A 113,102-nucleotide genomic window follows, 5' to 3' on the forward strand; every position below is an offset into this window, starting at 1 on the left:
TCTGGTGGCGATAGCGAAGAGGTCACACCCGTTCCCATACCGAACACGGAAGTTAAGCTCTTTAGCGCCAATGGTAGTTGGGACTTTGTCCCTGTGAGAGTAGGACGTTGCCAGGCATTTTTATTATCGCGGGGTGGAGCAGTTCGGTAGCTCGTCGGGCTCATAACCCGAAGGTCGCAGGTTCAAATCCTGTCCCCGCAACCAAATTATCTTTTATACATACTTGAATATATTATTATTATCCTTAGGCATAGCCTAAGGATTTTTTGTTTGGCTATATTTATAAACACTTGTTTAGGTTATGATATAAGATAGTGATGCAGATTAATCAGGAGGTTTTTTCATGTTACAAAGTAATATTCAAACTTATATTGAAAAAGAAATGAACGTTCAAGGTCAATCTTTGTCTTTATACCAAGAAGAAAAGGAATATGCGTTGCAAAAAGAGTTGGTACCGCAAAACCTGATGATAGAAGAAAAAGAGGCATCTTCACGTTTTAAAGATTCTTATATCGAAAGAGTAGATAAAGAAACGGACGAGCTGATCGCAGAAGAATCTCCTCTTTCGTTTTTAGATACTCCTCTTTCTTACGTGAAAGAGCACAGAAGTGAATTTCTATATGTAGAATCAAAATGGTTTGAATTTATTAAGCTGGATGGATGTTCTTTTGAAGTGGATGATGTGTTTGGCACATATAAAGTATTAACGGGGTTACATATGCAAAAAAAATTCGGTTCTTTACTAAAACAATTTTTTACTAAAGAGCTTAATGAAAGCCCAACAAGCGTCCAGCTTTTATTTAATGATAAAGATGGATTATGGGATGTGAATATTGAGTTAGATGCTATAAAAGAATTTGATGAAAAAATGTCGATAGGTGAAGCTCTTGTTCTTACATATCGTTTTTTCTTTTATCTAGTGGAGTATATAGAGAACGAAAAAGCTTAAGAAATGATTATTACTTTCCCTGTAAAGCATAGACCGTAGTTTCTATGCTTTTTTTGATGAGTAATACGTAATGAATGCTAAATGAAGCTGGAAATACATTTACATCTCTATGTTTTTATGGAATGATAAAGAGTATCTTTACATATATGACTGCTATGGGTAAGGAACAACTATCAGGAATCTTTCTAGTTTTTTGAGAAAGCAGCTTACATATTACCTGTTAATAGTACTCTGAGCAAGAAAGCCTCCGTAGGATGAAGTATAATATATACATACAGGAACTATTTTTAACTTTATAAAAAATGTCTGCTGACGTATGGGATTATAAATAAAGAGGGGATGTTCATGTTATTAAGAAAAATAAAGTCTGAAGAATTGGCAGAAGTCTATCAAATGGGATATGCCGCATGGCCTAAAGGCAGAACGTACAAAGAGTATGTTAGAGATAATCAAAAAGAAGAAACATATGGAATTCGGTATGTATACGTAAATGAAGAGAATCAAATTATTGGTTCATTTATTTTGCTTCTTTTACAAACTCCCCGATTAAAGTTTGCTTTGCATGGTATTGGATCCGTTGTTGTACACCAGCTTTATCAACGAATGGGGTATGGCCGTGATATGCTTGAAGACTTTTTTCAAAAAATGAAGATAGAGAAGCGCAGCGCTATTTTTATGCTTTATAGCGATATTCTTCCTGAATATTATCATCAGTTTGGGTTTAAGGAGCTCCCTTCTCATTTACAACGTTATCCTCAATCCATTGCTATGGTAAATTGCAGCGAGTCACAATATGAATACTTAAGTAAGCAATCCATAGAAGACATACCGGCCTATTTTTAAAAGGTATGTCTTTTTAATAGTATTTATCGGCACAATCGTTTACAATTTTATGTAAGCGTTTTCTTCACTTGGAGATGAATGATTTAATTCGTCCTCATAACCATAGGCAAATCGTGCAGTTAATATAAATTTGATTACATAAAACCTTGCTATCATCTTACTAATAACTCTTATTCATTCCATACCATACCGATATGTACGTTTGCTGCTAAGTATAACCATATCAATATAAGGAGGAAGCAGGAAGATGAAACGATTATTTATAGCAGGGATGATTATTATGCTTTTTTTATCTTTAGGTGCTGTATCTTCTTCAGCCGCAGGAAGTTTTACCTCTAAAACATATAACGGAAGGACATACAAACTGTACGTACCTAGCGGTTATCAGGGAGGTACTGCCTTACCTCTAGTAGTTATGCTACATGGCTGTACTCAAGACCCTGATCAATTTGCAGCAGGAACGCAAATGAATGCACTGGCGGAGATAGAGAAGTTTCTTGTTCTTTATCCAGAACAACCCTCTTCTGCTAATTCAAATAAGTGTTGGAACTGGTTTGATACGGCTCATCAATCAAGGGGAAGCGGTGAACCAGCGTTAATTGCTGGAATGGTTAATCAAATAAAAAGCAGTTATTCAATAGATGCCGACCAAGTCTTTGTTGGAGGGCTATCTGCTGGTGCAGCTATGAGTGTTATTATGGGAGCTACTTATCCAGACATATTTGCGGCTATCAGCGTTGGGGCTGGCTTAGAATATAAAGCAGCGACTAGTGTGACAGGTGCTTATACAGCAATGGGCAGTGGAGGTCCTAATCCTATCCAACAAGGAGATTTAGCCTATTCAGCCATGGGAGATCATAAACGAGTGGTTCCGGTTATTTTGTTTCATGGAACAGCTGACTACACTGTTGCGCCTATAAATGCGAATCAAATACTATCGCAATGGGCTCAAACAAACGATAGAGCGGCTGATGGGCTGGATAATAACAATATTGATGATACGGCAGATCAAACTTCAACAGGTACAGTATCTGGTGGAAGAAGCTATACGCAATATATTTACAAAGATACAGCAGGAAAAACAGTAATGGAAAAGTACATGATAGAAGGAATGGGACATGCTTGGTCAGGGGGAAGTACATCCGGTTCTTATACAGATCCTAAAGGACCAAATGCAACTAAATTAAGCTGGAACTTTTTTAAAAGCCATCCAAAGAACAGTGATGCTTCTAATCCAGGAGATGTATCACCACCGGTTACAGCTGCTTCACCAGCGGGAGGAACGTATGGAAGTTCTGTTTCTGTCACATTATCAACCAATGAACCTGCCATCACTTACTATACATTAGATGGAAGCATACCAACTGTTAATTCTCTAAAGTATTCTGAGCCTATTACCATCGACTCTAGCAAAACAATAAAATTTTTTAGTGTAGACGCTGTGGGTAACCAAGAGGGAGTAAAGACGGAAGTTTATCAAATTTCTGAAATTTCAGATAAATCTTCAGTATTTTCTTCGCTTGCTGCTGAAGATGGATTTATCGGAAATTTATCAGCTGACGGTATGAGTAGTTCTATTCATAAAATTGGGGATAAAGGAATGTACAATACCGACACATACCGAACCATTTTATCTTTTGATACAAGTTCCTTACCTGATGATGCAATCATTACGGATGTATCTTTAAAAATTTATCGCAAATCCTCAACTGGGAATATTTCATCTTTGAAAGGCGATATTAAAAGCGGTGTATTTGGAACTAGCAGTTCTTTAGAACAAATAGATTATCAGGCCTCACCATCTATTTCAGCGGCCTTCCAAATGTCAGTGCCTTCACTCAATAATGGATATACAACTATTCAACTTCCTTCCTCACTTTGGGGATATATGAATAGGACCGGCAAAACTCAGTTTCGCTTGTCAAGCTCAGGTCCAGCAGACTTTTTAAGTGACGTAGTTGAAATTTATGGAGGGGACAATCCTGCATATGCTCCAACTGTAACTGTTTCCTATAAGTAAAAAAACCTTCTAAAAGCTAACTGCTTTTAGAAGGTTTTTTTTTGCTGATAAGTTACTTTTATCACCGAATACAACTCCAACTTTTTATAGAGTTTTCTTCAAATTTTGACATGATTTTGATGAAATTTAATCATTATTTAAAAATGAATTGTCAGAAATATTACAAGAAAATGTTTAAAATTAATTAAATCCGTAATAAAAGTAAAATATTCCTGTAATGGAAGTGAAATGAACAGGTGGTATCATTCAGTCATTGAGTAAATAAGGAGGTATTCGGAAAATGAAGAAATTTGTATTTACTCTAGGGACAACGGCAATTCTTTCAGCAGGATTTGTAGGTGCAGCATCTGCCTCTACAAGCGGAACGTATGAAGTACAAAAAGGTGACACTTTATGGAAAATCGCTCAAAGTCATAATGTGAGCGTAGACGAGCTAAAAGATGCTAATAACTTAACATCAACACTAATTTATCCAAATCAGACACTAAACTTATCTAGCATAAAAGAAATCGTACATACTGTAAAACGTGGTGACACTTTGTGGTCAATCGGTCAACATTATGGCGTAACAGTAGAAGAAGTTAAAGAATGGAACGGTTTAACATCAGACTTAGTTTTCCCTGGAGAACAATTTAAAATTAAAACGGCACAAGCAGCTCAATCTCAACCAGCTAGTGCGCCAGTAGCAAAGGCAGCTCCACAAGCGCAGCAGTCTCAAACGGCACAAGCTCAGCAAGAACAAGCAGCACAAGAACAAACACAACAAGAACAAGAGCAAGCTCAAGTAGCAACGCAAGCACAGGCGGCACAAGAGCAAGCTCAAGCAGCACAAGAGCAAGCACAAAAAGAACAAGAGCAAGCACAAAAAGAACAAGAGCAAGCTCAAGTAGCAGCGCAAGCACAGGCAGCACAAGAGCAAGCACAGAAAGAACAAGAGCAAGCTCAAGCAGCAGCGCAAGCACAGGCAGCACAAGAGCAAGCACAGAAAGAACAAGAGCAAGCTCAAGCAGCAGCGCAAGTACAGGCAGCACAAGAGCAAGCACAGAAAGAACAAGAGCAAGCTCAAGCAGCAGCACAAGAGCAAGCACAAAAAGAACAAGAGCAAGCTCAAGCAGCGGCACAAGCACAGGCAGCACAAGAGCAGGCACAAAAAGAACAAGCAGCTCAGCAGCAACAAGTTCAACAACAACAACAACAGCAGCAGTCTCAACAGCAAGCTAGCGGTAAGTCTATGACTGTTGAAGCAACAGCTTATACAGCTAACTGTGCTGGATGCAGTGGTACAACAGCTACTGGAGTAAATTTAAAATCAAATCCAAATCAACGAGTAATTGCAGTTGATCCTAGCGTTATTCCATTAGGTTCAAAAGTATACGTTGAAGGTTATGGTCAAGCTGTAGCAGCAGATACAGGTGGCGCAATTAAAGGAAATCGAATTGATGTATTCGTTTCTTCAGATAGTGCTGCACAAGACTGGGGCAGAAGATCAGTTAAAATTACAGTTATCGACTAATACTAGTCTTATAGAATAGAAGTAAAGAGAGATGTCTTTTAGGAGACATCTCTTTTTTTATGCTTAAAATGAACGTTTGAAAAAATTAGGTCCGGGCATACTAAAATTTATAGTAGGAATTAGTTTGTTATATTAGTAATTATTTCTTGATTTATATACAATGTTTGAGTGTCCTAAAAAGCTGAAAATATGTCAGGAGTATAGAAATATGAAACTTTATAAAAAAATGGCTTTACTAATAGTGCTGGGTGTTATCGCAGGATTCTCGTATCTAGGCTATCAAGGATTATTTCAGCACGATGATCATTTGAATACGTCTGATCATAATCCTTTATCTTCTTCTAAACAGAAGCAAAATAGTATAGAAATTGTAGGGAACCCAGAATCCATTGCTGTGTTAGTAAACAAGCAAAATCTTCTTCCTGATCACTATGAACCCACTGACCTTGTATACCCAGACGTTCGGTTTATATTTAAAGAAAAAATTGAAAAGCGCCAAATGCGTACAGAAGCAGCAAAAGCATTAGAAAGGATGTTTTTAGCTGCTGAACGAGAAGGAATTTACCTAGCCGGTGTTTCTGCCTATCGTTCTCAAAGCCGTCAAGAATCTCTTTATCAAGCGTATATAAAACAAGATGGAGAAGCGGCAGCTAATCATTACAGCGCTCACCCAGGCAGCAGTGAACATCAGACTGGTTTAAGTATAGATGTATCAAGCAGCACCGGTAAGTGTGCAGCTCAAGATTGTTTTAAAGATACTCCTGAAGCCAAATGGATTGAAGAAAATTCATATAAATACGGATACATTGTTCGCTATCCAGAAGGAAAGCAGCAGATTACAGGTTATAAATATGAGCCGTGGCATATACGATTTGTCGGAAAAGAACTCGCCTCTAAGGTGTCTAAGAAAGGAATTACGTTAGAAGAATATTATAATGACTATATGCAAGTTGATAATACAGTTCAATAAAAAAGAAGAGTTATATAAACTCTTCTTTTTTTATTGCTGGAATATACCCTTATTTTAAAAGGATGAACGAGGGAAAGATGTAGAGATGAACCACGGGATGCTATATCCTATGCCTTACTAGTAAAAGAGTTAACGTTTATAAATTATAATGAATTTTGTGATAAAGAATACTCATGTTCGTTTTTATTTCCCTTCACATATTCTACAAAAAAGGGAGGTGAAAGAAAATGAGTTTTTACGGAGGTTATGGTTATGGGTACGGATACGGAGCAGGTCACGGAAGTAGCTTTGCGTTAATTGTTGTGCTATTTATTCTACTAATTATCATCGGTGCTTCATGGGCAGGGCACTATTAATAAGGTGTCTATAAATAAACTCCCTTGAAATAATTCAAGGGAGTTATCTGTTTTTATCTATAACTAGGTAACTGTAAGTACGAAGTGCTTACATATCCTTTAAAGCCGTTGTATTCTACAAAAGCCCAATCAAATGAGAGCTTGTTGTCTTTTGAGTAGCCCCAAGCTAAGAAGCTGACGCTTTTTCCTTTAGGAATAGTTGTTACAACTTTGTTGCTTGTGCTAGGCCCTGTACGCAAATTAAGGTTAGCAGCTGTATGAACAGTAGTAGGGACTTTCATTAAATAGGAAGTACTGATATATCCGGTGCCGCCAATTATTTTAATGGCAGCCCAGTCTGCATTTACAAACTTGACTACTTCGATTTGATCTTTTTTTCTTAATGTATCAAGAATCTTTCCCTGAGTGCTAGGGTTTGAACGTATATTAAGTACGTTTGCGGTCACTTCATATACGCTGAACGGTGCGTTTATTTTTTCTGCTGCACTTGCTGTTTGCTCGTGAGTGAATGGCAGTATTCCAGATAGAGATGAAAAAGTAAAGCCCGCTGCTAATGCAAAAACCGATATAGATTTTGTAATTGTCTTCATACGAATCTCCAACTCCTTAGTGAAATAGGTAATATCTCTTTCTATAACACTAAGAATAAAGAATACTTGTTTCTAAATTGTTACCAATATGCATCCCAGTTGTAAATTTACGAAAGGTCTGTAAAAAGGTTTATTTCACAGACCTTTTAAAAGCGCTATTGTTACTCATCCTTGCGATCTTCCATTGATTTATGAAAAGAAAAATATACAAAAATTGATAATACTGTCCCATAAATGCTCCACAAAGCTAAAGCAAAAATAAATTCTTTCTGCAGGCAATAAATAATGGTTAAAGCAACTAGTGCAATAAAACTTATTAAAATGGTCTTTTTCATAAGCACCCCGCCTATTTAGTTTGATTACTCTATATGCTTTTTGATCTTGCTTTTACCCTATAATTATTCGACTATTGCGCTAAAGATGAAAGGAAAAAGTTAAATAAAGCCGAACTTATAATAAAAAGAGAGATGCAGGAGGATACGTATGTTAGAACAACATGTACTAGAAGATATACAAAAGCTACACTCTATTTGCGAACAAGAAGAGCACATAGAGCTGAAGCTGAATTTTGACATGTTACGAAGTCGAAAACAAAATGACGTTAACGATTTTTTTCATTATGAAGATAATCAGCTTGTTGGATTTATTGGTCTTTATGGGTTTGGGAATACAGTTGAAATATGCGGAATGGTCGCTCCTAGCTATCGCAGAAAAAAGATTTTTTCAAAGCTGTTTTCTCAAGCTTTACATATATGTAAGAAGCGTAAGTATACAGAGATTTTATTAAATGCTCCTGGCGATTCGGTTTCAGGTAGGGAATTCTTAAAGCAAATCCCATGTTCGTTTACTTTTTCAGAATATCAAATGAAGTGGGCAAAAAAAGAATTGGAAGATGATAATTCCTTTGTTACACTTCGCTCTTCCCAATCAGATAAACATATAAAAATAGAAATGCAAATTGATGTAGAATGCTTTGGTATGTCTTTAACAGAAGCAGCTGCTTATTATGAGCAACTGAACACGGAGGAACAGCAACATCATTTTATCGTAGAGTATGATGGCCAAGCGGTTGGAAAGTTAAGGGTATCTTATGATAAAAGCGAAGCATGGATTTATGGATTTGGTATTTTACCTTCCTATCAAAAATTAGGAATAGGAAAGGCGGCTTTAAAACAAGTCATTTTACAGCAGCATCAGCTAGGGTATGATGTATTTCTTGAGGTTGAAGCAAAAAACAAACGCGCTTTGCAACTCTACGAAACATGCGGTTTCAATTCATATCATGTGCAGGATTATTACGTATATAGCTTGTAGATAAAAAACACGGAAATCTTAGATTTTCGTGTTTTTTATCTATATATTAGATGATATGTGATTTTTTGAGTGAATAATGAGAAAGTAGAGAAAAAGTGATATGCCCGTTGATAGAAACAGAGAAGGCCATACAAACATGATAGGAGCGCTGCAAGCAAGGATACCCGTAAGAATACCTCCAATAAATGCTTTTTTAAATGATTGATAAGCCGTATACCCCAGGCTAATACTGATAAATACATTGATGAGGCTAAGAAAAATAAAAGAAAAAAACAAGTTATTTCCCCCTTGTTTTTAATACACAATAAAAAGAAATATTTCATATTTTTAGTGTAGCAAAAAATAAAAAAACAATAAAATTTGGATCCTAAAGATGAAAAAGGAAGCCATCTGTGTTATGTATAGTAAAGTGAATGAGAACGTTAAAAAAGGGAATGAGTTAATAGAGTGATGTAGTAGAAAGAAAGGAGTAAAAGGATGGAATTTGCCCATATCTTTACACTAAGTGTATCTGTTGTAACAGCTATTAATATTTTATTAGCCGGTATTCTTATTTTCATCGAAAGAAGAGATATAGGATCTACATGGGCGTGGCTTCTTATTTTATTTTTTATACCAATTGTCGGCTTTATTGTATATCTGTTCTTTGGAAGACAGCTAAAACAGAAAAACTTTTATAAATTGTCATCTGATGAGCGGGAATATTTAAGATCTTCAGTGGAAGAGCAATTAAAAGAGCTTAAAGCTACCCACGAATATCGAAATGATTTACTGATTCAACATAATAAACTGCTGTTCACTAATTTAAATTCTTCTAAGTCACTTGTGCGCACCGACAATGAAATTGATATCTTTAGTGATGGTAATCAGAAATTTGATGCATTGTTTGAGGACATTCGAAATGCTAAAAAAGAAATTAATATTCAATATTATATTATTCAACGAGATAATCTTGGGAAAAAATTAAGAGATGAGCTAACAAAAAAAGCAAAAGAAGGCATAAAGGTTCGTGTTCTTTATGATGAAGTAGGATCTAGAAAAATGACGCCATCATTTTTTAAGGAGCTTATTTCATATGGCGGCGAAGCACAGGCGTTTTTCCCTTCAATTCTTCGCTTAATTAATTTTCGGATTAACAATCGAAATCATCGAAAGCTTTGTATCATTGATGGTGAAGTAGCATACATAGGAGGATTTAACGTAGGAGATGAATATTTAGGGTTAGATCCAAAAATGGGTTATTGGAGAGACACTCATTTTCGCATTAAAGGAGAGTCAGTGAACGATATTCAAGGGAGATTCATTTTAGATTGGCATCAAGCAACAAAGCAGCCAATTGAACTGGAACAATTTTTGCATCGCACAGAAACTCATTCTGGAACGGTTCCTGTACAAATTGTAGCAAGCGGGCCAAACTCGACTACTCAGCATCTGAAAAACATGTATATCTCATTGATTATGTCGGCCAAAGAAAGTGTGTACCTTCAAACACCTTACTTTATTCCAGACGCAAGCTTTATGGATGCTTGTAAAATTGCTTTATTATCTGGAGTAGAGATTCATATTATGATTCCAAACAAACCCGATCATCCTTTTGTTTATTGGGCTACGTGGTCTCACGTAGGTGAACTGCTGACATATGGTGCGAATATTTATCTCTATGAAAAAGGCTTTTTGCATGCTAAAACGATTGTAGTAGATAATGAATTGTCTTCTGTAGGAACGACGAATATCGATCCGCGAAGTTTCAGCCTTAATTTTGAAGTGAATGCAGTTGTATATGACCAGCCTATTGCCAAAAAGTTGCAGAACCTGTTTCTTGAAGATGTGCAATACAGTTCAAAATTAACGCTTGAACGATATAAAGAGCGCTCTCTTCTTATAAAATTTAAAGAAGCGGTATCTCGCTTACTGTCACCAATTTTATAATACAAATCATTGATATCATAAAACAGACTTGAATTTTTAGATTCAGGTCTGTTATTTTATTGGTTTCTCCTTGTAAGGAGAGTTAGAGATAAAATTAAAAAGTTTTACCAAAAAATCCAAGGGTATTAATACTATAACAAGCTAAAAAATGATAATACCTAGGAGGAATAGAAAATGACAAAAAATGTAGTAGGTACGTATGATTCAGAGGCAGCAGTTATTACAGCGATTCGAAATTTAAAAACACAGGGATATCCGGACAGTGCACTTTCTGTCTTGACAAACAGTGGTCTGCGTCATGAAAATACAGAAGCGATTAAGCATTCTGCAGGAATTGATGTGCAAACAGTTGATACAGATCAACACTCAAAGCACCATCAATCCTTTATGGAGAAAATAAAAAATGCTTTTACGCCGTCTGAAGAAAAAATGGATCAAGATGTTAATCGAATCGAAAATCAATTAACCGAATATGGTGTACCTGCTGCAGAAGCTTCCTCATATGTATCTGATCTTAAAAAAGGAAAAGTTTTGCTGATGGTAGACGCAGTTGAGCATGATAAACACAATTCAACTCTAGGACAAACAGTGACACCTGCTGAAAAATCAGCTGACCCAATGAATGAAAAAATGTTATACGGCAATCACGAAAATAAAATAAGGTAATGTTGAAGTAACCAAATGCGATAATAAAAGACTGCGTTCTTAAATAAAAGCTAGTTAACGAAAGGAAGGGGACCGATGAGAAATCTAGAAAAAACGGAATATGAACTTGACTATTTAAAACAGCAGCAAGAAGTTAATCAGAAGCTCATCAAAGTTTCACAGTCTCTTGTTGCTACGTTAAAACAGTATGAAGAAGAACCAGAGAATACGGAAGTGTTAGCTGTTCTTGCTGACTTAGAAGGTCAGCAAGAGCAGCTAAAAGCAAAGACCGAAAAGATATCTAAAGAGCTTGCACATTTATAAAGTGAGATAAAAGAAGTTCCTATATAAAGGAACTTCTTTTTATGTTTTACCATAAATAATCTATTGTGAGAGAAAGAGAACCTTATATAACGGGATGTGAACGTTATAGGGATAGTGGTTTTGTTTTAGATACATATAGAGGAGAAGAAACGCGATAAGAGATTATGTAAAAATGGGAAAAGGAAGAACGGTCATTCGTTCTTCCTCCAGCCGTATTGCTTATGATAGTGATTTAGAAACGTCCGCCGCCAAGTTGCTGTTCAGCCATTTGCACAAGACGTTTTGTGATTTCGCCGCCTACTGAGCCGTTTGCGCGTGCAGTTGTGTCAGGACCAAGAGTTACGCCAAATTCGCTAGCGATCTCATATTTCATTTGATCGATTGCTTGTTGAGCACCGTGTACTGCCAATTCGTTGCTGCTCTTATTTCTGCTGTTTGCCATCATAATCAACTCCTTTTATAAGGTTAAGATTATGATTTGATTAATAGATAGTTTTTATACATAAAATAAAAAAATTTTTTCAAGGACTTATAGAATATGCTTATTGGAATATAGTTACAAAGTTTTCCGCTAAGTAACGGAAAATAATTATGTGTAGAAAGAGAGAGAGATCACGTAAAATAGAACACAAGTAAGTAAGCGGTTACATACTATTCGAAATAGAATGAGAATGTTAATAATTCTATTCTAATTTAAAAGGAGGAGTCCATCATGTATCAAAGATTAAAAAAGTATGTATTATTGGCTGTTACATGGAGTCTAGCAATTGGCATTATACTCTCTTACGAGAAAACAGCGTTTGCGAAGCAGGCGCACGAAAAAGCTACATCTTATCGTACAGTGACAGAGATTTATGACTGGGGAGCGGCGATCACAAAAATTATTATTGACTTAGGTGAACCTGTTCCAACCAATTCACTTACAAAAGAAACGTTTAAGGTGCATGTGGCTCGAAGTGATAGTCGATTAGAGCCGTCTTTATTGGAACAAGGAGATCGTAAAGTAAAAAAAGCATATGTATCCGATAAAGATGGACAACCAGCCGTACATACTGGGAAATATGCAGTTTTAGAAATGGAAGTTGGACCGGCCGTTTCATTAGGGGCGCCACTAAATTATGATGAATACGGTACAGGATTAAATGCATGGATAGAGAGTCAATACACCATTACTCAGCAAAAAGATATGATAACAAAGAAAGGAAAGCTGTCAGGGCTTGTAGTGAAACAGTTTACGGGAGAGAAAAGAGAACTCGTAGATGATTTTGCAATTAAAAAAGGTATATATCACAATGTAGAATTAGCATACGCAAGTCATGCGCCGGCAAAAGATAAGAAAAAGAATCCATTAATCATTTGGCTACATGGTGGAGGAGAGGGAGGAACAGATGCAACAATTCCCTTATCTGCTAATAAAGCTGTTAGCTTTGTCATAAAAGAAACTCAGGCCTATTTTGAAGGTGCCTACGTTTTAGTACCACAAGCGCCAACAAAATGGATGGATGGTTATACCGGTGAAGCGGATGGAACTTCTATTTATAAAGAGTCACTGATGGCATTAATTCAAGAATATGTTTCTAAAAACCCTGATATTGATCCCAATAGAATCTATATTGGAGGAGCATCTAACGGCGGATATATGACTATGCTTATGATTCGTGATTATCCAAACTATTTTGCAGCAGCATTTCCAGTATGTGAAGGACTAAATGATAGATTAATTACGGATCAAGATATTGAAAAGATGAGAGAAACACCTATTTGGTTCGTAGCCGCTAAGAATGATACAGTTCTTCCGCCAACAATTAACACTCTTCCAACTTATGATCGTTTGGTTAAAAGCCATGCAAATAATGTTTATTTATCACTATTTGAGGATGTACATGATACCACAGGCTTGTATAAAAATAACGATGGTGCGCCCTATCAGTATAATGGACATTCATCTTGGATATATCTGTATAACAACGAACCCAGCACTAAGATAAATGGAAGCACAATAAGCATAATGGAATGGATGAGCAAGCAATCGCTGAACAATTAATCACTTATAAAAAAGCTGTTTCAAGTAGAGCAGCTTTTTTTATTTCTCTTTTAAAGATAAAGGATATATCTAAAATAAAAGATTAAATACTTTCGTGATAAAATAAGGGAAGAGATCAGGAAGAAAGGAACAGTGAAAGTGAAGCCAACCATTTATGATGTTGCGAAAAAAGCAGGGGTATCGATAGCCACTGTATCCAAAGTAATCAATCAAACAGGCCGTATTAGTGAAAAAACGATAAAAAAAGTGAATGAAGTAATGATGGAATTAGATTATCAGCCTAGCAGTGTAGCAGCTGCGTTAACGGGGAAAAAGACGTACACAATTGGCGTGTTAGTTCCTGATATCTCTAATCCTTTTTTTGCAGAGGTAGCAAGAGCTTTTGAGAATAGTGCTAGAGCAGCGGGATACACGCTTTTTTTATGCAGTACAGATCATCAAACGGCGCGCGAGCATGAATATATAGATCTTTTATTTAAAAAACAAGTAGATGGAATCATTATTGCAACTGAACTAAATGATACGAAGCTCGTAAAGAAAATTGTGAAGCATGATGTACCGCTTGTATTGTTTTCAGTTGACCATCCTTCTATCTCAACGCATGTAGTGACAATTGATAACGTTCGCGGAGGATATATCGCAGGTACGTATTTAATAGAAAAAGGTCATCAATCGGTAACGATTATGACTGAAAAAGATAGAAAAAGCAGTGAAGGGCGATTAGCGGGTTTTAAGCAAGCACTTACAGAAGCAAATTTGTCACTAGAAAATCAGTCCATTATCAGCTGTTACTCAACAGTAGAAGATAGCAGAAGAGCAAGTAAACAGCTGCTTTCCTTGCCTAACAGGCCGACAGCAGTCTTTGCATGTACAGATCTAATTGGGGTATCGCTCATAAACGAGGCAAGGAAGCAGGGGCTTTCGATCCCAGGAGATCTGTCGGTAATTGGATTCGATAATACGATTTATGCTGATATTGCTGAGCCGGGTTTGACAACGATTGAACAACCCATTTCTCAGATGGCTGCTAGTACGTTTGAACAGCTGTTAAAGTCTATGAAAAAAGAAGAGCATGCGAAACAGCGAATAACGATTATTCCCGAACTAGTAGAACGTGCGTCAGTAAAAAAGTTATAAAGTAGAGAAAATAAAAAAGCTGCAGGTGCCTCAACACCTGCAGCTTTTTCTGCTTAATCATATTTATAGAGAGACCGGACTTTTGACTTCGTTTATTGTGTCTTCTTTAATAGTTGTTTCTGTTGGAATCGTAAGGAAGCCAGTCAAAAAAGCACCAAAGAAATATAGGCAAGCAAAGATCCAAATCACACCGCCAGTGCCTAAAAGACCAATAAAAACGGTTACAATTAAAGGGCCTACAAAAGCAGAAAGTCCAGAACCTAAGTTCAACACAGACATTGCAGCTCCTTTATTCTCCGGCGCTAAAGAAGGCACTAACGCTGTAAGAGGAACATATCCTGCTAGTGTTGCACCGTAACAGCATGCGACAATCATCATCACCCAATAATTATGTCCGACGAATTGCGGTACATAGTAGAGAGCAAGTGTTACAATTCCACATCCAACTCCGCCAAACCATTTGATTGTATTTACCCAGCCAAATTTATCTCCAACAATACCAAAAATAATATTAAAAGCCATATTCACAAAAAACAGTGTACCCCAGATTTGCAACCATTCACTCATCGTAAAATCATGTTTCATCATATATGTTGGCAAGAAAACAACAAATCCAAATTGAGCAGCAGAGTTAATAATCTTTACGATTCCGCCGATCCCTACTTTAGGGTTCTCAAATGCAATTGTAATCCCTTTCATTAATTCTTTTGTTTTATTATCGTTTACTTTTTGTACGGTAAATTTGTCTTTATTCATGATAATGGAAAAGATTCCACCGATCAAAACAAAAAGTAAACCACTCCATAAGGTAGCGATTTCGCCAATTTTCGGAACCATATAACTTGAGTAAAAGGCTCCGATTACACTTAATCCAAGCTGGAAGACAAACCAAAACCAGCCTACTGCTTTTGAAAGCATTTCCTGGGGCGTGCGGTAAGACACCCAGACCAAGAATGAGTAAGCAAATAAAGGGTAACCAAATCCTCTAAGAGCATAACAAATTAATATAATTGTGTAATTCATAATATGAAGTCCTAAACCTATAAATCCAATTGAACCAATAATAAAGGATATTAAGCCGAATGCCATTGCTTTTCTAGGGCCCCACAGCTGAACCAGTACGCCGGAGAACCAGGAAGAAACAGAGACCGTAATGCCGTAAACAGTAAACAGTAAAGCAGCATGTTCAATGGTTAAACCTCGTTCTACAAGATAAGGAGATAACCATCCTTGTTCTAAACCATCGCCAATCATAAAAACAATAATACCTATGTATCCCCACGTTAAATGAGAAGGGATCCCAATCCTGTCTAAAGCCGTTTTTCTGGAAATAAATTCATTCATTTTTCACACCACCAGATCGATTATTTTGTGTAAAACATCAAACTAATTTGGTTAAGCGCTTAATCTATTTAATAAAAAGTATACGCTTACATTTTTTGAACGTCAATTAAAATTTTAAATATATATAATTTTCAATTAAATAATTTTAATCATAAAAATATGGGTACGTAAGGTAATAATCACTGAATTTATGATAAAAATACTCAAATATAGAGAAATTCTTCATGTTTCATCAATAAATGTATAAGAAAATAAAAAAGTTTTTTATACATTTAGATGATTGAAAAATAAATATTCTAAATAATCTATAAAAATGTTTGCATTTCAGAAAACGTTATGTATAATTGGAATCAGGAAAGCGCTTAACCTATATAGAGGTTTGAGCGAACGTTGTCTTAACTTTTAATTAAAGGGGAAAATAAGATGGGGATTCTTACAATTGGAATAATTGGTGCTGGACGCATAGGGAAATTACACGTCGATAATTTAAAATTAATGCCGCAAATAAAAATTAAAGCGGTTTCAGATGTGGTAGTAGATCATTTACATGAATGGGCTGCAAGTAAAGAAATTTCGACGTTAACAACTAATTATCAAGATTTATTAGCTGATCCAGAAATTGATGCCGTTTTCATTTGTTCGCCAACGAATACGCACGCATCGATTATTAAAGAAGCTGCTCGAGCGAAAAAGCATATTTTCTGTGAAAAGCCCGTTAGTTTTTCAGTAGAAGAAACAATCCAAGCGTTAGAAGTAGTAAAAGAACACGGCATACAGCTTCAAGTTGGCTTTAACAGACGATTTGATCCCAACTTTAAAAAAGTGCATGATCTTGTACAACAAGGAGAAGTAGGACAGCCGCACATTTTAAAAATCACCTCCAGAGATCCTCAGCCTCCGAGTCCGGAATACGTTCGCGCTTCAGGAGGATTGTTCATGGATATGATGATTCATGATTTTGATATGGCTCGTTATGTAATGGACAGTGAAGTAATTGAAGTATCGGCTTACGGCACGACGCTAATCGATCCCGCTATTGAAGAAGCAGGGGATATAGATACGGCAATTGTGTCATTAAAATTTGCAAATGGAGCTTTAGGAGTAATTGATAACAGTCGTCAAGCTGTCTACGGTTACGATCAGCGTCTTGAAGTTTTTGGTGAAAAAGGTTCCGCTACTGCTGATAATTGCCGTCCAACTACAGTAGAAATATCAACAGGCAAAAGTGTAGTCAAAGAGAAGCCGCTGTATTTCTTTCTTGAGCGCTATACACAAGCGTACATAGATGAAGTAACACAGTTTGCAAGAGCAATTACAGAAAATCAAAGCGTGATTTGTACAGGTAACGATGGGTTACAGGCAGAACGAATTGCTAAAGCAGCAAAAGAGTCTTTACTATCTGGGCAGCCAGTAAAGATTGAACATAAAAAATACGCAGTGAATTAATGACGGTAAACGTGGGGATGAAAGAAATTAGTCTTTCTACCCTTTTAGGAAAGCGCTTAACTAAGGAGGAATAAAGATGAATCCGCTTGTTTTTAAAGAAAATCGTGATTTAGATTTCATCGCTGTTGGCCGTTTATGTATTGATTTAAATGCAAATGAAACACAGCGTCCAATGGAAGAGACTAAAACATTCACTAAATATGTAGGAGGCTCTCCAGCTAATATTGCAATTGGAGCAGCAAGGCTAGGCTTAAAAACCGGTTTTATCGGAAAAGTATCAGATGATCAAATGGGACGCTTCATTACGGATTATCTGCAAACAAATAAGATTAATACAGATAGCATTGTTATTGATAAAACGGGGGCCGTAACGGGACTAGCTTTTACAGAAATCAAAAGTCCTACAGATTGCAGTATCTTAATGTATCGTGATAACGTAGCGGATTTAAAGCTGAGTCCTACAGAAGTATCAGAAGAATATATCAAACAGTCAAAGGCACTTTTAATATCTGGAACGGCTCTTGCGCAAAGTCCTTCTCGTGAAGCCGTGTTTTTAGCACTAGAACACGCACGAAAGCATGAAGTTGTTGTATTTTTTGATATCGATTATCGTCCATACACGTGGGAATCGGAAGCTGAAACGGCAGTCTATTTTAATTTAGCCGCTGAAAAATCAGATGTGATTATTGGTACGCGAGAAGAGTTTGATATGATGGAAAAATTATTAAACTATGAAGAATCTAACGACCAAGTAACAGCAGAACGATGGTTTTCTCATCATGCTCAAATCGTCGTGATTAAGCACGGTGGAGAAGGATCTATTGCTTATACAAGAGACGGCGAGTCTCACCGCGGAGGAATATTTAAAACAAAAGTTCTTAAAACGTTTGGCGCTGGTGATTCTTATGCTTCAGCCTTTATTTACGGATTGATGCAAGGGCTTGAAATTCCACAGGCAATGCGATTGGGCGGTGCCTCAGCTTCGATTGTAATTTCAAAACACAGCTGTTCAGATGCTATGCCAACAAGTATTGAGCTCTTCAACTTTATGGAGACAGCAACGGAAGTTTTGCAGGAAGCTTAATAGATAAAGGGGAAATCTTAAAAGATTAAAGGAATAGAAGCTTATTAAAATCAGATAAAGGGAGAGATATTCTATGACACAAACAGCAGTAAAAACAGTAAAAAACTATATTGGTGGACAATGGATTGAATCAACTGCATCAAAAACAGAACCTGTGTATAACCCAGCGACAGGTGAATTAATCGCACAGGTGCCTCTTTCTACAAAAGAAGATGTAGATCAAGCGGTGCAAGCAGCAAATAAAGCTTTCAAAGGATGGGCAAAAACAGCCGTGCCTAAACGTGCACGAATTTTGTTCAAGTATCAGCAGCTATTGGTAGATAACTGGGATGAATTAGCAAAGTTAGTGACAGTTGAAAACGGAAAAAGCTTTAACGAAGCGCGAGGTGAAGTGCAGCGCGGAATTGAATGCGTAGAGTTTGCTGCTGGAGCTCCTACGTTAATGATGGGTAAACAGCTTCCTGACATCGCAACAGACATTGAATCTGGCATGTACCGCTATCCAATTGGCGTTATTGGAGGCATTACGCCGTTCAATTTTCCAATGATGGTTCCTTGCTGGATGTTCCCGCTTGCGATTGCTTGCGGCAATACATTTGTGTTAAAGCCGTCTGAGCGTACACCGCTTTTAGCTGCAAGGTTAGCTGAGCTGTTTGAAGAAGCTGGTTTGCCAAAAGGCGTGCTAAACATTGTAAACGGCGCGCACGATGTGGTAAACGGTCTTCTTGAACATAAATTAGTGAAAGCTATTTCGTTTGTAGGTTCACAGCCTGTAGCTGAGTACGTGTATAAAAAAGGTACGGAAAACTTAAAGCGTGTTCAAGCTTTAGCCGGTGCTAAAAATCATTCAATTGTATTAAATGATGCAGATTTGAACGTAACAACAAAACAAATTATCGGAGCCGCTTTTGGTTCAGCAGGTGAACGTTGTATGGCAGCATCTGTTGTTACTGTACAGGAAGAAATTGCGGATCAGCTAATTGAAAGATTAGTAGAAGAAGCCAACAATATCGTAATTGGCGACGGCTTAGAAGAAAACGTCTTCTTAGGACCGGTTATCCGTGAAAATCATAAAGAGCGTACGCTTAGCTATATCGAATCAGGCGTGCAAGAAGGTGCCCAGCTAATCCGTGACGGTCGTACAGACGCAGCGGTAAATGGCAGCGGATACTTTGTTGGACCAACGATTTTTGATCGTGTTACACAAGAAATGAAAATTTGGCAAGATGAAATTTTTGCACCTGTGCTGTCTATTGTGCGTGTGAAAACATTAGAAGAAGCTATTGAAGTAGCTAATAACTCTCGTTTTGCAAACGGTGCTTGCATTTACACAGATAGCGGCGCAAGCGTACGTGAATTCCGTGAAAATATTGAATCCGGCATGTTAGGAGTAAATGTAGGAGTGCCGGCACCTATGGCGTTCTTCCCATTTTCTGGTTGGAAAGACTCTTTCTACGGTGATCTTCATGCAAATGGTACGGATGGAGTGGAATTTTATACAAGAAAGAAAATGGTAACAACGCGCTGGTAAGTGATTCGTTAAAAATCGCATCTCATTTAAAAAGGAAGTATCAGGAATTAAAGATATTCCTTATGCTTCCTTTTTTAAAATCGTAATCTAGTACTAGAAGGGAGAAAGAAGCATGGAAACGATTAGAATGACCACAGCACAAGCATTAGTGAAGTTTTTAAATCAGCAGTATGTTGAATTTGATGGAAAGCAGCACCAGTTTATTAAAGGGTTTTTTACAATTTTTGGGCACGGGAACGTGGTAGGTTTGGGACAAGCTTTGGAAGAAGACCCAGGAAATCTAGATGTCTATCAAGGGCGCAATGAGCAAGGAATGGCCAATGCAGCGATGGCTTTTGCCAAACAAAAACATCGAAAGCAGATTATGGCTTGCACATCTTCAGTGGGCCCAGGCTCAGCAAATATGGTTACAACGGCAGCCACCGCTTCAGCTAATAACATTCCCGTTTTGCTGCTTCCCGGTGATGTATTTGCAACTAGACAGCCGGATCCCGTTTTGCAGCAAATTGAACAGTCATATGATTTATCTATTTCTACAAACGATGCTTTTCGTCCAGTAAGCAAGTACTGGGATCGCGTAAGCCGACCTGAACAATTGATGACAGCTATGATTAATGCAATGCGTGTGTTAACAAACCCTGCAGACACGGGAGCTGTAACTATTTGTTTGCCTCAAGATGTGCAGGGAGAAGCATGGGATTTTCCAGCTTACTTCTTCCAAAAGCGCATTCACCGCATTGAGCGCCGTCTTCCGACTAAGGACAGTCTATCAGATGCGATTCAATTAATGAAAACAAAGAAAAAGCCAATCATCATTTGCGGAGGAGGCGTTCGGTATTCAGAGGCAGCACAAGAATTAAAACAATTTGCTAGTGAGTTCCATATTCCATTTGGAGAAACTCAAGCTGGGAAAAGTGCCGTTGAAAGCGACTATCGCTATAATCTTGGCGGAATTGGTGTAACAGGGAATTTAGCTGCTAATACAATTGCTAAAGAAGCGGATTTAGTAATTGGAGTAGGCACACGATTTACTGATTTTACAACAGCATCTAAACAGCTTTTTCAACATCCGGAAGTACAATTTCTTACCATTAACACGTCTGAATTTCATGCAAATAAACTTGATGCTGTGAAACTTGTAGCTGATGCAAAAGAAGGTCTGCTTGCTCTTAGCGAAGAGCTAAAATCAATTGGTTATCAGTCTGGTTATACAACAGAAATTACAAGTGCTAAAGACGCATGGGACATAGAATTAGAGCGTCTGCATAGCATACGTTTTACCGGTGCAGATTTTGTTCCAGAAATACAAGGTCATTTAGATGAAAGCTTAGCTGAATATGTAGAATCACTTGGTACTCAATTAACGCAAACAGAAGTGATTGGAGAGGTGAATAAGCTCCTTGATGACAACTCCGTCATCGTTGGTGCAGCAGGAAGTCTTCCAGGCGACTTACAGAGAATGTGGAAGTCTAATAAACCTAATACCTATCATATGGAATATGGATATTCATGTATGGGATATGAAGTATCAGGCGCACTTGGAGTTAAGCTAGCGGAACCAGCTAAAGAAGTGTATGCGATGGTTGGAGATGGAAGTTATCAAATGCTTCATTCAGAGCTTATTACAAGCCTTCAAGAAAGAAAAAAGATAAACATTTTACTGTTTGATAACTCCGGATTCGGATGCATTAATAATCTTCAAATGTCAAACGGTATGGGGAGCTTTGGCACAGAGTTTCGCTATCGAAACGATGAAACAGGAAAACTAAACGGAAACGTGATGAAAATTGATTTTGCAGCCAGCGCCGCAGGGTACGGTGTAAAAACGTATCGCGTAAGTTCTCTTGAAGAATTAAAAACGGCGATAGAAGATGCACAAAAACAAGAGGTTTCTACGCTAATCGATATTAAAGTGCTGCCAAAAACTATGACGAACGGTTATGAATCATGGTGGCATGTAGGAGTAGCAGAGGTATCTAAAAATCAGCATGTACAGGAAGCTTATGAAGATAAGGTGAAAAATCTTGAAATGGCAAGAGTTTATTAAGAAGCAGGAGAAAATGAGGTTGTTGAAGAGAAACATTCGATAAATATAAAAGAGGTTTTCATTTCATATAAGGGAGAGGAAGAGATGTTCAAGGAAAATACGGTCAAACTGGGGATTGCTCCAATTGCTTGGACAAATGATGATATGCCTGAACTGGGAGCTGAAAATACATTCGAACAGTGTATCAGTGAGATGGCTTTAACCGGTTTTAGAGGAAGTGAGGTCGGAAACAAATATCCGCGAAATGTTTCAATCTTAAAAAAGGCATTATCGCTTCGGAATTTGGAAATTGCAAGCGCGTGGTTTAGTACATTTTTAACAACAAAGCCGCTGGAAGAAACGGTAACGCCATTTATTGAACATCGCGATTTTTTATACCAAATGGGAGCAAAAGTAATTGTTGTGTCTGAACAAGGGCACAGCATTCAAGGGCTGATGGATGTTCCTTTATTTAAAGAAAAGCCTGTGTTCACGCCAACAGAGTGGAGCAGACTTACAGAAGGCCTGCACCATCTTGGGAAACTGGCACGAGAAAAAGATATGCATATTGTCTATCATCACCATATGGGAACAGGTGTACAAACAACAGAAGAAATTGAGCAGCTAATGGAGCTTACCAATCCGGAGCTTGTTTCGCTGCTATTTGATACCGGTCATCTTGTCTTTTCAGGAGAAGAACCTCTTCATATCTTAAAAAAATATCTGCACCGTATTAAACATGTTCATTTAAAGGATATTCGTCAAGAAGTAGTTGATCGGGTCAAAGAACAAGACCTAAGCTTCTTGCAAGCGGTAAAAGAAGGAGCTTTTACTGTTCCAGGTGACGGAATTATTGGATTTGATGAAGTGTTTACTACGCTTGCCGCTTCTGATTATAACGGCTGGTTTGTCGTAGAAGCAGAACAGGATCCAGCGCTTGCTAATCCTTTTGAATATGCGCTAAAAGCGAGAAATTTTATTAAAGAAAAAAGCGGTCTTTAATTTCGAATGTAAAAGACTTAATGCCTTTTATATGCTTATCAAGTGAAAGGAGGAGGGGAAATGAAGCCAACCATTTATAGTGTGGCTGAAGAAGCAGGTGTATCAATTTCTACCGTATCAAAAGTCATTAATCAAACTGGTCATATTAGCGAAAGAACAAGACAAAAAGTAATTGAGGTTATGGCGCAGTTGAATTATCATCCAAGCGTCGTAGCATCTGCTTTAACAGGAAAACCCACTAAAACGATTGGGCTTCTCGTACCCGACATCTCCAACCCTTTTTTTGCCGACTTGGCGAGAAGCATAGAAGACCGAAGTCATGAGCAAGGTTTCCATGTAGTAATGTGCAATACCGATAACGATGCGGAAAAAGAGAAGAAGTATCTATCGCTGTTAATTCGTCAAAGAATCGATGGTTTAATTGTAGCATCTGCTTTTCGCAATGCTAATCTTTTAAAAAATATGCTTAAGCAAGATATACCGATTAGCGTTATTGCTTCAGAAATTCCTCACATATCCGTTAATACAGTGACAGTGGATGACTACAAAGGGAGCTCTTTGGCGACTGATTATTTGCTGTCTTTACATCATGAAAAAATTGCAATTATTACAGAAAATGCAAAAAGTAATCACGCTCGTTTAGATGCTTTTCGAGACGCCATGCAAGAAAACGGAATCATCGTGTCACCTCAACATGTTATTACGACCGAAGCAAGTATTCAAAAAGGATATGAAAGTGCTAAGCGGATTTTTTCAATGAAGGAGAAAGTGACGGCTATTTTTGCTTGTAACGATTTACTGGCTATCGGCGTTATGCAGGCGGCAAAAGAATTCAAAATTGATGTGCCGAAGGACTTATCAGTGATTGGCTTTGATAATACCGTTTTTTCTACTACTATTACGCCCATGTTGACGACGGTAGCACAGCCGACAAAAGAAATGGCTGTAAACGTAGTGGATTTGCTGGTTAGAGAAATGGAATACCCAACGATGCATAAAGAACATTTGCTTCTTGAGCCGAAATTAATTATCCGGAAATCAACGGCTCCGTTACGAAGAGACGCTACAGCATCTGCAAATAATTGAATACAAGCAAGAGTATTGCTGTTAATAAAAACTCATCATAGTCACATATTCAAAAGAATCTATAGAGTCTATAAAGAAAAAATGAGTGATTAGTAAATTCTGATTGCGCTACTACATAAAGGAGGAAGTTAAGCATGCTAGTTAAATTAGGTGAATTAAATAAAGGATACAACGTACTTACAGAAATGGCCGGTCAGCACAAAGATATGTTGATGGATATTGGGATCTATAATATGTCTCAAGGAAAAGAGGAAACCTTGCTAGACAGCAGCAGTGAAACGGCTATTCTTTTACTAGAAGGAAAGGTAAAGCTAGAGTGGGAAGGACATTCGAAAGAAATTCAGCGTCAGTCCCTTTTTGAAGAAGAGCCTTGGTGTTTGCACGTTTCAAAAAATGTGGAGGTTAAAATTACCGGGCTTGCCGATAGTGAAGTACTAGTTCAAAAAACGGATAATGAAAAAGAGTTTTCATCAAAATTATATACGCCTGAAGATTGTCAAAACACAGTGGCTGGTGAAGGAGTATGGGAAGGTACTGCTCAGCGTGTAATTCGAACAATTTTTGACTACAATAACGCTCCTTATTCTAACCTTGTTATTGGAGAAGTGATTTCTTATCCAGGAAGATGGTCGAGTTATCCGCCTCATCATCATGACCAGCCCGAAGTGTATTACTATCGTTTTGACAAGCCGCAAGGATTTGGCTGCGCAATGGTTGGAGAAGATGCGTACCGTGTAGTTGATAATAGTTTTATTACAATTCCTGGTGAATTAGATCATCCTCAAGCAACGGCTCCTGGCTATGCGATGTACTTCTGCTGGATGATTCGCCATCTTGATAATAATCCGTGGACAGACCGTATTATGGAAGAAGAGCATAAGTGGTTATTAGAGCCGGGTGCAAAAATTTGGCCTGAAAAATAAATAAAGATCTTTATACGAAATGGGTTTCAAATGTTGAAAAACCCCTAATAAAAAATAATTATGCGTAAAATAATAGTTTATTTTTGTAAAATATGTTTTTATATGTTAAAGTATAGCTTGTATTAATATTCAGGCGATGATATCGCTCTTTTTGGCAGATTCCTTTTTTAGGAGTCTCTTTTTTTTCTAAACAGAAGCAAGAGATCGTATGTCAATCAAGAAAAGGAGATAAGCGTAGCCGCTTATCTCCTTTTCTTTTTAGCATTATCTAACGCTAGGTTCTTTTTCACTACTTTTTCTAAAGCAACCTCCACGTGAACATTTTTTTCATCGATGTCATTCACAAGCACGACGGTTCCTTTTCGTCCCTTAATCTTTAAATCATCACCCGTAGAAGGAATGTTTTCCCGCAGCTGGCTTAATAGAAGCTTTCTGTTTTCAAAAAAGTGGACAGCCACCATTTTATCTCACCTAATTTCATATGATATGTGTGATACAAAGATGTGTATATGAAATCCTTCCTATACATTATGTCGTCAAGGGTGGTTTTAGAACACATTGGATAGACAATTGTTTCATCAATTTATGAAATAAATAGAATGACATAGTTATAAATCTCCTATCCTTGGACATACTTATACTACTAATCTAAAAAGGGATGTGGATGAAAATGAAGGTAGCTATCGGATTAAGTGTATTTACGGTCGTTACAGGAGCAATTGCTTTAGGGGCAGTTTACTTTTTAGCAGGTATCTTTTCTTTTTTCTTAACGGTTTTTTCATAAAAAAATCCACCAAGAGGTGGATTTTTTTATTTAGCAGCGGCTTTTGTTTCATGAGGTGAATTGCCGATAAATCCAAATTTCCCGCCGACAACTTCTTTTACTTCGTGGATGACAATAAAAGAATTCGGGTCAATTTGCTGGATTTTCTTTTTAATTTTTAATAGCTCATTCTTTTTAATAACAACGTAAATGATACGTTTATCTTTATTGGCGTAGTAGCCATATCCGTAAAAGATTGTGGCTGCATTTCCAAATTCACTGGTGATGACTTGCGCGATGTCTTTATATTGATCGGACATAATCGTCATTGCTTTTTTGTTGTGGAAACCTTCGATAACAATATCGACGATTTTGGCGCAAAGATAGACGAATATAAAAGTATAGAGCGTGTTGTTGACGCCAATGGCAAAAAACGATGCTAAAATAATGACGCTGTCCATGTAGAACATACTTTTAGAGATATTATAGCCTTTTGTGTAGTTTAATAAATAAGCTAAAAGAGTTGTACCGCCGGTAGATCCATCCGCGATAAAAATGAGTGCCAGTCCTGTTCCCATGAGTAAGGCGCCGAATACAATTCCTAAAATCATGTCGTGAACGTGAAAGGGAATATAGCTGACCAGACCTAAGAAAACGGACGTCATGACAGCTCCTAGAATCGTATAAAGAATGTTTTTTTTAGTTAGGAATTTATAAGCTAAGGCAATGAATACAAGGTTCACAAGAAATGTGCTGATACTTGTAGGAACATGAAATAAATAATATAAAACAAGAGCGATACCAACCGTACTTCCGTCACCTAATTTATTTGGAATAACAAAAAAATCAATCGATGCAGCAACTAAAAGCGCTCCGGCAATAATTAAAATGATGTCTTTATAGATTGTTTTCAATATGCAAACCTCCTTGATCATTAGGATATTTTCACGTAGATAGTCTTTCACAAATGATAAAATAAAAAACGTCTTAGAAATTGTCTAGTTATAAAACTGATCAACTTCTAAGACGAAGAATTACGATACGTGTATATGTCTTGATCCTGCTTTTCTATGCTTTGATGTCACCGATTATATAAACCTCTGACCGCTATGTCAACGCTATAAGAGATGTTCAACTTTTCAAAAAATAGAAGGCGGTTTCCTTCATAAAAAAAGAATCCTTTGCGACGGCGCAAAGGATTTTCAAATTTATTGGAATAGGGGGAATACGTTATTAGAATTGCCATTTTCATAAATTAATATACCTTTATTTTTAAAAAATTATTTGTTAATGACGATTGAAAGTTTGTAATTCACATGCTGATTTAGCTCTGTCAAAAAATCATTTAATTCTTCATTTGAATGAAATTTGCATTCTAGTAAGTAGCAGCCATCGCCGCTGATTTTAAAGTTGTTGATAACGTACTTCTGCTGACTTTCTATAAATGTAAGGTAGGGGTGGTGATGAATGCTCTGTGTATAGATATTTAAAAATGCATGGACGGTGTAGCCAAGTTTTCGTTCATCAATGTTAATTGTGTAGCCTTTTATAACGCCTTCATCTTCTAATTTTAATACTCTAGCAGAAGCGGCTTGTCCGGTTAGATGCACTTTCTCTCCTAATTCTTTCATCTTCATACGTCCGTTTTTTGACAGCTCTTCTAGTATGCGTTGATCTGTATTATCTAATAACATCGCTACAAATCCTTTCGTATGTCTAATCAAAAGGGTTAACTACTCGATTTCAACCATGTATACGGATATGTCTTCTATTTTATACTAAAGAAAAGTAAGAAAAAAGAGCAGTCAATGTTCAAGATATAGAAAGCGACATTAGTTTGTAAACAGCTAGATTGACGAAAGCTTAAGCTTGCTGTATGATTCTTTGAGTGTTTACGTGGTTCGTAACCATCCCACGTTAAAAAACTAAGGAGAGAATAGTAAGATGAATATAAGAACACTTTGCGTCAACGGACTTTTAGCGGCTATGTATATTGCTGTTAGCATGTTAATTCAGCCGTTTGGCTTCACCAACATCCAATTTCGTATATCAGAAATGTTCAATCATTTAATTGTGTTTAATAAAAAGTACGTGTACGGCATTGTACTAGGGGTATTTCTCACGAATTTGTTTTTTTCACCAATGGTCGCTTATGATCTGGTGTTTGGGGTAGGACAATCTGTACTATCATTATTTATTACCATTTTTTCTATGCGATACATTAAGAGTATGTGGGCTCGTATGCTTATTAATACACTTGTGTTTACGTTTACGATGTTTATTATTGCGTTTGAACTGCACCTAGCATTTGATTTACCATTTTTCTTTACATGGTTAACAACAGCTGTTGGTGAGTTCGTTGTTATGCTTGTTGGAGCACCAATTATGGCGGCAATTAATAAACGTGTACAATTTAATAAGCTAGTTGGATAAAAAGATGCGAATGTGATAAATCTCACAGCCGCATCTTTTTTTCTCTGTTATTCTATAGATGTAGTGATAAACCCCTTATTATTGAAGAGCTTTTCACGCATGGACAAATTACCCATATCTAGCATGTGAAAAGAGCAGGTCGCATTTGCGTTCTGCTTTTTTTGCGTAAGGAAATAGCAAGTATTCGATTAGATTGTTTTGAAAGAAGGAGTGACAAATCTCACAGCGCACTCTTTGTTCTTTTGTTACGATATACATATAGTTGGCAAACTCCTTATCGAAAAGTTTTTCGCACAACAACACATTACCTATGCGTAGCAATTAAAAAAGCAGACTGAAGAGGTTTGCTTTTTTAATTGTTTGTTTTTACCATTAAATAACTTTTTTGAGTTATAATTGTAAAATAATCTTTGTTACGAGAGAGGGGATTATTTTTTTGAATAGAAAGTTAGGAATTCTCGTTTTATTAGCGTTAGCCATCTTATTTGCCGGGGGTTCAAAAGAAGAAGACAACATTCCTTTAAGAGAACTAGAAAAGATACATATTAACGTCATCAAAGAACAAAAAATGAAGCAAGGGATTTCATATGAATTGGAATTCGTAAACAAGAGCGATTTGACCATCAAACAAAACGACGTATTTTTATCGTATCCACTAAAAATAAAAAACGGTTATTCTGAAAATAAATTTAAGGTGTTAGCGGAAGGTAATAAGTTAAATATTAAGCCAAAACAAAAGGTGAAGTTAACTGCTTTTCTTCCTTATAAAGGGACTAATAAAGAAGCGTTAGCTATTGATGAGCCTGACGTAAAGTGCATAGGATATTGGAATAAGGTCGATGACTACCATCAATTTTCTTTTGGAGGATCTTTGAAGCGAGAATAATAGAAAGTTATTTGTTAAATAGTGGAACTTAAAAGGTGTGAAATCGTATATAAACCAAGGGGGAGATTTCATTGAAGAGATACGGACTGTTTATCATTAGCTTCATCGTGTTGCTAGGTAGCTTTCAACTGCTATCAGGCATGATTCTTACGCTTTGGTATGTTCCAGAAAGCGCAGATATGTAGAGTTCAATTGAAGGTTTATCAAATGAAGTCATTTTCGGCAGTCATTCACCTAGCTTTGCTTTTGCAATTCCCATTGTAGCAGCTACAGCCGCTTTTTTCATCTCTAAAAAATGGGTTAGGAAAAGTGCATAAGGGATTTATAAAGGTGGTGAATGAACAGTGAGTGTAGATACGGATAGGTTAGTTAGTTTCTTTATTTTATGGGGAACACCGGCTGTTTTTAGTATAATAGAGTACTTTAAACTGAGTAAAACTGAAAAAAAGAAGTTATCCGAGACTTAACATCTTTAAAATCTATTGTAACAACAGGATTTATATTGATTGGAGGAGTGTTGGCGAGTTTAGGCAGGTTGTTATCTCTGCTGTCTCTGCACCTTATAGGTACTTTTATTTTAGTCATTGGTGGTGTCGTTGGCGCTATTGAAGCATGGAAGGTAAAAAGAAAGAATAGTATTGTTATCCTTGTTTTAATAGTATCTATGATTGCTTTTACATTTATAATATAAATTCTGCATATAACAAGAGCTGCTCAAATTATGAGCAGCTCTTATCAGTTTCTTACTTATTGTGTTTCAAGCTGCTGATCTTTTTTCTTTAACGTAAGAGCGAGCAGGAACGAAACGATGGCGAAAGCGATGGCTACATAATAGACGGTATGGACCCCGCTTGTCATACTTTTTATTTGTAACAGCGTTTTATTTGTTTCATTTGATTGTTGAATAAAGTGCTGAGAAGCCATAGTCATAATACTTGTATACAAAGCGGGTCCGATCGCACCTGACACTTGGTTAATCGTATTTGAAATGGCTGAACCGTGAGCGTGAAGAGGTTTAGGTACTTGATTTAAAGCAAGCGTCATCACGGGCCCTATGCTTAAACCTACCCCAATTGTAAAGGCGGCGTATAAAACAGCTGCGGTCATCGTAGTTGTTTCGCTTGAAATGGTAGTGAACAAACTTAAAATAAATGTTAAAAGGATTAAGCCTGTTAAAAGCAGCGGTTTAAATCCAATTTTATCAAACAAACGTCCTCCGACCATAGCTGTTAGAGCCAGCGTTACTCCTCCTGGAGGCATAAGAAAACCTGATGGTAGCAACTCTATACGGATCAGTCAATCTAGACGTTTAGGTCTTGTATAGGAGTGGAGATTGACGTTAGTTTGACAGGTGTAAGCATTGCTTGAGATGTTAAGAATAAGATTATAAAGTATTTTGGAACTATACTTCTATTACTGTTAAAAAAATATGATCCAGTAATGAAATTAAAAGAAGACGAGAAGCGTATAGCATGTTACGATAGGGACGGTATAGAAATTGACACATATCTGTTTCTAATAGAAGAGACAAATTTTAAAATTTTTAAATGTAAGGTTGTGATTCACCTGAGACTGAATAAATTTATTAGCGAATCTGGCAAAGCGTCAAGACGCGGGGCAGATAAGTTAATTAGTGAAGGAAGAGTAACCGTTAATGGAAAGGTTGCAAAAATCGGAGATCAAGTTGAGCCTGGCGATGATATTCGAGTAAGCGGCCAACAGCTTCGGATTGCTCGAAATAATGTATATATTGCGCTTAATAAACCAGTCGGCATTACAAGTACGAGTGAAAAAAAAGTAAAGGGAAACATCATTGACTTAGTCAATCACCCTTTGCGTATTCACCATGTCGGACGACTAGATAAGGATTCAGACGGCTTAATTTTACTTACAAATGACGGCGATATTATTAACGAAATTTTACGTGCAGAAAACAAGCATGAAAAAGAATATATTGTTGCAGTAGATAAGCCCATTACACCGGAGTTTATTAAAAACATGTCTGAGGGAGTAAAGATTCTAGGTACAAAAACGCTTCCTTGTAAAGTGACACAGCTGTCTAAGTACGAGTTTCAAATTATTTTAACACAGGGCCTAAATCGTCAAATTCGCCGTATGTGTGAAGTGCTGGGATATGAAGTATACCGTCTTCAGCGCACGCGTATTATGAATATCCATTTAAACAACTTACCTGTTGGGCAATGGAGAGATTTAACGAAAAAAGAGCGTACGCAGCTATTCAAAGAATTAGACTATGAACCTAAAGAGTGGTAAATCAAAAGACACCAGCCTGTTAGACTGGTGTCTTTTTTTATTCGCATACAACTACTTGTCTAGAAAATACGCTTTTGCGCGCTACGCAGCGATCTGAAATAGAAAAGCCAGCTTCATGAATCATATGGTCAATCGTATCTACTGTAATCACGACTACTTTATCCGCAAAGCGGCGAGCGTGTTTCAAAATAGAAAGCTGATCTTCAGGCGTCGCGTGGGTGTAGAGATTGTAAGGCATGTCGATGATAGCTACATCATAGTGAGTTGTAACATCCGAAATCGGTCCAGTTTTGACATCACCGCTTAAGCCGAAATGCGCAATATTTTCACGAGATCCGTCGGTCACAAGTGGATTGATATCGCGTCCTACAATATCAATGCCCATTGAAAGAGCCTCTACTAGGACTGTACCAATACCACAGCATGGATCAATCGCTTTGATTCCTTCAGGCTTTGGAACGGCAATGTTAGCTACAGCTCTTGCAAGGCGGGTACTGAGTGCCGTAGAGTATTCACGCGGTTTCTTCAAATGATGCAGCCATACAGCTTCGCTTTTTTGATATTTTCCAAAATACCAGCGTCCTTCAAATGTAACAATGCCAAACAAATGGTCAGGGTTATGCAAGTCTGCTTCTGCTACAAAATGCCAACCCACATCACGTTCAATAGCACGCTGACCTTTATAACTTATTTTTTGATCTTTTTCCAAGTCATTAATTTTCATAAAAATGAGTTTGAATGTTTGATCTCCAAGGTCAATATCTTCTACTTGTTTGCAAATATCTGCAAGGTCATCTGATTCATACATAATATCTAATCGCTCTTTGATAAAAGGGCTTCTGCTTGGATCAAGTTTAACGGCACTTTTTATGATAGGTTTCTCAGTTTCAATTTCAAAAAGAGAGCGTCTCTCTAATTGACATAGTGAGAGTTCCTCTTCGCTGCATGCGTATGTGTAGATATACTGGGGCAGCTGCGTATGGTTATTCAATATCGTATCATCCTTTATCGTATCTAATTATCCTTCTTCTCAAACAATAGCGAGAAAAGAAGAGAAAAGCAACGAATTTAAATATATTTGGCCGTGAATACTAAATTGAAGCGCTACATAGTCCACTTATTTGACAAAACATGCTAAAATAACTGATGATAACCTGCATGTGCTGCTGTTTATACAAAAGAACTGGATCAAAGTTTCTCAAAAATCATTTACACACTGCTGACATTTTGATGAATAGGAGAGGCTACGTGATGTCTAAAAGTGATCATGAAAAGCAACAGATGAGTCGGGCTGATATGAAAAAACAAGCCAAAACATCCTCGCAAAACCTTGTGATGAACGTACTCATTGCCATTGTATCTGTATGTATTTTAGCTCTTATTATAAATGTTTTTATACTAATGAAATGAGCCGTTATGCTGCTCATTTCTTTTTATTAGGTTCAGCTTTTATTGAAGTTTTTGAGGTCTCTTTCAGTAGAGAGCACATTTTGAATAGCATATCTTTTTTTTACAAATGATAGTTGTGATATGATGAAGCAATAATACATTAGACAAAAAGCTGGAGGTTACTTAGTATGCCATTACTCAGATTTGATGTAATAGAAGGAAGAGACGAAAAAGAGTTAAAAACATTACTAGACGCTGCTCACCGAGCAATGCTAGAAGCCTTTGGCGTGCCAGAACGTGATCGTTATCAAATTGTACACCAGCATCCTGCTCATGAAATGATTATTGAAGATACAGGTCTTGGCTTTGAGAGAAGCAAGGATTTGGTTATTATAAGTGTGACGAGCAAACAGCGAACAGAAGAGCAAAAACAAGCTCTTTACAAATTAATTGTAAAAGAGCTGGGAGAAAGCTGCGGTATTCAGCCAAACGACATTATGATTTCAATTGTTGAGAACGGTAATGCTGATTGGAGCTTTGGCATGGGGGAAGCTCAATTCTTAACTGGGAAATTGTAAAACGGTTTATTATCTAGAGAAGCCCTTATTTCTAAGGGCTTTTTCTCATTTTGTCTATAAAAATATTATTCTCTTAGTCACATCTTACTCAAAATTAAATACAGACATCTGTCAAATGAATGATACAATAAGCTTATATGCCGTTTTGAGTGGGAAAACCAAAAAAAGTTCGGCGTACTAACTTCAGAACAACAATAATTTTACATAAAGATGTAAAGATTTAAAGGTTAAAAGAGAAATGTATAAAATCTGTAAAACAAAAGAACAGTTACGCGTTAAATATAGGAGTAAAAGGTTCTTCACGTGTTTTTTCGGATAATAAGAGAAAGTAATTTTGATCATTGAGGAGGAACTTAGAATGTTTGGATTTGATGCAGATGTATCGCCGTTAGTGCGAATTAAAGTAATTGGAGTCGGCGGTGGAGGAAATAACACCGTTAACCGTATGATTGAACATGGTGTACAAGGGGTAGAATTTATTGCCGTTAATACGGATGCTCAGGCGCTTAATTTATCTAAAGCAGATGTGAAAATGCAGATTGGTGCAGCATTAACGCGAGGATTAGGTGCAGGAGCTAATCCAGAAGTAGGAAGAGAAGCAGCCGAAGAAAGCAGAGAACAAATTCAAGAAGTACTGCAAGGCGCAGATATGGTATTCGTAACAGCTGGCATGGGGGGAGGCACTGGTACTGGAGCAGCTCCGGTTATTGCCCAAATTGCCCGTGAACTAAATGCTTTAACAATTGGAGTAGTTACTCGCCCTTTCAAGTTTGAAGGAAATAAACGTACGAAGCAAGCAGTAGGCGGTATTACTGCGATGAATGAATCGGTAGATACCCTTATTGTGATTCCAAACGACCGCTTGCTTGAAATTGTCGATAAAAAGACGCCTATGCTTGAAGCATTCCGTGAAGCAGATAATGTTCTTCGCCAAGGTATTCAAGGTATTTCAGATTTAATCGCTGTTCCGGGGCTGATTAACCTTGACTTTGCTGATGTAAAAACAATCATGTCTAATCAAGGATTTGCGCTTATGGGTATCGGACGAGCTTCCGGATCAGATCGGGCAATTGAAGCAGCGAAAAAAGCGATTTCTAGTCCGCTGCTAGATGCATCGATTGATGGAGCAAGGGGCGTGCTGTTGAACATTACGAGCGGCAGCAGCCTGAGTCTTTACGAAGTACAGGAAGCAGCAGATATTGTCACGTCCGCTTCTGATCAGGACTTAAATATGATTTTTGGGTCCGTGATCAATGAAGATTTAAAGGACGAAATGATGGTAACCGTTATTGCCACTGGATTTGATGATGAAGACATTTCACCATCAGCTTCTACTTCTAGAGTTTCAAGAGCACGCTACTAAATTAAATAACAAGCTTTTATGGTGGTAATTGTTTTTCAATTGCCTTAAAAGGGAATCCGGTGCAAATCCGGAGCGGTCCCGCCACTGTAACAAGGAGCCTTATGTCAAGAAGCCACTGTCTATTTAGAGACGGGAAGGCGGTATAAGGCAGTGACTTGAAGCCAGGAGACCTGCCATAAATCGCAGCACACAATAACCTACGAGGATAGGGAGGTGTTTTGGCAGAATCAAAAATACGATAAACAAGGGATACGTTTATCTAGATTTGTTGTGAAGGCAAGCACTTCTTTTTTAAGAAGTGCTTTTTTGTGTATTTAAAATAGAAGGTGGAAAAATGAATGACAAATAATAAAAAACTTGTATCTATATTACTTTTTGTTTTACTTTGTCTTACTGCTTGCACGTCTCATGAAGAGAGTATGAGTATGAAAAAAGGAGAGAAAACGGATAAAAGCGCTACATTTTTATTTAATTTCACACCTGCAACCCTTGACCCCCATACCGATGATGATTACACGGCAGTTCGTGCCGGAGTGGGAGAGACGCTTGTTAAGATTAGCGACGATTTAAAACTAAAGCCTTGGCTTGCTGAAAAGTGGGAAACAAAAGATAACGGTCTTACGTGGACATTTGCAATAAGAAAGAACATCACGTTTCAAAATGGAAAAGCGCTGGATGCAAGCGCCGTGAAGTCTTCTCTTCAAAGAGCAATAAATCAAAGCTATGCGATGAGAAACGCTTTAAAAATCAAAGAAATGAAAGCAAACGGTCATATGCTCACAATTACGTTAAAAGAACCAATCCCTAAATTTCCTTCTGAATTAGTGCATCCAAATACAGCTATTATAGACGTTCATGCTTCTAATATAGCTAAGAAGCCCACTGGTACGGGCCCATTTCGCGTCTTGTCTTTTGATCAAGGAAATCAAGTGAAATTAGGGAGATATGAACATTATTGGAATGGGAAAGTGAAATTGAAAAACGCGATTTTTGCATTTAACGAAGATGCTAATGCGCGAGTTGCTGCTCTTCAATCTGGAACAGCCGATATTATTTATCGCCCGCCTTTAGAAAGCTTGAGCACTTTACAAACAGATCCGTCTTTTAAGGTAAGTGGAGTACCTAGTGTGCGTACCCATTTATTGCTTTATAATCAAACCAATGACGCATTAAAAGATGAAAATGTAAGAAAAACTATCGATGCTTTATTGAACCGAAAAGAAATTGTCAGCAGCATAATGAACAATCAAGCGGCAGCGGCTCGAGGGCCATTTTTACCCCAATTTCCTTTTGCTGATAGTACTGCTAATGATCAAAGAGGTATCGTATCTGCTAGAAAGTATTTGGAGAAGGCAGGTTATCAAATCAAAAATGGAAAAGCAATCAGAAACGGAAAGCCATTATCGCTCTCTCTTGTCACATACAGTTCTTTGCCAGAACTTCCTTTGATTGCTCAGCTTATACAGTCTAATGCGAAAGAGTTAGGAATCAATATTAAGATTCATCTCGTTGAGGACAGCGATGAATATTTAATGGCAAAAGATGATTGGGATTTAGCATTGTACAGCCTTATCACAGCACCTAGAGGGGATGCCAGCTATTATTTAAGTACGAACTATTTGCCCGGCGGTGGTTTAAATGCCAGCCGGATTAATGATGATAAGCTAACAAAAATGATTCACCAGTTAAATTCCACAGTAGATGACGCAAAACGAGATCAGTTAGCCAAACAAGCAACCGCCTTGATTAATAGAAAAATGCTGACGTCATCGATTGTACACCCAAACATTGTTGTTGCTTATAATCAAAAAGTGAAAAACTGGACAACAAATCCAAGCGAGTATTATATGCTGACTCAGCATTTAGATGTAACCTCATAGTCAATATTGAGGCATAGATAGGGAAAAGAGAACGTATAAAATGACAGATAAAAGGACGTGACAGTAACCGTGCAAGAAGTACAAATGTATCAAATTAAAGAAGTAAGAGAAAAGGATGCTGAAGTGGTTCAGTTTGTCATGAATATGCGAAATGAACTGTTTCCTATGCTGGAAAAAAATCAGCTTCCTGTGGATTTGCTTCATTTTAATGAACATTATGTTCAAGCGAAAGGCGCTGCTTTTTTTGCAGCTGTTACGGAAAGTCAACAAGTAATTGGGACCATTGGTTTATACGCTTACGATGGACGGTTTCATGCATTAAAAGAGCGATATGAACATAGAACTGCAGCCGAGATTGTAAAGTGCTATGTGGATCCAGCGTACCGACGTCTAGGCATCGGACAGCAGCTGTTAAAAGCGGTTGAACAATTTGCCCAAAGTCATTTTTATGACACGCTGTATCTGCATACTCATCCTTTTTTACCTGGAGCTATTCCTTTTTGGGCTTCACAAGGCTTTATCAAAAGGCTAGCTGAACAGGATGAACCATGGAATACGCTGCACATGGACAGAAAAATACAATGAGTCATAACGTAACGAGATAATACAGTAATTACCATGGAATCTATATACGGGCTCGTGCTATAATGAACGTAACTTACATTTATAGCCTGTAGGGCAAGTCCTTACAGAAAAGAACCACGTTTCGAATTGGCTGAAACGTGGTTCTTTTCTATGAAAAACAAATAAAAAAATATTTTTGAAAATATATATATGAAATCGCTTTCAATATAATGAAATATATTATATAATTACTAGTGTTGTGTTGTACTTTGTTAGTGTTAAATCAATATCCTACATGTGTGAGCCGATTGCCTTATGGTAGTCGGCTTCCTTTTTATGGTAGGATCCTAAAAGGAAATAGCATTCGTTAAAATGGCTGTAATCGTCATGATGATAGTTGTCCCAAAGGCCCATTTAAAAAGGAACTTTTGATGCTCGCCGAAATCTACTTTAACCAGTCCGATCAGAATGAAAGTAGCAGGCACTAAAGGGGATAGAGGAAACCCAGTTGTGGAATGTCCCAATAAAGCTGCTCGTCCTATTTCTACCGGTTCTACGCCAAAATTAGCGGCTGTATGGCTAATAACAGGCAAAATGCCAAAGTAATAAGCATCAGGTGAAAACACAAAGCTAAGAGGAAGGCTCGTTATTGCTACAACTAAGGGTAGGTGAGAGCCTAGCCATTCAGGAGTAAGACTGACAATTGTATTGGCCATAGCGTGCATCATTTTTGTTTCTGTAAAAACGCCTGTAAAGATTCCTGCTGCAAAAACTAATGTACTAACCATTACAAAGCTGTTTGCATGACTTAAGATTCTTTCCTGCTGCTCTTTTGGATGAGGAAAATTAACAAATAAAGCAATGGCAAAGGCAATGGCAAATAAAATGGGAATAGGGAGTATGTCTAAGATCAAGAGAGCCATTAAGCAAAGTGTCAATAAGGCATTAAACCAAAAAAGTCTAGGCGGCTTTGCAGGTGGCTCATGAGCTGAAAGCTGTTCAGCAAAAGCCATGGATGCCCCTTTTAAATGAATGGTTCCTAAGCGCGCTTTCTCTCTTTTTCCAAGTAAGTATGCTGAAAATAAAGTCCACATCAATCCGGCTGCCATAGCTGGAATCAGAGGGTTAAATAAATCTGATACTTCTAATTGTAGACTTGCTGCCGCTCTTACTAGAGGACCTCCCCAGGGAATCATATTCATAACACCCGCGCTTAAACTAATAACACACGCAAGTATTAGTCGGTTCATTCCTAATTTTGTGTACAAAGGAAGTAAGGCAGAAACCGTAATTAAAAATGTAGAAGAGCCATCTCCATCCAAGCCAACGAGCATTGTAATAACGGCAGTTGCCATTACAACTTTTAAAGGATCTCCTTTCACAATGTTTAGGATACGAGAAATCATAGGATCAAATAAACCGACGTCAATCATTAATCCAAAATATAAAATAGCAAAAACGATCATGATGGCCGTAGGAGCTACTTTCAAAATACCTTTCATCATCATATCTCCCATATCAGCACTAAAACCTCCAATTACCCCAAAGAAGATAGCGACAAAAATAAAAGCAACAACCACGGACAAGCGTTTACTAATAACAAGAAAAAGAAACGTTACAATCATTCCAAACCCTAACAAAGAAAGCATTATTCATCACCTCTTAAAAAAAGTTAGAAAATTCTATTAATTTATATTATAGCATTAGAATTAATGTTAAAGTTTGGTATTTTTAAATAAGATAGCTTCAAACTAAAACTACAAACTAAAAAAGCCGCCTTATAGGCGACTGATTTAAGCTAGGTCAGCTGTTATGGACTGCTTTTGAAGATGATCAGAAAGCAGGCTGTAGGCGATAATCTTCTTTTTGTATTGTTTCACGACGTCGACATGATCATGATAGCTGTATACGCATAATCGAACATCGTTTTTCCCTTTTTTCGTATCGATAACAAGTGGAGTTTCACTGTCTTCTAGGCGTTTATAATAGTCCTTATTTCCTTCATGGACATAATATTGTTTTAAAAATGTTGCTTTATTAAAATAATCAATCACTTGAATTTTATCTTTGCCTTCTAAATGTTTCCCATCAACTGTGACAGTAGCGTTTTGATCATCAAGTGTTGGATGTAATTGGAACTTGCTCAAGAGCCATTTGACAACTGGAGTTGGAAGACACGTTACTAATATTTTGAGCGCACTTACAAGAATAATGGAAAGTAGTACAATCCATGTCATAGTTAATCATCTCCGCTTAAATTAAATAAGATTACATACTTATTTTACCACAGAGAACATGATTGCTTTTTGTACATTATGTGAACCTTCTTTAGTGAAAAGATGTATATGAAATGCGTTTATTTATGCATATTTAGGGAAATATAAAATTATAACAAATACTACATATAAAAAAGGAGAAAAAATTATGTTGTGGACGATTATTGGACTTTTATTTATTTTTTGGTTATTAGGATTAGTTTTTCATATTGGCGGCGGCATCATTCACATTCTTCTTGTCATTGCAGTGATTGTGCTGATCGTAAAACTTGTGAAACGAATTTAGATATAAAAGGCCTTTCCTTAGGGAAAGGCTTTTTATGTGGAGAGATTATAAAAACAAGCTGTATTTCGATATAAAAAATCATATGTTTCCGTTACAGAAACCCTTTTGAGACGTGCTATTTCCTGAACGGACTGATGCATCATTGATGGAACAGTTGTCTGGTTTTGAAAAGGTCCTTCAAATGGCCACGGACCATCTGTTTCAATCATCAAATAGTCAAGAGGGTAATCCGTGGCAAGCGCTTGGATTTTAGGCTTATATACAATATCAGGTGTAACGGAAATATAGTAACCGTTGTTTTTCATTCGTTCAACGGTTTTTTTAGCTCCTTTGAACCAGTGGAAGTGAGCTTTAGACACAGAATATTTTTCTAGTAAGTCGCACACGATCTCAGCATCTTCATATACAGCATGCAGAATTAACGGCTTTCCCCACTTTTTTGAATGAATAATAAAAGCTTCAAGCAGCTCCAAATAGGGCTCTAGAGAAAGAGTATATGTCTGCCTTAAGTAATAAGGTAGGCCAACCTCACCAACAGCGATCATTTCTTCATTGTTTTGATCAATCCAAGCAAGCAGCTCCGCTAATTCATTTGAAGAAGGCAGCATTTGTTCAGGGTGAAATCCGTAGGCGGATTTCACGCAGGAATATAACTTGCTGATTTTTTGATTAAGTTGGCATGAGTGTAATGTAGAAGATACAGAAATAAGCGCTTTTAACGAAGGATCCTGCTTAATTACGTCTTTCCAGCTTTTCGGTTCATATTGATCGAGATGAATATGAGAGTCAATGATTAGTTTCATAATTCCCATTCCTTCCAGCCCAATTTGTTTAGAGATAATACGTAAAAAAAATGTATAAGTCTGCTATGCTTTCATCTCATTCTTTATTTGCTTTTTAGTTGCGTTTCCCCGTTTGGTAATAGATGAACACGTATAAATAATAAGAGCTAACCAAATGAAACTAAAAGCAATAACATGAGCTTTTGTCAGCGATTCATGGTATAGAACCACTCCTGCTAGTAAAGACAAGGTTGGTGAAATATATTGAAGAATACCAAGCATTGATAATGATACTTTTTTAGCACTTTTTGTGAATAATAAGAGTGGTAGAGCTGTGACCATTCCACTTCCCATTAATAAAAGACTTGTTGAAAAAGAATCAAAAAACTGCAAGTGTGATTGAAACGTGAGGTAGCCTATGTACACTAATGCAATAGGAGAGATGACCATCGTTTCAAGAGTTAATCCAATTGTTGAATCAGCTTTAATCTTTTTCTTTGCCAACCCATATAATCCAAAGGTAAGAGCTAAACTAAGTGAAATCCACGGAACTACACCATAATGAAGACTGAGTGTTAATACTCCGATTCCTGCTAGTATAAAGGCAAAAATTTGAGTCACGCTTAATCTCTCTTTTAAGAAAATGATACCTAATAAAACACTTGTTAGCGGATTAATATATTGGCCAAGGCTTGCCTCTACTATTTTCCCCTCGATGACAGCCCACATAAAAATGCCCCAATTGGCACTAATAAGTACAGATGCAATAAAAAGGGACCAAAATAAGGATGGTTTTTTCACTATTTGTTTTACAAACGTAATGTATGTACGCCATTTCTTTGTCATTAATAAAAGAATAAGCATAAAAATAAAAGACCAAAAAACGCGCTGAGCTAAAATCTCACCTGGTGCTACGTGGTGAACCAGCTTCCAATAAATTGGCGTGAGTCCCCACATAAGATAAGAAAGGACCGCATACGTCACACCATCTTTGTCATGATTTAAGTTCATTTAAAATCTTCTTCCTAGCATAAGATAAATTTGGTAGTAAGAGTCATAGATTAACATAAAAAAGCAGCATAAACGATTATATCACAGAGAAAAACGATTCTTTACATGTTGAATGGCTCAAAAAATCGCTATGCGCAAGACCATTGCTTTTCCATATCTAAAATAAAACCAAATCGCATGTTCCTACTAAGGTAAGTGCTTACAAAAGTGCGCATGATAAGCGTTCCTTCAGCTTATATTCAAGTGGTTATGAAAAACAGTTGATTTCCCCATTAGAAACTGTCAAGCTTAAGGAAGAAAAAAATCTTAGAGGAAAGAATATATAGGTGACGAATATGATCGAAATAAAAGTGTCTGCAATAAGCGACGGAGAATTTAATAGAGGTGTATTTGCTAAGCAGGATATAAAAAAAGGAACGCTTATTCACGAAGCTCCTGTTATCGCTTATCCTAATAAAGAGCATGATTTTATTGAGAAAACAACACTAGCGGATTATGCTTTTGAATATGGAGTGAATCATACGGCTATTCTTTTGGGGTACGGTATGCTGTTTAATCACTCGTATACACCCAATGCTACGTATGAAATTAATTTTGACAATCATACCTTTGATTTTTATGCATATACGGATATCCAAGCAGGAGAAGAAATTCTCATCAACTATAATGGAGATGAAGATGATCAAGAGCTCCTTTGGTTTGATCGTGAAGATGAAGAAGAACAAAAGTAAAAAGTTAAGCCCATCGAAAATCGATGGGCTTTTTATTATGCTTTTTTATCTGGATACATAGTAGAATTCAAACGGATGAATTGGTAAATATGCGTAATAATAACTTTTAAAACGGCATATCCAGGGACGGCTAAAATGATACCGATGATTCCGAATAAGTTTCCGGCGGTTAGAATGACAAAAATGACTGTAATCGGGTGAATGTCTAGGCTTCTTCCCATAATTTGCGGAGATATTACTTTCCCTTCAAGCAATTGAACAACTGCCCAGACAATGGCTAGTTTTACAAGCATGAAAGGAGAGGTAATAAACGCAATAATAATGGCTGGGATAATGGCGATAATAGGACCAAGGTAAGGCACAACATTGGTTACCATGGCGATAATCGCTAGAAGTAATGCATAATCTAACCCAATAATCAGATAGCCAATGAAAAGCAGTACACCTATACAAATCGCAACAAAAATTTGTCCGCGAATATATGCGCTTAATGCGTGGTTCATGTCGGCTAAAATGAATTTTGCTTCAGAACGAGAGCGGTTTGGAAGCAGTTTTACAATGTAATTAGGCAGATTTTTCCCATCTTTTAATAAGTAGAAAAGAATAAAGGGTAAAACGGCAACCGATAATATAATTTCAGTAATGGTGCCGACAAAGTTCACAATACCGCTTGAAAATCCAGAAACATATTTACTCAAGTGTTTTGATGCATCTTTTGAAATCTTATCTAGGTCCGTGTTAGCCGACTGAAGACCCTGTTCGACATATCGGTTATTTGAAAGATTCGTCACCGCATGCTGAACGTCATGCGTCAGCTCTGGGATATTATCAATAAGGCGGTCAACTTGATTTTTTAGAGGCGGAATAACCGATGAAATAATAATGGCTAATGCGCCGATAATCACTATGTATAAAACAAGAATGGAAATAATTCGTTTTACACCTTTTCGTTCTAAAAAGTCAACAAGCGGATTAAATAAATAAAAGCAAATTCCTGCTAAGATAATCGGCAGTGCGATTGTTTTAATAAAAATAGAGATAGGAATTAAAATAAATCCGATTTTTGATAACGAAAAAATAGTCATGCTGAGAATAAAAATAATAATTGTATATACAACAAATTTATTATTTAAGATTTTTTCTCGGAAAAAAGTTCCTTTCTGAGGTCTAGGTTCCAAGCTGTTCAACTCCTTTTAAAAATAAATGTATAGTTATCATACCCTGATTTAGCCTAATTTAAGAGGTTTTTTTACAAAGAAGTGTGCATACTAGTAGAAAATCTTCTAGAAAGAAGGGGTGAAATCATTGAAAGAACACAAACAGCCATCGTATCGTGATTTCTCTACAGTAGAAAAAAGCCACGAGTATATAACCGCTGAAGAATTTCCAGACGGTCCCTTCGGCTCTCCGGTTAATCAAAAACTGGGGAAATCTACTTCATGGGAAGAAGGGCAGCGAACGTATAGCGCATTTAATTATGAAAACAAAAACCTTCATGAAAAAGCTCAAAGGTTATTCCCAGGGGCCCACCCTGTACATGATAACCCAAAGGAACATGAACAAAATCCAAGTTAATGTCTTTATTATGCTCTGAATATATTGCCCTATCTTTTTGCTGAATTATATTGACAATAAGAAATTTAGCCTGTAATATAAAACGTAACTTATCACTGTTTCTACAGGATTCGACAAAATTTGATTTGCTTAAACTTGTGATCTCAACTTCTATTTACAGCTATTAGAGCGCTGTAAGTAGAAGTTTTATTTATGTTATCGATGAAAAAGAAAAAAGCAGGTCTGCTTCAGCAGACCTGCTTTTTTTATTATTGAACAGCGTCAAATTTATTTACTTTCCACTGTGAACCAGATTTATAGAATGTGACAGTGCGTTTTACGCTGCCTCCATCTACAGTTGGAACTGTGAATTCATAAGAGCGAACTGTTGCTGTTTGATACACAAGTTTTGTTTTTGCTTTTGACCATTCTAACATGCTGAATCCGTCGCCGATTGGGTGTGCAAGTTTGCCGTTATATGTGATATAGCCGTAATTTGTTAGTCCTTTTTCTACTGCACTATTTGTAAATGTTTCAGATAAGTAGCTTGATAGCTCAGCTTTTGTATCAAATTCAGGGCAAAGGTACACGTACTCAGTTCCTTTATATTCAAATGTACGTTCTGTACATGGTTTGTTTTTATAACCGTGCAGAGCACTCCAGAAATGATTGCTGGCACTAGCTGCAATTTTGACAGCATTTGCATCCGTTAGTGTTGTAGATGTTGTTTGTGCTGTAACTCCAGTGCTTAGTGTAAAGAAAATAGCGATTGATGATAAAACTAGTCCAATTTTTTTCATTTCTAACTCACTCCTAATTAATTAACCTTATTTATGTAACGATTATGTGTTTTATATTTCTTTTGTTACATTTATATTACAATAAATCTGTAATAAAAGAAAGTGTTTTGTCTTTTTTCCTTAAATTTTTTTAGATTTTTACTAGTTTCTGAAGTAGATATAATAAATAAATTGCGAATAAATGTTGATTTACCAGGGCTTTTAAATCGATTTTTCTATTTTTCATTCGTTTTGTTACAAACAATCTTTTTGTAACAAAACTGTAATAAAAGAAGCTGAATACTTTTACGATACAGAAAAATAAAGATAAAACGGTGAAAAAGAGATTCCAAAAGTTTATTTTCCTTTTTTTGGGCATATTTCTTTTGCGGTTTTGAGCTTTTTAGTAGAGTAGATTAAGAGGAGGCGAAATCATGAAAGCCATTATACATAGTGAGAAAAGCGGGATAGCAGGCATGAATTACAGAGATTTTCAGGAGATGCCCCCTGAAAGAGGAGAAGTAAAAGTAAGGTTAAAAACAGCAGGTTTAAACCGGAGAGATTTATTTGTTATGAATAATCGAGGCAAAGGAGATAAGCCGTTTATTCCCGGTTCAGACGGTGCAGGTATTATAGAAGAAGTGGGAGAAGGGGTAAAAGGTTTAAAAACTGGAATAGAAGTGATCATTAATCCAAGTCTGGAGTGGGATCGTATAGAGGACATTCCGTTTACGCCTAAAATTTTAGGTGGTCCATCGAATGGAACGTTTGCAGAGTATGTAATCATAAAAGCGGATAATGTTGTGCAAAAGCCGCCTTATCTATCTTGGAAACAAGCGGGAGTTCTTTCATTATCGGCTTTAACTGCGTATAGAGCTCTCTTTACAAAAGGGCAGTTAAAAAAAGGAGAACATCTGCTTATTCCTGGTATAGGGAGCGGAGTCGCGACTTATGGCTTGTTATTCGCAAAAGCTATCGGAGCTGACGTAACGGTTACTTCTAGAAGTGATGAAAAAAGAAAGCAAGCCCTAAAGTATGGAGCTGATTGTGCATTAGACAGTGGAAGTAACCTAACAGAAGAAATCAACGATAGAAAAGTAGATATCATACTTGATAGTGTAGGCGCAACTTTATTTCCGTCTTATTTTGAAATATTAAAGCCAAATGGAAGAATTGTTAATTTCGGGGCGAGTTCTGGAAATGAAGTTGAATTGCCTCTAAGAACCATTTTTTATCCTCAATTCAATATACTTGGTACGTCTATGGGAAGTCAGGAAGAATTTGTGGACATGATGGATTTTATAGAGAAACATCAAATTAAACCAATCGTCGATAGATTTTATCCGTTGTCTGAGGCAGTTGCAGCTTGCGAACGATTAGATAAAGGAAAACAATTTGGCAATATAGGTTTACTTATTTCAGAATAAAAAGATCCCCAGCGCTAACTGGGGACCTTTTTATATAATCAAACGTTTGTTTAAATGAAAAAAACAAGGTAATAACAGGATTTTTAGCAGTTTTGTATCATAACCACCAAGCTAACAAAAAGGTGACAAATCCCCCTAGTATCAAAAATCCCATGCTGTATTTGAGCGTGTATTTGAACAGTTCACCTTCTTTTCCGGCTAAACCTACTGCTCCAGCAGCGACAGCAATTGATTGAGGAGAAAGCATTTTAGCCATCACGCCGCCGGCAGTATTAGCCGCTACAAGAATAATTGGCAAGACATTAATTTGCTGTGCTGTAGTTAGCTGCAAGTTGCCGAACAGCGCATTATTCGATACGACAGACCCCGTTAGAAATACGCCAATCCAGCCAAGAAATGGAGATAAAAATGGAAAATAAGCAGCTGATGTAGCGAGTGCCAATCCAAGTGTAGAAGACTGTCCTGAATAATTTGAAATAAAAGCAAAAGCAATAACCATCATTATCGTCATAATAGGTCTTGATAGTTCTTTTACGGTTTCCAAAAGAGTAGTCCATGCCACCTTTGGCGATACGTTAAGCAAGAAAACTGAAAGGATACAAGCGATAAGAATTGCTGTACCTGTTGCTGCAAATACGTCTATTTTTAAGACAGCAGCATAAGGCGTAGGATCCTTTACTAAAGGAGCTGCTTTAATTACATGATTGTGTAAAAATGGGACGTTAATAAGCAGGTTCATATGTTCAAGCATCGTTTTGACAAAAGAAACGCTCCAAGCCGTAACGAGTATCGTTAATAGAATAAAAGGAGACCAAGCCTTTAAAATTTGTTTTGGTGACAGGCTGAAGCTTTTAGCTGCTGCCGGGCTTGTTCGTTTAATATAAAAAGCAAGAGCAAGCAAACTCACAATAGAAGATGTGATGTTTGGAAGTTCAGGGCCGATGTATGTAACAGTTAAGTACTGCGTCAGTGCATAGGAAATGGCTGTGATGCTCGTTGCTTTCCATACGTCTTTTAATCCTTTTATTCCATCCATAATAAAGACAAGTAAAAAAGGGATAAGAAAAGAAATAATCGGAAGCTGTGTGCCAAGAAAATGAGCAATTTCTTTTGGATCAATGCCAGATACTTGTCCTGCGACAATGACAGGAATCCCCATGGCGCCAAACGCTCCTGAAGCTGTATTAGCAATTAAACATAGCGCAGCTGCTTTTAACGGTTTGAATCCAAGCCCAACTAGAAGCGCTGCTGTAATGGCAATTGGAGCTCCAAATCCCGCTGCTCCTTCCAAAAAAGCATTAAAGGAAAAAGCAACAAGCAGCATTTGCAAGCGGGGGTCATCGGTTATTGAAATAATAGATTGTCTAATGGTAGTAAACTGTCCGCTTTTGACAGTTAGCTTGTATAAGAACACCGCGCCGATAATAATATAGCTGATGGGCCAAAGTGCATACAGAAACCCATAGCCTGTGGCTCCTAAGACCATTGAGGCAGGCATATCATAAAAATAAATAGCAATAATCATAGAAAGAAGTACCGTAATACTGGCAGCAATGTGTCCTTTTAATTTCAAAAGAGTTAAAGCAATAAAGAAAAAGATGATGGGGATGAGTGCAATTAGTGCAGAAAGCCAAATGTTATTTAACGGATTATATACCTGAGTCCACGTCATATTCATACACCTCTACTACATATTTAAAACAAGGGAGCGGGGGAGTCCCCCGCAAAAATCTTTTGATGTTACACAAAAGCTCTGTCGCGAGTTTGCTTAAGAATGCTAGCAGAGTGCTCGAGCTGCTGCTGTTCGTGAGGAGTTAAATTCAATTCAATAATTTGGCGCACGCCGTTTTTATTAATAATGGCTGGTACGCCTATATACACATCAGAAATACCATATTGTCCTTCTAATAAAGCAGATACCGTTAAAATAGAATTTTCATCATCTAAAATAGCCTTGGTGATGCGTACAAGTCCCATCGCAATTCCGTAATAAGTCGCTCCTTTTCGATTAATAATATGGTAAGCCGCATCGCGGGTTTGTTCGAATAGATGCTGCATATCCGGCTCTTTTTCAATAGCGGCAGTATTAATAAAATGTTCGAGCTTCACACCGCCAATTTGCGCATGGCTCCACACAGGAAATTCCGTATCTCCGTGTTCGCCCATAATATAAGCGTGAACGTTGCGAGAATCTACTTCGAAATAGTCGCTCAGCAAGTAGCGGAAGCGAGCTGTGTCAAGAATCGTTCCTGAACCAATTACCCGTTCGTTTGGTAACCCTGATACTTTTTGTGTAACGTGTGCAAGAATATCCACTGGATTTGTTGCGACTAAAATGATGCCGTCAAATCCGCTGTTCATAATATCTTTTACAATGCATTCAAAAATTTTAACGTTTTTTTCAACTAGATCTAAGCGCGTTTCCCCTGGAGCTTGATTAGCGCCCGCTGTAATAACTACTAAATCAGCGTCAGCACAGTCTTTATAATCTCCAGCCCAGATTTTCATTGGTGTGGCAAATGGCATTCCATGATTGATATCGCGTGCTTCGCCTTCTGCTTTTTCTTTGTTCATATCGATTAACACTAATTCATTGGCAATACCTTGATTCACCATTGAAAAAGCGTAGCTTGAGCCAACAAAACCAGTTCCGATAACGGCAACTTTTCGTGTTTTTGGTGTGAATTGTGTTTTCATTTGTATCATCCTTTGAATTTTATTTTGTGATGTATTTCACAATGTTAGTGTAACAAGAATAGATACCCTCGGCTGTGATAAAAATCACACCCTTTAAAAAATAGTAAACAATTTTACAGGGCAATTTTAAAAAAAGGTCCTTCTACATGAAGTGCCACATTCAGAAAGATCTTAAACGTTTAAAGTGTTGAGTAAAGGCAACTTGTTTTGCAGAAAGCTAAAGAGTTTAACGTTCTCTATTTGTATGTTAACAGCCAATAATGTTTCTATAGACCCACACGAAATCCATTTGTTACACTAAGTTTGCTTATTTTGAATAAAGGAGTTGAAGGGATGGAGAACTACTATGAGCAAGCCCAAAAAGGCGCTTGGGTTAGTATCTTATCATATATCTTTTTATCAGCATGTAAACTTACTATTGCAGGTGTCACCGCTTCCTCTGCATTAAAAGCCGACGGTCTTAATAATGTCACAGATATTATTGCATCAATTGCCGTCTTAATCGGTTTAAAAATCTCTAAAAAACCTCGCGATAATGATCATCCTTACGGACATTCCAGAGCGGAACATATCTCTTCACTTATTGCTTCTTTTATCATGATGGTCATCGGACTAGAAGTATTGGTCGATGCGGGTCAGTCATTATTTATGGATAAATCTGAAGCGCCTAATTTACTGGCTGCTTGGGTAGGTCTTGGAGCCGCTGCCGTTATGGGTGGTGTCTACCGATATAATATTAAGCTTGCTAAAAAACTTGATAGCCAGTCTTTATATGCGGTTGCTAAAGATAATTTGTCTGATGCACTTGTGAGCATAGGGGCTGTTGTGGGAATTTTCGGCTCACAATTCGGCCTGCCCTGGCTGGACGTGGTAGCTGCTTTTGCTGTGGGGATTATTATTTGTAAAACAGCCATCGAGATTTTTAAAGAAGCGGCTCATTCTTTAACGGACGGATTTGATGAAGAAAAGTTAGGGCACTACAAAGAAAGCATTGGGCTTGTAAAAGGGGTAAAAGAAGTAGAAGATGTGAAAGCGCGCAAGCTTGGTAATCAAGTCGTGATTGATGTAACGGTTAAAGTAGATCCTCATTTAAATGTTATTAAAAGCCATGAAATTGCTGATCAAATTGAACATATGATGAACGATGAGCATCAGATTAAAGATACGCTTGTTCATATTGAACCTGATGCATACGAAAAGCAAAAATAAAACCAGCACGTTCTTTCGCTATGAAAGGATGCGCTGGTTTTATTTTGCGGGAATTTGAAATAAATCACAAAAACTTCTTCAAAAATGAAAATAAAAAGCCGTTATTAGTAATATAAAGATTTTTGTAGAAGGGTGAGGGAATGAAGAGGTTGAGTGCAAAGCTCGTAGTATTTTTTAGTATTTTTATAGCTAGTTTATTATTAGTTGTTTCAGGGGCTGTTTATCAATTTACCAAAACACAGATAGAAAAAGATGTAGAAGTTCAGTCTCAAAGTCAAGTGAAAGAGCTAAAAGAAACGATTCATACGTACTTAGACATGTATAGTCGTTCTTTGCTGACGTACAGTGAGAACGATGTAATCGTTAATTTTGTTAAGCAGGAAGGAAATGGAACAAATCAAGAGAAAAATCCTTATTTTACATGGAATACAGTTCAAAAAGAGTTTACACAGTTTAAAGAAAAGTATCCTAATTTAGTACTTGAATACATAGGTACAAAAAATAAAGGAATGTATTCTGTTCCTAAGCAAGAGTACGGATCAGGTTATGACCCGACTTCAAGAGTTTGGTACAAACAAGCAGTGGCATCACCTGATCAATTAATTTATACGGATCCATATGAGGATGCAGCAACAAAAAAGACGGTCGTGACGATTGCAAAGGCTATTTTAGATCCAGCTACTAAAAATGTGCTGGGCGTTATAGCTACTGATTTAGACTTAGATGCATTAAAAAACATTGTAGGCAAAGCAGAAGTAAATCACGGTGGGTATGCATTTTTATTTGATCAAAATGGCACAGCGCTCGTTCATCCAACAGAAGCTGGAAAAAATTTAATGAATCAGCCATTTATGAAAAAAATGTACGAAGCAGACCGGAATAGAGATTTCATGAAGTATACCTTTCAAGGTGAAGAGAGAGTCATGGCATATGATACTCTCGAAGGAACGAATTGGAAGATAGGAAATGCCTTTATTTATAATGAAATGCTCTCAAGCGCTCATCATTTACTGACTGTTATTGTCTGGATTGCGTTAATTGGCATCTTATTATCAGTGGTGTTAACCATCTTTTTCTCAAGAATCATTACAAATCCAATTCGCCGCTTGAAAAATGAAGTAGCCAAAGTAACAGCTGGCGATTTAACAGTTCAGGTGAAGACGAAGTCAAAAGATGAAATTGGTGAGCTTACTCATTTATTTAACGACATGGTAGCTAAAATGAAAACATTGATTGGCACGGTTCAGACGTCTGTTGAGACAGTAAAAACGTCCGTTGAAGACTTGAGTGCTGTATCTGAAGAAGCAACTGCATCCAGTGAAGAAATTGGCCGGGCTATCCATGAAATTGCCAGCGGCGCCACGCAGCAGGCTTCTGATGCTGACTCTACTAATCACAAAACGATGAGTTTATCTTCGCAAATTGAAGAAGTCATTGAACAAAATGCCCAGATTAATAAAATGACGATTGAAGCTGTAACCATCAATGAAAAAGGTTTAAAACAAATGCAGCTGCTTCGCAACCAAACCACTGAATCGTCTCAAACGATTCACGCTGTTCAAACTGTAATGGAAGAATTAACAAGTAAGATGAAAGAAATTGAATCTATTATTTTCACGATTAATAGTATTTCAGATCAGACAAATTTGCTTGCACTAAATGCTAGTATTGAAGCAGCACGTGCAGGAGAACATGGCAAAGGATTTGCGGTAGTAGCTGAAGAGGTGCGAAAGCTTGCTGAACAGTCCTCTCAGGCCACTGAACAAGTTCGCCATACGATTGCAGCGATTCAAGGGGAAGTCGCAGCTGCGCGTGAAGAATGCAACCGTACAGAAGAGCTTTCAAAGTCTCAAGATTTTGTGGTAGGAGATACAGAACAAGCTTTTCATGAAATTGCAACCACGATTGAACAAGTGGCGGCGGCTGTCGAACATGTGACAAGCAGCATGGACAGTATTGATGAGCATAAGGAAGACGTGGTAGCGGCCATTCAAAGCATAGCAGCTATTGCACAGCAATCAGCTGCGGGAACTGAAGAAATTACGGCTTCTACAGAAGAACAAATTAGAGCTATTTCTACTGTTTCTCAATCGGCTGAACATTTGCAAGAGATTAGTGAAGAATTGGCGAACTTGATTCGTCAATTTAAAATTAAATAAAAAAGAGCGCCAATAACATATTGGCGCTCTTTTTTATTTAATAGGAAAACAAGTTGCTATACGGTAAAAAAACCTGCTGATCTGGAGGTGCAACAGCTGACACGCGCTGATGAGTAAATGGATGTATAAAAGAAAGCTTAATGGCGTGTAAAGCTTGCTGCTGTTCTTTCAATTTCTTTCCTCCATAAAGCGTATCACCAAGTAATGGATGGCCAATGTGACTCATATGAACACGAATTTGGTGAGTGCGTCCGGTCTCTAGCGAAAGTTCAATAAGCGTTTCATTTTTTGCCGTATTACGCTTCAACACCCGATAAGATGTTTTGGCAGCTTGTCCCGTTCTAGATACTCTTCTTCTCGTAGCGTGATGACGATCGCGTCCAATAGGTTCATTAACGATTCCTTCTTCTTTTTTTATGATTCCTTGGACGAGGGCAATATAAGTACGATTAATTTTACGTTCAGCGAGCAGCTGATCAAATACAGAGCTTGCTACAAAGTGCTTCGTGAATAAGATAGCACCCGATGTATCACGATCTAAACGGTGAACGTGTCTAGGCTTTGTTTTAAGGCCAATTTTTTGAAAATAAGCAGCTACAGCATTTAAAAGAGTTTTTTGATCTTGCTCTAATGAAGGGTGAGTATCTAGGTTTATTGGTTTATTTACGATTAGTACGTGCTCATCTTCAAACAAAATCTCAATCTCAACATTGTAAGGTGTTATTTCATTAAGCTCCGCTTCAAAAAAAGGAAGTGACACTGTATCATTTTCCTGAAGCGTGTTTCTCCATGGTAAAGGTTCACCGTTTAGAAGCACATTTTTATTCATCCGAAACTGATGCAGCGTTTTTTTGGGAATACGCCATTTTGTTTTTAAATAATCTTCAATCGTTTGACCTGCATCATTTTTGCCGATTTTATCTTCTAGCCATTGGCCGTGTATATTCATATTTGATCCCTTCCTTACATACTAGTAAATATCATTTGATCTTTAAAAAGAACTTGTAAATAATTAGGAGGAAATAACTACCTGAAGTTCTCGTTTTATGTTTATGTTATGCTAAATAAAGAGACATAAGTTAAGAGAAAAAAAGGGGGGGTAACCATGAAAATTGCCCAAGCAGCTCCGCCAGAAATGGAGAAATACATAGAAGAGTTGACTGAACAGCTTTGCTATGATTTGTTACCTCGGTATGTATCCGTAGATAAGCTTAATCCTGATGAATTATTAAATCCAGATTATTGTACAGACCATTTATATAATGGCTTACTCGATGAAGCATTGCAAGTCATTAGTAGCCTTCAGACAATAATTGCCGTGATTGAAGCAATTCAACATCGGCCGATTGAAGAAAGCGACTGCGAGCAATTCGAAAAAAATATTGCAATTTTAAAAAAATACGGGTTCTTATTTCCTGTTGCTATTGAATGTTTTGCAAAAGAAAACAATTTGATTACTTATTCGTATGAATCGTTTTATAATTCATACATAAATTGAAAGAAAAAAAGCATGATTATCCCATGCTTTTTTCTTTTTTTAATGAATTTCGGCTTTCAATTGGATAAAAAAAGAACTTGTGATATCGTTAAATTCGGATAAAGTTCTTATAGAAACATGAAATCAAATACTATTGCTTTTCATATAACAAATAAATTTCCAGATGTATAATGGACTGTAAATTATGTAAATCATACTAAATAATGTTATGATTAGACAGGTCGTATAAACGGAAGCATTTATCTTTCATAAGATTACAAAACGTTTCAATCTTATTACATATGTTTAAAATTAGCCTAAATGGTTTCTTTTTACGTCTATATCATATACAATGCCCCCTAGATGATTTTTTCGAATAGCTAATAATCGTTTGGGATTATGAAAGGAGATTAATCATGAAAAAACTGATGTATACATTGCTCATTGGGTTAATTGCTGCAGCTTTAACAGCATGCGGTTCAAACGATGATGCAAAGCAATCAAAGAGTGATGATCAAAAAACTGCACAAACTGAGCAGCAAAAAGAGGCTCAGAAGAAGCAGGAAAAACAAGCAAAAGAAATGCAGAAAAAATTAGAGAAACAAAAAGTAGATGAAAAGAAAACCGTAGCGGTTGTAAACGGTAAAAAAGTTTCTGGTGAAGAATATAATGCAGCTCTTGCTACATCACAAAATCAGTACCAACAAATGGGACAAGACCCAACTTCTAAGGAAGCAGCTAAACAAGTAAAGCAACAAACCATTGACAATTTAGTGGGTCAAACGCTGCTATTACAAGAAGCTGAAAACAAAGGCTATAAAGCAACTGATGAAGAAGTAAATAAAAAGTTCAAAGAAACGAAAAAGCAGTTCAAGACAGATAAACAGTTTAAAGCGGCTTTAAAAGATGCAGGATTAACTCAATCACAATTAAAGTCTGAACTGGCTGACAGCATTAAATATCAGCAGTACGTAGATAAAGATATCCAAACACCTGAAGTAACAGATAAAGAAATTCAAGATTATTACGATCAATTTGCAAAGCAAAGCCAAAGTCAAGCCAGCGGCGGTAAAGAACAATCTCAAATGCCAAAGCTTGAAGACGTAAAGCCTCAAATTAAGCAGCAGCTTGAACAACAAAAGAAACAAGAAGCATTAGAGAAAAAAGTTGAAGAACTTAAGAAAAATGCAAAAGTTGAAGTGAAGCTTTAAATACAAACGAAACGGCCCTTTAAAGGGCCGTTTTTATTATGTACATTTATTGCTTCTTGTCAGTAAAAAGGAGTGTGTGAAAGATTTTATTGTATTTTGACTTATAAGGTAAAAAGTGTTCTGACGGTTTGCCTTTCATCCTATACTTTTCTTATATAGATATAAGAGAAATTGGGGGAGTCGATAAATGAAAAAGGTGGCTGTTTTTTTTGTTGGGCTTGTTTTTTTACTCGCAGGGATGGGTCTGACAGGCAAGGCTTCTGCGGCGTCAAATCAACTTATTATCATTAACAAATCTACTAACACCCTAGCTTTTTATGATGGAGGAAAACTAGTAAGGACGTTCAAAGTTGCGACAGGGAGGCAGATGAGCTATACACCGGAAGGTACCTTTAGCATTGTGAATAAAATTAAAAACCGCCCCTATTATAAAGACAATATTAGGGGAGGAGATCCTAGGAATCCGCTAGGTGATCGCTGGCTAGGATTAAATGCGCGCGGAACATATGGAACGACGTATGCTATTCATGGAAATAATAATCCAAGTTCTATCGGGACCTACGCAAGTTCAGGGTGTATTCGTATGTATGATGAAGAGGTACGCTGGTTATTTGACCACGTTCAAACCGGTACAAAAGTGGTTATTGGTCAATTTCATTCTCAAAGTTTTGATTCAATCGCTGTTAAAAACAAATACAAAATAAGCAGTACTCCAGTTGCCCAGAATCTTTGTAAAACGAAAAAGCTCTCAAAAGGCCAAATTGGCTTTGTAACGATTCAATCACCGATGGTTTTGTTAAAAGAAGAAAAAGGAAAATGGGTAAAGATTCGTACGTTAAATCGCGGTGAACGCTATAATGTATATAAAATAGACGGCATTAAAGTCTCTTTAGGACCAGGATTTATTGAAAATTACCCCAATAAAAAAACATCTATAAAATTAGATATATGCAAATAAAAAATGAGGCTGGGACAAAAGGATTTTAGCCTAAGTGAAAAACGAACCACTGATCAACATGTTTGATTCGTGGTTCGTTTTTTTATTATGGTGAACGCAGGTTTCATCTGTTTCGTTCTTTCTAGCAGTTGGTGGGAGGGCAAGGCGAAGACTCCTGCGGGGAAAGCGTACGCGACGAGGAGGCTCATCGGCCGCCCGTGGAAAGCGAAGTCTTGCACGGAAATCAACAGCGTTGTCACAATCTAAAGACGAGCTAATGTATCCATTTGTTCGTCTTTAGATTGGATTTATTTTGTTATGTCTCAACCTCATTTTTTGAATTTTTAATAATGTTTATTATAATAAAAAACAGGGAAACTAATTGCCTAATGAAGAGAGAGAAAGGGTTGTTTTAACGTATGTCTACAATAGATTTATCAAAATTCGAGAAAAAAATGATTATTCGTAACATCAAACCGGACGATATAGATGAAATTTTAGCACTTCAAAAGCTATCATTCCCCGGAATGGATCCGTGGAAAAAAGAACAGCTTGAAAGTCATCTGGCCATTTTTCCAGAAGGACAAATATGTGCAGAGTACGACGGGGAAATTATCGGATCTTGTTCAAGCTTGATTGTGAACTTTGATGAGTACGATGATCAGCATACGTGGGACGATATTACAGACGAAGGATACATTACAAATCATAACCCGGAAGGCTACAATCTGTATGGAATTGAAGTAATGGTTCATCCAAAGTATCGCGGCATGAAAATAGGACGCCGCTTATATGAAGCACGTAAAGATTTAGCACGTGAATTGAACCTGAAAAGTATCATCATCGGAGGAAGAATTCCTAATTACCATAAGCATTCAGCTGAAATGTCGCCTAGAGAGTATGTAGAGCAAGTGATTCATCATAAAATTTATGATCCAGTCCTATCTTTTCAGCTAATGAACGGATTTACGCTTATGCGTATAAACCCTGGTTATCTTCCTGATGACCTAGCTTCTAATAAGTATGCAACGTTGATGGAATGGAACAACGTAGATTACGTTCGCCGCTCAAAACGCCATTTTAAAACATCATTCCCAGTGCGTATTTGTGTTGTTCAGTATATGATGAAACAGATCAATTCATTTGAAGAGTTTGCAACACAGGTAGAATATTATACAGATGTTGCTTATGATGCAAAAGCTGACTTCTGCGTATTCCCGGAAATTTTCACAACTCAGCTAATGTCTTTCTTGAATGAAAAGATTCCAAGCAAAGCGGTTCAGCGCGTAGCAGAATATACTGAAGAGTACATTGAGCTGTTTACTAACTTAGCGGTTAAATATAACGTAAATATTATTGGAGGATCTCACTTCGTCGAAGAAGATAATGGAGATATCTTCAACATTGCCTATCTATTCCGCCGAGATGGAACAATTGAAAAGCAGTACAAAGTGCACATTACACCTAATGAAAGAAAGTGGTGGGGAATTAGCCCAGGAGATAAAGTTGAAGTGTTTGATACAGATTGCGGTAAAATTGCGATCCAAATTTGCTATGACATTGAATTTCCGGAGCTTGCTCGTATTGCTACAGATAAAGGTGCAAATATTATTTTTACACCATTCTGTACGGAAGACCGCCAAGGCTATCTGCGCGTAAGATACTGCTCTCAGGCCCGTGCGATTGAAAACCAAATTTATACGGTTATCGCAGGTACAGTTGGAAACCTGCCTGAAACAGAAAACATGGATATTCAGTACGCTCAGTCTGCTATTTTTGCACCATCTGACTTTGAATTTGCACGAGACGGTATTGTAGGAGAATGTAATCCTAATATTGAAATGGTGGTTATTGGAGATGTAGATTTAGAAATTCTTCGTCGCCAGCGCCAATCAGGAACGGTTCGTCAATTAAAAGATCGACGCCATGATGTTTACAATATTAAATATAAAAAATAACGTATTTTCTAAAAACATCATGCAAATGCATGGTGTTTTTTATTTCAACTTTTGCCATAATAAAAACTATTACAATGAATTTTGTGTACTAACCATGGAAAAGAGGGGAAAACATGAGTTTTCATGGACAATCGGTATTACCCGCTGTTCGAGATATGAAGCAATTGGAAAATTTTTTAGCAAGTAATTACGAGTACGGAGTTCTTTTAGACAATCAAGTGGGCATGCTAAAAGGAATTATGAGAGAGGTTCATAAGCATGAAAAGAAGCTAATCATTCATTTAGACTTAATTCATGGCTTAAAGCACGATGAGTATGCGGTTGATTTTTTGTGTCAGGAGTTTAAGCCTGCGGGGATTATTTCGACAAGAACAAACGTCATTTTAAAAGCTAAACAAAGAGGGATCTATGCCATTCAACGGGTCTTTTTATTAGACAGTACGGCTTTGAAGAAAAGCTACGAGTTAATGAAGAAAGTAAAACCCGATTATATTGAGCTTCTTCCTGGAATTGTGCCCACTTTAATCCAAGAAGTCAAAGCTGAAACAGGCATTCCAGTGTTAGCTGGAGGTTTAATACGAACCGAAGAAGAAGTTCGTAATGCTTTGGGAGCCGGGGCTTCTGCTGTTACAACATCAAATAGAGAATTGTGGAGTATTTCAACTTAAAAAAACTGTTTGACAACGCTTTCATCATCTAGTAAACTTCTAGATAAGTTAATAGATGTGAGGGAGAATAGGAGATCCACGGTATAGCCTTTTAATGATTTTATTAGGGGGATGTATTGTGGATTTTCTTGTTTTCTTATCATTTTAATTGTTTTCATACAAAGGGGAGGTTATTTATATGCAAGCATTCTTAGGAGAAATAATTGGAACAATGATTTTAATTATCCTTGGCGCTGGTGTATGTGCGGGCGTCAATTTAAAAAAATCGTTTGCTGCTAATTCAGGATGGATCGTTATTACAATGGGATGGGGAATGGCAGTAGCGATGGCAGCATATGCGGTTGGTAATATGAGTGGGGCACATTTAAACCCAGCGTTAACTGTAGCGCTTGCTATTACAGGTGATTTTCCGTGGTCACAAGTACCGATGTACATCTTAGCTCAGTTTATTGGAGCCATTCTTGGCGCAACAGTTGTTTATTTACACTATCTTCCACACTGGAAAGAAACAAAAGATGCTGGTACAAAATTAGGCGTATTCGCAACGGGACCAGCAATTGCTAACCCATTTGCAAACGTTTTAAGTGAGGCAATTGGAACGTTTGTATTAGTGGTAGGAATCTTAGCAATTGGAGCAAATAAATTTACAGATGGATTAAATCCTTTAGTAGTAGGATTTTTAATCGTAAGTATTGGTTTATCATTAGGAGGAACAACAGGTTATGCCATCAACCCTGCTCGTGATTTAGGACCTCGTATTGCTCATGCTATCTTGCCGATACCTGGCAAAGGCAGCTCGAACTGGAAATACGCTTGGGTGCCAGTAGTGGGTCCTTTAGTAGGCGGATCAATTGGCGCAGTATTTTATCAAGCGGCATTCTTAAATAAAATGTCTAGCAGCTTATGGATTGTTTTAAGCATTACGGTGATTGTTTTAGCTGTTATCTACGCTGTTTCTAAACAAAAGGCAGCACAAATTCAATCAGCAGTAGTACCAAAAAAATGAATGCGCTTTACCATCTAACTATGTACAATAAAGAAACGACACTATACAGAGAATAGGGGATATTGATATGGAAAAATTTATTTTATCTTTAGACCAAGGAACAACAAGCTCACGAGCAATGTTATTTAATAAAAAAGGTGAAGTTGTACATGTAGCTCAAAAAGAGTTTACACAGTACTTCCCAAAACCAGGTTGGGTAGAGCATAATGCTAGTGAAATTTGGGGTTCTATCCTAGCAGTTATCGCATCTTGTCTATCTGAGTCAGGTGTTCATGCTGATCAAATCGAAGGGATTGGAATTACCAATCAGCGTGAAACAGCAGTAGTATGGGAAAAAGCAACAGGAAAGCCAGTATACAATGCAATCGTATGGCAGTCTCGACAAACGTCTGGTATTTGTGAAGAGTTAAAAGCAAAAGGATTAAACGATACGTTCCGCGACAAAACGGGATTATTAATTGATGCATACTTCTCTGGAACAAAAGTAAAGTGGATTTTAGATAACGTAGAAGGTGCACGAGAAAAAGCAGAAAACGGTGAATTGTTATTCGGAACAATCGATACATGGTTAATTTGGAAGCTATCAGGCGGAAAAGCGCATGTAACGGATTACTCAAACGCATCTCGTACGCTTATGTTCAATATCTATGATTTAAAATGGGATGATGAACTGCTAGATATTTTAGGAGTACCGAGATCCATGCTTCCAGAAGTAAAGCCTTCTTCTGAAGTATACGCTCATACAGTAGATTATCACTTCTTCGGTCAGAGTATTCCAATTGCGGGAGCAGCAGGAGATCAGCAAGCCGCTTTATTTGGACAAGCGTGCTATGAAAAAGGAATGGCGAAGAACACGTATGGAACAGGTTGCTTCATGCTCATGAATACGGGTGAAAAAGCAGTTAAGTCCGATCACGGTTTGTTAACTACATTAGCATGGGGGATTAACGGCAAAGTAGAATATGCGCTTGAAGGCAGTATTTTTGTAGCAGGATCTGCTATTCAGTGGCTTCGCGACGGTTTAAGAATGTTTAAAAATGCGGCTGAAACTGAAAACTATGCAACGCGAGTAGAGTCTACAGACGGCGTATATATTGTGCCAGCTTTCGTAGGACTTGGAACACCTTATTGGGATAGCGATGTACGGGGGGCGATGTTTGGATTGACTCGCGGTACAAAAAAAGAACACTTTATCCGTGCAACGCTTGAATCACTAGCTTATCAAACAAGAGATGTATTAAGCGCAATGGAAGCGGACTCTGGAATTACATTAAAAACATTGCGTGTAGACGGAGGAGCAGTTAAGAATAATTTCTTAATGCAGTTCCAAAGTGATGTGTTAGACGTTCCGGTTGAGCGTCCTCAAGTGAATGAAACAACGGCTCTTGGGGCAGCATATTTAGCAGGTCTAGCGGTCGGATACTGGAAAGATTGCGATGAAATTGCGAAGCAGTGGAATATGGAAAAATCTTTCGAACCAAATATGGAAGAAGAAAAGCGTGAAGAATTATATAGCGGCTGGAAAAAAGCTGTACATGCAACAATGGCTTTTAAGTAATTATTTGATGAAAACCCTTTAATTAAAAGCGCATGTATGATATAATTTACTCAAGTTAATAAATTGGTTGGAGAATCGGAGAGACCACAGATCCATATGTAGGTATACTATATATGTGATTTGTGGTCTCTCTTTTTGTATATTGGAAAATTTTGATATCTTTGAAAAATGAAAGGGGAATGACGTATGTTTTCAAGTCAAACACGTTCGAATAAATTGGTAGACATGACACAAAATCAATACGATTTACTAGTAATTGGTGGGGGAATTACTGGGTCAGGTATTGCACTTGATGCGACTCATCGAGGCATGAAAACAGCATTAGTTGAAATGCAGGATTTCGCAGCAGGAACATCTAGTCGTTCAACAAAGCTTGTTCACGGCGGTCTACGCTATTTAAAACAGTTTGAAGTTAAAATGGTAGCCGAAGTTGGTAAAGAACGTGCCATCGTATATGAAAACGGCCCTCATGTAACGACTCCGGAGTGGATGCTGTTACCTTTCCATACGGGTGGAACATTCGGTAAATTCTCAACTTCAATTGGACTGCGCGTTTATGATTTCTTAGCTGGTGTAAAACGCTCAGAGCGCCGCAAAATGTTTAGCGCAGAAGAAACGCTTAGCCGCGAGCCATTGGTGAAATTTAAAGATTTAAAAGGCGGCGGTTACTATGTTGAATATAAAACAGATGATGCACGTTTAACGATTGAAGTAGCTAAAGAAGCTGCCGCAAGAGGAGCAGACTTAGTCAATTACACAAAAGTGGAAAACTTCATCTACGATAAAGGAAAAGTAGTAGGGGCTGTTGTTCGTGATCAGCTTACGAATAAAGAATATAATATCTATGCAAAAAAAATCGTCAACGCTGCAGGTCCATGGGTGGACACGCTGCGTGAAAAAGATAATTCAAAAAAAGGCAAGCAGCTTCAATTAACAAAAGGAATTCACTTAGTTATTGATCAAGAGCGCTTTCCGTTAAAACAAGCCATTTACTTTGATACACCTGATGGACGTATGGTATTTGCGATTCCGCGTGATGGAAAAACATACGTAGGCACAACAGACACGGTCTATAAAGAAGACGCTAGACATCCGCGTATGACTGTAAAAGACCGTCAATATGTTATTGATGCGATTAACTATATGTTCCCAACGGTTGATATTACAGTAGACGACGTAGAATCAAGCTGGGCGGGTGTTCGTCCACTTATTCACGAACAAGGAAAAGATCCTTCTGAAATTTCGCGTAAAGATGAAATCTGGACATCAGAATCAGGTTTAATCACAATCGCTGGAGGGAAATTAACTGGGTATCGTAAAATGGCTGAAATTGTCGTAAATCGCGTAGCTGAAGATTTTAAAGCAGAAGGACGCGAATTTGAAAGCTGTCAAACTAAACATTTACCGATTTCTGGAGGTAATGTGGGAGGTTCAGGCGGGTTCCCGACGTTTGTAGAGCAAAAAGTCAAAGAAGGCATCAAACTAGGGTTATCACGTGACGCTGCTGAAAAGCTTGTGAAACGCTATGGCTCAAACGTAGATAAAGTATACCGCTATATGATTGAACGTCCGGATCAGCTAAAAAACAGCGACCTTCCAGCTAGTGTATTTTTGCAAATTCAATATGGCATAGAAGAAGAAATGGTTTCAAAACCAGTGGACTTCTTCATTCGACGTACGGGCGCTTTATTCTTTGATATCAACTGGGTAAGAAGCTGGAAAAAACAAGTGATTGCTCATATGGCCGAAGAGTTAAAGTGGACGCCTGAGCAAACAAAAGCTTATACGGATGAATTAGAACAGCACCTTCATGATGCAGTTGTACCAGTAGATGAAAAAGTTAACCGTATGACAGGTATTTCATGATAAAATAAAAAAGTACCTCAAAATTTGTCAATGCAGCCATAATATAATAGCAGGAAGTCAAATTTTGACGAAGAAATATAATATGACTGTTAAAAAAAGAGAAAGACGATTACTCGTTTTTCTCTTTTCATACATATTTACATTTATATAAGGGGGCTTTTTTTTATGAGTTGGAAAGAAACGTATACATCTTGGATTAATCATCCAAATTTAGATCCTGAATTACGTCAAAATTTGGATGCGATCAAAGGTGATGAAAAACAATTAGAAGATAGTTTTTACAAAACATTGGAATTTGGAACAGGCGGAATGCGCGGGGAAATTGGAGCGGGTACAAACCGTATGAATACGTATACAATCCGAAAAGCTTCCGAAGGCTTTGCTGAGTACATTAAACAAGCTGGCGAAGAAGCTATCAAGCAAGGCGTAGTCATTGCGTATGATTCTCGCCACAAATCGCCTGAATTTGCGATGGAAGCAGCAAAAACATTAGCAAGTCACGGAATTAAAACGTATGTATTTGAAGAGCTAAGACCAACACCTGAACTTTCATTTGCAGTGCGTGAGTTAAACGCATTTGGAGGTATTGTTATTACAGCGAGCCACAATCCTCCTGAATATAATGGATACAAAGTATATGGTCCAGACGGTGGTCAGCTGCCGCCAAAAGAAGCTGATGAACTAGTTGGCTTTGTAAATGCTGTGGAAAATGAACTTACATTAGCTGTTCAATCTGAAGCGGAGCTAAAAGAAAAAGGTCTTATTGAAATGATTGGTTCAGCGATTGACGAAGCATACAATGAGAAACTAAAAACGATTTTAATTAACCCAGAGCTAGCTTCTGAAACAGGTAAAGACTTAAAGGTAGTTTTTACACCTCTACATGGTACAGCTAATAAGCCAGTTCGCAACGCGCTTCAATCCATCGGTTACGAAAATGTCACGGTTATTGAAGAACAAGAACTTCCTGATCCGAATTTCTCGACGGTTAAATCTCCGAATCCTGAAGAGCCGGCTGCATTTGAATATGCTGTTCGTAAAGGAAAAGAAATTGATGCAGATATCTTAATCGCAACGGATCCAGATGCAGACCGTTTAGGAATTGCTGTCAAAGATCCAAGCGGCGAATATGCGTTATTAACAGGAAACCAAACGGGTGCTTTATTGCTTCACTATTTGCTTTCTCAAAAGAAAGAAAAAGGCGTGCTGCCTGCTAATGGCGTTGTGTTAAAAACGATTGTAACGTCAGAAATCGGCGCACAAATTGCTCGTTCATTTGGATTGCAAGTTGTTGACACTCTAACAGGTTTTAAATTTATCGGTGAAAAAATTAAGCAATATGAGCAAACGGGCGAGTATACATTCCAATTTGGTTATGAAGAAAGCTACGGCTATTTAATTGGTGACTTTGCACGTGACAAAGACGCTGTACAAGCAGCCATTCTAGCAGTAGAAGCTTGTGCTTATTATAAAAAGCAGGGCATGACTCTGTATGAAGCGCTTCAGCAAGTGTTTACTAAATATGGTTTCTATCGTGAAGGTCTGAAATCTTTAACGCTTAAAGGAAAAGAAGGATCTGAGCAAATTCAGCATATTTTGGCTACATTTAGAAATGAGCCTCCTACTGACATTGCAGGATTAAATGTTTCGGTTGTAGAGGATTATACATTAAGTGAGCGCCAGCATATTAAAGCAGGAAAAGTAGAAGAGATTACATTACCAAAATCAAATGTATTAAAATATATCTTAGAAGACGGTTCTTGGTTCTGCCTTCGTCCGTCTGGTACAGAGCCAAAGGTGAAGTTCTATTTTGGCGTCGTGTCAGAAGATGAAGCAACGAGCATTGCCCATTTAGAAGCTGTACAAACAGCTGTAATGGGTGAAGTGGAGCGTGTACTAGATAAAGTGAAAACGGTATAAAAATAAAGCCTGCTCAAACTTGAGCAGGCTTCTTTTATGATACTTTATTTGATTGCGTATTTGACAAATACGAAGAAGATCGTAGGGCTTTATAAATTCGCGGAGCAAGCATAGCCCCAAGAACAGTGAAAATAAGATCCTTTACCGCAAACCACGACATAATCTTCCAAGCCGCTGCATATGTCATTGCAGGAGCTTCAAGCCAATAATTAACCGCTACATACATATACGTAGTACCAATTAAATAAATAACTGCAATACCAACTAGCGATGAAATTAAAAAGATAGAAAAAGTCGGCTTGCCGCGCATTTCCATAATTTTTCCTGTGATAAATGCAGCGACAATATAAGAAAGCAAAAAGCCGCCGGTGCTTCCAAATAAAATACCGATTCCTGCTTTAAATTGAGCAAATACCGGAGCGCCGGCAACGCCAATTAATACATATACAATCATCGAAATAGAACCCATTCGGCTCCCCAGTAAAAGTCCTGCTAATATAACAAAAAAAGGCTGAAGTGAAAGAGGCACGCCGCCTACTTGTAAAAAAGGTGCCCAAGAAGTAATGTTTGCACCAATAGCCATAAGAGCTGCAAACATACCGGCTAATGTTAAATCTAATGTGCGAAACCTTTTAGTACTCATATATGTTCCTCCCAGTATGTACTGAAATATCTTAGCGTATGTACTGAAGATTGTACGTCGAATTCGTTTTTATGTCAACGATAAAAATAAATGTGTTTACATATTGTTATTTGATGTTTTTTGAAATAAAGTATGCATATTTTTAGTGCAACATAAAAAAATAAAGAAGGGAATTCATCCCTTCTTTGTCCAAGTGTGTGTATCAAAAATACTAGTACAATGATTCTTCCAGAAGCTCCGGGTTGTGCTCCGAATATTCCGTTGCATGATCAATGTAGCGTAGTAAAGAATAGAGCTCTTCTTGAATGATGCGGTAGTTTCGTTCAAAATTGTAGGCGTGCAAAAAATGTTCAATTTTTTTTGAAAGAAAATCGTCGTCTGTTCGAACCATTAAAATTAATAAGTTATCCCATTGTGAACGGTGTGTATAATATAAAGCTCGATCATAATCAATTACATCCATTAATAACGTTCCTCCTTTTGAGGAGTTGAAATTAGTGTATGATATTTGCGGGAATTCTTACGCTGTAAATGTTGGGCAAAAGACCAGTGCATAATTAAAAGAGGTTGTAGTCATTATGTAAGAAGAATAAACGTACAGCACTGGATAAATGATAAGAAGAGCAAAGAATAATACAGCGTAACAGTTATATTACATCCATTATTTAAGACAACTAAATAAAAATCCCCTTTTCTTGAAAAAATAAAGCTTCTTTTTGATGAAAACACATGAATTGACATGTTTGTACATAGATTGAAGTAAGGAGTGAAAGGGGGAGCTGTCGTGAAAGAAGCAGATTATAAGCAATTATACCGTGCGATTGATGAAATTACGGAAATAGCTAGCGGTTTCGGTTTAGATTTTTATCCGATGCGCTATGAAATTTGCCCGGCAGATATTATTTATACGTTTGGTGCATATGGGATGCCAACTCGTTTTTCACATTGGAGCTTTGGAAAACAATTTTACAAAATGAAATTACACTATGATCTTGGATTGAGTAAAATTTATGAATTAGTTATCAATTCAGATCCTTGTTATGCATTTTTATTGGATTCCAATGCGCTTATTCAGAATAAATTAATTGTAGCTCACGTGTTAGCCCACTGTGACTTCTTTAAAAATAACAGCCGTTTTGCCAACACTAAACGGGATATGGTAGAAAGTATGGCAGCGACCGCTGATCGAATTAAAGAATACGAAGTAAAGCACGGTAAGCGTGAAGTAGAAAAGTTTTTGGATGCTGTCTTATCGGTTCAGGAACATATTGATCCGTCTCTTATGCGTGCCAAGCTTTCTTGGAGCATAGATGATGTAGAATCATCAGAAGAAGAAATCATTTCTCCTTATGATGATTTATGGAATTTGGATTATAAAGAAAAGAAAAAACCAAAACCTCCAAAGTCTTTTAAAAAATTTCCGCCTCAGCCTGAAAAAGATATCTTATTATTTATTGAAGAATACAGCCCTTATTTAGAGGATTGGCAGCGGGATATTTTAACGATGATGCGAGAAGAAATGCTTTATTTCTGGCCGCAGCTTGAAACAAAAATTATGAATGAAGGCTGGGCTTCTTTCTGGCATCAGCGCATTATTCGAGAAATGGACTTAACGAGTGATGAAGCGATAGAATTTGCCAAGCTAAATGCAGGGGTTGTGCAGCCGTCTAAGACGGGAATCAATCCATATTATTTAGGATTAAAAATCTTTGAAGACATTGAAGAACGCTACGACAATCCAACAGAAGATATGATTCGCCGGGGCGTGGAGCCTGGGTCAGGAAGAGAGAAGATGTTTGAGGTACGTGAGGTTGAATCAGATATTTCCTTTATCCGCAATTACTTAACAAAAGATTTAGTCATGCGGGAGGATATGTACTTATTCCAAAAACAAGGCAAAGACTATAAAATCGTCGATAAAGAGTGGACAGAAGTTAGAGATCAGCTTGTTAATATGCGCGTAAACGGAGGATTTCCTTACATCACAGTAACCAATGGAGACTATTTAAAAAATGGAGAGCTCTATTTAAAACACTGGTATGAAGGAATCGAATTAGATGTCAAATACTTAGAAAAAGTGGTACCGTACGTTCATCAGCTTTGGGGCCGACCCGTTCACTTAGAAACGGTAATGGAAGGAAAGCCAATCGCCTTTACGTATGATGGAAAAACAGTGCATAGAAAACATTTGTAAAAAAGAAGACCGCTTAAACAGCGGTCTTTTTGTGCTTCTGTAACTTATCCATATAAATTGAAAAAATAAAATTACTATGCAATAATCGAATGAGAATTACTTTCATTTAGAAAGGAAGATAAGATGTTTGTTGTAAACGCAAGTTTTGAAACAAAAAAGAAATTTGAAGAACAGCTCAGGCAAAAAGCTAAGAAAAACAAAACAGAAATTGAGGCAGCAAAAGGAAATTTATCGTTTGAATGCTGGAAAAAAGATTCCGCAGATAAAGTTGAATATGTCTTTGTATCCAAGTGGGAAGACAAGCAGTTCTTTCAAGCATGGATCTCAAGAGAAGAACATGTGAACGAACATAAAGAAGCGAATAAAAAGAAAACGAAAGCATTTCCTGAAGCTATGGAAATCAAGAAAACGCTGCGTTTTTATGAGGCGGTAGAAGAAGACATTCTTTCCTAAAAAAGCACGCTTGACTTTCATAAATGTTGTAACTATAATGATTACAACAAATTAGGAGTGAGAGCAATGAAAATTAGCAGTCGATTCACCGTGGCCGTTCACATACTGTCTTTAATTAAAGTAGATAGCAGTCATCCTAGTACTTCAGAGTGGATTGCTAGCAGTGTAAATACAAATCCTGTTGTTATAAGACGGGTAATTGGGATGTTAAAGAAAGCTGGACTTGTGGGCGTAAAAGCCGGAGCTGGCGGAGCTTATCTATTGAAAGATTTAGAAGAGATAACGTTGTTAGACGTTTATCGAGCGGTGGCGGCAGTGGAAGAAGGAGAATTGTTTCAAATGCATGAAAACCCGAATGTGGGGTGTCCTGTAGGAGCCAATATTCAAAGTGTCCTTGAATTGATTTTAAAACGTTCTCAAGATGCCATGGAACAAGTCTTAGCTGATGTGACCATGAAAGAATTAGTGACGGATTTAATAGCAAAAATAGATGCATGACAATATGCTTCTGTTCGTAAAAAACGGAGAAACCCAGGTTTCTCCGTTTTTTTATAGCTTCACAATTGTTCGTCCTCGAGCTTGTCCTTTTAATAAAGTAGGAAGAACCTCAGGGAGATCTTGTAAAGAAATTTCTTTCTGAATGAAAGGTTCAAAGCTTTCAGGCTTAAAGTCATTAGCCAGTCTATTCCAAATCTCTTTTCGAGCAGGCATTGGACAGTAAACGGAATCGATGCCGAGTAAATTAATCCCTCTTAAAATGAAGGGAAAGACGGTTGTTGGCACTTTGCCTCCAGCTGTTAGCCCGCTGACCGCTACAGAGCCTCCGTACTGAATTTGACTGAGAACAGAAGCTAGAGGCTCTCCGCCCACAGGATCCACCGCAGCGGCCCATTTTTGCTTGCCTAATGCTTTTAATTTGCCGTTATAAACGTCTTCACGCGTTAAAATAGAGGAAGCGCCAAGATCTTTCAAATAAGCTGCTTCCGAGCTTTTTCCCGTACTTGCTTCCACTGTGTAGCCTAATTTTGAAAGAATGGCAACCGCAAAGCTTCCTACACCTCCCGTAGCACCTGTTACAAGCACAGAGCCATTAGATGGACTAGTATGGTTTTCCTCTAAGCGATGCACAGATAAAGCAGCTGTAAAGCCAGCTGTTCCGATAATCATTGCTTCTTTTAACGTTAAATTTTCAGGAAGAGGCACAACCCATTCGCTGCGTACGCGCGCATACTCACTGTAGCCTCCAAAGTGCGATACGCCAATGTCATAGCTTGTTGCGATGACACGATCACCTTCTTTAAAATCAGGGCTGTCAGAAGATACAACGACTCCTGCTAGGTCAATCCCTGGAACAAAAGGATAGCTTGTCACAATATTGCCGTTTGCGATGCTGGCTAAGCTATCTTTATAATTCACCCCTGAATAATGCACGCGAATGAGTACATCGCCTTCTGGCAAATCGTTTAGCGTCAGTTCTTGGACAGAAGCCTCCACTTGTTCTTCACCTGTTTTATCTACCACTAATGCTGAAAATGATTGCCCCATTTTATTTCTCCTTTCTATACTGAGATGTATATATCTATACATAGATTACCTTATTTCTATACCCATTATAGAAAATAGTAAAAGAAGTTCCTAATACTTTGATTACGAAAGAGGCCATTTCATTATAAAATAGCGGTATAGCTATTAGGTAGCAATACATAGAAAAGAGGAGAAGAGAAATGAGCACAAACATATATTTTAACCATGATGCAGGGATTGATGATTTAGTATCCCTTTTTTTACTGCTGCAAATGGACGATGTAAAGGTAACGGGGGTATCTGTTATTCCTGCTGACGGATACTTAGAGCCAGGTATCAGCGCAAGCCAAAAAATTATTGATCGTTTTGGAAGTTATGATGTCGAGGTAGCCAAATCTACTTCACGCGGTATGAATCCATTTCCAAAAGAATGGCGCATGCATACGTTCTATGTAGATGCACTGCCGATTTTAAATGAAAAAGGGGAAGTGCAAACAAAAATAAGTCAGCTGCCTGCTCATGATCATTTAATTGAAACATTGCAGCACACAGCCGGAAAAACGACTTTATTATTTACAGGACCGCTAACTGATTTAGCAAGAGCACTTGAAAAAGCGCCGGAAATAGAAGAGAAAATTGATAAGTTAGTGTGGATGGGAGGTACATTTCAAGAAGTAGGAAATGTGCAGGAGCCTGAACATGATGGAACGGCTGAGTGGAATGCTTTTTGGGATCCAGAAGCAGTAGCAAAAGTATGGGAAAGCAGCATTAAAATTGAGATGGTTGCTTTAGAAAGCACAAATCAAGTTCCATTAACGCCGGCTATTCGCCAAATGTGGGCTTCACTTAGAAAGTACGAAGGAGTAGACTTTGTAGGGCAGTGCTACGCGGCTTGCCCGCCGCTTGTGCACGTTGAAACCAATTCAACATATTATTTGTGGGATGTACTCACAACAGCGTTTACAGGGAATTCAACACTTGTGAAGGTGAAAACCGTTTCGAGTATTGTGCATACAGAAACACCAAGCCAAGGAAGAACGGAAATTTCTGAAGAAGGACGACCTGTAGATGTCGTATATGATGTCACAGCTGAAGCATTCTTTACGTACATTACAGATTTAATGAAAAAAGCAGTAGCTAAATAAAGAAAAAGGTTGCACATGAAAGTGTGCAACCTTTTTAATGAATCATATTCAAGAATTGACGTGTCCGCTCTTGTTGAGGATTTGAAAATATTTGATCCGGTGTACCTCTTTCCATGATGACACCTTGATCCATAAAAATAACTTCATCTGCTACTTCGCGGGCAAAGCGCATTTCGTGAGTTACCACCACCATCGTCATTCCTTCTTTCGCCAGGTCTTTCATCGCTTGGAGAACGTCTCCTACAAGCTCAGGATCAAGAGCTGAAGTAGGCTCATCAAACAGCATAACTTTTGGGTCCATCGCCATTGCTCGAGCGATGCCAACACGCTGTTGTTGTCCGCCTGATAGTTGGAAAGGATAAAAGTCAAGCTTATCTCCTAAGCCAACTCGTGTTAATAATTCTTTCCCTCTTTTTTCTGCTTCTTGAGTAGAAATGCCTTTTACAATTACAGGACCTTCCATAACATTTTCAAGCGCACTTTTATGAGGAAACAAGTTATAGTTTTGAAAAACCATACCTGTTAGGCTTCGAAATGAAGTAATGTCTTTTTTACGAACAGGTTTGGTGAAATTCATGCTTTTTTTATCAAGTTCAATTGTACCGTCTGTTGGGATTTCTAACAGATTTAAGCAACGTAAAAAAGTAGTTTTACCCGATCCGGAAGGACCAATTAATACAATTACCTTGCCCTGTTCAACTTCTAAATCAATCCCTTTTAATACTTGCAAATCACCGAATGATTTATGCAAATTTTTGATATTAATCATATGAAAAACTCCTTTAGCTACTCGAAACGGTTATTTAGATACGTAACGATCTAGTCTTATTTCAATGCGTCCTTGGATAATGGATAAGATTGTGCACATAATCCAGTACAAGAGCGCTGCTTCACTATAAAGAAGTAAAAACTCATAGTTAGTCGAAGCAATTTCTTGAGCTTTACGGAACATCTCAGAAACCAGAATAAGCGATGCAAGTGACGTATCTTTAATAAGGCTAATAAAAGAGTTAGATAATGGCGGAATCGATACACGTGCTGCTTGCGGTAAAATAATCCGTCTTAACGCTTGGGAATAGGTCATACCAAGTGAGTAGCCAGCTTCCCACTGTCCTTTAGGAATAGATTGAATCGCTGCTCGGATAATTTCAGATGCATACGCACCTACACTTAATGAAAATCCAATAATAGCAGAGATAAATGGGTCAATTGTTATATCTAAATTGGGTAAGCCGTAGAAAATAATAAATAATTGCACAAGCAGCGGTGTACCTCGAATAATCGATACATAGATGCGCGCAATTATATTTAAAACTTTTATAGATGATAAACGGGCCAAGGCTGTTAAGACAGCTAAAATGATACCGAGTACAAACGTGATTAATGTTAGTGGAATAGAATATTGAATAGCTCCCTTTAGCATTGGTAAGAGAGATGATTGAGCGATTGAAATCAATTGATTCAATCGCTCTCCATCAGGAAAAATATTATTTAGGAGAAACATCTTCGCCAAACCATTTCTTGGAAATTTTTGCGTATGTTCCGTCTTTTTTCATATCTTTCAATGCTTTGTTTACTTCATCCACTAACTTACCGCTGTCTTTTCTAAACATAAAGCCGCTTGCAGCACCATCGGATTTTTCATCCGCGATTTTGATAGGTGCGTTAGGGTGCTTTTTCTTATAGTCAAGGAACGATAATTTATCGTTGATTGTAGCATCAACACGGTTTGCGCTCATTAGTTCTACTGCTTGAGCAAAACCTTCAGCACTCGTAATGTTTGCACCATAAGATTGAGCCATGTCTTTGTAGTTACTTGTTAATGACTGCGCTGATTTTTTTCCTTTTAAATCTTTAAATGATTTGATATCTTTTTCGTCTTTACGAACAATTAATACGGCGCCTGACTGGATGTATGGGTCAGAGAAATCGTATTTCTTTTGACGATCTTCACGAATACCCACTTCATTAGCAATCATGTCAAAGCGTTTAGCATCTAATCCGGCAAACATGCCGTCCCACTGTGTTTCTTTGAACTCAGCTTTTACGCCAAGACGTTTAGCTACTTCTTGAGCCAATTCTACATCAAACCCAGTTAGCTTTTGTTTGTCATCATGAAAAGTGAACGGAGGGTATGTACCTTCAGTTCCAATTGTTAATACGCCATCTTTTTTCACTTTATTATATAAATCCTCTTGTGAAGATTTATTGTCTCCATTGTTTGCTTCATTTTTTGAGCTAGAACCGCATGCGGCAAGCACAACTGTGAAAGCTAATAGTAGCGACAAAAGTGCAGCAAATTTCTTCATTTTCTAAACCCCCTAGTATTCTGATAGGAAATGATACTCTGTGATACTAAACAAGAACACAGCAAAAGTCAACAAAAAAAACTTATACGATTAATGTGACTTAAAATAAGGGAAATATACCTTCTATACACGGTTTGTCATAAGGATACAGAAAGGTTTTAAAATTTGGATTAAGTGGATTTTTAAGGGATATTTGAGGAGTAAAAAGGAAGTTTCATGCGACGATTTTCTCTTTCATTTTTTCATGACTTTTGGTGCAATAAACATATAGTTAAATGTTAAGGTAGAAATAAATTCCTTATGGTACACTTAAAGAAGAATTTATGAAACGGAGCGATATGATGAAAGCCATAAACTTAATCTCAATTGCCTTTGGTGCTATCGCTGGTACATATGCACGTTATTTGCTGAATCTTTCCTTATTATATACGGGCTATCCAATAGGAACGGTAATTGAAAACCTATTAGGAAGCTTCATACTAGGCCTATTAACAGGATTTTTTGCGTGGAAAAAGCCAAAAGAATGGATAAAGCTTGGACTAGGAGTTGGCGTGTGCGGCGGTTTTACAACGTATTCAACGTTTGCAGGAGACGTCATTTCTCTCACTCAGCACCATTTATTTTGGGGAGCCATTTATGTCATTGTCTCTTTAGTAGGTGGAATACTTCTTGCTTTAGCAGGCTATCTATGCGGTGAAGCGGCAGGGGAAAATTTAGTGAAAGTACATGAGGTGAAGTAAATGAGCATAGTGAGCTTGGCACTTGGCGGGGCAGCTGGAGGAATATGCCGTTATCTTTTGGGTTTAAAAGTTACAAAAACAGTTTCAAACCCTCCTTTTCCAGTATCAATGCTGTTTGTAAACTTGCTCGGTGCGTTTGGGCTTGGTCTTTTTTACGGTAGTTATTATGGAAAGGTTCCGAGTCATGCTTATGATGATTCAATATTTTTAATGATTGGCATTGGTTTTTTTGGTGCCTTTACCACTTTTTCAACGTTTAGTGTGGAAACCGTACAGTTAATTCGAGAAAAATCTTATCGGAAAATGTTGGCGTACGTGGGGATTTCAGCATTTGGAACAGTTGGTTTATTTGCAGTCGGTTTACTGGCAGGAACGTTTTTATTTAAGTAAAGAGAACGTTTCTAGTAGGGAAAAACAAAAAGACGGAGAAGTAGAGAATGGATAGAAAAGCAGAAGTTTGGAAATACATTTTGTTGATTGTAGCTGTTGCAGGTCAGATCATCGGTTTTTTATTTTTATTTATAAATGTTGTGGCGGCATTTATTTTTTACGGTTTTTATATTCTAACTTTTATTATGTTACTCCTGCTGTTTATATGGGATCGGAAAAAGGAAAAAGACAAAGAAGAATTTGACGACTATACCGATTACTAACCATATAAAAAGCAGAATAATGCGGTGCGCCGGGTCTCTTAGTAAAGAAGCTTAAAAGATACATCTATAAAAGGAAGAGAGCCGTAAGAGCATAAAGAGATATTGTATTTACATCTAGTTGTGTTATAATTTTAAGTGCAAAAACAAAATCAATAAATAGCAATCACTAGGGGAGCTTTTTGAAGCTGAGACGAATGTATTTCGGACCCTTTGAACCTGATCTGGTTTGGACCAGCGTAGGGAAGTGGCGATCATGTTTACATAACGAATACATGCTAACCACTCTACGTTGTAGAGTGGTTTTTTGTATGTAATAAAGCCCTCTGCACAAGATGAAGTGATTGAAATTTCTCTTTATTCTGAATGGAAAGGTTTCGATCATGTGGATATTCCTAAATTTCATGTCATTACAACAGATAAGCAGCCAATCGAAGAGCTTCAAAAAACTTTAACGGCTATCGCGCCTTTTGCGGGTGCCATTCATATTAGAGAAAAAGAGAAAACGGCAAAGCAGATTCAATGTTTACTAGAAAGCCTGCCATTTTGTCGCTCTAAAATTATTGTGAATGACCGAGTTGATGTAGCGCATGCTTTAAAAGCAAAAGGCGTACAGCTTGCCTATCATAGTTTAGACGTTTCGTTTGTTATAGACGCATTTCCTTCTCTTATTGTCGGAAAGTCAGTTCACTCTGTGGAAGAGGCTTTAGAAGCTGAAAAAGATGGTGCTCACTACATTCTATACGGACATATTTATTCAACACATTCAAAAAAAGGATTAAAGAGTCGAGGGATAGCAGCACTAAAAGAAGTAGTAGACGCTGTGCGGATACCGGTTATTGCCATTGGAGGAATTACTCCTGTAAATGCCAAAGAGGTACTTCAAACAGGAGCACACGGTATAGCTGTGATGTCTGGTGTCATGCTTGCGCAAGATCCCCTCAAAGCGATTAAACAATATTCTCATATATGGACATCTGGAGGTGGAGAAAATGAAGCAGCATTATGATGTACTGTTAATCGGAGGAGGTATAATCAGCTCTTCTATCGCTTATCATTTGTCAAAACAAGGAGCGTCAGTAGCTATTCTTGAACGCAATCAAATTGGTTGTGAAGCTTCAAGTGCAGCCGCTGGTATTTTAGGTGCTCAAGCTGAAATTGATGAAGAAGGTCCTCTTTTAGACCTTGCTATTAAGAGCAGAAGCATGTTTCCTGAACTGGTGAAGGAACTAAAAGAAAAAACGGCTATCGACGTAGAGCTCATTCAAAAAGGCTTATTAAAAGTCGCTGTAACAGAAGAAGATGCACACGTATTAAAGAAAAAAGCCGCTCAGCACCACCGGTGGGACAAAGATGTAAGATGGATTGATGTAAAAGAAGCGCGTTTGTTAGAACCCGGGCTCTCTCCAGACATATACGGAGCCATTACAATACCGGGAGACGGTCAGCTGGCTCCGGCTAAGTTAACGCAAGCTCTTGCTCATGGAGCCTTGTATCACGGAGCAGATGTATTCGAATACTGTGACGTTCATTCTCTTATTATGGAAAATGAAACAGTAAAAGGTGTACAGACGTCCAAAGGCTCTTTTTATGGAGAAAAAGTAGTTATCGCAGCTGGCTCATGGGCTAAACGCTTTATTTCTTCTGAACATTTAGGTGAGGTGTTTCCTGTAAAAGGAGAGTGTATTGCTCTGCAAAGTCATAAGCCCCTGCTTTCTAAAACGATTTTTTTAGATGAAGGTTTTTACTTAGTTCCTAAGACTGGTGGAAGAATCGTAATCGGGGCAACTAAGCTGCAGCATGATTTTACTAAGACCGTTTCTGCACAAGGTATTCAATTTTTGCTGAATAAAGCTTCTGCGCTTCTGCCGGCCATTAAAGAAGCTACATTTGAAAAAGCATGGGCAGGTCTTCGTCCACAAACAAATGATGGCTGGCCTTATTTAGGAGAGCACCCTGAAATAGCGAATCTACACATGGCTTTTGGCCACTACCGAAACGGTATTTTATTAAGTGCTGCAACTGGAAAAATTATGGCTGATGCTTTGTTAGGGAAAAAGCCGAATCATTCATTTTTTACATCATTTCAGCTAACAAGAGCAATGGAGGGAGTTCATTGAATCTAATTATTAATGGTAAGACCGTCACTGTCGGAAATGAAATTGAAACGGTCGAGCACTTGCTGCAGGCTCAGAGTCTGCATGAGCGAGTTGTAATTGTTGAATTAAACAAGAACATTTTGCAAAAAGAAGAACATAGCGATGCATGTTTAAAAGATGGAGATACATTAGAAGTTGTTTCATTTGTTGGAGGAGGATGAAGAGTATGTTAAAAATTGGACAATATACATTTAATTCACGTTTATTATTAGGAACAGGGAAATTTCCGGACTTTACGACTCAGCGTCAAGCGGTAGAAGAGTCGGAAACAGAAATTTTAACATTTGCTGTTAGACGAATGGATATTTTTGATCAAAATCAGCCTAATTTATTAGAAGCACTTGATGTGAAGCGTTTCACTCTTTTGCCTAACACTGCTGGAGCAAAAAATGCAGAAGAGGCCGTACGTATTGCTAAATTAGCAAAGGCTTCTGGACTTTGTGACATGGTAAAAGTGGAGGTAATTGGATGTAATAAAACGCTGCTTCCTGATCCAGTTGAAACATTAAAAGCTAGTGAAGAACTGTTAAAAGAGGGCTTTACCGTTTTACCTTACACATCAGACGATGTTTTACTTGCGCGCCGTTTGGAAGAGTTAGGCGTACATGCCATTATGCCAGGAGCTTCGCCTATCGGTTCAGGTCAAGGTATTATTAATCCGTTGAACATGCGTTTTATCATTGAACAATCAACTGTTCCAGTAATTGTAGATGCAGGTATTGGAACGGCTTCAGACGCAGCTCAGGCTATGGAGCTAGGAGCAGATGGGGTGTTATTAAATACAGCTGTTTCAGGAGCAAAAGATCCTGTGAAAATGGCTCGTGCTATGAAGCTAGCGATTGAAGCAGGACGAGCAGCATTTGAAGCAGGACGTATTGAAAAGAAACAATATGCAACGGCAAGCAGTCCAACAGAAGGGATGAGTATCGGTTGATTAATCGTTATTCCCGCCAAGAATTGTTTCAACCTATTGGAAAAGGCGGACAGCAGCAAATTCAAGAAAAGCATGTTCTCATTGTAGGAGCAGGTGCTCTTGGAACAGGGAACGCCGAGGCCCTTGCGCGAGCGGGAGTAAAGAAAATAACGCTCATTGACCGGGACTATGTAGAGTGGAGTAACCTTCAGCGGCAGCAATTGTATAGTGAAAAAGATGCTGATAAAAGAATCCCAAAAGCAATTGCCGCTAAAAAAAGGCTTCACGATATTAATCATGATGTAAAAGTAGAAGCCCACGTAGCAGACGGTACCCCTCAAGTTTTAGAACAGCTTGTTGAGGGGGTAGATGTTATGATTGATGCAACCGATAATTTTGACACACGCCTTGTAATGAATGATTTATCACAAAAATATGATATTCCTTGGATTTACGGAGCATGTGTAGGAAGTTACGGAATTAGTTATACTATCATACCAAGTGAAACACCGTGTTTATCCTGTTTGCTTGAATCTGTACCGCTTGGAGGGTTAACATGTGATACAGTGGGGATTATTAGTCCTGCTGTACAAATGGTAGTCGCTCATCAAGTAACAGAAGTGTTAAAAATATTAGTTGGAGACTGGAATGCACTCAGGAGGGAACTTGTTTCGTTTGACTTATGGAAAAATGAGTATACGAGCATTAATGTGAACGTGTTTCGCAAATCCGCTTGCCGCTCATGCGGCAGTGAACAAACGTATCCCTTTTTACAATATGAAAATCAAACGAAAACAGCTGTGCTATGCGGCAGAAACACGGTACAAATCCGTCCGGGTAAATCAGCCAAGCAGCCGCTGCAGTCTTTAGGTGAACGATTAAAAGAAAAAGGATATAAAATTGAACAAAATCCGTATCTGCTTTCTTTTTATGTAGATGATTACCGTTTAGTGATGTTTCAAGACGGGCGCGTCTTTGTCCATGGAACAAACGATATAGTAGAAGCAAAGTCACTTTATCATCGGTATATTGGGTAAGAAAGAGATGGAGGTTTCAAGCATGACAGTACCAAAAGCATTAACCATTGCTGGATCAGACAGCGGTGGAGGAGCAGGCATTCAAGCAGATTTAAAAACATTTCAAGAGCGTGACGTTTTTGGCATGTCTGTTATTACAGCTGTGACTGCACAAAATACAGTTGGGGTTCAAGGAGTTTATCCTTTAGAAGTAGAAGCAGTTGAAACGCAGTTAGATTCAATTGCGACTGACTTATTTCCTAATGCAGTGAAGACAGGTATGTTGTTCAGTGCTGATATTATTTACGCAGTGGCTCGTAAAATCAAACAGTACGGACTGCAAAATGTTGTAGTTGATCCCGTTATGATTGCAAAAGGCGGTCAGTCTCTTCTTCAAAGAGAAGCTGTACAGGCTCTAAAAGAATTATTGCCTCTTTGTGAAGTGATTACGCCGAACATACCGGAGGCGGAAGTCATCACGGGTAAAGAAATTCACACGATTGAAGACAGAAAAGAAGCGGCAAAACAGATGCATGAGCTAGGTGTAAAGTACGTGGTAATTAAAGGCGGACATGATCAATCTCATCAAGATATGATTGATCTAGTGTATGATGGCCATACGTACGTTGAAATCAAGCATGAAAAGATGACCACAAAGCATACACACGGAACGGGATGCACGTTTGCTGCTTGCGTCACGGCTGAACTAGCGAAAGGCAAAAGCGTAGTTGAAGCAGTTCAAACCGCTTCGGATTTTGTTCACTATGCGATTAAGCATACGCTTGAAATTGGTTCCGGACATGGTCCTACTAATCATTGGGCGTATGGAAAATACTTTCGTTCAAATATATAAAAAAAACGTGCCTACAATCTAGGCACGTTTTTTATGAAGAAGGAATATGTGTCGGAATCTCTCCATCGATGCCTAAATAATAATGTCTAAGGGGCTTTAAATTATCATCAAGCTCATAAACAAGCGGCACGCTTGTGGGAATATTCAAGTTCGCAATGCCATCAGGTGAAATGTTATCCAAATACTGCATCAGAGCTCTAATCGTATTACCGTGAGCGGAAATAATAACCTTTTTGCCAGCTTTAATAGAAGGAGCAATAGTTTCGTTCCAATATTCTAGAACCCGCTTTTCTGTATCGGCTAAGTTTTCCGTTACAGGAAATTGTCCCTTAGCTAATTCCTTATACTTCGGGTTGGAAGCTTCATAGCGAATATCTGTTGTCTCTAAAGCAGGAGGGCGTTCGTCCATAGATCTTCTCCACAAATGTACCTGCTCTTCTCCAAATTTTTTTGCGGTTTCTTCTTTGTTCAAGCCTTGAAGAGCTCCGTAGTGACGTTCGTTCAGTCTCCAAGATTTATATACAGGAATCCACATAAAGTCCATTTGGTGTAAGATAATCCATAGAGTACGAATGGATCGTTTTAAAACAGAAGTATAGGCGATATCAAAAGCATATTCGTTTTTCTTTAGCACTTTTCCGGCTTCTCGCGCTTCTTGTAATCCATTTTTAGAAAGGTCTACATCCGTCCAGCCTGTAAATTTATTTTCCAGGTTCCATACGCTTTGTCCATGCCGAATCAATACAAGTTTTATCATCATATTCTCCTTTCAACAGTGACTAAGGACTCTATTCTTTTTTATTATGAGAAGGAAAGAGTTTTTTATCCTAAAGCCGGGGAAAGGAGTTTTTAACATTTAGAAAAAGTGATGCTGAAAAGTAAAGCTTTAACTTTTTTACGCATATGATAAAAATAAAAAAGGGAAGGGAAGATAGTGGATGAGTGACCAAGAACGTCAGATTCAAGCGCTGCACGGCCAGATTGAAGATTTAAAAGAAGAAATGTATCAAATGAAGCTTGATATTAGCACATTAGAGAAAGAAAAAGGAAAGCCTGTTTTGACACCGGCTCTCGTTGGTCAAATAGGAGGTTTTGTTCTAGGTGGATTAGCCATAATCGGTATTTTTTGGATGTAGAACTTCTCGTTTTGAAAACGAAAAGTTCTCCTGATTTTTCAATAAGCAATTCCAACGCGGCATTTGGGAAATTTTTGAGCCCATATCTCATGGTAGGTAAAGTGAGCGGTATCTCCCGTTGAAATTTTAACAGCATCAGCTGGTAAAATATCTTTTTCCACTCGGTACGTGCCTGTTATTTCACCCTCAGGCAAGTATGTTGGGCATATAACAGTCCAGTTTAGATCACTTTCCTTCAAGTGTAAGTATCCTTTTAAATGATCTTCTGCTGCTCTGGTCGTTTTACGCTTTGATTCATTTGATTGAAAACGATATTTTTCTGGTTCTGTTCGTGATTGTAAGATGCCTGCAGTTCCAATAGTAATAATACGATGAACGCCGTAATGCTTCATGCTGTTTATAATGAGCGGCATACTTTTTGAAATGGTCTCTGCACCATCTGTATTTAACGCGCTGACTACGATATCTTGGTGCTTGAGGGCAAAGTTGATATTTTCTTGATGACAGACATCGCCTTGTAAGATATGTAGGTTTGGATGACTAATCTTTAGCTTGTTGCGGTCTCTAACAAGTACAGTAACGTCGTTTTCATCTTTTAGCATCATTTTTAATAAAGACTGTCCAACTCGTCCTGTTGAGCCTAATAGTAAAATTTTCATTGGCTACACCTCTCTATAAAAGATAGTATCTATTCTTTAGGATATACAATCTGTATACTTATTCATAATAAAACGCATGCGTAGCATAAAGTAATACAAAGTTGATGAATGAAATATTCAACAACAAAAAAATTTGATATGATAAAAAGACAGAAAAATCAAAAAATAGGAGAGTGAATGTCTTTTGGGAGACTTGCCTCTGAATCAAATGATGATATTAGTCGTTTTGCTTATGTTATCAGCTTTCTTTTCATCTGCTGAGACAGCCTTTTCAAGCGTAAATAAAATTCGTTTAAAACACTACGCTGAGAAAAAATATCGAGGAAGTAAAAAAGCGCTGCATATTGCTGAACACTTTGAGCAGACGCTATCGACAATTTTAGTAGGAAATGTTGTTGTAAACATTGCTGCGTCCTCTTTGGCAGCTAAAATTGCCCTCGATATGTTTAAAGGAAACCTAGCACTTGTGATTAGTATCATCGTTATGACCATCATCATTTTGATTTTTGGTGAAGTCTTACCGAAATCGTTAGCGAAAGAGCATGCCGAATCTTTTGCGCTGATGATTTCTTCCTTGTTATTTCTTATTATTAAATTATTAACCCCGATTTCCTTCTTATTTTTACAGGTGAAAAAAGGAGCTTCTCACTTGTTAGCGTCTGCTCCCACACCAACGATTACAGAAGATGAAATTAAAGTGATGGTAGATTTAAGCGAAGAAGAAGGAACGATTAATAATATTGAAAAAGAGCTAGTTCATCGTTCACTCAATTTTAATGATATTGTGGTGGGGCAAATTTTAAAACCTAGAATAGATGTCACAGCAGTTGACGTAAATGCCGATATTGATTCGGTTTGTCAAATGTTTCTTGAAGAGAGGTATTCGAGAGTTCCTGTATACGAAGATCATATTGATAATATTATTGGCATTTTATCGGAAAGAGAATTTTTAACCTGTTTAGTCCAAAGAAAAGAGATTTCTATTCGTGATTTGTTGAGACAACCTATTTTTGTAGTAGAATCCATGAAAATATCTGTTCTATTGCCAGAGCTCCAAAAAAGTAAGGTGCACATGGCAATTGTAGTTGATGAGTTTGGTGGAACGGCCGGTCTTGTGACCTTAGAGGATATATTAGAAGAAATTGTAGGAGAGATTTGGGATGAACATGATGAAGCTGTTAAGTATGTACACCAGATAGGGGAAAAGGAGTACGAATTTAACGCCGACATCCCTATTGATGAATTTTTAACCTATGTAGCAGTTAGTTCTCCTGACAGTACGTGCCATACCTTAGGGGGATGGATATATGAGCAGTTTGATCATATTCCTGCTAAAGGAGACTTTTTCTCATATGAAGAGATATTGTTTACCATTAAGGAAGTAGAAAATCGACGTATTCGCAAAGTTTCCGTAAAATCATTTGCGAATACGAATGAGGAAGCTGATTAAAAGAAACTAGAAAGCGCTCCAAGAGATCTTGGAGCGCTAAAGCCATAATATGAAATTAGTTAATATTAGTACTTGCCGCCTAAGTTTTGCTCAGCTAATTGTACTAAACGTTTTGTGATTTCGCCACCAACAGATCCGTTCGCACGAGCTGTTGCATCTGGTCCTAAGTTTACACCAAACTCACTAGCGATTTCGAACTTCATTTGATCGATAGCAGCTTGAGCACCAGGCGCTACTAACTTGTTTGATGAATTTCTGTTTGATGCGTTTTGATAATTTGCCATGTGTATTCATCTCCTCGTTAGATAAAATAGATTGTAATGGTTGAGTTAGCTGGAGTTGAACCAGCCGAGCAGATGCATCGATTAGATCTGCTTGCCTACCGCGGCGTAACTCAATGTTTGCGAGCCGTTGTGCTCGGTTGTTACTAGTATTATGGCGAAAGGGAAAAAAACATATACATAGAAATTAATTGGTAATTTATAGAAAATATTATGTGGAGTTTGATAAAGAGTAAGAGAGTTTTATTCCGTGCATATTATAGGTACATATTGATCAGGTAAAGAGAGGTGTGCGGATGTCGATTTGTTCCTTATGTAATGGGTTTAGTGATGTACAAATGACGTGCAAAACATGTGGAGGACTGCTGGGGGATATGGGAAAAGTCAGCGATTATTTTGATGATTACAGTGCTTACATGGAAATCGATCAGTTAAAAGTAGAAAATGGGTATCCTAGTGATTTAGCAAATCACCAATGTATTCATCTCTTTTACTGCTCTGCTTGTCACAGTGAAGAGTTGAAGCAAATACAGGAATAAAAAAAGACCCCTAGGGGTCTTTTTTTATTCGTGTTCAGCACGGATGCGCTGTTCGGATTCTGCATCAAAGAAATGCGCTTTGTTCATATCTAATGCTAAGTCTAGAGATTGAAGCGGTTTAATATCTGTTCTTGAATCTACGCGTGCTACAAAATCTTGTCCGCCAAGTTTAGAATAAAGCATGGTTTCAGCTCCCATTAACTCGGATACATCCACTTTGATTGTAACTTTTGTGCCAGGTGAAGATTCAATAAATACAGGCTCATCATGGAAATCTTCAGGACGGATGCCTAAAATAATTTGTTTGTTTAAATATCCTTGCTCGCGAAGTATTTTCATTTTACCTTCCGGAACTGCAAGAAGAGAATCGCCTACTTGAACCTTTCCGTCTTTTAACGTTCCGGTTAAGAAGTTCATAGCAGGAGAACCAATAAACCCGCCTACAAATACATTTTCAGGTTTTTCATATACTTCTTTTGGTGTACCAACCTGCTGGATAATCCCATCTTTCATAACAACTAGCCGAGAAGCCATTGTCATTGCTTCGGTTTGGTCATGTGTTACGTAAATTGTCGTTGTACCCAAACGCTGGTGAAGCTTCGCAATTTCAGAACGCATTTGCACACGTAATTTCGCGTCTAAGTTTGATAAAGGTTCGTCCATTAAGAAGACCTTAGCATCACGAACGATTGCACGACCTAGAGCTACACGCTGACGCTGTCCGCCGGATAATGCTTTTGGTTTGCGTTCTAAGTATTGCTCAAGTCCTAAAATACGAGCGGCATCTTTTACGCGGCGGTCGATTTCATCTTTTGGTAATTTACGAAGTTTTAAGCCAAAAGCCATGTTGTCATATACGCTCATATGCGGATACAATGCGTAGTTTTGGAATACCATTGCAATATCGCGATCTTTTGGGGCAACGTCATTTACACGCTTGCTGTCAATATAAAAATCACCTTTGGAAATTTCCTCTAGGCCTGCAACCATACGAAGCGTTGTCGATTTCCCGCAGCCTGAAGGCCCAACAAATACAATAAATTCTTTATCTTGAATGTGAAGGTTAAAATCTTTTACCGCCGTCACATCTTTATCATACATTTTATAAATATGTTCTAAACGTAATTCAGCCATTTCCATTTCCCCCTTGTATGTATTCTGTGAAACCGTTTTCTTAACTCTAGTGTAATTTTTTTTTATGAAACGGTAAATGGCAAACATGCACAAAAAAAAGAAAGAGTTTTCGTGCACTATTTACGAAAACCCTTTCATTTTATTTTTCATCCTGCGAATTTTTTAAAGCAAGAATAGCTAAGTAAGCAGACACAGCTCCTGTGAAGTGTTTGATATCAAGGTGTGTGCGATCAATAAATTTCTCAATTCTATACTGCAAGCTGTTGCGATGCATGTACAATTTCTTAGCAGCAAGAGATACGTTTAAATTACATTCTAAATAAATTTTAATCGTTTCTAAAAGATCTCCATCATCTTTTACTAAATCAAGTAAATGTATCATATGGTTTTGGATTGCCCTTGAAGACTCTTGCAGAACCAAATGGGGTAAAACGTCGATAAAATGGATAACATGTTTTTGTTCGACTGTATGCTTAATTTGATAAAACCATTTCTTTTCACGTTCAAAAATTAATTGCGGTGAAGACGGAAAAAAGTGAATTTGTCCTTCAAAGAACTGAATTGAAGTTTCAAAATCATGACATAGCACCTCGATAGAGTCTGATAAATTTTCAGTTAAGTCATTAGGATCATCAAAGGTTTCGATAACGATACCTGATTGTTTATCGATCCACAACACAGTGATGGAGGTAGAATACAAGGCGTGAAGCGCATTTTCAAACTCTATTTTTTGTTCAAACAAACGTTTAATTAAAAACTGGGTGAAGCGAAAAGAATGGTGCGTATGATGAGAGTGAATGACTTTTTCAGGTGATTCAAACAACAGGTTTGACCAATACAATTGTTCTGGCGTCAGTAAAGAAACTTCCTCATCATAAGGCGTTAAAAAAGCAGAAAGTAACGCCTGCTCTTTTTGAGATAAAGCCGTGTGTTCAATCCCAATGAAGCCTTCATCACATGAAAACCATTTGTATCGTTCAAATTGAGAAGGGATTTTAGCCTTAATCATTTTATCCCCAAATAGTGTGTGCAGCTGTTTCATCTGTGCTCGTTCCCTTCGGCGAAAGCTTACTATTCATAAACGTGAAAAAGCATAAGCTCATGAATATAATCAATTAATTGTGTTTCATCTATTTGATTAGAAAGCGCAGTTTTCCATACAATTTGTCCATCTTTTAAATAATCAGCCTCATAATAAACCCGATTCATATAAAACGAGATATGCCAGCCCGGCATTCGATTATTTTGATAGAGTGGTTTAACCTGAAAATGTGAAACCATAAAGAAAATCTCCTTTCTCAATTAGTTATTATAAGCTTACCATGAGAAAAGGAGATGAAAAATCATTTAATCTAAAAATTTTGTTAATTTATAAAATATGTTGCATATGTGTTTAGCACCTTGCGTTTGAATGTCTGTTTCATCAAAAATCATTGGTTTTGCATTCACTTCAAACAGATAATACTGCCCTTGGACTGACTTTGCCATATCGAGAGAAAATTCTTCAACTAGAGGGAAGGACTTTTGAAGGACTTGCCCGCACGTATTTACAAAAGATGAAAGAAAGGAAGTATCTACTTCATCTTCAAGATCTTGAAAAGGTGAAATGCTTCCGCCGTTTAACGTATGTGTTGTAATGGATTGATAGGGACTATGTCGAATACCGACGCCGCTAATAACATATCCACTATCTTTGTGATGCGCTAAAATACGTAAGTCATAGCGCCGGTCTTTGAATGGCTGCGTCTCAATTGCTTCTTGAATGAGATAAGCAGATCTGGGAAGGTCAATTGCTTGTAAAGAAGAAAATTCTTCTTTGCGAGTATGATCTTGATAAGTAATTGTATGCTTATCGGAAGATAATCGAAAAATTCCAGCGCCTTTACTGCTGTTAATAGGCTTAAAATAAAGGGAAGAGTGTTTTTGCAGAAGCTTAGCAATATCAATTTCTGGTGTTAAACGATAGGTTTTAGGAAGGTAAGAAGATAGTAGTGGATCCTTTGAAAATAACTGATAGACTTTCCATTTTGAAAAGAAAGCGGAATTAAAAAGGGGGATGTGCCTGCTTTTTATTTTTTGGTGTAAAGATGTCAGCTTTTTGGTTTCTGATTTTCTTCCTGGATAACGATTATATATAACGTTTGGCAGCGGCAAAGTTGTTTTGATCCACTGCTTTTTTGCACGGTCAAAGCAATACCCTTCAAAGAAGTGATGAGACATTGTTTCTTCAGCGAATAAAGCAAGAAGCCCGCCTTTCTTTTGCAGGGTATGATGTAAGAGTTCTAATAAAGGACGCTGTTTTACATTCAGTTTTTCTAAAACAGCTTTGTTCGTTAAAACTCCCACAATAGGACCTGCTTTTTCTCCTTTTAAACGAAGAAAAGCTTGAGTAGAAGAAATGTTTTGAGTAAAGGGAAGTTCAATTTCTTGAACTCCCCATGTGTAAGATGCTGAAGGGTTATTATGAAACCACTGCTGCTTTTCTTTGTGATAGTAAATTGTAATCATATGCTGATGCCTTCAGGTGTATTTAGATAGTATCCAGATAAGTAAATCGCATATTCTAGAGAAAGTTTTCTAGTGTGTTGATCCGCTTTTCGTAAGGCAGAGTGTGAAAAAATAGAGCGACCGGGTTTAGAGTTAGCTTCAAACAGCCACACGTTTCCTTGATAATCCACTCCAAAATCGAATCCAAGCTCTCCAATTAATCCGTTCAATTCCTGTTCAAGCACATGACTAATTGAGATAGCGGCATCTTTTAGCTTATTTTCAATTTCTTTTTTGTAAGAAGGGTTGGTGAATATTTTGGCTGTAGCTTCAATTTCTCCGCCGTAATCAAGATGCGTAGTGATGCTGTTGGGACCGGCTACTTTAGCAGCTAGAGCAGTAAGCACCCATTGGTTATTCCCGTCTTTATTCGTATGCACGCGAAAGTCTACACAGCGCTTTTCTTTTTTGATTAATGAAATACCTTGCTGAGCAATGTAAGAAGGATTAGTAAGTAAATATTCAAATTCTGATAATAACTCCTCTAAGGTTTCTTTTTCTTGAACATGAAGACCTTTTTCTCCTTTGTAAGTCAGCGTGTACATGGAATCTTTAAAAGATAGTGTATAAATGCCGCGGCCTAAGCTTCCGTTTTTCGGTTTTAAATAAACAGTTTGATGAAGAAGTAGAAGTTTTTTTATTTGCTCACACGAAGGACTTTCAACCGTGTAAGGTAACAAATAAGCTGTCTGCTCGTTCAGTTTTAAAAGCTCATGAATTTCCCACTTGTTGAAAAAATCAGGATTAAAAAATGGAATGCCGTAATCAGTCATCATCTTTTCTTTAATGAACTTAAAAGGAGCTAACCCTTCTGTTTTTCGATTTGGCAAACGATTATATACAACATTGGGAAATGGAACTTCATGCTGTGTCCAGCCGCTTTCTTCATAAAAATAGCCGTTTATGGTCCCGGTTTCCCAGTTGATATGATGGGTTCCAAAAATAAAAGGCAGTCCCCCTGTGATACTTGCAGTGGAAAGAAGTTTAGCTAAGTGAAGGGAACGCTTTCCAATTGGCCGCAGCAGAGAACCAGTAAAACCAGCTGATAGCACACCAATTAAAGGTCCTAAGTGAATGGTCTCATTCACAATAATAGGGTGCATCATATGAGCGAAAGGAATTTGCAGTTTTGTCATTAGCTCAGCTGAAATCTGAATTTCTTCACGTTCTGAAGATTGTATAAGGCATGAAGCTGTCATTGTTCCAAAAGCTGCTTGTTTTAAGGAGTCTTTGTAAAGAGATGCAGGAACAGAAAGATCGCATCCTAGCTGCTCTACTACAACAAGGCGAGTAAGAGTTTTTTTCATAGCATTACTCCTTACGATACGATAGTGTGTTAGCTAAATAGACGCAGTAAGACAGGACATTTTTATACATGACTTCTTTTTGTTCAGGGGCTGTCTCCATTACTATTTTTCTTCCCGGTTTCGAATTTACATCTAGAATCCAGATGCTGAAGTCTCTCGAGATACATAAATCAATACCTAATTCAAAAAGAGAAGGAAAATGATTTTCCAGCACGGACGGAATCGTTTTACAAATGGTGTTGATTTCATCCATTACATATTGACGGTGAACGCGAGGGATGCGAGGCAGCAAGTTCTCAAAAGGTACAATAGAGGCTCCTGAACTTACATTTGTTACGATGGAGTCCCGTTCACCTTGTCTAAGTCCTCTTCCAATTTCTTTCCAAGCACCATCGTTTCCTTTTTGTAATAGCAGTCTTATATCAAAAGGAGTGCGTTCGTAAGGGAAAAATGAAATATGGGGCTGAGCAATATACAATACATCACGGGTCGTTTTCGTAAACCAGTTCTTAAACTCCTGAAAAGAGGAAAATAGAATGGTGTTTACAATGTCATTTTGTTGATAAGAAGCTTCAATTTCACGTCCGCGCTGTCTTAATTTCACAATCCCTTTACCTTGTGAGCCGTTGGCAGGCTTAATCATTAGGCTATCGTTTGTTCGAAGCAGCTGAACAAGCTGCTCTACACTTTCGATTGGAGTGGTGGGAGGAATATATGAAGATAAATAGCTATCTTTTTTAATTACTTCATAGACATCTAGCTTATTGGGCAATCCATGGCCTAAAAATGTAACATCTTCCCGCTGCTTAAGCCAGTTTACAATAGGGCGAGCCTTTTTAGACAGCGAGTCTTTTCTATAAAAGCAGCGATCGTAAATAAACGAAGGAAGTAAAAAGGAATCTTCTATCCATTTTTTTTGTTGTAAATCGTAGCGGAAGCCTTCAATATTTTCGGTGTTAGGATGAATGTTAAAAGGAGTAAAACGGTATATTTCAATTGAAAACTCAGAAGCATGTTTAGCAATTTCGGTTACGTACTCCACTTCTTGCTGTGGGTGAATCGTTAAAAAGCCTAATGAAATCATCGTAAATCCTCCTTGGCAAATTGAAAATTCGTTGCATGCAGACAATAATCAAGCAGTGCTTTTGTTGAGGGACGAACAGAGAAAGCGCTTGAATCTAATTGTTTGGAAGGTTTGACATTTACTTCAATAATCCAAGGCTTTCCTTCTTGATCGATTGCTAAATCAATACCAAATTCTGCATAAAGTTCAGACGGGTGAGAAAGCTGTGTGCAAATTTCAATCGCAATCTCTTTTAAAAGTGAAAGGATATGGCGCGTAGTTTTTGAATCATAGAGCTGAGTTAAAACTTGCTGAGGAGGATGAATATCTCCTCCACGGGCAAGATTTGAGACGAAATTGCCGGGTTTTGATACACGTGTGACAATGGACGTGATTTTCCACGTCAAGTCGTCTTTTTTATGACAGAGAATGCGGAAATCAAAAGGGCACTGTTTGTATGCCTGCAGTGAAATTCCTTCTTGGATGAGAAACCCTTGCCTTTTTAATTGACTATAAAGCGTTTCAAATAAGTCATAGAGAGATTCATATTCTTTTTCATACGTCTGCGTAAACGTTGTATAGTCTAAAATATACTTCTCTTTCTTTGAAATTTTAAAAATATTTTTTCCTTGGCTACCATGAACAGGCTTCAGAAAAACATCGTCATGAAGTTCCAAAGCGTCAAGAAGATCTTGACGTGAACGAAGCTGATACGTTTTTGGCAAATATGGAAGCAAGTGTACGACATCTTTAAGCTGTTGAAAAACCGTCCATTTATTTAAGTAGCGTGCGTTAAAGAAAGGAACGTCATGCTCTTTTAAAAATGTTTTAAAGGTTTGAAAATCAGCGCTTTGCTCGGTTTTCCTGGCATGAATCCGGTTGTGTACGATTCCAGGAAAGGGAACGTCTGAATAAACCCATCGATCAGCGCGATAAACATATCCTTTAGGTGACAATGACTTCAAGTCGCTCAATTTGCTCACGTAGCAAAAACACCCTAACTCCTTGCAAGCTTGAACAAATTCCTTACAAAATACAGAAATGCTGCCAAAGGGTTCTTCATCTTCTCGAACTTCTGTTACGATGCTAATCACGGGTCCCAGCCTAAACGTATTCTCTTCATAAATGCCTCTCAGCTGATGCGTTTCATACGGAAAACGAAAGTCTGTAAATAGAGTTTCTGACATCATGAAGCAGCATTCTCGATGTTGAAAAACAGTGGCTTTGACTTCTTTCGTAATGGAGCCTACTGTTAATGTAAACTCATGCTTGCATTTCACACGTGAGAACAGAGCAGAACTAATGTAAATGTCGTCGCTCATATGGTTCTCTAGTGGTTTTAGAGAAATGGTAAAAGTATTCATAAACGAATCCTCTTTTTCTTTCCTTTAGTAGGCGAATGCTGATATATACTATGAGGAATTAGCCCAATCCGTGAAGAGAATTTATCGTTTTCTGAGAAAATAAAGGTCTTAAGCTGAATTTTATATAATAATTTGTTATAGTTAGGGAAGTCAAGAAATTATAGAACTTAATTAGGAGGAACTTAACGTGTCTGTAAATTTACATGATGTAGCAAATGATTTAGAAAAAGCAATTCGTCACAGCGACGATTACACAAACTTAAAAAACTTATATGCAGCAGTAAACGCTGATCAAGGTTCAAAACAATTATTTGAGCGTTTCCGTACAATGCAAATGGAGCTGCAACAAAAGCAAATGATGGGCCAAGAGATCACTGAAGAAGAAGTTCAGCAAGCTCAACAAACAGTTGCAATCGTTCAACAAGATCAAAATATCGCGAAGCTAATGGAAGCTGAGCAACGTATGAGCATGGTAATTGGTGAATTAAACAAAATTATCATGAAGCCACTTGAAGAACTTTACGGTGCGGCTGAATAAGAGATAGGGAAAAGAGGAAAAGAGAAATCTTTTCCTCTTTTTTTTATGCGGAAATTTCTTCTAATTGTGCAGTTCTGCTCATAAGCTTAGTAACAAGGCTACACATGCCGACTATCATGAAAAGGTCATTTATAACCGTATCCTAACGGATTAGACATCTATGAAAGAAGGGGTTCTCATATGGCTTATCGATTGCTAGCGTTGAATATTGATGGAACCATTTTAAATAGCCAAGGGCGCGTTACAAAAGAAACGAAAGACGCAATTCAATTTGTGAAAAATAAAGGGGTTTACGTTACATTAGTAACAAACAGGCATTTTCCGTCTGCTAAAAAAATTGCTCGGTCACTTAAAGTTCATCCTGCAATGCTCATTACTCATAGCGGTGCCTTTATCGGAACATCGATAGACAAACCGATACTAGATAAGAGAATTAGCGAGGAAAAAACATTTAATCTCATTCAGCTTTTTGAAAATTTTAATTGTCATGTCCGCATTTTACATGAAAGGTTTTCAATTGGAAATCGTGTAAAGCTTCCTAACAATATTGTAGCTAAAAGCGTGTTGAAAACGGGAGAACCGCTCTTTTATCCCGTGCAGTTCGTAGATTCATTAGGAGATACGCTTCGTGATGAACCTGTTTCTACGCCAAAAATAGAAGTGTATTTTGCAGATCGTAGAGAAAAAGAATACGCTGAGCAAACAATTGCTAGTGCAGTTCCGGATATTGAATGGTTTTCGTATCCAAATGAAAATAGATGTTATATTACGCCAAAAGGAGCCACAAAAGCTGCCGGCGTTCGTTATGTAGCAAATCGTCTAGGGATACCAATGGAAGATGTGGTGGCAATTGGAAATTGTTATGATGATTTAGAAACGATTGAACATGCGGGAATGGGTGTGGCCATGGGCAATTCACCAACTGAATTAAAAATGCTTGCGGATTGGGTTACTCGTTCTAATAATGAAAATGGTGTAGCCTATATGGTGAAAGAATTATTTAGAAAGCAGCAGCGCCTCGGTTATCTTCATCAAATTGACAGCTTTCGTTTAAAGTAAATAAAGTAAAAAAGAAGCTAGGACAAAAGTAGTTTAGTCGAAGGAAGATCCGAACGATGAATCAAGATTCCTGATAGAGAATCCAATTCGTTCGGATTTTTTTATTGGTAGGGTGAACGTAGGTTTCATATATGTAGGTGCTTCTAGCTGTTGATTAGAGGGCAAGGCGAAGACTCCTGAGGGAAAAGGGCAAGCGATGAGGAGGCTTATCGGCCGCCAGCGGAAAGCAAAGCCTTGCACGGAAACCAACAGAGGTGTAACAAGCAATTCATATGAGCTCATTTATCCCATTTGTTCGTCCTTAGATTGAATTAATGTAATTATGGCTCAATCTCTTTTTCCGTTTGTTTCCTGTTCGCGTATTCCCTTGAGCTGAGCACCTTGACCGGACATACGTAGGTTTTGTAAACTGATTACTTAGATAGAATTGATTTGAAAGGTGATTATATTGAACATTTATATAAAAGGTATAGAAGATGAGCGTTTTTTACGTCCGCTTCACCGAATTTCAGATTTGTTTTTTGAAGAAAGCAACGTCTCCTTTGAGGATGATAACGAAGCTCAGCTGAAGGTCGAAGTAGAGCTAAAAGTTCATGAAGAAATTTATGCGAAAGCAGTGCTGCATGATGCTGCAACGGACAAGGTGTTTACAGAAGAGCTTTCTAAATCATTTACGCTGTATGAAACAGAAAAAGAAAAATTTAAGCAAATAAAAAATGTAGTGCTTCGCGTCTACTTATCTGTGTTACAGGAGTATACAAACATTGTTCAAAAATGGGGTATTTTAACTGGTATACGTCCGACGAAACTGCTTCATATGAAACTGCAGTCAGGCAAAAGTAAAGAACAGGCACATCGTGAGCTAAAGGAAGAATATTTAATCACCGATGACAAAATTAATTTAATGCAGCATATTGTGGATCGTCAACTAGCAGCTATTCCTGATTTACATGAGTTAAAGAACGAGGTAAGCATTTATATAGGCATTCCGTTTTGTCCGACGAAGTGTGCATACTGTACATTCCCAGCCTATGCGATTAACGGACGTCAAGGATCCGTTACGTCATTTTTAGGCGGCTTGCATTATGAGATGCGTGAAGTAGGAAAATGGTTAAAAGACAATAACGTCAAGATTACAACCGTCTATTATGGCGGAGGCACACCAACGAGCATTACCGCTGAAGAAATGGACATGCTGTATGAAGAGATGTATGAATCGTTCCCGGATGTACAAAATATCCGTGAAATTACGGTAGAAGCAGGAAGACCTGATACGATTACGGAAGAAAAGCTAGCTGTTTTGAACAAATGGAATATTGACCGGATTAGTGTAAATCCACAGTCTTATATTCAAGAAACCTTAAAAGCTATTGGACGTCATCATACAGTTGAAGAAACGATTGATAAATTTCATCTTTCTCGGAAAATGGGGATGAATAACATTAACATGGACTTAATTATTGGGCTTCCAAATGAAGGTGTAGAAGAATTTCAGCATACGCTAGACGAGTCTAAAAAATTGCTTCCTGAATCTTTAACTGTTCATACGCTATCGTTTAAACGCGCGTCTGAAATGACTCAAAATAAACGGAAATACAAAGTAGCAGATCGCTATGAAATTGGTAAAATGATGGATTTAGCGACTGAGTGGACTCAAGAACAAGGATATGAACCTTATTACTTATATCGCCAAAAAAATATTTTAGGTAATTTAGAGAACGTTGGATATTCATTCCCTGGTCAGGAGAGTCTGTACAATATTATGATCATGGAAGAAAAGCAGACGATTATTGGCCTTGGGTGCGGGGCATCCAGTAAGTTCGTGCATCCAGAAACAGGAATTATTACAAGGTTTGCGAATCCAAAAGATCCAAAATCGTACAACGATGGATTCGAGCACTACACACAAGAGAAACTCAAGATTTTAGGTGAATTGTTTAAGAAATAAAAAGGTCACTTTTTAGTGATCTTTTTTTATTTTCAGCAGGGAAATGTCGGAATCTGTTGAATATATAAAAAAGTTGTAAGCGTTTTCTTATTATGACGATGCGAGGTGCCGCTTAATGATGAATGTACAGTTAACCGTACCATCTATGATGGAAAGAGCTGAAAAGCTGTTTGGTAAAAAAGAAGTGGTTTCTAAATCTTCAAAAGGAATTCAGCGTTTAACTTATAATCAGTTAATAAAACGGACTCGGCAGCTCTCTAGTATGCTAGAACGAATTGGAGTGAAGCGAGGAGAAAGAGTCGGAACGTTTGCATGGAATCATCATAGACATCTAGAGGCTTATTTTGCTGTGCCGGGAATAGGCGCTGTTCTTCACACAATTAATATTCGGTTAGATTCTGAGCAAATTGTATACATCATTAACCATGCACGCGATAAAGTCATTTTACTTGATGAATGCTTTTTACCTTTATTTGAAAGCATTCATCAAAAGCTTCCACATGTTGAAGCCTATATCATTATGTCAGATGAAGGTGAGCTGCCAGAAACAGACTTGCCAGTTTATCATTACGAAAATTGGATTCAACAAGGGCATGCATCGCATTCCTTTGTTCAAGATTTAAGCGAAGAAGAACCAGCAGGCCTTTGTTATACCTCTGCTACTACAGGAGAGCCAAAGGGCGTTGTATATTCTCATCGCGCTATTTATTTGCACTGTATGGCGCTAGGGCTTGCTGATAGTGCTGGATTATCAGAAGCTGATACCGCTATGCCTATCGTTCCAATGTTTCACGTAAACGCATGGGGAATTCCTTTTGCTGCGGTCTGGTTTGGAACAAAGCTCGTGCTGCCGGGTGCTTTTTGTACTTCGGAGACGATTGCTTCTCTGATTGAACAAGAGAGAGTAACTCTTGCAGCAGCAGTACCTACCGTTTGGTTAAATTTTTTACAAGAGTTAGAAAAAAAACCTTACGCAGTTGATAGTTTGCGAGCTATTTTATGCGGCGGATCAGCGGCCCCCAAAAGCGTCATTCGAGAATTTCAGGAAAAATATAAAATTGAATTTATGCATGCATACGGAATGACGGAAACGAGCCCTGTGGTGACCGTCTCCCGCTTAAAAAGCTATCAGTACAGCGAAGACACTGAGTATCAGCTCAGCGTAAAAGCGAAGCAAGGTTTCTTAGTTCCTGGCGTAGAAATGAAAGTAATAGGTCAAAATGGAGAAGTTGCTTGGGATGGAGTGGAAATGGGTGAGCTATTACTAAAGGGGCCGTGGGTGGCTTCTGAATATTACAAGGATAAAAGAACAGAAGATACGTTTAAAGACGGCTGGCTGTATACGGGAGATATTGTGACGGTTGACGAAGAGGGAACGATCAAAATTGTAGACCGAACAAAAGATTTAATTAAAAGCGGAGGAGAATGGATTTCATCTGTTGATCTAGAAAACGCGCTTATTGCCCATGAAGCTGTTTTCGAAGCCTGTGTCATAGCAGTCCCTCATAAGGTGTGGCAAGAGCGTCCAGTTGCTTGTGTCGTGTTAAAAGATGCATATAAAGGTGTCGTTTCGTCAGAAGAGCTAATCAAATTTTTAGCGCCGCAGTTCGCAAAATGGTGGCTTCCAGATGAAATTTTATTTATGGATGAAATCCCGAAGACAACGGTAGGAAAGTTCTTAAAACGTACGCTTCGTGAACAAGTCGTCAATCATTATCAGAAAGGGTGAGTAAGATGACCGTCGAATTAAAAGTAGTAGAACTAGTTTTGCAAGAGCGCGTCGCCACAATTTCGTTTAACAGGCCGGATGCGTTAAACGCATTAAACGAGGAAGTGCTAGAGCAGTTTATACAATGTTTAAAAGTTGTCGAAGAAAGCGAAGCAGATTTTTTAATAGTAAAGGGAAACGGAAAGGTATTTTCAGCAGGCGGAGATATTAATATGATGATGTCACCTTCACAATCAAAACGTTTTGAGCAGGTAATGGATTTGATTAATGAAGCCGTGCTGACTTTATACAGCCTGCCTCAAATGACGATAAGTGTGCTGCACGGTGCGGCAGCAGGGCTAGGGCTCAGCATCGCGCTTGCTTCTGATTATATTATTGCAGAAAGACACACAAAAATTGCGATGAACTTTATCGGCATTGCTCTAATTCCAGATGGAGGCGGTCACTTTTTACTAGAAAAGCGCATCGGTTCTCATCGTGCGAAACAGCTGATTTGGGAAGGAAAGACATTAAAAGCAGAGGAAGCTCATCAATTTGGCCTAATTGATGAAATAAAAGAAGGAGATTTGGCGAAGCATGTAGAAGATTATCTCTCATATTGGCTAAAAAAACCTTCACGTGCTTTGAAGGAAACAAAGCGAATTTATGTGGAGACATCTATTTCACAATTAAAGCAAGTGCTTGCGCTTGAGAAAAGAAGTCAGTTTGCTATGAGCCAAAGTTTGGATCATAAGGAAGGTGTACGTGCGTTTCTGGAAAAGCGAGCGCCTGTTTTTAATCAAAGTGAAAAAGATATTTCCGAAAATTAAGTGAACTAGTTTAAAAGCCAGTATTTTTGTCTATCATATTGATAGAGCATGTTTAAAAGTTGCAAAACAGTGGTAACACAAGATAATGTAGAAACTAATGAGGTGATTGGAAATGAACAAAACAGATTTAGTAAACGCAGTGGCAACAAAATCAGAGTTAACAAAAGCAGATGCATCTAAAGCAGTTGACGCATTACTAGAAACAATTTCATCAACACTAGGTGAAGGTGAAAAAATTCAGTTAATCGGCTTCGGTACATTTGAAGTACGCGAGCGTGCTGCTCGTACAGGCCGTAACCCTCAAACGGGTGAAGAAATGCAAATTCCAGCATCAAAAGTACCGGCATTTAAAGCTGGTAAAGAACTAAAAGAAGCTGTAAAGTAATATAAAACGCCGGAAAGCTAAACCTTTCCGGCGTTTTGTATTAACGATGAAATAATACAAGTTTTCCGCTAGAGCTAACGCATCGATGTGTTTTTTCTAAATAGGCAAGCTCTTCTAACTTTTTGGTGCCGATAGTCTTTGCTTCTGTTTCAGAAGCTGCTTCGAAACTTTCATCTATTAATTTTTCTCCAGTCTTTTCAAAAGCGGTTAATGTATAAGTACTCATAAAATCTACTCTCCTCTTATAGTATAATTGTAAGCGTATTCAACATATTTCTCGTCTTATTCCTCTAAATCCTGCTAAGGTTTACAGATATCATTTTTTTCCATACAATAAACATAGGTTTATTTACAAAGGAGGAATTAAATGTCTCTTTCTATCCGTGAAGTTTCAAAAAGGTACGGTGAATTTACAGCTGTAAACGAACTATCTTTGCAAATTCCAAAAGGTGAAGTGTTTGGTTTTTTAGGTGCAAACGGTGCTGGCAAAACAACGACGTTTCGAATGATTTTAGGGCTCATTGAACCAACCTCAGGTCACATCCAGTGGAATGATAAATCTTTAACTTACAGTAGAAGTCATCTAGTTGGTTACCTTCCAGAAGAAAGGGGATTATATCCGAAATTAAAAGTCAAAGATCAGCTTGTTTACCTAGGACGGCTGCGCGGGATGAAAAAAGCGAACGTGCTGCAAGAAATGGAGCGCTGGTTAACTCGATTTAATATTCCTCAATATGCTTCAAAAAAAGTAGAAGAGCTATCCAAAGGAAATCAGCAAAAAATTCAATTTATCGCTTCCGTTATTCATCGTCCTGAGCTGCTTATTTTAGATGAACCTTTTAGCGGCTTGGACCCTGTAAACGTAGAGGTACTAAAAGAAGCGGTACTTGATTTGAAAAAGCGCGGAACGACGATTGTTTTTTCAAGTCATCGAATGGAACATGTGGAAGAACTTTGTGAATATTTATGTATTATGCATCATGGTACGCCTGTTGTATATGGAAGACTGCCGGAGATTAAGCGTTCATTTGGCAAGAAAAATGTCATTGTACACGGAAAAGGTCCGTTTGAGAGAATTACGGAGCTTGAAGGTGTTGTAAAAGTGAAAAAAACGGTTGAAGGCATAATTGTTCAAATTCAACATGAATCCGTATCGCAATTCATTTTTCAAGAACTTAAACACTTTTCATTTGTATCTAAATTTGCAGTGGAAGAGCCTTCATTAAATGATATTTTCATTGAAAAGGTAGGTGCTTCCTATGAATAAATTTTGGGTGATCGTTTTTCATACATATCTTAATAAATTAAAAACAAAATCTTTTATTATTACGACGATTATTACTGCTCTTATTCTAGTTGCTCTTACAAATATGGAGAAAATTATCGACGTTTTTAATTCAGACGATAATGGCACAAATGTGGGTGTCATCTATGAAGTGGAAAGCGTATATACGTTGTTCAAACAAAATGTAAATGCCATGGATAAAGACATTCATTTAAAAGAATTTACGTCTGAGTCTAAGGCAAAGCAAGCGGTAAAAAGCGGGCAGCTCGATAGCTATTTACTTTTATCTTTAAACGATAAGCAGCTGCCTCAAGCTATGTACAAAGCTAACTCTTTGGCCGAGTCAAATCTTTCGTCTACCTTAGAACAGGCGGTACAGCAAACAAAAGTGGCTATGGCTACAGTAAAAATCGGTTTAGAAGAAAAGCAAATTGATCAGCTTTACAGCCCTGTTTCATTTAAAAAAGAAGCGTTAGTTGAAAATGCCAAAACAGAACAAGAGCTAAATCAAGCAAGAGGTCTTGTGTATGTGCTGCTGTTTGTTATTTATTTTGCCGTTATCATGTATGGGAGCATGATTGCGATGGAAGTCGCTACTGAAAAATCATCCCGCGTTATGGAGATCCTTGTATCGAGCGTATCACCTATTACACAAATGTTTGCTAAAATCATTGGAATTGCACTGCTCAGCTTAACACAACTTGCAGTGATACTGAGCGTGGGCTACACATCATTAAAAGCCAGTGTGGAAACAAATCATAACGGCATCTTTTCGTATCTCGGATTTAATGATGTTCCGCTGACTACATTCGTGTATGCATTTGTCTTTTTCATATTAGGGTACTTTCTTTTTGCTACGCTCGCGGCTTTTTTAGGTTCTCTTGTGAGCCGTATTGAAGACGTACAGCAAATGATTACGCCCATGACCCTTGTAATTGTGGCTGCTTTTTTAATTGCTATGTTTGGACTTGGTGATCCTGAAACCACAATCATTACGGTCACATCTTTTATCCCGTTTTTTGCTCCGATGATTATGTTTTTGCGTGTAGGTATGTTAAATGTTCCAGTCTGGGAAGTGAGTGTATCGATAGGGATTTTAGTTGTAACGATTACTGCTTTAGCTATATTTGGTGCCCGTGTATATAAAGGAGGAGTCCTTATGTATGGTCAATCCACCTCTTTTAAAGATATTAAAAAGGCGCTGCAGTTAACGAAAAAAGAAACGTAAAGAAGTCAGAGGGTGAGACAAAAGTAGTTTAGCTGAAGGAAGATCCGGACGAACAACCTAGATTCTTGATGGAGAATCCAACTCGTTCGGATTTTTTATTGCTATGGTGACCATAGTTTTCATGCATGGAGTTGCTTCTAGCTGCGTATTGGAGAGCAAGACGAAGATTCCTGCGGGAAAAGCGGAATAGGTGAGACCTCGCAGGAGCGGAAGCGACGAGGAGGCTCAGCTGCCTCCCGCGGAAAGCGAAGTCTTGCACGGAAATCAACAGCGGTGTCTCAAGAAGTTCAGCTCCTTTATCCAATTTGTTCGTCTTTAGGCTGCATTGATTTTGTTATGCCGCAATCTCATCTTTTATGAAAAAGCGTCTACCCGTGCATTCGGTGCCAAGCGATGGTAAAATGAAATGTAAAGAGCTGTAAATAAGCGGACGAAGCGATAAGAGCTTTGCTATCAAATACATAGAATGAAGTGGTAAGGAGGAAAAGATCATGACAAAAGGAATTGCTCAATACGAAGTAGGAGAGCAAGTTGATCTTTATTTTTTAATTAAATCCTCAACGAGAGGAATTGCAAGCAATGGAAAGCCATTTTTAACGGTAATCCTACAGGATAAAACAGGTGATATTGAAGCCAAGCTGTGGGATGCATCCCCAGATGACGAGGAAAATTATGCTGCTCAAAAGATTGTGCGAGCTGCTGGAGAAGTAATGAATTACCGTGGGCGCAACCAGCTGAAAATACGCAACATTCGTCCTGCACAGCCCCAAGACGGAGTGCGCACATCTGACTTTTTAGAAGTGGCGCCTTTATCTCAAGAAGAAATGGTCGAACATATTACAAAGAGTATATTCGAAATGAAAAATTCGAATGTCCAGCGCATTACTCGCCATTTGTTTAAAAAATATCAAACGGAATTTCTAGAATATCCGGCAGCAACTAAAAATCACCATGAGTTTGTATCAGGACTTGCCTACCATGTGGTGTCTATGCTAAAGCTGGCTGAGTCATTTTCAACCCTTTACCCAAGCTTAAACCGCGACTTGCTGTACGCTGGAGTGATTCTTCATGACCTTGGTAAAGTATTTGAACTTTCAGGTCCTGTTTCGACGATATATACAGTCGAAGGGAACTTGCTTGGCCATATTTCGATTATGGTGAATGAAATTGGAAAAGCGGCAGAAGAATTAGCGATTGAAGGAGAAGAGGTTATGCTTCTTCAGCACCTTGTGTTATCGCATCATGGTAAGGAAGAGTGGGGAAGTCCGAAAAAGCCGTTAATTAAAGAAGCTGAGATGCTTCATTTGATTGACAATGTAGACGCTAAAATGAATATGCTAGACCGAGCATTAACAAAAGTAAAGCCTGGTGAATTTACAGAGCGTATTTTTGCACTTGATAATCGCTCATTTTATAAACCAACGATTGATTAAAAAGGTATAAGTCTTTCTTCCTTCGCATATAGTGGTTGTAAATAACTGTGATGGGGGATCAATATATGGTGACACTACCAATTTGGATTTATTTAGTTGTAGCAGGCATTTTCTTTAGTGGATTTATGGCAATTCGTGCTGCGCAACATGATAAGCAAGTGGATGATTCGTTTATTGAAAAAGAGGGACAAGTTTTCATCGAAAGAATGCAAGTGGAAAAAGAAAGACGCAACAGCGATTCCATCTGATTATATAAAAGAGCCTGTCACATGAGTGACAGGCTCTTAGCATTACTGCTGAGGAGTTTCTACGCCAGATTGACTATCTGTCGCACCTTCTTCGAAAATTGGTTTTACATTTTTATCTTTGACTTCCACTTTTGCTTTATCAAGTTCTTTTTGAATCTTCTTGTTCGCTTCTGCTTGATCTACTTTTGAACGTTTGATTTGCTGCTCAAGTTCGGGTTTCTTTTTCTCAAACGATTCTACTTTCTTTTTATCAACTAGTTTAATGATATGGTAGCCGTATTCTGTTTTGATTGGTTTACTTACTTCACCTTTTTTCAGCTTGTAAGCCGCTTCTTCAAACTCTTTAACCATTTGGCCTTCACCGAAGTAGCCTAAGTCGCCGCCGTTAGCTGCAGACTGCTGATCCGTTGAATATTCTTTTGCCAGACTAGCAAAGTCCTCGCCTTTTTTGACTTTCGCTTCCACTTCGTTTGCTGTTTTTTCGTCTTTTACTAAAATATGGCTTGCGCGAATTTGAGGTTTTTGAGCTTTATATTCATCATAAGCTTTTTTCAGTTCTTTGTCCGATACCTTAATACCTGCTGTAGCAGCTTTTTCACGGAGAATATCAACTTTTAGCATATCTTTGACTTCTTTTTCGCCTTTTTGCTTAATAACTGAATCAACCTGATCACCGTATTGTTCTCTTAGAATGTTCAACTGCTGATCAAGCTCTTTATCCGTTACTTTATATTTTTTACTCAATACTTTTTCTTCGGTAACGCTTCGTACGAGTGTATTAAATTGGTCTTGTCCGATTGTATCTTTCATTTGCTTATACAAATCACCTTGCGTGATATTGCCTGCTTTTGTTTCTACAATTACTTTTGAAGAATCGTTTGCATTTGAAGCATCACTTCCACCACTGCATGCTGATAAAGCAACGAGACTGGCTGCCGTTGTTAGTGCAACTAAGCTTTTTTTCATACGTAAACACTCCTACTCATCATTTTTACTTATGTAGCTTGACTCAAGATTTACTATATCACATTTCCTGATGTTAGCAAATGAAGTTAAAACCACGTAAATTTACATTTATTTTCCACTAAGGATGGAGTGATTATACGCTTATGACGTCTTTTTTATAAAGCGTTTTCAAAATGGTGGACAAACTCGCAGAGTACTCTCTAAACGAGAAGCAAGAGAAATAAATTATGGAGTTTGGGCTAAAAGCCTAGACGTTTTTTGAGCTAATGCATAAGATGCAGTATTAGTAAACAAAGGGGGTGCTCAAATGAGCGGATGCGGATATGGAGGCGGTTTTGCACTATTAGTTGTACTGTTTATCTTATTAGTCATTGTTGGTTGTGCATGTTACCACTAGGAAACAGATGAATATAAAAGGAAAGGGGCGATAGATATGGGTTCTTACGGATGCGGATACGGCAGTGGATTTGCGCTATTAGTCGTATTATTCATCTTATTAGTTATTATCGGCGCTAGCTGTTTTTGCTAAGCCTATAAAAAAGCGGTGAGACATCTCACCGTTTTTTATGTAAATGATACTTCAATATAAGATGAAACTAATAAAATGGTAATTAATACATTAATCGTACGAAAAACTTTAGGCTGTTTTTCAGCTGGAATTTCTTTTTGAATACACAATGTATTTGTTAGTGCATTGATGTAGAATAAAATGAATAGTGCAAATACAATAAAGAATATGTACATAAAAATCCCCCTAACAAAATCAGTGTGACGAAGACAAAAAGTCTTATAGTCATTTATATAGTACAGCTTTGTATGAATTTACAAATATCTATATTAACATTACCAAAAAAGCGGTAAAATAGATAGTTATATATACAGTTGAGCAAAGAATTTCAAAAGGTATTTACACAGAAATGCGGTTTTTATTTTATAAAGGGTAGTTAAGAAGTTGAGAAATAGGTTTTAAACAAAATAGCAAAGTGAATGGATAAGAAAATGAGTAACAATGAGCCATTGTGCAAAAGGATTGTTAAAAAGGACAGAGGGATTTATATTAATATATGCAGTGAGTACATAATCAGTATATGAAAATCTTTATACGGTGCTACTCAAACAGGAAATGTGATTGACGAAGAAAGAATTATTTGGAAGAACATGAATGAATCATGTACAATATGGAGTAGAGGTATATGAACGTTGAAGGAGTAGGGGAAGCGGATGGAAACTTTAGAATCTCGAGTATCACGTTTAGAATATTACATAAAACTGTTATCTGGGACATCTGAACAAGAAGCTAAACCATTTATTGATTTAGTGGTAAGAAATCAGCTTACAAAGAAGGAAGTAGAGGAAATTTTAATTCTGTGTGAAGATACAAAAAACGAATATATTGAGCAAAAAGCGGAAGGTCTAACAGACTTTGTTCCGCTTCTTACACAATTTGTTGGCATGCTGAATTATAAGTTAAATCCTAGAGAGACGGTCGAATCGCTTCGTTATCAACCTTCTTATCAAGATGTGATGAATGAATTTTTTGAAATTATTCAATGGATAAGGGACTAACCATTAAGAGTTTGAAATAGTCTCCTGGTGGTTCTCTTTATCTTTCTTGACAAGCTTGCCATCTTCTTCAGTGAATTCCTCTTCGATATGATGGAAAGATCGCTCGAAGATATCCATAAAATCTTCACCGTAAATTTTGCGGATGACGGTCATTAGTTCCATAAACTCAGGGAATTTGCCGTATAAGTCGCGCAACGGAAGTGCGCCGCTGAATACTGAATTATTAGAAGGTTCGTAATGTTCCATTAAATCTAGTAAAATGGCCTCGCCTTTATCAGTCAGCTGAATGTACGTATTTCGCTTGTCGCTTTCTTTTTTAGAAAACTCAAGTAAACCTCGTTCTTCTAGTTTTTTGGAGAAATTAAATGCAGTAGAAACATGCATAACTCCAAACTTGGCAATTTCGGAAATGGAAGCCCCATTTAAATGATATGAAATCCACAAAATATGATGCTCGTTAATATTAAGGTCATAAGGCTTAATCCATTGCTGCCAATCCTTCTCTACGGTTTTCCAAAGGGCTTTACTTAATTGGGCAATGCGTTGGCTAAATAGAAGTGCTTCTTTCAAACTGTAATCTTGATCACTAGTCTTTTTCATCTTCTCCCACCTACTTAGTCTCTTTTTTTATTTATCTTCTATTATGCCAATAAAATAAAAAATTATAAAGATGTAAATTTACAAAATTTTAAAAAATTAAAAAAGAAGGCGCTTTAACCTTCTTTTTTGTCAATTTTTTCATTGGTATTTTTAGTTGTCTGTACATGTTCCTCTAGGTTTGACAAAGAATTTTGGATTTCTTTCAAGTGATGCTGAATGGATTCCTTATGAGGGACAATTTCTTCTTTAAACTGACCAAGGGTAGTAGAAAGGTCATTTGCGATATTTTTCACTATAGTATTTCCTTCTCTGGCGGTCATTTGTACTTGTTGAGAAACAGCTTTTATTTTTGTTGAAAGCTCTTGTTGTGAAGCGTTAACTCGGTCTTTTCGAGAACTGACACGCTGTTTAAGTTCTCGTCCTGAATAGGGAGTAATTAGAAGCGTTGTAATAGCGGCTACGGTGCTTCCGATTGCTGCTCCAGCTGCTAGTTTTTTCATTCTACTCATTATTTATTTCCTCCTATGTAGTAAAGTAATTGCTAACACTTCCTTCTGACATAATCATAAAAAAATAGCATAGATTTATACAAAAGAAGGAGGTTATCAACATGGGATAGCTTTATTCATTCTTTTGATGATTAGCCTGAGTTTTTTTCTGGCTGCCTTTAAATGGTTTAGCCTTACGACTAGAACGGCATCATATCCACCTAAACATGTGCTTAAACAGAAGTCTCTTACATGTGCGACAGTGGCTTTTGCGAGTTTTTTATTGGCGCTTATACTTTATTATGTAACCTAGGATGGGGAACTTAAACCTTTATTACATAGTAAGTCTTCATACCTATTGTATGAGCTGCAAATGAAATTTAAGTGAAAAGCATCCTGTACCATTTCTTTTTAAACAAAAAGTTAAGAGTCGAACTGTAGGCTGTCTTTAAAAGATCAGCAACATACTATAAATAAACCGTTTTATCTGAAGGTCCGCCACGTTTTGGCGGGCCTTAGCTTTTGGTGTAAAAAAAGAGCCTGATTCTTAATTAAATCAGGCTCTTGACGTTACGATAGTTTTGCTTTGATGCTTGTGCGTTTTAGAACGGATTGAACAATTGGATAAATAACGATCATAACGATTGTATTCACTACTGTCGCAGGTAATACAACTGCAGCAACAAGTGCCATGACGCTATTTCCGCCCGGTAAGCCGACGATTAGCGCGGCAGCTGACAAGAATACGGTTCCTGATACGAGTGTACCAACAGCTGTTAAAGCAGCGGCAACTGGTGTTTTAATGCCTGTTGCTTTTTTCACAAGCATAAACAATGCAAAGAAAACAAATGCTGTAATTGGTTTATCAATCAAGTTTGCAATTTGTCCGCCAGGAAAGCTTGTTGTTAAAGCGGAAATAACCGCTGTGGTTAAGCTAACCAATGCAACATTTTTTACGCTAGGAAACAACAGGATTGCTAAAAACATCATTGTTAACATCATATCTGGCTTCATTCCAAATAAAACAGGAGGTACCACCGTGTGGAGAACCGCTCCAATTCCGACTAATAACGCTAAAGAAACTAAAACTTTTGTATTCATTTCTCATCTCTCCTCTTCTAAGCTAAGCTCGAAATATACCAATAGTGCGTCTATGCCCATTGCATATATTTACGTACTGATTATAACATATTTATGTGAAAAAAGAATCAGTTAATTCTGCCAATTATTCGTTTGCCTGTGCAAATTCATCCATAAAGACGGCAAGAGCTTCACACGCTTCAAGCGGTACAGCATTGTAAATAGAAGCGCGGCATCCGCCGATTGAACGGTGTCCAGCTAATCCTACGAAGCCTTTTTCTTTTGCTTGCTGTAAAAACGCAGCGGTTAACTCATCGGTTGGTAAAGTAAACGTTACGTTCATAATTGATCGGCTTTCCTCTGTAGCGTGAGGGGTATAGAAACCATTTGAACGTTCCATGCTTGTGTAGAGTAACTTAGCTTTTTTATGATTTTGGGCTTCAATTGCTTTAACGCCGCCTTGTTCTTTAATCCAATCTAAAACAAGTGAAAGCATATAAATGCCAAACGTTGGAGGAGTGTTGTAAAGAGAGTTGCTCTTTACGTGTGTCTCATAATTCAGCATTGTTGGTAAACCTTCAGGAATACGTTCAAGTAATTCTTTCTTCAAAATGACAACCGTGACACCGGATGGTCCGAGGTTTTTCTGAGCACCAGCATAAATGAGTGAGAACTTAGATACATCAATTTGACGGCAAAGAATGTCGCTTGACATGTCGGCAATTAAGTCTACTCCTTCAATAGAAGGGTAGTCAGCCCATTGTGTACCAAAAATAGTATTGTTGGACGTGATATGCAAGTATCCAATCTCTTCTTTTGGAAGCTTTACATCATCTAAAGCTGGAATAGAGCGGTAGTTCTCTTCTTTAGTAGAAGCAACAACTGCTGTTTTTCCAAGTTTCTTTGCTTCTTTTAATGCTTTTTCCGACCATGATCCCGTTAGCACATATGCCCCGACTTGATCAGGAGCTAAAAAGTTCATTGGAATCATAGAGAATTGCAGGCTTGCTCCGCCCTGCAGGAATAAAATTTCATGTGTATCTGGAATATTAAGCAATTCCGTTAGTGTTTCTTTAGCATGTGTTAATACATCTTCAAACTCTTTGCTGCGATGTGATAATTCCATCACAGACATACCTGTATTTTTGAAATTAACTAGCTCCTCTTGAGCAAGTTGTAAGACAGGTAGGGGAAGCGCAGATGGACCTGCATTAAAATTATAAGCTCGGTTTAACGTAATCACATTAATTCCTCCTCAAATTAGTTCGAACACTCATCATACAAAATGGCTAATGACTGATGTCAGAAAGAATATCATTATACTATCATGAAAACCATGGATTGTGGAGGTAACTTTTCAAAAATTTAAATTAATCTGTAAAGAGGAAATAATAGAAAAAAGATAAATAAAAAGTATACGTAAACATGTTTTGGCAAACATGTAAATGAAATGTTTATATGCTATACTGATGGAAGAAATAATGTGGAGGAACAGAATGAGAGTATTAAAATATGCAATATTAGGGCTCTTAAATCAGGAGGAGCTCAGCGGGTATGACATTACCAGACTTTTTAAAGAAGAGGTTGGTAATTTTTGGAGCGCTAAACACAGCCAGATTTATCCCGAGCTAAAGCGATTAACAGAAGAAGGATTTATTCGCTATGAAACGGTGATTCAAGGCAAAAAATTAGAAAAAAAGATGTATTCGATAACGGAAGAAGGAAGAGTCGAGCTAAGCAAGTGGCTTACTACAATTGATCCTATTCCTGAAACAACTAAAGATGAATTTATGTTAAAAGCTTATTTTGCTTCATCCATGTCAATAGAAGAGTTAAAGCAACAAATAGATAATCAATTATCAAGCAGGAAAGTGAAGCTTACTTTCTTAAAGAAACGAATGGATGACCTTTTAGAAGAAGTTAATCACCACATTACCGTTTCTTCTCCTCAATTTGGTCATTACTTGGTGCTATCTCGCGCTCAAGACCGGGAGACAAGCTATATCAATTGGCTTGAACGTACGCTGAATTTAATTGAAAAAGAACAATAAGAAAAGGTGAGCAGATTATGAGTTGGTGCATAAAATCATTTCAAGAGCTGACAAACGATGAACTTTATGAAATTCTACAGCTTCGCACCTCTATTTTTGTTGTCGAACAGAAGTGTGCTTACTTAGAAGTAGATGGAAAAGACAAATTTGCTTATCACTTGTTCAAAAAAGAGAATAAGAAAATTATCGCATACCTTAGAGTTTTACCAAAAGGAATTAGCTATAAGGAAGCTTCTCTTGGGCGCATTATTGTAAAACAAGCACAGCGCGGTACAGGTCTCGGAAGAGAACTAGTAGCAAGAGGAATTGATTTTCTAGAGAATGAATTGCACGAGAAAACAATTAAAATTCAAGCACAAAGCAGACTTCAAAAATTTTATGAATCGTTTGGTTTTAAACCTATTTCCGATATTTATGCAGATGAAGGGCTCCCCCACGTAGATATGCTAAAGACACCTTAGAAACTTCACCAATTGTGTGAAGTTTTTCTATTTCTGAAACGGGTAAGGTGAAAGAAAGATGTTAGGCTTTAGTACTGCGCAGATAGAATCGATATGACTACTACTAAATTAGTAATTTATGAATAAGATAGATAATAAATTTGTTTCTTTTTACTTATTCTTTGATTTTAAGTAAGTGATATATTGAAGAAAGTAATAATATTGTATATAATGATTTTTGTAACAAAAATGTAACAATTACGTAATATTCTTAATATTTATTGAGAAAGAAATTTGTTGTACATATTGCTTGGAGGCATTTTTATGAGTGCAAAAGAAAAGAAAAATAGGTATATATATAGTTTGGATGGACTTCGAGCCTTCGCTGTTATGTCTGTCATTGCATATCACTTAGGATTTGGATGGGCATCTGGAGGATTTTTAGGAGTTGACGTTTTCTTTGTATTATCAGGGTATTTAATTACCTCAATTTTACTGGTGCAATCTTGGGAAAATCCTTTGAAAAATTTGAAGCATTTTTGGATCAGCCGAACGAGAAGACTTCTTCCAGCTGTGTACGTGATGGTAGTATTAACTGCAGCGTGGGTTATTTTATTTAACCGGCCATTGTTAACAACGCTACGAGGCGATGCATTATCGTCTATTTTTTATATGAGTAACTGGTGGTTTATTTTTCATAAAGTTTCATATTTTGATAGTTTTGGATCACCGTCACCATTAAAGAACTTATGGTCACTTGCTATTGAAGAACAGTTTTATATTGTGTGGCCACTTGTTTTATTGTTGGGTTTGAAATTTATTAAAAAGAGAGGAATTCTTTCTCTTTTCATTTTAGCTGGAGTAATGGCCTCAGCCATTCTAATGTCTTTTTTATACGAGCCAGGAGGGGATCCTAGCCGCATTTATTATGGAACCGATACTCGGCTGTTTGCCCTTTTAATCGGGTGTTTACTTGCATTTGTCTGGCCGATGTATCGTTTATCATCAAAAAACCTTCCACCCGTAGGCAAGCAAGTATTAAACGCGGTAAGTATGGTGAGTTTCTTTGTATTTATTCTCTGCGTATGGAGCGTTGATGAGTATACTCATGCATCTTTTCTTTATCAAGGTGGAATGCTGCTGATTTGTTTAAATGCTGCTGTACTGGTTGCAACGATTAGTCATCCTAGTAGTTTTTTAGGAAAAGCTCTGGCGTTTAAACCGCTTCGCTGGCTTGGTACTAGATCATACGGTATCTATTTGTGGCATTATCCGGTTATTGTTCTTACAACACCTGTAGCCGAGATTGGCCGCCCGGTCTATTGGCATGCGCTGTTACAAGTAGGACTTACATTTATCATTGCTGAACTTTCGTACCGTTACATCGAGGTGCCTATCCGCACACGCGGCTTTCGCTATTATTTCCGGCACTACCATCCGAGAGAGCTTTTTAAATGGCGTAATCTCTCTCGTTCGAGACAAGCGGTTTTGGGCAGTCTCATTTTCTTTTTGGCGTTGTTTACAGCGGACATGACAAGCTTTGCTATTAGTACGCAGCAAAAGGATGAAACGGCAGCCAAAGAGAAAGAGGTCAAAATTCAAACAAATCATAAAGAAAATGCTTCAACTTCTGTCAAAGACAAGATCAAAGCGGAGGATAAAAAAGCAGAGAACGCGAAAAAGAATTCCTCAGAAGAAAAATCTGATGCAAAAGAAGAACAGCAGCCGAATTCTTACAGAGATGTTCTTGCGATTGGAGATTCGGTCATGCTGGATATTGCTCCTAATCTTAAAGAGATGCCGCTTAGTATTACGATTGACGGAAAAGTAGGGAGGCAGCTCAATGAAGCACTGCAGCTAACTCCTAGTTATCAAGCATTTAATAATCCGAACAGCGCAGTGATTATTGAGTTAGGAACAAACGGCTATTTTACAAATGAAGAACTTGAACAACTGTTAAAAGCTTTTTCACAAGCGGACGTTTACTTAGTGAATACGCGCGTTCCTCGTTCCTGGGAAAGCACCGTGAACAAGAATTTGAAAGCTGCTTCTGAAAAGTTTGATCACGTCACGCTTGTAGATTGGTACTCTGAGGCTTCTAAGCATCCTGAATACTTTACATCAGATGGTGTCCACTTGGTACCTGAAGGATCAAGAGCATTAACAAAATTGATTGAAGAACGTATGAATTTAGAAGTTAAGACGGAAAGTCGTTCATAATAAGTGAAAAGCCGCACTATGTTTTATATCACACACTGATTAAACCTGTGTCAAATAAATAGATAAAACAAAAAAAGCTTACATGTGTAAGCTTTTTTTGTTTCAAGAAAGACGAGAAGAAATGTTGCCAGCGATTTCTTGAAGTTTTTCAGGCGTGTATTCGCTTGTATGCTCTTTCCATACAGCACCGAATCCATCGCCTTCCCCATAGCGAGGAATAATGTGCATATGATAATGAAACACGGATTGACCAGCTTTTTCACCATTATTATTTAAGATGTTTAAGCCGATTGGGCTGTAGGTTTCTTTAATTGCATTAGCGATTTGAGGAACCACTTCAAATAAATTGCGTGCAATTTCCGGCGTTAGTTCGTGAATGTCTTTTTTATGTACTTTTGGAATCACAAGCGTATGACCTTTTGTTACTTGGCTAATGTCTAAAAAAGCTAATACATGTTCATTTTCAAATACTTTTGCACCTGGAATTTCACCACGAATAATTTTGCAAAAAATACAGTTTTCATCATGTGTGCTCATTATGTTCACCTTCCGTTACCAATATAAATGTATGGGGATACATTTACGTTTATTTTACCACAAAGTAGAAATGCAATCAGCAGGCAAGAAATAGCCACTGGTATTTTATACACAAAAACGGGATGCAAACGATTATGCATCCCGTCATGTGAAGAAGGAAAAATCAGCTTTTAATGCAGCATATGATCTTTAAGGAACACCTCATTTACGTAATTCCATTGCCTAATGAAACAGTAACTTGAAAAAGTATATTCTCTTTAACAAACACCTCATTTAAGCATTGAGCTAAAAAAATATACAATGTGAACGAAATCGTTCTTGGTCTTTGACAAACACCTCATCTACACAGTAATAAATGAACATTATTGTCTACCCATTATATATATTCTTACTACGTTCATGACTACCATCCCCTTATGAATCAAACATACATCGATTTACAATAAGGTTTTCTGAAATATGCCTGCTGTAGACACCTCATCCCAAATGTAAGAAGCTTTGTAATGATTAGTTGTAATCAATAACTTGTTTTCCTTCTTCCCTATATAGAATGTCCCGATATTTCGTTTATATTCTGGAAAAATTAACCGAAAAGAATTGAAAACGATGTGAGGAAGAAAAAGATTTGGTACAATAGAGCAAATAGCGCTTGCGCTTGTAGACAAAAAAGAACAAATAAAAGGAGATCGTGATGGGTTCTTTATTGCAAATTAACAATATTACAGGGGGATATACAAAAACTCCCGTCTTAAAAGATGTATCGTTTGATGTAAATGCAGGTGAATTAGTTGGGTTAATCGGCTTAAACGGAGCCGGCAAAAGTACAACGATTAAACATATCATTGGATTAATGGAAGCAAAAAAAGGAAGTGTATCCATTAATAATAAAACCTTTCAACAAGACCCGACAGGCTATCGAAGTCAGTTTACGTTTATTCCAGAAACTCCTGTGCTATACGATGAATTAACATTGAAAGAACATTTGGATATGACAGCTATGGCTTATGGACTTGAGCCTCAAGCATATGAAGCCCGTCTGCAGCCGCTTTTAAAAGAATTTCGTTTAGACCGGAAGTTAAAATGGTTTCCCGCGCATTTTTCAAAGGGAATGAAGCAGAAGGTTATGATTATGTGCGCTTTTTTGGTTCAGCCGTCTCTTTATATTATTGATGAACCTTTTTTAGGTTTAGACCCGCTTGGTATTCAATCTTTACTTGATTTGATGACGGATATGAAAAAACAAGGTGCAGGCATTTTAATGTCCACACACATTTTGGCGACCGCGGAACGCTACTGTGATAAATTTGTTATTTTACATAACGGAGAAGTAAGAGCACAAGGCACGCTTAAAGATCTTCAAGAAGAATTTCAGATGCGCAATGCTACCCTTGATGAAATTTATATTGAATTAACAAAGGAAGAAGGCTATGAGTAAGATTGATGCATTATGGAAGCAACGATTTCAGCAGTATTTAGTGGATGTAAGAAGATATACAAAATATATCTTAAATGACCACATTAAATTAGTGTTAATTTTTGCGATTGGCGGTTTGGCCTACTATTATCAACAGTGGTTGAGTACACTAACACCCGCGTTTCCTTCGGCTGTAGTGATTGCGATCCTTATGGGATTAATTTTAACAATGGGCCAAATTCAAACGTTTTTAAAACGACCTGATTTAGTCTTTTTACTTC

At 37.6% G+C, this 113,102-nt stretch carries 119 protein-coding genes, 1 tRNA gene, 1 rRNA gene and 3 riboswitches (1 of these 124 running past the window's edge); of the genes, 79 read left to right on the forward strand and 42 right to left on the reverse strand.

Annotation, left to right across the window (positions count from 1 at the left end; all coding sequences use genetic code 11):
- The 8 genes from rrf to ACOZIR_RS25110 all read left to right on the forward strand — a co-directional run bounded on the left by rrf (position 1) and on the right by ACOZIR_RS25110 (position 6,651).
- Positions 1-116 (forward strand): 5S ribosomal RNA (gene rrf / locus ACOZIR_RS25075).
- An 11-nt stretch (positions 117-127) separates the two neighbouring features.
- Positions 128-204, forward strand: a tRNA-Met gene (locus tag ACOZIR_RS25080).
- A 139-nt stretch (positions 205-343) separates the two neighbouring features.
- Complete coding sequence (locus ACOZIR_RS25085; protein WP_421536015.1) at positions 344-949, forward strand: hypothetical protein; 606 nt, start codon at positions 344-346, stop codon at positions 947-949.
- Positions 950-1,294: 345 nt separating this feature from the next.
- Positions 1,295-1,792: a GNAT family N-acetyltransferase gene (locus tag ACOZIR_RS25090; RefSeq protein ID WP_310879087.1), complete on the forward strand. Its 498-nt coding sequence runs from the start codon at positions 1,295-1,297 to the stop codon at positions 1,790-1,792.
- Between the two features lie 247 nt (positions 1,793-2,039).
- The gene (locus ACOZIR_RS25095; protein ID WP_310879086.1) at positions 2,040-3,812 is read left to right on the forward strand and encodes a PHB depolymerase family esterase; all 1,773 of its coding nucleotides are present in this window, start codon (positions 2,040-2,042) and stop codon (positions 3,810-3,812) included.
- Positions 3,813-4,092: 280 nt separating this feature from the next.
- Positions 4,093-5,325: a LysM peptidoglycan-binding domain-containing protein gene (locus tag ACOZIR_RS25100; RefSeq protein ID WP_421536016.1), complete on the forward strand. Its 1,233-nt coding sequence runs from the start codon at positions 4,093-4,095 to the stop codon at positions 5,323-5,325.
- A 208-nt stretch (positions 5,326-5,533) separates the two neighbouring features.
- Positions 5,534-6,295: a M15 family metallopeptidase gene (locus tag ACOZIR_RS25105; protein ID WP_045292494.1), complete on the forward strand. Its 762-nt coding sequence runs from the start codon at positions 5,534-5,536 to the stop codon at positions 6,293-6,295.
- Positions 6,296-6,522: 227 nt separating this feature from the next.
- Positions 6,523-6,651 (forward strand): YjcZ family sporulation protein, encoded by a 129-nt coding sequence (locus tag ACOZIR_RS25110; RefSeq protein WP_013055210.1) that lies wholly within the window; start codon positions 6,523-6,525, stop codon positions 6,649-6,651.
- A 53-nt stretch (positions 6,652-6,704) separates the two neighbouring features.
- Here the strand turns inward: ACOZIR_RS25110 and ACOZIR_RS25115 are convergent, their stop codons facing one another.
- Positions 6,705-7,241 carry an SH3 domain-containing protein gene (locus ACOZIR_RS25115; RefSeq protein WP_045292493.1) on the reverse strand — a complete coding sequence of 179 codons (537 nt, stop codon included), beginning with the start codon at positions 7,239-7,241 and terminating at the stop codon, positions 6,705-6,707.
- 161 nt (positions 7,242-7,402) lie between these two features.
- Entirely contained in the window at positions 7,403-7,576 is a 174-nt protein-coding gene (locus ACOZIR_RS25120) for a hypothetical protein (protein WP_310879083.1), read from the reverse strand.
- 148 nt (positions 7,577-7,724) lie between these two features.
- Here ACOZIR_RS25120 and ACOZIR_RS25125 point away from each other — a divergent pair, with 148 nt between their 5' ends.
- The 4 genes from ACOZIR_RS25125 to ACOZIR_RS25140 all read left to right on the forward strand — a co-directional run bounded on the left by ACOZIR_RS25125 (position 7,725) and on the right by ACOZIR_RS25140 (position 11,453).
- Positions 7,725-8,555, forward strand: coding sequence for a GNAT family N-acetyltransferase (locus ACOZIR_RS25125; RefSeq protein WP_310879082.1), 831 nt, complete (start codon positions 7,725-7,727; stop codon positions 8,553-8,555).
- A 477-nt stretch (positions 8,556-9,032) separates the two neighbouring features.
- Positions 9,033-10,484 (forward strand): cardiolipin synthase, encoded by a 1,452-nt coding sequence (cls, locus tag ACOZIR_RS25130; RefSeq protein WP_045292488.1) that lies wholly within the window; start codon positions 9,033-9,035, stop codon positions 10,482-10,484.
- A 174-nt stretch (positions 10,485-10,658) separates the two neighbouring features.
- The gene (locus ACOZIR_RS25135; RefSeq protein ID WP_045292486.1) at positions 10,659-11,150 is read left to right on the forward strand and encodes a general stress protein; all 492 of its coding nucleotides are present in this window, start codon (positions 10,659-10,661) and stop codon (positions 11,148-11,150) included.
- A 75-nt stretch (positions 11,151-11,225) separates the two neighbouring features.
- A complete protein-coding gene (locus tag ACOZIR_RS25140) occupies positions 11,226-11,453 on the forward strand; it encodes a hypothetical protein (protein ID WP_028410211.1) in 228 nt (75 codons plus the stop codon).
- 232 nt (positions 11,454-11,685) lie between these two features.
- Here the strand turns inward: ACOZIR_RS25140 and ACOZIR_RS25145 are convergent, their stop codons facing one another.
- Positions 11,686-11,895, reverse strand: coding sequence for an alpha/beta-type small acid-soluble spore protein (locus ACOZIR_RS25145; RefSeq protein WP_016762907.1), 210 nt, complete (start codon positions 11,893-11,895; stop codon positions 11,686-11,688).
- Between the two features lie 270 nt (positions 11,896-12,165).
- Between ACOZIR_RS25145 and ACOZIR_RS25150 the strand changes: the two genes are divergently transcribed.
- Both ACOZIR_RS25150 and ACOZIR_RS25155 read left to right on the forward strand, forming a co-directional pair.
- Positions 12,166-13,497, forward strand: coding sequence for a prolyl oligopeptidase family serine peptidase (locus tag ACOZIR_RS25150; RefSeq protein ID WP_045292484.1), 1,332 nt, complete (start codon positions 12,166-12,168; stop codon positions 13,495-13,497).
- Between the two features lie 138 nt (positions 13,498-13,635).
- Entirely contained in the window at positions 13,636-14,634 is a 999-nt protein-coding gene (locus ACOZIR_RS25155) for a LacI family DNA-binding transcriptional regulator (RefSeq protein WP_310879089.1), read from the forward strand.
- Positions 14,635-14,697: 63 nt separating this feature from the next.
- Here ACOZIR_RS25155 and ACOZIR_RS25160 read toward each other — a convergent pair whose 3' ends face one another.
- Positions 14,698-15,978 carry an MFS transporter gene (locus ACOZIR_RS25160; RefSeq protein WP_045292483.1) on the reverse strand — a complete coding sequence of 427 codons (1,281 nt, stop codon included), beginning with the start codon at positions 15,976-15,978 and terminating at the stop codon, positions 14,698-14,700.
- 423 nt (positions 15,979-16,401) lie between these two features.
- On the opposite strand from ACOZIR_RS25160, the gene iolG reads away from it, so the two are divergent.
- From iolG to ACOZIR_RS25195, 7 genes are all read left to right on the forward strand, one after another.
- Positions 16,402-17,424, forward strand: coding sequence for an inositol 2-dehydrogenase (iolG, locus tag ACOZIR_RS25165; protein WP_045292482.1), 1,023 nt, complete (start codon positions 16,402-16,404; stop codon positions 17,422-17,424).
- A gap of 76 nt (positions 17,425-17,500) precedes the next feature.
- A complete protein-coding gene (gene iolC, locus ACOZIR_RS25170; RefSeq protein WP_045292480.1) occupies positions 17,501-18,508 on the forward strand; it encodes a 5-dehydro-2-deoxygluconokinase in 1,008 nt (335 codons plus the stop codon).
- Positions 18,509-18,581: 73 nt separating this feature from the next.
- A complete protein-coding gene (locus ACOZIR_RS25175; protein WP_045292478.1) occupies positions 18,582-20,039 on the forward strand; it encodes a CoA-acylating methylmalonate-semialdehyde dehydrogenase in 1,458 nt (485 codons plus the stop codon).
- Between the two features lie 112 nt (positions 20,040-20,151).
- Positions 20,152-22,086 (forward strand): 3D-(3,5/4)-trihydroxycyclohexane-1,2-dione acylhydrolase (decyclizing), encoded by a 1,935-nt coding sequence (gene iolD, locus ACOZIR_RS25180; protein WP_045292477.1) that lies wholly within the window; start codon positions 20,152-20,154, stop codon positions 22,084-22,086.
- A gap of 84 nt (positions 22,087-22,170) precedes the next feature.
- Positions 22,171-23,067 carry a myo-inosose-2 dehydratase gene (gene iolE / locus ACOZIR_RS25185; protein ID WP_045292476.1) on the forward strand — a complete coding sequence of 299 codons (897 nt, stop codon included), beginning with the start codon at positions 22,171-22,173 and terminating at the stop codon, positions 23,065-23,067.
- A 60-nt stretch (positions 23,068-23,127) separates the two neighbouring features.
- On the forward strand, positions 23,128-24,153 hold the full coding sequence (locus ACOZIR_RS25190) for a LacI family DNA-binding transcriptional regulator (RefSeq protein ID WP_421536017.1): 1,026 nt from the start codon (positions 23,128-23,130) through the stop codon (positions 24,151-24,153).
- A gap of 134 nt (positions 24,154-24,287) precedes the next feature.
- Positions 24,288-25,076 carry a 5-deoxy-glucuronate isomerase gene (locus ACOZIR_RS25195; RefSeq protein WP_045292474.1) on the forward strand — a complete coding sequence of 263 codons (789 nt, stop codon included), beginning with the start codon at positions 24,288-24,290 and terminating at the stop codon, positions 25,074-25,076.
- Positions 25,077-25,318: 242 nt separating this feature from the next.
- Here the strand turns inward: ACOZIR_RS25195 and ACOZIR_RS25200 are convergent, their stop codons facing one another.
- From ACOZIR_RS25200 to ACOZIR_RS25210, 3 genes are all read right to left on the reverse strand, one after another.
- A complete protein-coding gene (locus ACOZIR_RS25200; RefSeq protein WP_013055227.1) occupies positions 25,319-25,537 on the reverse strand; it encodes a hypothetical protein in 219 nt (72 codons plus the stop codon).
- 349 nt (positions 25,538-25,886) lie between these two features.
- On the reverse strand, positions 25,887-26,753 hold the full coding sequence (locus ACOZIR_RS25205) for a YitT family protein (RefSeq protein WP_421536018.1): 867 nt from the start codon (positions 26,751-26,753) through the stop codon (positions 25,887-25,889).
- Between the two features lie 366 nt (positions 26,754-27,119).
- Positions 27,120-27,533 (reverse strand): Lrp/AsnC family transcriptional regulator, encoded by a 414-nt coding sequence (locus tag ACOZIR_RS25210; RefSeq protein ID WP_045292472.1) that lies wholly within the window; start codon positions 27,531-27,533, stop codon positions 27,120-27,122.
- A gap of 196 nt (positions 27,534-27,729) precedes the next feature.
- Positions 27,730-27,774, forward strand: a riboswitch (PreQ1 riboswitch).
- 9 nt (positions 27,775-27,783) lie between these two features.
- Between ACOZIR_RS25210 and ACOZIR_RS25215 the strand changes: the two genes are divergently transcribed.
- The 3 genes from ACOZIR_RS25215 to ACOZIR_RS25225 all read left to right on the forward strand — a co-directional run bounded on the left by ACOZIR_RS25215 (position 27,784) and on the right by ACOZIR_RS25225 (position 29,849).
- Positions 27,784-28,272, forward strand: a complete 489-nt coding sequence (locus ACOZIR_RS25215) for a QueT transporter family protein (RefSeq protein ID WP_045292471.1) — start codon at positions 27,784-27,786, stop codon at positions 28,270-28,272.
- Positions 28,273-28,708: 436 nt separating this feature from the next.
- The gene (locus ACOZIR_RS25220) at positions 28,709-29,158 is read left to right on the forward strand and encodes a hypothetical protein (RefSeq protein ID WP_045292470.1); all 450 of its coding nucleotides are present in this window, start codon (positions 28,709-28,711) and stop codon (positions 29,156-29,158) included.
- 502 nt (positions 29,159-29,660) lie between these two features.
- A complete protein-coding gene (locus ACOZIR_RS25225; RefSeq protein ID WP_237758460.1) occupies positions 29,661-29,849 on the forward strand; it encodes a hypothetical protein in 189 nt (62 codons plus the stop codon).
- A 56-nt stretch (positions 29,850-29,905) separates the two neighbouring features.
- Here ACOZIR_RS25225 and ACOZIR_RS25230 read toward each other — a convergent pair whose 3' ends face one another.
- Entirely contained in the window at positions 29,906-30,439 is a 534-nt protein-coding gene (locus ACOZIR_RS25230; protein ID WP_272946330.1) for an MFS transporter, read from the reverse strand.
- Between the two features lie 276 nt (positions 30,440-30,715).
- Here ACOZIR_RS25230 and rluF point away from each other — a divergent pair, with 276 nt between their 5' ends.
- Positions 30,716-31,432 carry a 23S rRNA pseudouridine(2604) synthase RluF gene (gene rluF / locus ACOZIR_RS25235; RefSeq protein WP_170836846.1) on the forward strand — a complete coding sequence of 239 codons (717 nt, stop codon included), beginning with the start codon at positions 30,716-30,718 and terminating at the stop codon, positions 31,430-31,432.
- A gap of 37 nt (positions 31,433-31,469) precedes the next feature.
- On the opposite strand, the gene ACOZIR_RS25240 is transcribed toward rluF, so the two are convergent.
- A complete protein-coding gene (locus ACOZIR_RS25240; RefSeq protein WP_045292469.1) occupies positions 31,470-32,423 on the reverse strand; it encodes a TRM11 family SAM-dependent methyltransferase in 954 nt (317 codons plus the stop codon).
- A gap of 260 nt (positions 32,424-32,683) precedes the next feature.
- On the opposite strand from ACOZIR_RS25240, the gene ACOZIR_RS25245 reads away from it, so the two are divergent.
- From ACOZIR_RS25245 to ACOZIR_RS25265, 5 genes are all read left to right on the forward strand, one after another.
- On the forward strand, positions 32,684-32,842 hold the full coding sequence (locus ACOZIR_RS25245; RefSeq protein ID WP_014461742.1) for a hypothetical protein: 159 nt from the start codon (positions 32,684-32,686) through the stop codon (positions 32,840-32,842).
- A gap of 167 nt (positions 32,843-33,009) precedes the next feature.
- Positions 33,010-33,399, forward strand: a complete 390-nt coding sequence (locus ACOZIR_RS25250; RefSeq protein WP_045292468.1) for a tautomerase family protein — start codon at positions 33,010-33,012, stop codon at positions 33,397-33,399.
- A 358-nt stretch (positions 33,400-33,757) separates the two neighbouring features.
- On the forward strand, positions 33,758-34,762 hold the full coding sequence (gene ftsZ / locus ACOZIR_RS25255) for a cell division protein FtsZ (RefSeq protein WP_014461739.1): 1,005 nt from the start codon (positions 33,758-33,760) through the stop codon (positions 34,760-34,762).
- Positions 34,763-34,764: 2 nt separating this feature from the next.
- A riboswitch (cobalamin riboswitch) is annotated at positions 34,765-34,954 on the forward strand.
- Positions 34,955-35,100: 146 nt separating this feature from the next.
- Entirely contained in the window at positions 35,101-36,642 is a 1,542-nt protein-coding gene (gene nikA, locus ACOZIR_RS25260; protein WP_045292467.1) for a nickel ABC transporter substrate-binding protein, read from the forward strand.
- Positions 36,643-36,711: 69 nt separating this feature from the next.
- On the forward strand, positions 36,712-37,227 hold the full coding sequence (locus ACOZIR_RS25265) for a GNAT family N-acetyltransferase (RefSeq protein WP_052942389.1): 516 nt from the start codon (positions 36,712-36,714) through the stop codon (positions 37,225-37,227).
- A gap of 326 nt (positions 37,228-37,553) precedes the next feature.
- Here ACOZIR_RS25265 and ACOZIR_RS25270 read toward each other — a convergent pair whose 3' ends face one another.
- Positions 37,554-38,855 carry a CitMHS family transporter gene (locus ACOZIR_RS25270; RefSeq protein ID WP_415383749.1) on the reverse strand — a complete coding sequence of 434 codons (1,302 nt, stop codon included), beginning with the start codon at positions 38,853-38,855 and terminating at the stop codon, positions 37,554-37,556.
- A 144-nt stretch (positions 38,856-38,999) separates the two neighbouring features.
- Positions 39,000-39,443 carry a YfmQ family protein gene (locus ACOZIR_RS25275; RefSeq protein WP_411305901.1) on the reverse strand — a complete coding sequence of 148 codons (444 nt, stop codon included), beginning with the start codon at positions 39,441-39,443 and terminating at the stop codon, positions 39,000-39,002.
- Between the two features lie 187 nt (positions 39,444-39,630).
- Between ACOZIR_RS25275 and ACOZIR_RS25280 the strand changes: the two genes are divergently transcribed.
- On the forward strand, positions 39,631-39,768 hold the full coding sequence (locus tag ACOZIR_RS25280) for a lmo0937 family membrane protein (RefSeq protein ID WP_013055244.1): 138 nt from the start codon (positions 39,631-39,633) through the stop codon (positions 39,766-39,768).
- A gap of 32 nt (positions 39,769-39,800) precedes the next feature.
- Here the strand turns inward: ACOZIR_RS25280 and ACOZIR_RS25285 are convergent, their stop codons facing one another.
- Together ACOZIR_RS25285 and rarD are read right to left on the reverse strand one after the other, a co-directional pair.
- The gene (locus tag ACOZIR_RS25285) at positions 39,801-40,571 is read right to left on the reverse strand and encodes a TatD family hydrolase (protein WP_415383748.1); all 771 of its coding nucleotides are present in this window, start codon (positions 40,569-40,571) and stop codon (positions 39,801-39,803) included.
- A gap of 63 nt (positions 40,572-40,634) precedes the next feature.
- Positions 40,635-41,561 (reverse strand): EamA family transporter RarD, encoded by a 927-nt coding sequence (rarD, locus tag ACOZIR_RS25290; protein ID WP_045292463.1) that lies wholly within the window; start codon positions 41,559-41,561, stop codon positions 40,635-40,637.
- 335 nt (positions 41,562-41,896) lie between these two features.
- On the opposite strand from rarD, the gene ACOZIR_RS25295 reads away from it, so the two are divergent.
- A complete protein-coding gene (locus ACOZIR_RS25295) occupies positions 41,897-42,292 on the forward strand; it encodes an SET domain-containing protein (RefSeq protein WP_013055247.1) in 396 nt (131 codons plus the stop codon).
- Between the two features lie 35 nt (positions 42,293-42,327).
- Here the strand turns inward: ACOZIR_RS25295 and ACOZIR_RS25300 are convergent, their stop codons facing one another.
- Positions 42,328-43,470 carry an AI-2E family transporter gene (locus ACOZIR_RS25300; protein ID WP_013081622.1) on the reverse strand — a complete coding sequence of 381 codons (1,143 nt, stop codon included), beginning with the start codon at positions 43,468-43,470 and terminating at the stop codon, positions 42,328-42,330.
- A gap of 127 nt (positions 43,471-43,597) precedes the next feature.
- Between ACOZIR_RS25300 and ACOZIR_RS25305 the strand changes: the two genes are divergently transcribed.
- Positions 43,598-43,867 carry a hypothetical protein gene (locus ACOZIR_RS25305; protein WP_045292462.1) on the forward strand — a complete coding sequence of 90 codons (270 nt, stop codon included), beginning with the start codon at positions 43,598-43,600 and terminating at the stop codon, positions 43,865-43,867.
- Positions 43,868-44,115: 248 nt separating this feature from the next.
- On the opposite strand, the gene ACOZIR_RS25310 is transcribed toward ACOZIR_RS25305, so the two are convergent.
- A complete protein-coding gene (locus tag ACOZIR_RS25310; protein WP_045292461.1) occupies positions 44,116-44,646 on the reverse strand; it encodes an IseA DL-endopeptidase inhibitor family protein in 531 nt (176 codons plus the stop codon).
- Between the two features lie 413 nt (positions 44,647-45,059).
- On the opposite strand from ACOZIR_RS25310, the gene ACOZIR_RS25315 reads away from it, so the two are divergent.
- Positions 45,060-46,052 (forward strand): zinc-binding dehydrogenase, encoded by a 993-nt coding sequence (locus ACOZIR_RS25315; RefSeq protein WP_045292460.1) that lies wholly within the window; start codon positions 45,060-45,062, stop codon positions 46,050-46,052.
- A gap of 97 nt (positions 46,053-46,149) precedes the next feature.
- Here ACOZIR_RS25315 and ACOZIR_RS25320 read toward each other — a convergent pair whose 3' ends face one another.
- Both ACOZIR_RS25320 and ACOZIR_RS25325 read right to left on the reverse strand, forming a co-directional pair.
- Positions 46,150-47,730: a lactate permease LctP family transporter gene (locus ACOZIR_RS25320; RefSeq protein ID WP_045292459.1), complete on the reverse strand. Its 1,581-nt coding sequence runs from the start codon at positions 47,728-47,730 to the stop codon at positions 46,150-46,152.
- A gap of 62 nt (positions 47,731-47,792) precedes the next feature.
- Positions 47,793-48,749 (reverse strand): L-lactate dehydrogenase, encoded by a 957-nt coding sequence (locus tag ACOZIR_RS25325; protein ID WP_013081626.1) that lies wholly within the window; start codon positions 48,747-48,749, stop codon positions 47,793-47,795.
- A gap of 333 nt (positions 48,750-49,082) precedes the next feature.
- On the opposite strand from ACOZIR_RS25325, the gene ACOZIR_RS25330 reads away from it, so the two are divergent.
- Positions 49,083-49,958 carry a cation diffusion facilitator family transporter gene (locus ACOZIR_RS25330; RefSeq protein ID WP_045292458.1) on the forward strand — a complete coding sequence of 292 codons (876 nt, stop codon included), beginning with the start codon at positions 49,083-49,085 and terminating at the stop codon, positions 49,956-49,958.
- A gap of 140 nt (positions 49,959-50,098) precedes the next feature.
- On the forward strand, positions 50,099-52,117 hold the full coding sequence (locus tag ACOZIR_RS25335; protein WP_045292457.1) for a methyl-accepting chemotaxis protein: 2,019 nt from the start codon (positions 50,099-50,101) through the stop codon (positions 52,115-52,117).
- A 37-nt stretch (positions 52,118-52,154) separates the two neighbouring features.
- On the opposite strand, the gene ACOZIR_RS25340 is transcribed toward ACOZIR_RS25335, so the two are convergent.
- The gene (locus ACOZIR_RS25340; protein WP_310879095.1) at positions 52,155-53,066 is read right to left on the reverse strand and encodes an RluA family pseudouridine synthase; all 912 of its coding nucleotides are present in this window, start codon (positions 53,064-53,066) and stop codon (positions 52,155-52,157) included.
- Positions 53,067-53,222: 156 nt separating this feature from the next.
- Here ACOZIR_RS25340 and ACOZIR_RS25345 point away from each other — a divergent pair, with 156 nt between their 5' ends.
- The 9 genes from ACOZIR_RS25345 to ACOZIR_RS25385 all read left to right on the forward strand — a co-directional run bounded on the left by ACOZIR_RS25345 (position 53,223) and on the right by ACOZIR_RS25385 (position 64,718).
- On the forward strand, positions 53,223-53,615 hold the full coding sequence (locus ACOZIR_RS25345) for a DUF5365 family protein (protein ID WP_045292455.1): 393 nt from the start codon (positions 53,223-53,225) through the stop codon (positions 53,613-53,615).
- A gap of 395 nt (positions 53,616-54,010) precedes the next feature.
- Entirely contained in the window at positions 54,011-54,805 is a 795-nt protein-coding gene (locus tag ACOZIR_RS25350; protein ID WP_045292454.1) for a SurA N-terminal domain-containing protein, read from the forward strand.
- 187 nt (positions 54,806-54,992) lie between these two features.
- Entirely contained in the window at positions 54,993-55,763 is a 771-nt protein-coding gene (locus ACOZIR_RS25355) for a L,D-transpeptidase (protein WP_045292453.1), read from the forward strand.
- A gap of 398 nt (positions 55,764-56,161) precedes the next feature.
- The gene (locus ACOZIR_RS25360; protein WP_013055260.1) at positions 56,162-57,700 is read left to right on the forward strand and encodes a carbon-nitrogen hydrolase family protein; all 1,539 of its coding nucleotides are present in this window, start codon (positions 56,162-56,164) and stop codon (positions 57,698-57,700) included.
- A 113-nt stretch (positions 57,701-57,813) separates the two neighbouring features.
- Complete coding sequence (locus ACOZIR_RS25365) at positions 57,814-58,368, forward strand: glycerol-3-phosphate responsive antiterminator (protein ID WP_013081633.1); 555 nt, start codon at positions 57,814-57,816, stop codon at positions 58,366-58,368.
- 178 nt (positions 58,369-58,546) lie between these two features.
- Positions 58,547-59,374 (forward strand): MIP/aquaporin family protein, encoded by an 828-nt coding sequence (locus tag ACOZIR_RS25370; RefSeq protein ID WP_045292452.1) that lies wholly within the window; start codon positions 58,547-58,549, stop codon positions 59,372-59,374.
- A 67-nt stretch (positions 59,375-59,441) separates the two neighbouring features.
- Positions 59,442-60,932, forward strand: a complete 1,491-nt coding sequence (gene glpK / locus ACOZIR_RS25375; protein ID WP_045292451.1) for a glycerol kinase GlpK — start codon at positions 59,442-59,444, stop codon at positions 60,930-60,932.
- A gap of 186 nt (positions 60,933-61,118) precedes the next feature.
- Complete coding sequence (locus tag ACOZIR_RS25380; protein ID WP_421536019.1) at positions 61,119-62,798, forward strand: glycerol-3-phosphate dehydrogenase/oxidase; 1,680 nt, start codon at positions 61,119-61,121, stop codon at positions 62,796-62,798.
- 165 nt (positions 62,799-62,963) lie between these two features.
- Positions 62,964-64,718, forward strand: a complete 1,755-nt coding sequence (locus tag ACOZIR_RS25385) for a phospho-sugar mutase (RefSeq protein WP_045292450.1) — start codon at positions 62,964-62,966, stop codon at positions 64,716-64,718.
- 34 nt (positions 64,719-64,752) lie between these two features.
- Here the strand turns inward: ACOZIR_RS25385 and ACOZIR_RS25390 are convergent, their stop codons facing one another.
- Complete coding sequence (locus tag ACOZIR_RS25390) at positions 64,753-65,361, reverse strand: biotin transporter BioY (RefSeq protein WP_045292449.1); 609 nt, start codon at positions 65,359-65,361, stop codon at positions 64,753-64,755.
- A 211-nt stretch (positions 65,362-65,572) separates the two neighbouring features.
- Positions 65,573-65,824 (reverse strand): YhdB family protein, encoded by a 252-nt coding sequence (locus tag ACOZIR_RS25395; protein ID WP_013055267.1) that lies wholly within the window; start codon positions 65,822-65,824, stop codon positions 65,573-65,575.
- 321 nt (positions 65,825-66,145) lie between these two features.
- Between ACOZIR_RS25395 and ACOZIR_RS25400 the strand changes: the two genes are divergently transcribed.
- The 3 genes from ACOZIR_RS25400 to ACOZIR_RS25410 all read left to right on the forward strand — a co-directional run bounded on the left by ACOZIR_RS25400 (position 66,146) and on the right by ACOZIR_RS25410 (position 68,506).
- Complete coding sequence (locus ACOZIR_RS25400) at positions 66,146-67,555, forward strand: SpoVR family protein (RefSeq protein ID WP_045292448.1); 1,410 nt, start codon at positions 66,146-66,148, stop codon at positions 67,553-67,555.
- Positions 67,556-67,678: 123 nt separating this feature from the next.
- Positions 67,679-68,008, forward strand: a complete 330-nt coding sequence (locus ACOZIR_RS25405; protein WP_045292446.1) for an antibiotic biosynthesis monooxygenase family protein — start codon at positions 67,679-67,681, stop codon at positions 68,006-68,008.
- Positions 68,009-68,074: 66 nt separating this feature from the next.
- Positions 68,075-68,506, forward strand: a complete 432-nt coding sequence (locus ACOZIR_RS25410; protein WP_045292445.1) for an Rrf2 family transcriptional regulator — start codon at positions 68,075-68,077, stop codon at positions 68,504-68,506.
- 51 nt (positions 68,507-68,557) lie between these two features.
- On the opposite strand, the gene ACOZIR_RS25415 is transcribed toward ACOZIR_RS25410, so the two are convergent.
- A complete protein-coding gene (locus ACOZIR_RS25415; RefSeq protein ID WP_310879096.1) occupies positions 68,558-69,553 on the reverse strand; it encodes an acryloyl-CoA reductase in 996 nt (331 codons plus the stop codon).
- Positions 69,554-69,732: 179 nt separating this feature from the next.
- Here ACOZIR_RS25415 and ACOZIR_RS25420 point away from each other — a divergent pair, with 179 nt between their 5' ends.
- Positions 69,733-70,677 (forward strand): nucleoside hydrolase, encoded by a 945-nt coding sequence (locus ACOZIR_RS25420; protein ID WP_045292441.1) that lies wholly within the window; start codon positions 69,733-69,735, stop codon positions 70,675-70,677.
- A 34-nt stretch (positions 70,678-70,711) separates the two neighbouring features.
- Here the strand turns inward: ACOZIR_RS25420 and ACOZIR_RS25425 are convergent, their stop codons facing one another.
- From ACOZIR_RS25425 to ACOZIR_RS25435, 3 genes are read right to left on the reverse strand one after another with little or no spacing between them, the layout of a single operon-like run.
- Positions 70,712-71,446 (reverse strand): amino acid ABC transporter ATP-binding protein, encoded by a 735-nt coding sequence (locus tag ACOZIR_RS25425; RefSeq protein WP_045292439.1) that lies wholly within the window; start codon positions 71,444-71,446, stop codon positions 70,712-70,714.
- A 30-nt stretch (positions 71,447-71,476) separates the two neighbouring features.
- Positions 71,477-72,181 carry an amino acid ABC transporter permease gene (locus ACOZIR_RS25430; protein ID WP_013055275.1) on the reverse strand — a complete coding sequence of 235 codons (705 nt, stop codon included), beginning with the start codon at positions 72,179-72,181 and terminating at the stop codon, positions 71,477-71,479.
- Positions 72,165-72,986, reverse strand: coding sequence for an amino acid ABC transporter substrate-binding protein (locus tag ACOZIR_RS25435; protein ID WP_013081647.1), 822 nt, complete (start codon positions 72,984-72,986; stop codon positions 72,165-72,167). The genes ACOZIR_RS25430 and ACOZIR_RS25435 overlap by 17 nt, the downstream gene beginning before the upstream one ends.
- Before the next feature lie 323 nt (positions 72,987-73,309).
- On the opposite strand from ACOZIR_RS25435, the gene ACOZIR_RS25440 reads away from it, so the two are divergent.
- From ACOZIR_RS25440 to thiD, 9 genes are all read left to right on the forward strand, one after another.
- Positions 73,310-73,726, forward strand: a complete 417-nt coding sequence (locus ACOZIR_RS25440; protein ID WP_237758457.1) for a fluoride efflux transporter FluC — start codon at positions 73,310-73,312, stop codon at positions 73,724-73,726.
- The gene (gene crcB, locus ACOZIR_RS25445; protein WP_045292437.1) at positions 73,727-74,116 is read left to right on the forward strand and encodes a fluoride efflux transporter CrcB; all 390 of its coding nucleotides are present in this window, start codon (positions 73,727-73,729) and stop codon (positions 74,114-74,116) included.
- A 47-nt stretch (positions 74,117-74,163) separates the two neighbouring features.
- On the forward strand, positions 74,164-74,379 hold the full coding sequence (locus tag ACOZIR_RS25450; RefSeq protein WP_013055279.1) for a hypothetical protein: 216 nt from the start codon (positions 74,164-74,166) through the stop codon (positions 74,377-74,379).
- Positions 74,380-74,537: 158 nt separating this feature from the next.
- Positions 74,538-74,639, forward strand: a riboswitch (TPP riboswitch).
- Between the two features lie 122 nt (positions 74,640-74,761).
- Positions 74,762-75,385, forward strand: coding sequence for a thiamine phosphate synthase (locus ACOZIR_RS25455; protein ID WP_045292504.1), 624 nt, complete (start codon positions 74,762-74,764; stop codon positions 75,383-75,385).
- Positions 75,369-76,496, forward strand: coding sequence for a glycine oxidase ThiO (gene thiO, locus ACOZIR_RS25460; protein ID WP_045292434.1), 1,128 nt, complete (start codon positions 75,369-75,371; stop codon positions 76,494-76,496). The genes ACOZIR_RS25455 and thiO overlap by 17 nt, the downstream gene beginning before the upstream one ends.
- A complete protein-coding gene (gene thiS / locus ACOZIR_RS25465; RefSeq protein ID WP_045292431.1) occupies positions 76,493-76,696 on the forward strand; it encodes a sulfur carrier protein ThiS in 204 nt (67 codons plus the stop codon). Before thiO ends, thiS begins: the two co-directional genes overlap by 4 nt.
- 5 nt (positions 76,697-76,701) lie before the next feature.
- Positions 76,702-77,469 carry a thiazole synthase gene (locus ACOZIR_RS25470; protein ID WP_045292429.1) on the forward strand — a complete coding sequence of 256 codons (768 nt, stop codon included), beginning with the start codon at positions 76,702-76,704 and terminating at the stop codon, positions 77,467-77,469.
- A complete protein-coding gene (locus tag ACOZIR_RS25475; protein WP_045292428.1) occupies positions 77,466-78,485 on the forward strand; it encodes a thiazole biosynthesis adenylyltransferase ThiF in 1,020 nt (339 codons plus the stop codon). The genes ACOZIR_RS25470 and ACOZIR_RS25475 overlap by 4 nt, the downstream gene beginning before the upstream one ends.
- A gap of 22 nt (positions 78,486-78,507) precedes the next feature.
- Complete coding sequence (thiD, locus tag ACOZIR_RS25480; protein WP_045292427.1) at positions 78,508-79,317, forward strand: bifunctional hydroxymethylpyrimidine kinase/phosphomethylpyrimidine kinase; 810 nt, start codon at positions 78,508-78,510, stop codon at positions 79,315-79,317.
- A 31-nt stretch (positions 79,318-79,348) separates the two neighbouring features.
- Here thiD and gpmA read toward each other — a convergent pair whose 3' ends face one another.
- Positions 79,349-80,074 (reverse strand): 2,3-diphosphoglycerate-dependent phosphoglycerate mutase, encoded by a 726-nt coding sequence (gpmA, locus tag ACOZIR_RS25485; RefSeq protein WP_045292426.1) that lies wholly within the window; start codon positions 80,072-80,074, stop codon positions 79,349-79,351.
- Between the two features lie 181 nt (positions 80,075-80,255).
- Here gpmA and ACOZIR_RS25490 point away from each other — a divergent pair, with 181 nt between their 5' ends.
- Positions 80,256-80,453, forward strand: coding sequence for a hypothetical protein (locus ACOZIR_RS25490; RefSeq protein ID WP_016762958.1), 198 nt, complete (start codon positions 80,256-80,258; stop codon positions 80,451-80,453).
- A 38-nt stretch (positions 80,454-80,491) separates the two neighbouring features.
- On the opposite strand, the gene ACOZIR_RS25495 is transcribed toward ACOZIR_RS25490, so the two are convergent.
- Positions 80,492-81,112: an NAD(P)-dependent oxidoreductase gene (locus ACOZIR_RS25495; protein WP_045292425.1), complete on the reverse strand. Its 621-nt coding sequence runs from the start codon at positions 81,110-81,112 to the stop codon at positions 80,492-80,494.
- 184 nt (positions 81,113-81,296) lie between these two features.
- Between ACOZIR_RS25495 and ACOZIR_RS25500 the strand changes: the two genes are divergently transcribed.
- A complete protein-coding gene (locus ACOZIR_RS25500; RefSeq protein ID WP_045292423.1) occupies positions 81,297-82,562 on the forward strand; it encodes a hemolysin family protein in 1,266 nt (421 codons plus the stop codon).
- A gap of 65 nt (positions 82,563-82,627) precedes the next feature.
- Here ACOZIR_RS25500 and ACOZIR_RS25505 read toward each other — a convergent pair whose 3' ends face one another.
- On the reverse strand, positions 82,628-82,846 hold the full coding sequence (locus tag ACOZIR_RS25505; protein ID WP_013055290.1) for an alpha/beta-type small acid-soluble spore protein: 219 nt from the start codon (positions 82,844-82,846) through the stop codon (positions 82,628-82,630).
- 293 nt (positions 82,847-83,139) lie between these two features.
- Here ACOZIR_RS25505 and ACOZIR_RS25510 point away from each other — a divergent pair, with 293 nt between their 5' ends.
- Complete coding sequence (locus ACOZIR_RS25510) at positions 83,140-83,382, forward strand: hypothetical protein (protein WP_045292421.1); 243 nt, start codon at positions 83,140-83,142, stop codon at positions 83,380-83,382.
- Between the two features lie 24 nt (positions 83,383-83,406).
- Here the strand turns inward: ACOZIR_RS25510 and ACOZIR_RS25515 are convergent, their stop codons facing one another.
- The 7 genes from ACOZIR_RS25515 to ACOZIR_RS25545 all read right to left on the reverse strand — a co-directional run bounded on the left by ACOZIR_RS25515 (position 83,407) and on the right by ACOZIR_RS25545 (position 90,797).
- On the reverse strand, positions 83,407-84,516 hold the full coding sequence (locus ACOZIR_RS25515) for an ABC transporter ATP-binding protein (protein ID WP_013055292.1): 1,110 nt from the start codon (positions 84,514-84,516) through the stop codon (positions 83,407-83,409).
- Positions 84,517-84,655: 139 nt separating this feature from the next.
- Positions 84,656-85,558, reverse strand: a complete 903-nt coding sequence (locus ACOZIR_RS25520) for a PucR family transcriptional regulator (protein ID WP_045292419.1) — start codon at positions 85,556-85,558, stop codon at positions 84,656-84,658.
- Between the two features lie 29 nt (positions 85,559-85,587).
- Positions 85,588-85,797, reverse strand: coding sequence for a YheE family protein (locus tag ACOZIR_RS25525; protein ID WP_013055294.1), 210 nt, complete (start codon positions 85,795-85,797; stop codon positions 85,588-85,590).
- Positions 85,798-85,863: 66 nt separating this feature from the next.
- Complete coding sequence (locus tag ACOZIR_RS25530) at positions 85,864-87,024, reverse strand: YheC/YheD family protein (protein WP_045292418.1); 1,161 nt, start codon at positions 87,022-87,024, stop codon at positions 85,864-85,866.
- Entirely contained in the window at positions 87,021-88,370 is a 1,350-nt protein-coding gene (locus ACOZIR_RS25535) for a YheC/YheD family protein (protein WP_421536020.1), read from the reverse strand. The genes ACOZIR_RS25530 and ACOZIR_RS25535 overlap by 4 nt, the downstream gene beginning before the upstream one ends.
- Positions 88,371-88,374: 4 nt before the next feature.
- Positions 88,375-89,454, reverse strand: coding sequence for a YheC/YheD family protein (locus tag ACOZIR_RS25540; RefSeq protein WP_045292414.1), 1,080 nt, complete (start codon positions 89,452-89,454; stop codon positions 88,375-88,377).
- Positions 89,451-90,797, reverse strand: coding sequence for a YheC/YheD family protein (locus ACOZIR_RS25545; RefSeq protein ID WP_045292413.1), 1,347 nt, complete (start codon positions 90,795-90,797; stop codon positions 89,451-89,453). The genes ACOZIR_RS25540 and ACOZIR_RS25545 overlap by 4 nt, the downstream gene beginning before the upstream one ends.
- A 187-nt stretch (positions 90,798-90,984) precedes the next feature.
- Between ACOZIR_RS25545 and ACOZIR_RS25550 the strand changes: the two genes are divergently transcribed.
- The 6 genes from ACOZIR_RS25550 (at position 90,985) to ACOZIR_RS25575 (ending at position 97,265) form a co-directional block, all read left to right on the forward strand.
- Entirely contained in the window at positions 90,985-91,335 is a 351-nt protein-coding gene (locus ACOZIR_RS25550) for a YlbF family regulator (RefSeq protein WP_045292411.1), read from the forward strand.
- 180 nt (positions 91,336-91,515) lie between these two features.
- The gene (locus ACOZIR_RS25555; protein WP_013055300.1) at positions 91,516-92,394 is read left to right on the forward strand and encodes a Cof-type HAD-IIB family hydrolase; all 879 of its coding nucleotides are present in this window, start codon (positions 91,516-91,518) and stop codon (positions 92,392-92,394) included.
- A gap of 445 nt (positions 92,395-92,839) precedes the next feature.
- Positions 92,840-94,342, forward strand: a complete 1,503-nt coding sequence (locus tag ACOZIR_RS25560; protein ID WP_328120085.1) for a coproporphyrinogen III oxidase — start codon at positions 92,840-92,842, stop codon at positions 94,340-94,342.
- Between the two features lie 115 nt (positions 94,343-94,457).
- Positions 94,458-96,071, forward strand: a complete 1,614-nt coding sequence (locus ACOZIR_RS25565) for a long-chain fatty acid--CoA ligase (RefSeq protein ID WP_045292409.1) — start codon at positions 94,458-94,460, stop codon at positions 96,069-96,071.
- Between the two features lie 5 nt (positions 96,072-96,076).
- Complete coding sequence (locus ACOZIR_RS25570) at positions 96,077-96,880, forward strand: enoyl-CoA hydratase (protein WP_071277723.1); 804 nt, start codon at positions 96,077-96,079, stop codon at positions 96,878-96,880.
- Positions 96,881-96,992: 112 nt separating this feature from the next.
- Positions 96,993-97,265 (forward strand): HU family DNA-binding protein, encoded by a 273-nt coding sequence (locus ACOZIR_RS25575; RefSeq protein ID WP_013055305.1) that lies wholly within the window; start codon positions 96,993-96,995, stop codon positions 97,263-97,265.
- 40 nt (positions 97,266-97,305) lie between these two features.
- On the opposite strand, the gene ACOZIR_RS25580 is transcribed toward ACOZIR_RS25575, so the two are convergent.
- Positions 97,306-97,491 (reverse strand): YhzD family protein, encoded by a 186-nt coding sequence (locus tag ACOZIR_RS25580; RefSeq protein ID WP_028412560.1) that lies wholly within the window; start codon positions 97,489-97,491, stop codon positions 97,306-97,308.
- A gap of 141 nt (positions 97,492-97,632) precedes the next feature.
- Here ACOZIR_RS25580 and ACOZIR_RS25585 point away from each other — a divergent pair, with 141 nt between their 5' ends.
- The 4 genes from ACOZIR_RS25585 to ACOZIR_RS25600 all read left to right on the forward strand — a co-directional run bounded on the left by ACOZIR_RS25585 (position 97,633) and on the right by ACOZIR_RS25600 (position 101,459).
- Positions 97,633-98,532, forward strand: coding sequence for an ABC transporter ATP-binding protein (locus ACOZIR_RS25585; protein WP_045292404.1), 900 nt, complete (start codon positions 97,633-97,635; stop codon positions 98,530-98,532).
- Positions 98,525-99,778 carry an ABC transporter permease gene (locus ACOZIR_RS25590; RefSeq protein WP_045292403.1) on the forward strand — a complete coding sequence of 418 codons (1,254 nt, stop codon included), beginning with the start codon at positions 98,525-98,527 and terminating at the stop codon, positions 99,776-99,778. Before ACOZIR_RS25585 ends, ACOZIR_RS25590 begins: the two co-directional genes overlap by 8 nt.
- A gap of 491 nt (positions 99,779-100,269) precedes the next feature.
- Complete coding sequence (yhaM, locus tag ACOZIR_RS25595) at positions 100,270-101,211, forward strand: 3'-5' exoribonuclease YhaM (protein ID WP_013055309.1); 942 nt, start codon at positions 100,270-100,272, stop codon at positions 101,209-101,211.
- Between the two features lie 65 nt (positions 101,212-101,276).
- Positions 101,277-101,459, forward strand: coding sequence for a sporulation YhaL family protein (locus ACOZIR_RS25600; RefSeq protein ID WP_013055310.1), 183 nt, complete (start codon positions 101,277-101,279; stop codon positions 101,457-101,459).
- A 42-nt stretch (positions 101,460-101,501) separates the two neighbouring features.
- Here ACOZIR_RS25600 and ACOZIR_RS25605 read toward each other — a convergent pair whose 3' ends face one another.
- Entirely contained in the window at positions 101,502-102,425 is a 924-nt protein-coding gene (locus ACOZIR_RS25605; protein WP_045292402.1) for a peptidylprolyl isomerase, read from the reverse strand.
- A gap of 307 nt (positions 102,426-102,732) precedes the next feature.
- On the opposite strand from ACOZIR_RS25605, the gene ACOZIR_RS25610 reads away from it, so the two are divergent.
- Positions 102,733-102,822 carry a YjcZ family sporulation protein gene (locus ACOZIR_RS25610; protein ID WP_074682953.1) on the forward strand — a complete coding sequence of 30 codons (90 nt, stop codon included), beginning with the start codon at positions 102,733-102,735 and terminating at the stop codon, positions 102,820-102,822.
- Positions 102,823-102,858: 36 nt separating this feature from the next.
- Positions 102,859-102,954 (forward strand): YjcZ family sporulation protein, encoded by a 96-nt coding sequence (locus ACOZIR_RS25615; protein ID WP_016762974.1) that lies wholly within the window; start codon positions 102,859-102,861, stop codon positions 102,952-102,954.
- Positions 102,955-102,989: 35 nt separating this feature from the next.
- Here the strand turns inward: ACOZIR_RS25615 and ACOZIR_RS25620 are convergent, their stop codons facing one another.
- The gene (locus ACOZIR_RS25620) at positions 102,990-103,169 is read right to left on the reverse strand and encodes a hypothetical protein (RefSeq protein WP_013055312.1); all 180 of its coding nucleotides are present in this window, start codon (positions 103,167-103,169) and stop codon (positions 102,990-102,992) included.
- 477 nt (positions 103,170-103,646) lie between these two features.
- On the opposite strand from ACOZIR_RS25620, the gene ACOZIR_RS25625 reads away from it, so the two are divergent.
- The gene (locus ACOZIR_RS25625) at positions 103,647-103,991 is read left to right on the forward strand and encodes a DUF1878 family protein (protein WP_013055313.1); all 345 of its coding nucleotides are present in this window, start codon (positions 103,647-103,649) and stop codon (positions 103,989-103,991) included.
- A 3-nt stretch (positions 103,992-103,994) separates the two neighbouring features.
- Here the strand turns inward: ACOZIR_RS25625 and ACOZIR_RS25630 are convergent, their stop codons facing one another.
- From ACOZIR_RS25630 to serC, 4 genes are all read right to left on the reverse strand, one after another.
- Positions 103,995-104,591: an HTH-type transcriptional regulator Hpr gene (locus ACOZIR_RS25630; protein ID WP_014461677.1), complete on the reverse strand. Its 597-nt coding sequence runs from the start codon at positions 104,589-104,591 to the stop codon at positions 103,995-103,997.
- A gap of 113 nt (positions 104,592-104,704) precedes the next feature.
- Complete coding sequence (locus ACOZIR_RS25635; RefSeq protein ID WP_045292400.1) at positions 104,705-105,100, reverse strand: YtxH domain-containing protein; 396 nt, start codon at positions 105,098-105,100, stop codon at positions 104,705-104,707.
- A gap of 549 nt (positions 105,101-105,649) precedes the next feature.
- Positions 105,650-106,180 (reverse strand): tryptophan transporter, encoded by a 531-nt coding sequence (locus ACOZIR_RS25640; RefSeq protein ID WP_045292399.1) that lies wholly within the window; start codon positions 106,178-106,180, stop codon positions 105,650-105,652.
- 124 nt (positions 106,181-106,304) lie between these two features.
- Entirely contained in the window at positions 106,305-107,402 is a 1,098-nt protein-coding gene (gene serC, locus ACOZIR_RS25645; protein ID WP_411305880.1) for a 3-phosphoserine/phosphohydroxythreonine transaminase, read from the reverse strand.
- Positions 107,403-107,655: 253 nt separating this feature from the next.
- On the opposite strand from serC, the gene ACOZIR_RS25650 reads away from it, so the two are divergent.
- The 3 genes from ACOZIR_RS25650 (at position 107,656) to ACOZIR_RS25660 (ending at position 110,870) form a co-directional block, all read left to right on the forward strand.
- Positions 107,656-108,210 (forward strand): PadR family transcriptional regulator, encoded by a 555-nt coding sequence (locus ACOZIR_RS25650; RefSeq protein ID WP_045292396.1) that lies wholly within the window; start codon positions 107,656-107,658, stop codon positions 108,208-108,210.
- Between the two features lie 17 nt (positions 108,211-108,227).
- Positions 108,228-108,671 carry a GNAT family N-acetyltransferase gene (locus tag ACOZIR_RS25655; protein WP_045292394.1) on the forward strand — a complete coding sequence of 148 codons (444 nt, stop codon included), beginning with the start codon at positions 108,228-108,230 and terminating at the stop codon, positions 108,669-108,671.
- Positions 108,672-108,974: 303 nt separating this feature from the next.
- Complete coding sequence (locus ACOZIR_RS25660) at positions 108,975-110,870, forward strand: acyltransferase family protein (protein ID WP_045292392.1); 1,896 nt, start codon at positions 108,975-108,977, stop codon at positions 110,868-110,870.
- A 102-nt stretch (positions 110,871-110,972) separates the two neighbouring features.
- Here the strand turns inward: ACOZIR_RS25660 and ACOZIR_RS25665 are convergent, their stop codons facing one another.
- A complete protein-coding gene (locus ACOZIR_RS25665) occupies positions 110,973-111,407 on the reverse strand; it encodes an HIT family protein (protein WP_014461670.1) in 435 nt (144 codons plus the stop codon).
- A gap of 691 nt (positions 111,408-112,098) precedes the next feature.
- On the opposite strand from ACOZIR_RS25665, the gene ACOZIR_RS25670 reads away from it, so the two are divergent.
- Both ACOZIR_RS25670 and ACOZIR_RS25675 read left to right on the forward strand, forming a co-directional pair.
- On the forward strand, positions 112,099-112,842 hold the full coding sequence (locus tag ACOZIR_RS25670; RefSeq protein WP_034267986.1) for an ABC transporter ATP-binding protein: 744 nt from the start codon (positions 112,099-112,101) through the stop codon (positions 112,840-112,842).
- Positions 112,835-113,102 carry the 5' end (the start) of an ABC transporter permease gene (locus tag ACOZIR_RS25675; protein WP_310879102.1) on the forward strand. It continues 938 nt past the right edge of the window, so the window shows 268 of its 1,206 coding nt (coding positions 1-268); its start codon is at positions 112,835-112,837; the stop codon falls past the right edge of the window. The genes ACOZIR_RS25670 and ACOZIR_RS25675 overlap by 8 nt, the downstream gene beginning before the upstream one ends.

Source organism: Priestia sp. D3YE.R1, assembly GCF_049199565.1.
Lineage (GTDB): Bacteria > Bacillota > Bacilli > Bacillales > Bacillaceae_H > Priestia > Priestia aryabhattai.

What these genes read in the sequence shown, in the direction of transcription:
- ACOZIR_RS25330 (WP_045292458.1), top strand. Translation starts at nt 49,083, where the DNA reads ATGGAGAACTACTATGAGCAAGCCCAAAAAGGCGCTTGGGTTAGTATC.
- nikA (WP_045292467.1), top strand. Translation starts at nt 35,101, where the DNA reads ATGACAAATAATAAAAAACTTGTATCTATATTACTTTTTGTTTTACTT.
- ACOZIR_RS25525 (WP_013055294.1), bottom strand. Translation starts at nt 85,797, where the DNA reads ATGGTTTCACATTTTCAGGTTAAACCACTCTATCAAAATAATCGAATG.
- ACOZIR_RS25640 (WP_045292399.1), bottom strand. Translation starts at nt 106,180, where the DNA reads ATGAATACAAAAGTTTTAGTTTCTTTAGCGTTATTAGTCGGAATTGGA.
- ACOZIR_RS25250 (WP_045292468.1), top strand. Translation starts at nt 33,010, where the DNA reads ATGCCATTACTCAGATTTGATGTAATAGAAGGAAGAGACGAAAAAGAG.
- ACOZIR_RS25150 (WP_045292484.1), top strand. Translation starts at nt 12,166, where the DNA reads ATGTATCAAAGATTAAAAAAGTATGTATTATTGGCTGTTACATGGAGT.
- ACOZIR_RS25085 (WP_421536015.1), top strand. Translation starts at nt 344, where the DNA reads ATGTTACAAAGTAATATTCAAACTTATATTGAAAAAGAAATGAACGTT.
- ACOZIR_RS25555 (WP_013055300.1), top strand. Translation starts at nt 91,516, where the DNA reads ATGGCTTATCGATTGCTAGCGTTGAATATTGATGGAACCATTTTAAAT.
- ACOZIR_RS25620 (WP_013055312.1), bottom strand. Translation starts at nt 103,169, where the DNA reads ATGTACATATTCTTTATTGTATTTGCACTATTCATTTTATTCTACATC.
- ACOZIR_RS25415 (WP_310879096.1), bottom strand. Translation starts at nt 69,553, where the DNA reads ATGGGGCAATCATTTTCAGCATTAGTGGTAGATAAAACAGGTGAAGAA.
- ACOZIR_RS25390 (WP_045292449.1), bottom strand. Translation starts at nt 65,361, where the DNA reads ATGAGTACTAAAAGGTTTCGCACATTAGATTTAACATTAGCCGGTATG.
- ACOZIR_RS25420 (WP_045292441.1), top strand. Translation starts at nt 69,733, where the DNA reads ATGAGCACAAACATATATTTTAACCATGATGCAGGGATTGATGATTTA.
- yhaM (WP_013055309.1), top strand. Translation starts at nt 100,270, where the DNA reads ATGACAAAAGGAATTGCTCAATACGAAGTAGGAGAGCAAGTTGATCTT.
- ACOZIR_RS25405 (WP_045292446.1), top strand. Translation starts at nt 67,679, where the DNA reads ATGTTTGTTGTAAACGCAAGTTTTGAAACAAAAAAGAAATTTGAAGAA.
- ACOZIR_RS25285 (WP_415383748.1), bottom strand. Translation starts at nt 40,571, where the DNA reads ATGAAACTAATCATTGACTCTCATATTCATCTCGATCAATATGAACCG.
- ACOZIR_RS25605 (WP_045292402.1), bottom strand. Translation starts at nt 102,425, where the DNA reads ATGAAAAAAAGCTTAGTTGCACTAACAACGGCAGCCAGTCTCGTTGCT.
- ACOZIR_RS25490 (WP_016762958.1), top strand. Translation starts at nt 80,256, where the DNA reads ATGAGTGACCAAGAACGTCAGATTCAAGCGCTGCACGGCCAGATTGAA.
- ACOZIR_RS25510 (WP_045292421.1), top strand. Translation starts at nt 83,140, where the DNA reads ATGTCGATTTGTTCCTTATGTAATGGGTTTAGTGATGTACAAATGACG.
- ACOZIR_RS25520 (WP_045292419.1), bottom strand. Translation starts at nt 85,558, where the DNA reads ATGAAACAGCTGCACACACTATTTGGGGATAAAATGATTAAGGCTAAA.
- ACOZIR_RS25120 (WP_310879083.1), bottom strand. Translation starts at nt 7,576, where the DNA reads ATGAAAAAGACCATTTTAATAAGTTTTATTGCACTAGTTGCTTTAACC.
- ACOZIR_RS25200 (WP_013055227.1), bottom strand. Translation starts at nt 25,537, where the DNA reads ATGGTGGCTGTCCACTTTTTTGAAAACAGAAAGCTTCTATTAAGCCAG.
- ACOZIR_RS25665 (WP_014461670.1), bottom strand. Translation starts at nt 111,407, where the DNA reads ATGAGCACACATGATGAAAACTGTATTTTTTGCAAAATTATTCGTGGT.
- ACOZIR_RS25340 (WP_310879095.1), bottom strand. Translation starts at nt 53,066, where the DNA reads ATGAATATACACGGCCAATGGCTAGAAGATAAAATCGGCAAAAATGAT.
- ACOZIR_RS25215 (WP_045292471.1), top strand. Translation starts at nt 27,784, where the DNA reads ATGAATATAAGAACACTTTGCGTCAACGGACTTTTAGCGGCTATGTAT.
- ACOZIR_RS25580 (WP_028412560.1), bottom strand. Translation starts at nt 97,491, where the DNA reads ATGAGTACTTATACATTAACCGCTTTTGAAAAGACTGGAGAAAAATTA.
- ACOZIR_RS25530 (WP_045292418.1), bottom strand. Translation starts at nt 87,024, where the DNA reads ATGATTACAATTTACTATCACAAAGAAAAGCAGCAGTGGTTTCATAAT.
- ACOZIR_RS25590 (WP_045292403.1), top strand. Translation starts at nt 98,525, where the DNA reads ATGAATAAATTTTGGGTGATCGTTTTTCATACATATCTTAATAAATTA.
- ACOZIR_RS25600 (WP_013055310.1), top strand. Translation starts at nt 101,277, where the DNA reads ATGGTGACACTACCAATTTGGATTTATTTAGTTGTAGCAGGCATTTTC.
- ACOZIR_RS25135 (WP_045292486.1), top strand. Translation starts at nt 10,659, where the DNA reads ATGACAAAAAATGTAGTAGGTACGTATGATTCAGAGGCAGCAGTTATT.
- ftsZ (WP_014461739.1), top strand. Translation starts at nt 33,758, where the DNA reads ATGTTTGGATTTGATGCAGATGTATCGCCGTTAGTGCGAATTAAAGTA.
- ACOZIR_RS25535 (WP_421536020.1), bottom strand. Translation starts at nt 88,370, where the DNA reads ATGAAAAAAACTCTTACTCGCCTTGTTGTAGTAGAGCAGCTAGGATGC.
- ACOZIR_RS25540 (WP_045292414.1), bottom strand. Translation starts at nt 89,454, where the DNA reads ATGATTTCATTAGGCTTTTTAACGATTCACCCACAGCAAGAAGTGGAG.
- ACOZIR_RS25585 (WP_045292404.1), top strand. Translation starts at nt 97,633, where the DNA reads ATGTCTCTTTCTATCCGTGAAGTTTCAAAAAGGTACGGTGAATTTACA.
- ACOZIR_RS25470 (WP_045292429.1), top strand. Translation starts at nt 76,702, where the DNA reads ATGTTAAAAATTGGACAATATACATTTAATTCACGTTTATTATTAGGA.
- ACOZIR_RS25295 (WP_013055247.1), top strand. Translation starts at nt 41,897, where the DNA reads ATGATCGAAATAAAAGTGTCTGCAATAAGCGACGGAGAATTTAATAGA.
- ACOZIR_RS25210 (WP_045292472.1), bottom strand. Translation starts at nt 27,533, where the DNA reads ATGTTATTAGATAATACAGATCAACGCATACTAGAAGAGCTGTCAAAA.
- thiD (WP_045292427.1), top strand. Translation starts at nt 78,508, where the DNA reads ATGACAGTACCAAAAGCATTAACCATTGCTGGATCAGACAGCGGTGGA.
- ACOZIR_RS25565 (WP_045292409.1), top strand. Translation starts at nt 94,458, where the DNA reads ATGATGAATGTACAGTTAACCGTACCATCTATGATGGAAAGAGCTGAA.
- ACOZIR_RS25495 (WP_045292425.1), bottom strand. Translation starts at nt 81,112, where the DNA reads ATGAAAATTTTACTATTAGGCTCAACAGGACGAGTTGGACAGTCTTTA.
- ACOZIR_RS25160 (WP_045292483.1), bottom strand. Translation starts at nt 15,978, where the DNA reads ATGAATGAATTTATTTCCAGAAAAACGGCTTTAGACAGGATTGGGATC.
- ACOZIR_RS25625 (WP_013055313.1), top strand. Translation starts at nt 103,647, where the DNA reads ATGGAAACTTTAGAATCTCGAGTATCACGTTTAGAATATTACATAAAA.
- ACOZIR_RS25140 (WP_028410211.1), top strand. Translation starts at nt 11,226, where the DNA reads ATGAGAAATCTAGAAAAAACGGAATATGAACTTGACTATTTAAAACAG.
- ACOZIR_RS25280 (WP_013055244.1), top strand. Translation starts at nt 39,631, where the DNA reads ATGTTGTGGACGATTATTGGACTTTTATTTATTTTTTGGTTATTAGGA.
- ACOZIR_RS25395 (WP_013055267.1), bottom strand. Translation starts at nt 65,824, where the DNA reads ATGGATGTAATTGATTATGATCGAGCTTTATATTATACACACCGTTCA.
- crcB (WP_045292437.1), top strand. Translation starts at nt 73,727, where the DNA reads ATGAGCATAGTGAGCTTGGCACTTGGCGGGGCAGCTGGAGGAATATGC.
- gpmA (WP_045292426.1), bottom strand. Translation starts at nt 80,074, where the DNA reads ATGATAAAACTTGTATTGATTCGGCATGGACAAAGCGTATGGAACCTG.
- ACOZIR_RS25195 (WP_045292474.1), top strand. Translation starts at nt 24,288, where the DNA reads ATGCTAGTTAAATTAGGTGAATTAAATAAAGGATACAACGTACTTACA.
- ACOZIR_RS25575 (WP_013055305.1), top strand. Translation starts at nt 96,993, where the DNA reads ATGAACAAAACAGATTTAGTAAACGCAGTGGCAACAAAATCAGAGTTA.
- iolG (WP_045292482.1), top strand. Translation starts at nt 16,402, where the DNA reads ATGGGGATTCTTACAATTGGAATAATTGGTGCTGGACGCATAGGGAAA.
- ACOZIR_RS25270 (WP_415383749.1), bottom strand. Translation starts at nt 38,855, where the DNA reads ATGCTTTCTTTGTTAGGGTTTGGAATGATTGTAACGTTTCTTTTTCTT.
- ACOZIR_RS25100 (WP_421536016.1), top strand. Translation starts at nt 4,093, where the DNA reads ATGAAGAAATTTGTATTTACTCTAGGGACAACGGCAATTCTTTCAGCA.
- ACOZIR_RS25655 (WP_045292394.1), top strand. Translation starts at nt 108,228, where the DNA reads ATGAGTTGGTGCATAAAATCATTTCAAGAGCTGACAAACGATGAACTT.
- ACOZIR_RS25115 (WP_045292493.1), bottom strand. Translation starts at nt 7,241, where the DNA reads ATGAAGACAATTACAAAATCTATATCGGTTTTTGCATTAGCAGCGGGC.
- ACOZIR_RS25650 (WP_045292396.1), top strand. Translation starts at nt 107,656, where the DNA reads ATGAGAGTATTAAAATATGCAATATTAGGGCTCTTAAATCAGGAGGAG.
- ACOZIR_RS25365 (WP_013081633.1), top strand. Translation starts at nt 57,814, where the DNA reads ATGAGTTTTCATGGACAATCGGTATTACCCGCTGTTCGAGATATGAAG.
- ACOZIR_RS25355 (WP_045292453.1), top strand. Translation starts at nt 54,993, where the DNA reads ATGAAAAAGGTGGCTGTTTTTTTTGTTGGGCTTGTTTTTTTACTCGCA.
- iolC (WP_045292480.1), top strand. Translation starts at nt 17,501, where the DNA reads ATGAATCCGCTTGTTTTTAAAGAAAATCGTGATTTAGATTTCATCGCT.
- cls (WP_045292488.1), top strand. Translation starts at nt 9,033, where the DNA reads ATGGAATTTGCCCATATCTTTACACTAAGTGTATCTGTTGTAACAGCT.
- ACOZIR_RS25110 (WP_013055210.1), top strand. Translation starts at nt 6,523, where the DNA reads ATGAGTTTTTACGGAGGTTATGGTTATGGGTACGGATACGGAGCAGGT.
- thiO (WP_045292434.1), top strand. Translation starts at nt 75,369, where the DNA reads ATGAAGCAGCATTATGATGTACTGTTAATCGGAGGAGGTATAATCAGC.
- ACOZIR_RS25310 (WP_045292461.1), bottom strand. Translation starts at nt 44,646, where the DNA reads ATGAAAAAAATTGGACTAGTTTTATCATCAATCGCTATTTTCTTTACA.
- ACOZIR_RS25450 (WP_013055279.1), top strand. Translation starts at nt 74,164, where the DNA reads ATGGATAGAAAAGCAGAAGTTTGGAAATACATTTTGTTGATTGTAGCT.
- ACOZIR_RS25615 (WP_016762974.1), top strand. Translation starts at nt 102,859, where the DNA reads ATGGGTTCTTACGGATGCGGATACGGCAGTGGATTTGCGCTATTAGTC.
- ACOZIR_RS25315 (WP_045292460.1), top strand. Translation starts at nt 45,060, where the DNA reads ATGAAAGCCATTATACATAGTGAGAAAAGCGGGATAGCAGGCATGAAT.
- ACOZIR_RS25670 (WP_034267986.1), top strand. Translation starts at nt 112,099, where the DNA reads ATGGGTTCTTTATTGCAAATTAACAATATTACAGGGGGATATACAAAA.
- ACOZIR_RS25570 (WP_071277723.1), top strand. Translation starts at nt 96,077, where the DNA reads ATGACCGTCGAATTAAAAGTAGTAGAACTAGTTTTGCAAGAGCGCGTC.
- ACOZIR_RS25175 (WP_045292478.1), top strand. Translation starts at nt 18,582, where the DNA reads ATGACACAAACAGCAGTAAAAACAGTAAAAAACTATATTGGTGGACAA.
- ACOZIR_RS25370 (WP_045292452.1), top strand. Translation starts at nt 58,547, where the DNA reads ATGCAAGCATTCTTAGGAGAAATAATTGGAACAATGATTTTAATTATC.
- ACOZIR_RS25275 (WP_411305901.1), bottom strand. Translation starts at nt 39,443, where the DNA reads ATGACATGGATTGTACTACTTTCCATTATTCTTGTAAGTGCGCTCAAA.
- ACOZIR_RS25105 (WP_045292494.1), top strand. Translation starts at nt 5,534, where the DNA reads ATGAAACTTTATAAAAAAATGGCTTTACTAATAGTGCTGGGTGTTATC.
- ACOZIR_RS25410 (WP_045292445.1), top strand. Translation starts at nt 68,075, where the DNA reads ATGAAAATTAGCAGTCGATTCACCGTGGCCGTTCACATACTGTCTTTA.
- rarD (WP_045292463.1), bottom strand. Translation starts at nt 41,561, where the DNA reads ATGAACTTAAATCATGACAAAGATGGTGTGACGTATGCGGTCCTTTCT.
- ACOZIR_RS25325 (WP_013081626.1), bottom strand. Translation starts at nt 48,749, where the DNA reads ATGAAAACACAATTCACACCAAAAACACGAAAAGTTGCCGTTATCGGA.
- ACOZIR_RS25320 (WP_045292459.1), bottom strand. Translation starts at nt 47,730, where the DNA reads ATGAATATGACGTGGACTCAGGTATATAATCCGTTAAATAACATTTGG.
- ACOZIR_RS25145 (WP_016762907.1), bottom strand. Translation starts at nt 11,895, where the DNA reads ATGGCAAACAGCAGAAATAAGAGCAGCAACGAATTGGCAGTACACGGT.
- ACOZIR_RS25660 (WP_045292392.1), top strand. Translation starts at nt 108,975, where the DNA reads ATGAGTGCAAAAGAAAAGAAAAATAGGTATATATATAGTTTGGATGGA.
- ACOZIR_RS25515 (WP_013055292.1), bottom strand. Translation starts at nt 84,516, where the DNA reads ATGGCTGAATTACGTTTAGAACATATTTATAAAATGTATGATAAAGAT.
- ACOZIR_RS25345 (WP_045292455.1), top strand. Translation starts at nt 53,223, where the DNA reads ATGAAAATTGCCCAAGCAGCTCCGCCAGAAATGGAGAAATACATAGAA.
- ACOZIR_RS25125 (WP_310879082.1), top strand. Translation starts at nt 7,725, where the DNA reads ATGTTAGAACAACATGTACTAGAAGATATACAAAAGCTACACTCTATT.
- ACOZIR_RS25190 (WP_421536017.1), top strand. Translation starts at nt 23,128, where the DNA reads ATGAAGCCAACCATTTATAGTGTGGCTGAAGAAGCAGGTGTATCAATT.
- ACOZIR_RS25635 (WP_045292400.1), bottom strand. Translation starts at nt 105,100, where the DNA reads ATGAGTAGAATGAAAAAACTAGCAGCTGGAGCAGCAATCGGAAGCACC.
- ACOZIR_RS25630 (WP_014461677.1), bottom strand. Translation starts at nt 104,591, where the DNA reads ATGAAAAAGACTAGTGATCAAGATTACAGTTTGAAAGAAGCACTTCTA.
- ACOZIR_RS25095 (WP_310879086.1), top strand. Translation starts at nt 2,040, where the DNA reads ATGAAACGATTATTTATAGCAGGGATGATTATTATGCTTTTTTTATCT.
- iolD (WP_045292477.1), top strand. Translation starts at nt 20,152, where the DNA reads ATGGAAACGATTAGAATGACCACAGCACAAGCATTAGTGAAGTTTTTA.
- ACOZIR_RS25545 (WP_045292413.1), bottom strand. Translation starts at nt 90,797, where the DNA reads ATGAATACTTTTACCATTTCTCTAAAACCACTAGAGAACCATATGAGC.
- ACOZIR_RS25360 (WP_013055260.1), top strand. Translation starts at nt 56,162, where the DNA reads ATGTCTACAATAGATTTATCAAAATTCGAGAAAAAAATGATTATTCGT.
- glpK (WP_045292451.1), top strand. Translation starts at nt 59,442, where the DNA reads ATGGAAAAATTTATTTTATCTTTAGACCAAGGAACAACAAGCTCACGA.
- ACOZIR_RS25430 (WP_013055275.1), bottom strand. Translation starts at nt 72,181, where the DNA reads ATGTTTCTCCTAAATAATATTTTTCCTGATGGAGAGCGATTGAATCAA.
- ACOZIR_RS25505 (WP_013055290.1), bottom strand. Translation starts at nt 82,846, where the DNA reads ATGGCAAATTATCAAAACGCATCAAACAGAAATTCATCAAACAAGTTA.
- ACOZIR_RS25380 (WP_421536019.1), top strand. Translation starts at nt 61,119, where the DNA reads ATGTTTTCAAGTCAAACACGTTCGAATAAATTGGTAGACATGACACAA.
- ACOZIR_RS25610 (WP_074682953.1), top strand. Translation starts at nt 102,733, where the DNA reads ATGAGCGGATGCGGATATGGAGGCGGTTTTGCACTATTAGTTGTACTG.
- iolE (WP_045292476.1), top strand. Translation starts at nt 22,171, where the DNA reads ATGTTCAAGGAAAATACGGTCAAACTGGGGATTGCTCCAATTGCTTGG.
- ACOZIR_RS25245 (WP_014461742.1), top strand. Translation starts at nt 32,684, where the DNA reads ATGTCTAAAAGTGATCATGAAAAGCAACAGATGAGTCGGGCTGATATG.
- ACOZIR_RS25435 (WP_013081647.1), bottom strand. Translation starts at nt 72,986, where the DNA reads ATGAAGAAATTTGCTGCACTTTTGTCGCTACTATTAGCTTTCACAGTT.
- ACOZIR_RS25440 (WP_237758457.1), top strand. Translation starts at nt 73,310, where the DNA reads ATGAAACGGAGCGATATGATGAAAGCCATAAACTTAATCTCAATTGCC.
- ACOZIR_RS25350 (WP_045292454.1), top strand. Translation starts at nt 54,011, where the DNA reads ATGAAAAAACTGATGTATACATTGCTCATTGGGTTAATTGCTGCAGCT.
- ACOZIR_RS25090 (WP_310879087.1), top strand. Translation starts at nt 1,295, where the DNA reads ATGTTATTAAGAAAAATAAAGTCTGAAGAATTGGCAGAAGTCTATCAA.
- ACOZIR_RS25335 (WP_045292457.1), top strand. Translation starts at nt 50,099, where the DNA reads ATGAAGAGGTTGAGTGCAAAGCTCGTAGTATTTTTTAGTATTTTTATA.
- ACOZIR_RS25385 (WP_045292450.1), top strand. Translation starts at nt 62,964, where the DNA reads ATGAGTTGGAAAGAAACGTATACATCTTGGATTAATCATCCAAATTTA.
- ACOZIR_RS25425 (WP_045292439.1), bottom strand. Translation starts at nt 71,446, where the DNA reads ATGATTAATATCAAAAATTTGCATAAATCATTCGGTGATTTGCAAGTA.